Here is a 109186-nt window from a genome sequence, read left to right as displayed (position 1 = left end):
GGGCACTGTCCATTTCAAGAGGTTCGAACAACTGTTCCCGCACGGCATCCGAATATAATGTGCCCGCTCCATGGCCCAGTATCTCGCTGGCGGTGTCAAAGGCGATATTCTGATAGGTGTGGCAGGTTCCCGGCTCACATTGCAATGGCGCAGTACCCAGACTGGCGCGGAGCCGGCCTGGACTTTCTCCGTCCTCCAGTTTCCGGTCATAGGCGTTTTTCGTCAGGCCCGTCTGATGCGACAGCAACTGCCGCAAGGTGATCCGGTCGTTCGCTCCGCCCGGCAGTCGCAGCGATGTCCGCCATGTGCTGATCGGGCTGTCCAGATCAAGAGCTCCCTGGCCAGCCAGCTTTGCTGCCAGCGATCCGGCCACGCCTTTGGAAACCGAGGCCCAGCGAAACACCGTCTCGGGCTTGACCGGTTCCGCCGACCGCTTGTCGGCCACGCCATATGTGCCAATGAAGCGAAGATCACCCTCTTCGACAATCGCCACGGCAAGGCCTGCCATTTCCGGGCGTGCTGCAACTGCAGCGAAATCGCGATCCAGTCGCTGATAATCGATCTGCCCCTGCCAGTCCTCCGGCTCTGTCGGCAATGTGTTCTGGTTTTCCGGTTCCGCTGCCGCCGACAGGGGAAAGCCCGCCTGTCGCTCGACCAGCAACCGATGTCCATTGAAACCGACAAGCAAAAGCGCGGCGAGGCCAAAGCCAGCGACCAGAAATCCGCGCTTCGCCACGAGATCAGCCGGCTTCGTAAGCCGCAGTAGTTTTTGCGGCCACTTCTTCTGCGGTGACGCCGGGCGCCAGCTCGATCAGTCGGAACGCACTGTCATGATCGGGCCGATGAAACACGCACAGGTCGGTGATGATCATGTCGACAACATTGGTGCCGGTGAGCGGCAATGTGCATTCCGGAATGAATTTCGGACTTCCATCCTTCGCGCAATGGTCCATGACCACGATGATCTTCTTGACGCCCGCGACGAGATCCATGGCCCCGCCCATGCCCTTGATCATCTTGCCCGGAATCATCCAGTTCGCAATGTCGCCATTTTCCGCAACTTCCATCGCGCCCAGCACCGTCAGGTCAATATGCCCGCCGCGAATCATCGCAAAGCTGTCGGAGGAAGAGAAATAGCTGGATGAAGGCAGTTCGCTGATCGTCTGTTTCCCTGCATTGATCAGGTCGGGATCAATCTCGTCCTCATAGGGAAACGGGCCGATCCCCAGCATGCCATTTTCGGATTGCAGGGTGACTTCCACGCCATCGCGGATGTGGTTCGCAACCAAAGTCGGAATGCCAATGCCGAGATTGACATAATAACCGTCTTCCAGTTCTTTCGCCGCGCGGGCGGCCATCTGATTTCTGTCCCAGCCCATTCTATCCTTCTTTCTCTGCTTTCACGTTCTGGTCTTCGACTGTGTCAGGCTCAGGCGCCGCCACCAGAGGCGGCGGAGTCAGGAACCAGCCGGCTCCAAACATGTGTTCGAGGGTTATCGCCCCATCCGGGTTGCGCAAATAGTCGTAAAGTTCGTCGAAATCGGCGCGTTTGTCACCGGCTGCTGCAACGATGCAATAGGATCTTGCCGCATCCCAGCGACGGGCCTGCTTGCGATCGTCACCACCGCGATCCAGAAACAGGAAATCATCCGCGTCAGGCGCCGCCAGTCCGGCTTCCGAAAGAATGCTCACAATGCGGTCGGATGCCAGAGCGGGCTGATCGGACAGCCAGATCACACTGATCTTTGCTGCACGCATGGCGCTCAAGGCTTCCGGCAAACCGCGCTGCCAGTAGAGCGTATCGGCTTCAAGCCAGTCGGGTGCAGTTTTGTCATCCAGATCAATCATTACCGCCAGTGGTTTGCCGGCACAGGAGATCATTTCGGGCTTTTCCAGTGCAAATCGCGGCTGCAACACGGCCGATCTGGCGCCCGCACCGGCCTCGATTTTTTGCGCCTGCCCGATAGCAAAACTGGTAAAATCCAGATAAGGTGGCACGGCTTTGGTCCCCGCCGGTCGTTGAAAGCGCGACAGATATTGCTGCAACTGCAATGCGGCGCTGGAACCGGAACCCGTTTCGACAGCGCCGCCCTGACCAGAATATTCTGCAAGCACGCCGGATTCGGTCGCGGCCTGAGCGGCAGGAACATCCCGTGCTCCGGCGGCGACAATGTCTCGCCTTGCCTGCTCTCGATCGATCTCGCCTTTGCCGATCATCCCTGCGGCCGCGAGCGGCAGCACGGCTGCCACGCAGCCGGACAGGAGTGGTAGCAAGGCAAGGGGCAGAAAAAGGCGGTGCAAAACCGGTTTCATCAGAAGATCACGCCTCTTCCCGCTCGCGGGTCATGCGAAACTCGATTTTCTTGTCATAGGGCGCGCCGCAAATCAGCCGTTTGACATAGATGCTGGGCAGATGGATCGCATCAGGGTCAAGTTCTCCCACTTCGACGATTTCCTCGACCTCCGCCACGCAGATCTTCCCCGCGGTAGCCATCGGCGCATTGAAATTACGGGCGGTTTTGCGGAACATCAGGTTGCCGGCCTTGTCGGCTTTCCATCCCTTGATCAGGCACAGATCGGCATAAATTCCCCGCTCCAGAATATAGTCTTCGCCGTCGAAATTTTTCACTTCCTTGCCCTCGGCGACCTGGGTACCGACCCCGGTTTTCGTGTAGAAGCCTGGAATCCCGGCCCCGCCGGCCCGGCAGCGTTCGGCCAGCGTGCCCTGCGGACAGAACTCCACTTCGAGTTCCCCGGACAGGAACTGCCGTTCAAATTCCTTGTTCTCGCCAACATAGGAGGAAATCATCTTTTTAACCTGTTTCGAGCGCAACAGCTTGCCCAGGCCTTCATTGTCAATACCGGCGTTATTGGATGCAATCGTAAGATCTTTGACGCCACTGTCCCGCAACGCATCGATCAGCCGTTCGGGGATGCCGCACAATCCGAATCCGCCCACGCACAGGTGCATGCCGTCAAATAAAAGTCCGTCCAGAGCCGAACCTGCATCCGCATAGATTTTCTTCATATCACGCCCTTCTGCATCGGTCCGGCATCTCTAGCGCAAGCGGGAACAGAGCGTCCAGAATAGAATATATTTCCCTCCGCTTATCGGTTATGGCCCGGAAAGTGATCCGCATTCTGGCCTGCCTCTCCCTGATATTTTTCCTTGTCCCCGTGACCTATGTGCACGGCCCCCCGCCGCCGCCGAATGACAGCCAGATCATTAACCTCCAACCGGTCGAATTTGATGCCTCCAGTCCGGAACGCAACAGAACCGGGCGACTGGCCTTTCTCGGCGGCTGGAAACTGACCAGCGAAAATTCGGGATTCGGCGGGGTCTCCGCCATGCTTTTGCTGCCAGAGGACCGGTTTTTCATGCTGAGTGACGCCGGGGTGCTGATCGGATTCACGCTGAATGCCGAACTGAACCGGGCGGAGCGACCCTTCATAGCCCCTCTGCCCGACGGGCCACCGAAAGAAAATCCGCACGCCAGGCTGAACTGGGATGCCGAATCACTGCTATATGACCCGGAGACACAGCGTTTCTGGGTCGGGTTCGAACGCCAGCATGGTGTCTGGCGCTACAGCCGCGCCTTTGCCCGCAAGGAATCCATGTGGCGTGTGCCGGCGATGGCAAAATGGCCGATCAATGGAGGCGCCGAGGCCATGCTCAGGCTGCCTGACGGGAGATATCTGGTCTTCTCGGAAACTGCAGAATATGAAAAAGGCGGTTCACAGGCGCTGATTTTTGATGGCGATCCATCTGAACCTGGCACCGATTCAGAACTGTTCGGTTATCAGCCACCGAAAGGCTATCGCCTGACGGATGCCACTCTTTTGCCGGACGGTTCCGCCTTGCTGTTGCATCGGCGATTTACCCCTCTGCAGGGAGTCTCGGCCATCTTGTCCATAGGGGACCCCGGGGAAATAGCTGCGGGCGAAGTCTGGACGTCCCGGCGCATCGCGCTGCTCAAGCCGCCGATGAAAGTCGACAATATGGAAGCACTGGCGGTCAGCGAGGAAATGCATGAAGGCAAACCGGCAACAATCATCTGGATCGCGTCTGACGACAATTTCCAGGCGATTCAGGAAACCATCCTGCTAAAATTCCGTTTGCTCAAGGGCCGCAAGCGGCCGACGAAGAAAAGGGCGGCACCAAAAACCGAAAAAGCCGGGGAAGGCCCCGGCTCTTCGTTTCTGCAGTCTGAAAAAAGTGGCCAGCCAGAAGGCAAGCAATAATCGCTCAGGCAGCGGCCTGTTTCTTCGCGATTTCCTTTTTGATGCGGCGGACGCGCAGGCTGAGCTTGTCATCCGCGGTTTTCAGCAGCCAGTTGTCGAGACCACCCACATGTTCGACCGAACGCAGGCCGTGAGTCGAAACGCGCAGCTTGATGCCCTTGCCGAGCGTATCGGACAGCAGGGTCACATTCTGCAGATTGGGCAGAAAGGTCTTTTTCGTGCGGTTTTTGGCGTGCGACACATTATTGCCTACCAGCCGAGTTTTACCTGTCAGTTCGCAAATTCGCGACATCGCTTCAGTCCAATTTCTTGTTAGTGAGTGATTCCCACGCGGGAAAGACAGCGCACCTAACTGCAAAACGGCGGTTCGTCAAGCATGGCGGCGGGAATATTTGGCTTGCTTCTACCCACTGGTCAGGACCGCAACATCACGCTAGGCGCAGGATATGGCACGCGAAAGCTTCACTTCGTACATGGCAGACGCCCTCACTCTGGCGCGCGAAGCGGAGCAGGCCGGAGAAGTGCCGGTGGGCGCCGTTGTCGTCCGCAGGGGCGAAATCGTGGGCCGGGGCCATAATCTGACGCGTACCGGGCATGATCCCAGTGCCCATGCCGAAATCGTCGCGATTCGCGCCGCGGCTCGCACATTGGGTACCGACCGTCTTGAAGACTGCGATCTCTGGGTCACGCTCGAACCCTGTGGGATGTGTGCCGGCGCCATTGCCCACGCCCGCATCCGTCGCCTTTACTATGGGGCGAGCGATCCCAAGGGCGGAGCTGTGGAAAGCGGCGTCCGGTTTTTCAACGCAGACACATGTCACCATCGGCCGGAAATATACGGCGGGCTGGAAGAAAAGGCTTCCGCACTTCTGCTCACGGACTTCTTCGCCAGCCGCCGTGACTGATCACGCCATCAATGCACAAAACGTGCGACGACATCCCGGTAGCTGCGACTGACCTTGACCTGCGCCCCTGATCCCAGGATCAGGAAACATTCGCCATTGGTATGCGGCTTGACCTCGCGGACCTGGCTGAGGTTAACGATGGTCGAGCGGTGAACCCGCTGAAAATGTCGGGGGTCCAGGCGTTTCTCCAGATCCTTCATGGTTTCTCGGAGGATCAGGCTGTTGTCGGCGGTATAGATGCACATATAATCGCCAGCCGCGTCGATCCGTTCGATCGTGTCAACATCCACCCGGAAAATCTGCCCGCGATCCTTCACATTGATCAGCTTTTCATAGCGGCTGGACGCAGCAGGCTCTTCGGCATTTTCGATATCCGCCATCGCATTGGGCGCCACTTCACTGAGCACGGATTTCAGCTTTTCGATTTCTTCGGTGCCCCGCTTTTCGGTTAGCCGCTTGCGAACCCGGTCCATGGCATCGGCCAGCCGGTCCGGTTCCACCGGCTTGACCAGATAGTCAATCGCTTCAGCTTCAAAGGCCCGGACGGCATGGTCGGCATAGGCGGTGACGAAAATGAACAGCGGCGGCTCGATTTCCATGACACCCTGCACAACCGAAAACCCGTCAAATCCCGGCATCTGGATGTCGAGGAAAACCAGATCGGGTTTCAGCGTCTTGATCTTGCGAATCGCTTCCCGGCCATTGCTGCACGTGTCGATAATCTCGATATCCTCATATTTCTCGAGACGGATCTGAAGGCCCTGGATGGCCAGTTTTTCATCGTCGACTAATATTGCCTTGATGGTCATGAATTCACTTCCTTGTGCTGTACCGTCGCCAAAGCCGGTGATGCCACCGTCTCCCCTTCATGGTCGACCTGACTGGTATGCTCCCCAAAAATTGCTTCATTCCTGATTTGCGTATCCGAACTAGTTTCTTCTGCCGCCTCCCGCTCGATCTGTTCCCGTGTTTCAAAAGGAATCGCGATGATCACAGAAAACCCGGTGCCAGCCGAAGAGACAATGTCAAATTCATGGTCTTCTCCATAAGCCTGGTTTAATCGCTCCTGAATATTGCCCAATCCCACGCCGGTAGATTTGGTGGATTTATCAATCGGGCCGTTCATTCCGGGGCCGGTGTCCGAAACCTTTATCCGCACCCGTTTGCCTTCCAGACTGGCGATGACCGATATGTCGGCGCCGCTCTCCATGGGGGTTACGGCATATTTGATCGCATTTTCCACCAGTGGCTGGAGCAACAGCGATGGGAGCAGCGCATCCCGCACTGCCGGATCAATTTCAAAATGCGGACGCAGCCGGTCTTCAAACCGCATTTTCTCGATATCGAGATAGAGATGCAGCGTTTCCACTTCCTGCGCCAGCGTGACCCGGCTGTGGACTTCATTGACCAGCGTGTGCCGCAAAAAGGACGACAGGCGTGACAGCATCGCATTGGCCGGTTCGGTCTGGCGCAGGAGCACCAGCGTCGAAATGCTGTTCAGCGTGTTAAACAGGAAATGCGGATTGAGCTGATAGCGCAGCATGGCGAGCTGTGCCCGTGTCGCCTGGGTTTCCAGCCGCATCAACTGGTCATTCTGTTCCTCCACCCGGAGGAAGAAATTGATCGCGTAGTAGAGCGCCGACCAGGCCCCGAGCATAGTGAAATCCAGGAAGAAGGCACCAAGAAACAGGGTACCGAAGCCGCTTTCCGTTGCCGGATTCTGGATCAGGAAGACCCAGGCATCAATAAAGGCAAACAGCGCGGCAGCGGCAATCAGCACCGCGATCGTCGAGCCCCAGGTAACGATCGGTTTGCGGTGGATCAGGCTCTTGTAGATGACCGACAACAGCAATGTGATCGAATAGCCGGTGATCGTGGAGATGATGACCGGAACCAGAAAACTCAGCGGCTGGCCATTGGCAATGCCCGAAAGCCCGCGAAGGATCAGCGCACCGGCCCAGCCCGCAGATTGCAGATTCCAGAATGCACGGTTCTTGTTGCCAAAAAACGGTTGGGGACGAATTTCTATGACGGCCATTGCCTCTCCTATAGCGGCCCATTGCCGATTGGGAAAGAATCCCGTAAACTTGGGAAAAATCCGCAAATGCGTCCCGTCGGACGCGGGAATGTCAATTGCTTTGCATTCCAAAACCTGCGCATGTGCCATATGCATGCTGGAAAAGACATAAAGACAAGGAGAGCGACATGGGCGGCCCGAACGAAATGAAAGCCAAATTTCCGGCGATGGACAAAGGCACAAAGGAAGACTGGGAAATCATTTCCGGCCATTTCAAGCCTTTTGCGAGCAAAGTGGCGGACCGGGTTCTCGAACATCTGAAAATTCTTGATGGCGATTTTGGCGGATTTCCTGTCGATCGTCTGCAACATAGCCTGCAAACGGCGACACGCGCGCATCGTGACGGGCAACCGGATGACTATGTCGTGATGGCGTTGCTGCACGACATTGGCGATACTCTGGGAACGTACAACCATCCCGATATTGCCGCAGCGATCCTGAAGCCCTTTGTCAGCGAGAAACTGCACTGGATCACCGAAAAGCACGGCATTTTTCAGGGTTATTATTTCTTCCATCATCTTGGGCAGGACCGCGACATGCGCGAGGCGTTTCGCGGGCACGAACATTTTGAAGACTGTGCAGAATTTTGCGAAAAATATGACCAGACGGCATTTGACGCCAGTTATGAAAGCGCCCCGCTGGAGTTTTTCGAACCGATCGTCCGCAAAGTGTTCGAGCGGCCCATCAACAGCATTTACGCGTCAGTCGGCAGCGAATAGGTCGGGATTCAGGCGGCGGAAGGTTCGTTAATCTCTTTGAGATGACGGACATTGAGGTCCTGGCGGTCTTCGGAGTCGCCCGAGTCATGATCGCGCAGTTCGGTCTCGTCAATCCAGCACAGATCATCAAGGCCCAGCACCCGGTCGTCATGCGCGCGGATCGAAATGGCGGTAATCGGTTTGCGGTCACGCGCATCCGCCAGTACCGGGTTTGACGGCACGCCGGTTTCCCATTTCTCGCCCCACTGGCGAATGGACACAATGGTCGGCAGCAACTCGGCGCCCTTGTCGGTGAGCCGATACTCCACCTTGCGCTTGTCATGATCACAGGGCCGGCGTGACATGATACCGGCCTCGACCAGCCGGGTCAGCCGATTTGCCAGGATATTCCGCGCGATTCCGATTTCGCTGAGAAAATCCTCAAAATGTTTCACGCCATTGAACGACGCCCGCAAAATCATGAAGCACCAGCGCTCGCCGATCACTTCCAGAGAAATTGGCAGACTGCAGCCTGACCCGAGATCCGACAGATTTTCCGTTAATTTGTCCATATGCCTCACCTAGCCGAGTTTTCCTGAAACCCAAAAAAAAATATAAGTTTTTAGTTGCAACTTAAAACCTATTGAACTAGGTACTGATTCGCAACCTAAATTGCAAACGGTAATTTTCTCTCCCAGGCCACCAGCTACCGGCCACCAATGAATGATTGAAGAAAGGAAAAATCATGCTTCTCTCCCAAAGCCCTTCCCGTTCGCTCGTCACTCTTTTCGCTGCAGCGATCACGACCGGCCTCCTGTTCACCGCCAGCACCGCATCGGCGCGCTCCAACGCTATCGTTTATACAGCCGAACTCGCCGCTCCGGTCGAAGCCGCCAACCACATTATCCGCGGGACGGTCATCCGCTGTGCCGCAACCGAGTGCAAGGGAACGAAAAGCAGTTCATCCGCACGCAGTGTCTGTGCCAAGCTCGCTCGCAAGGTTGGGCCACTGGAATCGTTCAGCTACAAGGGCGAAGCGATGGACGCCGAAGCCCTCGCCAGGTGCAACAAATGAGTTTTCTCACCCCATACTGACCCGCCAGCCAATCCCGTAGTGATCCTCCCCTGAACTGGGCCAGGTTTCACGGCGGGTCAGAACTTCCCCGCAATCGGGGGCGCCGATACCACATGTTTGCCCGCTCCTTGGGAAACAGAACCGGTATCGGCGCTTTTTTTTGTTGCTCATCCGCCCAAAGAACAGCAACCTGAACCGGTGCTGAGACAATATGAACTGGTCGAGCGTGTGCGCTCCTATGATCCGGATGCAGATGAAGATCTGCTCAACCGGGCCTATGTCTTTTCGGTTCAGAAACACGGTTCGCAAAAGCGGGCCAGTGGCGACCCCTATTTCAGCCACCCGATCGAGGTGGCGGGACTGATGACAGATCTCAAGCTCGATCAGCAGACCATCGTGACCGCGCTGCTGCACGACACGGTGGAAGACACGCTGACGACGGTGGATGAGATCAGCAAGCTGTTTGGCGAAGATATTGCGCGGCTCGTCGACGGGGTCACCAAATTGTCGAAAATCGAGGCCCAGACCGATGACGAGCGGGCGGCCGAAAATCTGCGCAAATTTCTGCTCGCCATGTCAGATGATATCCGCGTGCTGCTGGTCAAGCTGGCCGACCGGTTGCACAATATGCGCACGCTGCATTTCATCAAAAGCGAAGCCAAGCGCAAACGGATCGCTCACGAAACGATGGATATCTATGCGCCGCTCGCCGAACGCATCGGCATGTATGAATATATGCGGGAGATGCAGCTGCTGGCGTTCCGGCACATGGAACCGGAAGCCTATGAAACAATCACCGGCCGGCTGAAAGCGATCAAGGAAGGGGATGAAGGCAAGGTCGAGAAAATCGCCGGTTCGATCCAGAAAGCCCTGTCCAGCGGCGGCCTGGCAGCGGAAGTCAGCGGTCGCGAAAAGCACCCCTATTCGATCTGGAAGAAAATGGCGGAACGCCATGTCAGCTTTGAGCAGCTGACCGACATCATGGCATTTCGGGTGATCACCGACAATAGCGCCGAATGCTACCGGGCACTCGGCATATTGCACGAAAAGTGGAAAATGGTGCCGGGCCGGTTCAAGGACTATATCTCCACGCCCAAGCGCAACGGCTATCGCTCGATCCACACGACGATCATGCACGGCGACAATATGCGGGTGGAAATCCAGATCCGGTCAGAACGGATGCACCGGGACAATGAATATGGTCTGGCGGCACACTGGGCCTACAAGCAGGGCGGCGGACCCGATGGCCAGGCGGGCTGGATCCGCGATCTGATCGAAATTCTCGACCATGCGGAAGATGCCGAGGAATTGCTCGAGAACACCAAACTGGCAATGTACCAGGATCGTATCTTTGCATTCACGCCAAAGGGCACCTTGCTGCAGATGCCGAAAGGATCGACCACCGTCGATTTCGCCTATGCGGTGCATACCGATCTCGGAAATCAGGCCGTCGGCGCGAAGGTGAACGGTCGCCATGTCCCGCTTCGGACCCAGCTGACCAACGGCGATGTTGTGGAAATTCTGAAATCCGGCGGGCAGGAACCCCAGCCCGGCTGGCTGTCCTTTGTCATCACCGGCAAGGCCCGGGCGGCTATCCGCCGATTTGTCCGGTACAAGGAGCGGGACGAACTGATCGAGATCGGCACCAAACTTTATGACGAGATTATCGAACGCCTTCCCGGAAAAGTCGGAAAAAAAGCCCTGAAAGCGGCACTCAAGCGGCTGAAACTGAAGGATGATGACGAACTGATGCTGGCGATCGGCACCCGCGACATTGGCGACCGGGAAGTCATGGAAGCGCTGATGCCCGGCAGCGCAAACGAAAATGACGATGACCGGGAATGGCCGGAGCAGGACCGGGCGATTTCGATCAAAGGGCTGACGCCTGGCGTGGCCTTCACCCTGGCGGAATGCTGCCATCCGGTGCCGGGGGACCGGATTGTCGGGCTGCGCCGAAGTGGCGAGAATGTCGAAGTGCATGCGATTGACTGCATGCAGCTGGCGGACGGGGTCGACGCCGACTGGGTGGATCTCAGCTGGGGTCAGGGTTCAGATGGAGCGGCGGCTCGTCTTGCGGTTGTTCTTCACGACAAGCCCGGAACGCTGGCCGAGATGGCCGGGATCTTCGGCTTCCACAACGCCAATATCCTGCGCCTGCGAATGACCAATCGCGACTCCCCGTTTCACACGTTTGAAGTGGATCTGGAGGTCCACAATGTGCATCACCTGATGCGCATCCTGTCCGCCCTGCGCGCATCCGATGCGGTCGCCCAGGCGGAGCGGCTCTAGGTCGGCAAATTACACGAACTATTGATGTCTAATGAAAACGACTGGAGCCTAGCAAGCTTGAGCTTCTGTTCGATTCAACCAGCGAACCGCGATTACCGACCCGGGGGCAGCGCGCCTTCGCGTTGCTGCATTTGCTGCTGGAGCATCTGCATTTGCTGCTGGGAGATGAAATCCACCAGGGTCACATCAAAAATCAGCAGGCTGTTCGCCGGAATTTCTGGACCCGGAGAAATTTCACCATAGCCGAGCTCGGCCGGGATCCAGATGCGATATTCGCCGCCCTTCTGCATTTTCTGCAGCGCCTCGGAGAAGCCCGGCACAACACCGCCGACCGGGAAAACCGCAGCATCTTCGGGTTGCCCTCGACCGATACTGGTGTCGAACTCCGTTCCGTCGCGCAATGTGCCGGTATATACGACGCGCGCGATGTCGGTGGCTACCGGATTGGGCCCTTCACCAGCTTTGATGGTCTGGATCTGCAGTCCGGACGTTGTGGTTTCCACGCCATCCTTGTCCGCATTCATCGCCAGAAACTGTTCGTCCGTTGCGCCGTTCTCGACGGCTTCACGCGTTCCGAACCAGGCGAGCGCCGCTCCGATGAGCACCACCAGCGCAATTCCGATCCACATTTTCGTCAGTGTGCCTTTTTCAATCGGGCGGATCGGAACGGTGGTTACGGACATATGGGTTTCCTGATGTCAGGGTATTTCCGGGAAATTCGTGCGCGAACTCAGATGGTTCCGTCACGCTCCATCCGCTTGCGCTCCATCTTGCGGGCGCGGCGTACGGCGGCCGCTTTTTCGCGGGCACGCTTTTCGGACGGCTTTTCATAGTGCCGACGCAATTTCATCTCACGATAAACGCCCTCGCGCTGCAGCTTCTTTTTGAGCGCCCGCAGGGCCTGATCAACATTATTATCGCGCACCATGATTTGCATAAGACTGAGTAACTCCGTTCAAAATATCGCGGCAAAACTGCTTGTGCAGCCGGAAAAACAACAACCGGCCGTAAAAGAGAATAGCCATTAAAAAGGGTTTGCAGAAGAATCGTTTCTCCACAATTGCAGGCCGCTTACCAATTTCCCCCGGACTTGGCAAGTTTTTCCGGGCAAGTATTCCCGGATTTCCAGCCAATTGCAAAAGCCTTTGCATTCGCAATTTTCCCCGCAATCTATATAGGTTTGTCAACGGACCAAAAATGACGAGTCGAGGAGAATGTTCATGGCAACGGCAATCAATGTGCAATCCAGCTGCAGCGAAGAAGAATGGCAAGCCCGCCAGCGGCTTGCCGCCTGCTACCGGATCTTTGCCTATCTCGGCTGGGACGAGATGATCTTCAACCACATCACGCTCAAGGTTCCCGGGGAAGACGAAGCCTTTCTGATCAATCCTTATGGGCTGCATTTCAGTGAAGTGACCGCGTCGACACTGGTCAAGATCGATATTGAAGGCAACACGCTCGACGGATCGACATTTCCGGTCAACAAGGCCGGCTTCACCCAGCACAGCCTGTTTCATCGCGAACTGCCGGAAGTGCATGCCATCATTCACACCCATACCACCGCCACCATGGCAGTCGGGTCTGTCGAAGGCGGTCTGCAGCCGGTCAATTTCTATGCTGCGGCCGTGGTCCCTCGCCTCGCCTATCACAAGTTCGAAGGTGTCACGGTCCATGCCGACGAAGGCCCGCGCTTCCTGGCCAGCCTGGGCAACAAGCGGATGATGATGCTGGAAAATCATGGCCCGGTGGTCATGGGCCGGACCCTGGAACAGGCATTTCTCGATCACTGGGTCTTGCAGCGGGCCTGCGAAATCCAGATGCAGACAATGGCCATGGGCAAGCCGATCATGATCGGCGAAGAGGTGATCCGCAAACATGTCGAGAGCCTGTCCGAAACCGCGATTGATCCCGCGATGATGGGTGTCCCGGAATTTGATGCCATGGTCCGGCTGGTCGATCAGCAGGACAAAAGCTGGCGGGAGTGAATATGTCGGTCACGGATGCCAAACTTGTGTCGATATCGGCAACCGGCTAGGATTCACCAAAGCATGATCTGAAACCGGCCAGAAATGCCGGACGGGAGCCCATGACCAGATTTACCGTCAATGACCGACCGGTCGAATATCGCATGGACGAAGACACGCCGCTTCTCTGGGCGCTGCGCGATGCGTCCAATCTCACCGGAACCAAATATGGCTGCGGGACCGGCGATTGCGGCGCCTGCATGGTCGAGATTGACGGCGAAGCCATTCGCAGCTGTCTGGTGACAATTGGCGAACTGGAGGGCCGATTCGTGACCACGATCGAAGCCCTGTCCCGTGACCGCAGCCATCCGGTTCAACAGGCCTGGGCGGCAGAAAATGTCCCGCAATGCGGCTTTTGCCAGTCCGGAATGATCATGGCCGCCGCCGTGCTGATCAAAAAAAATCCGGATCCGAGCAAGTCGGATATTGACGAGGCGATCAACAATGTCTGTCGCTGCGGAACCTATCCGCGCATCCGCGAGGCGATCCAGCGCGCCGCGCGGCTGGCCAGCGGCGATGATGTGCTGAGCGCTGCCCCGCCACCAGGCATAGATCCGGAAGATGCGGCGAAGGCCGTCCCGGCACTGACCCCCAAAGACTGAGGACAGAGCCATGAGCGGATGGGGGTATCTGGCCATCGCAATCGCCCTCGAGATTGTCGCCACCACATTGCTCAAACTGTCCGACGGATTTGCCAAATGGCACTGGGGTGTTCTGTCGATCGCCTGCTATTCCGCCTGCTTCTGGGTTCTGGCTCCGGCACTGAAGGTGCTGCCCGTTGGCGTCGTTTACGCGATCTGGTCGGGAATCGGGATCGTCGCCATTACCGTCATCGGCGTGTTTTTCTTCGACGAAAGGCTCGCCTTTCTGCAATTTCTGTTTATCGCGCTGATCCTGATCGGTGCCGTCGGATTGCAGCTCACGACCACCACCCACTGATCATGCCGGGCCCGCCGTCAGGGGGTCCAGGGAAGGGAGCGGTCGGCACCCGGTATGAAACAGAACGATCGTCTAGAAGCGCCCGCTGATCGTGAAGCGGGCATTGAGCGGCGCCCCGACACTCGCCTGATGTGTGCTGTGCGACGTCGGGAAGTAGAGCGTGTCGGTCACATTTTCGACATTGACCTGAAGTCGGAGATTTTCCGAAACATCATAATAGGCCGCGGCATCGATACGGGTATAGGAAGGAAGTATCGCGCGGGTTGTTACCGTGTCACCGTTAAGGCCTGTATAGGTCACATTGCCGTTGGTGATGAAGCTCTCGCTCTGATGTGTGAGGCCCACTCCGATACCGAAACGTTCGGTTACCTGAACCTGATTCCAGATCGAAAACATGTTTTCGGGCAGTTCCCGCGGACGCAAACCGTCATTGCCGAATGCATCGACCTGGACGCCGTCCAGGAAACTATATCCGGCGGAAATGAACCAGCCATCCATCACCTGGCCCTGCAATTGCAGCTCGAAGCCCTGAATATTGGAGTCGATGACATCCAGAGTCGCCGGATCATTGTCATTGGGCTGCGGTGAGCTTTGTTCAATATCAAAGACCGCAGCCGTCAGGCTGAGCCCCGGCTGAAAGTCCCATTTGATCCCGGCTTCCAGATTGGTGAAAGTATTGGGTGCCAGTGCATCATTGTTGCCATTGATGTTGGCGAATTGTTCTCCGGAGCGCGGCAGGAAGCTCTCGCTGTAGCTCGCATAGATGGAGATATTCTCCTCCGGCTTGATAATGATACCACCACGCGGACTGAATTCTTCGTCCTTGCGATTGCGAATCTCGCTTGCCACGACATTATTGACTTCAATATCGAAACTGTCGAACCGGCCGCCGACAACGATATTGAGCCAGTCGGTGAGCTTGATTTCGTCCTGGATGTAAAAGGACAGCACATCGATCGAGACGCGCGTATCATCATTGATATCTACAGTGAAATCGTTGGTGGTGGTCTGTCCGAGAGCGTTGACCCCCACTCCACCGCGAAAATTGAGCGGACGTGCGATCGAGAAAATCTCGTTGTCATCCTGTGTCTGGTCCCAGAATGCATTGAAGCGGTTCTGATCGGATGACGTGTTTATATATTCTCCACCGACGATCAATGTGTGATGAATATTGCCGGTATCAAACTCTCCGATCAGATTGCCCGAAAGGATCAGATTTTCGCGCTGGGTCGCATCGATATAACCGTCTGTGGTCACGTCATCCGGCGTGGCGAGCTGATTATAGGCCGAGGCATAGAAGTTGGAATAGACCTTGTCATAATCGCCGTAAAAAGCGCTGAAATTGCCTTTGACATTCTCGGAAAACTCGTGCTGCAGATTGGCGCGGACAAGATGGGCTTCCAGCGTCGTGAAGTTGAGCTCGGCATCGCCAAACACGATGTCTTCAAAAGCTTCAACCGGGCGGCCATCTATGCCGGTTGGGATGCCACGATCAACAAACCGCTCGTGATCGGCATATTCGTATGACAGATCGAACGTTGTCCTTTCGCCAAGCAGGAACCGCACTGTCGGATTGATACCAATGCGGTCGCCATCATAAAAATCCCGGTGATTGTTGAGGCTCTCATAAGCCGCATTGAGGCGGATGCCGACATTCTCGCCGGCCGCCAGATTCACGTCTGCCTGGATGTCAAACGCCCCGAAGGTATCCAGCGAAACCTGACCGCCACCAAAAGTCTCGCCAATGGTGCCTTTCTTGGTGACACGGTTCAGGATTCCCCCGGTGCCGCCACGTCCGAACAGCAAGGCATTGGGCCCGCGCAGGATTTCGACCTGCTCCAGATTGTAGAGACCACGGTAATATTGGACATCATCGCGCACGCCATCAATGTAGAAGTCTGCGGTAGAGCGTACACCGCGGAACACCACTGCATCGCGGTGCCCCTCTCCTTGCGAATTATTGACACCCGGCGTGTAGTCGACAATCTGGCCAACACTTGTGAAGCCACGCCGGGCTATCTGGTCGGCCGTTGTAATGGACAGGCTCTGCGGGACGTCAATGATCGGGGTCGGCGTCTTGAGTGAATTCACCTGATCTGAATACAGCACTTCGCCGACCACCAGGATATCGGATTTGCCCTGATCTGCAGCCGCATCGGAAGCATGAGCTGCCGCTGGCACCAGCATCGTTGTCGCCAGCATGAAAGACAGCATATTGATCTTGGACATATAGATATTCCCCACTTTGCAATTTATTTGCGATTCGTTCTCAACAAGACCGTCTCGTATTGATAATAATTCTCAAGAGCAATCAAAATCTGTCCTGCTCATGATTTTCCTTGAAGATCTGTGCACATGGTGTTTTTTGGCAACAGCCGAACCTCAGGGAGAACCCAATGAAAGCGACGATCTGGCACAATCCGAAATGCGGGACATCCCGCAAAACCCTTGCCATATTGGAGGAGACACCGGGCGTGGACCTGACCGTTGTCGAATATCTCAAGCAACCGCCGAGCCGTACCAAGCTGGAACAACTCTATCGCGATGCTGGTATCACCCCGCAGGAGGGCCTAAGGGTGCGCGGTTCGCCCGCCGAAGAGCTTGGGCTGACAGACGAGAATGCCACTGCCGACCAGATTCTGGAGGCGATGGCCCGGGAACCCATTCTGATCAACCGGCCGCTGGTTGAAACGGACAAAGGGGTCCGGTTGTGCCGGCCGCAGGATCTGGTCCACGATATTCTCTGACTGTCGGACCATTTTCGGCGAACCCGTTTGACACATAGTTTTCGAGTTTGCATCCATGGCCGTTATCGCAGTTTACAGCATGAAGGGTGGCGTCGGCAAAAGCTGCACCGCCGTCAATCTGGCCTGGAGCAGTGCCACACAGAGCGCGCGACGGACATTGCTCTGGGACCTCGATGCCCAGGGCGCAGCGTCTTTCATTCTCAAGGGCGACAAGGTCAAAAAGGATCGCGCACGAGCCATGATTGCGGGTGATGTCAAAGCCGGCAAGCTGATCAAGCCGACGGCCTATGACAATCTCGATCTGCTCGCCGCTGATGTGTCGTTGCGCGGGCTCGACCGGCTGTTTTTTGAAATCAACCGCAAAAAGCATATGGGGAAAATTCTGCGCGGACTCGCGAAAGACTATGACCGGATCATCCTCGACTGCCCGCCCGGTCTGACCGAAACCAGCGAACAGATCCTGCGCAATGCCGATTATGTGATTGTCCCGGTCATCCCCTCTCCGTTGTCAGAGCGCGCCCTGAAGGACGTTCAGCTGTTTCTCGACTCCACCGGCCGGAAACACGCGCCACTGCTGCCGGTCTACACCATGGTGGACCGACGCCGGACCATCCACAAGAACACGCTGGACAAACATCGCAAGTGGCCGGTCATTCCCATGTCGAGCGACATCGAACGGATGACCAAGCTCAAGCGGCCGGTAGGAGATTTTTCGCCCAATGGGCCAGCCGCGCAGGCCTTTGCCAAAATCTGGCGGGGTATTGAAAAACGAATCGCCAGGGGCTGACCAGGTTAGCTTCTGCAATCAGGCGGCACGGTCATCCTGAGACACGGCGTCCGGATCGAAATTGCGGAACAGGTCTAGCGCATCATGCGGCGCCATCGGCCGTCCGAAATAATAGCCCTGAATCTTCCGGCAACCGAGCTTCTGAATCATCTTGACCTCTTCTTCGGTCTCGGCGCCTTCCGCCGTCGTCGACATGCCGAGACTGTCGGCCATTGCCACAACGGCACGAATGATTGCGAGACTTTCCGGAACTTTCTTGGCCGCGCCCTGGACGAAGCTGCGGTCGACCTTGATCGTCGTGAACCGGGTTTTCCGCAGATAGCCGAGCGAAGAATAGCCGGTACCGAAATCATCCAGCGAGAGGTTGATGCCCAGCGCGATAATCTGGTCGAGAACTTCGGTTGCGCCGGTTCCCTCGCGCATGAAAATACTCTCTGTCACTTCAATCTCGAGACGTTGCGCGGGCAGCTGGCTGTCCTGCAGTGCCGACACGACCATGTCGAGGAAATTGGGATCACTCAGCTGGTCGGCCGACACGTTGACCGCGACCTTGACCGTCGAGGGCCAGTTCATCGCTTCCTTGCAGGCCGTGCGCATCACCCATTCGCCAATCGGGACGATCAGGCGCGCATCCTCGGCCAGCGGGATGAACTTGGCCGGCGAGACAACGCCAAATTCCGGATTGGTCCAGCGCAGCAGCGCCTCAAATCCCATGACTCCGCCAGTATCGGCGCTGACCACTGGCTGGTAGTTGAGTGAAAACTCTTCATTGTCGAGCGCCTTGCGCAGGGCAATTTCCATGACCCGGCGCTCTTCGGCATGGACGTGCAATTTGGGCTCATACTGATTGTGCGCGCCGCCGCCCTGGTCCTTCGACCGGTAGAGTGCAAGGTCGGCGCTGCGCATCAGCATTTCCACCGTCCGTCCATCGCGCGGGCCAATGGCTGTCCCGACACTGGCGCCAATATAGAGCGTGTGCTGATCCACTTCATATGGACGTGACAATGTCTCGATAATCTTCTTGCCGAGCATCTCGGTATATTGGGAGTCGCTGGCATCGCGGATCACGATGGCGAATTCGTCACCGCCAAGCCGGCCGCACAGTTCGTTGTCGGTCATGATCGAACGCAGACGGTCCGCGACGCGGGCCAGCAGACGGTCACCGACCGGATGGCCCAGCGTATCATTGACCGCCTTGAACCGGTCCAAATCGATCATCATGAAGCCGCAGCGGCCGTTCCACTTGTCGGAATTCTGCATGGCCTTGCCCAGCGTTTCGGTCAGCTGCAGACGGTTGGGCAGGCTGGTCAAAGTGTCAAATCGCGCCATGTGCGAGATCTTGTCGGCGGACTCGCGTTGCTCGGTCACGTCGGAGCCGACCCCTCGGAAACCGTGGAACACTCCGCTGTCGTCGAGCTTGGGTGAAGCAGACAATTCCCACCAGCGGGTCTCGCCGCGAATCTGTACCGGAACCATCATGTTGCTGAAACTGTCCCGCCGTTTCAGCTTTTCCGCCAGATCATGCAAAGCCGGCGGGAACTTCCCGGTGTCCCAGGATTGACCCGCAACCAGCTGCAAAAATGGTTTCCCGTCAATTTCTTCCGGCGTCATCCCCAGCGCATGCGCAAAGCGGGGAGACACATGGGCAATGCGCCGCGAGGTGTCGGTCTGCCACAGCCAGTCGGCCCCGGTATCCTCAAATTCCTTGAGCAGCAGGCTCACCACTTCGCTTTTCTCGTTGAGATGCGCTTCGGCGACCTTGCGGTAGATGAACGACCGGCCCGTCATCAGACAGGAGGACAGAAGCAACACCGTGATCGCCATGGACCCCAGCGTCATCTGGAAGCTGCCGACATGATACCAGCCAAAGATCATCGCGCCGCCGCTAATCCCGATATAGAGCAGACTGCTCAGGGGAATAGCGGAGAGCATCATCGCGGACCCGACCATCAGACAGATCATGATCGACCAGAGGTTCATCATGGCCGCCTGATCGCCAAACAACGCAAGCGTGACAAAACCGATACCCCAGATCCCCCCGGCTGCTGCAGAGAAGAGATGCGCGATCGTGGTGTCCCGCAAATCGATGCTCTTGCGCTGCCAGAGTGCCTGCTTCTTGAAGGTGAGGTGGCTGTAGAAATAGAGGCCACAAAGCGCGACAAACCACAGCCCGGCCGCCAGCCATCCGACGCTCGCCGCAGCGATCTGGACAGCCAGGGCACCGCACACTGTCGATCCGATGATTTTCACCATGTCATGCTGGCGAACACCCTCGAACTGCAGCGCACGGATACGGCCCCAGTCCACGCCTTCGGGATCGGCCAGGCCGATCAGCACACGCAGCGGGATATCCCGGGGCAATCCGGATTGAGACACTTTTTCTTCCACGGATTGTCCCTTACGCCGAAAACCTTATCGAAACGTAAGGATGACCCAGTTTTTCCGGCCCCAAATTGTTAACTTACCTTAACCTCTGCGTTAACCACCGTCAGGCTGCAATTGCATAGGGTTGGATATCGCCGGAAAGGTAAAGATTACGCGCCTTTGCGCGGCTCAACTTGCCGGAACTGGTGCGCGGCAGTGTCCGCGGCGGAACCAGCTCGATCACACAGTTCATGCCGGTAATCGACCGCACTTTTTCCCGGATCTCGTCGCGCAACCGTAAGCGCTCGATTTCATCCGACGTGCGGCACTGAACCAGCACGGCCGGCGTTTCTTCTCCGCCCGGGGTGGTGATTGCGAAGGCGGCGATGTCGCCAGCCTTGAAACCGGGCAATTGCTCGACCGCCCATTCAATATCCTGCGGCCAGTGATTCTTGCCGTTGATAATGATCATGTCCTTCGCCCGGCCGACAACATAGAGATAGCCGTCTGACAGATAGCCCATGTCTCCGGTGTCGAGCCACCCGTCGACCAGACAGGCCGCGGTTGCTTCGGGATCCCGGTAATAGCATTCCATGACCGAGGGACTTTGCATCCAGACCTTGCCGACCGTTTTCTCGGGCAGGACCGATCCATCTTCTTCACGGATTTCGAGCAGTGTGTCACGTACAGGCTTGCCGCAATTGACAATGGCACGATAGCGTTTCGGCCGATTGCCGCCCGCCGGTTCGTCGCCGGAAAGATCGGTCTCTTCAACCAGCTCGACTTCCATGCCTTCGCCCGGCGGCATCAGCGTCACCGCCAGCGTTGCTTCCGCAAGCCCATAGCTCGGCAGGAAAGCTTTCGCATCAAATCCTGCCGGTGCAAATGCATCGGTGAAGCGCTGCATGACATCGGGCCGGATCATGTCGGCCCCGTTGCCGGCCAGCCGCCAGCGGGAGAGATCAAACCGTTCCTTGACATTGGACTGGCTGCCAATCCGCCGCGCACATATTTCATAGCCGAAGGTCGGCGAGAAGCTGCAGGATGTTCCCTTGTTGCGGGAGATCAGGTCCAGCCAGGACAGCGGCCGCCGGGCAAAATCGGCGGTCTTGAGATAATCGGTGGACACCTGATTGGCGACCATCGACAGGAAACAGCCAACCAGTCCCATGTCATGATAGAAGGGCAGCCAGGAAACGCAGCGGTCATTACCGTCAATCAGCATGCCATGCGCATGGGAGCCCAGATTGTGGAGCAACGCGGTATGGGTCACCGCAACGCCGTGCGGGAAACGCGTCGAACCACTGGAATACTGGAGATAGGCAATGTCGCTGCCCTTCGCTTTTGGCAACTCCCCTTCCGGCGCATCGCGTTCGGCAAACTTGTCCCAGCCAAAAACCGGAATATCCCGCGATTCCCCGGCAGCGCTGGCCAGTTCGGTAATTTCGTCAGGAAACAGCAATATGCAGGGATCGCAGCTGTCGAGCTGGACGCCGATCTGGTCAACATAGCTCTCCTTGCCTCCGAACGAGGTCGGCAACGGAAGCGGGACCGGCAGGGCGCCGGCATAAATAGCTCCGAAAAACAGCGCGCAAAATTGCGGTTCGGTATCGGCAATCAAGGCCACCCGGTCGCCTGGGGTGACGCCGAAAGCGATCAGCCGATGCGCCGCGGCCAATGCATCTTCACGCAGCTCCGAAAAGGGATAAACCCTCACAAGGGTCGCCCGGGCGTCATGAAAATTGAAGCCCTTCTGCCCTCTGGCAGCATAGTCCAGCGCGTCGCCGAGCGTCTCGAAATCGGCAAAAATTCGGGGGTGGTTATCTGTTGTGGGGGTTGGCGTCAGATCGGTCATTCAAAATCCACTTTCCAGAAGGTCCAGCCTTCAAAAAATCCTCATTTATCCAGACATGCGCCCGTCCGGCCCTGCAGGAGCCAGATATGGCAATTATTCTCATGCTGGGCCCCTATTGATTGCAAGTGACGTTTAAATTTCGGCTCGACTGTGGCACAAAAAGGGCAATCACAGTTTTCGAGAGCCAAAGCGTTGAAAAACAGGGTCAAACCGTTGAACCAGACTGGGTTGCAAGACCTCGCTTTGCGCTATGTCAGCCGCTACGCCACCACGCGTCACAAACTGAAAGCCTATCTGCACCGCAAATTGCGGGAACGGGAATGGGACGGGGAGCAATCGGCGGACATTGACGGCCTGGTCGTAAAGTTCGCGGAGCTGGGATATATTGACGATGCCCTGTTCGCGAAAAACAAGGCCGCGGCGCTGAGTTCCCGGGGTTACGGCAAGCGGCGAATCTCACAGGCGCTGTATCAGGCGGGCATTGCCGAAGGAGATGATGCCGACGCCTTGGCCGTCGGAGAAGCCCGAAAATGGGAAGCTGCGCGGACCTTTGCCCGCAAGAAATCGATCGGGCCCTATGCCTCGGAAATCCGCGACCCTGACACCCGGCGCAAACAGTTGCAGGCCTTCCTCCGGGCGGGCCACGGATTTGATATCGCGGCGCGTTTTGTCAATGCAGCACCGGGAGAAGACATCGAGGATCAGGATTACACTGGGTAAATCACCCATGGAATCGCCATTTTGCAGAGAATATGTTATTGAATTTGCGGTGAAGGCTCTCCGAGTCTCTTCATCTTTAGTCGGTTATGGTTTTCGGAGGCGTTTGGTGACCAGCTTAGTTGCAGATCCCGCACATTCAGGTGACAGTGTCACGGACAGTCCTGTTGATGACAGCCGGGATCCCGGGTTGCAGACGATGGAAGCGACCGGGACCGTCAAATGGTTCGATTGCCATCGTGGATTCGGGTTCATCGTCCCGGAGGAATCACCGGCAGACGGCATGCTGGGCCAGGATATTCTCGTCCACTGGACCATATTGGAACCGCTCGGTCGGCGCGATCTGCCGGAAATGGCAACCGTCACCTGCGAATATGTCGAAGCACCGAAAGGCTTGCAGGCAACCCGTATTCTGGATGTCCAGATCCCGGAACATGCGGTCACCCAGGATCTTCAGGCACCGGAAACCAAACGCCGGGCCATCCATGTCGTGGACGACGACAGTACGCCATTCGTCCGCTCCGAGGTCAAATGGTTCAATCGCGCAAAGGGTTATGGATTCCTGATCGCAGAAAATCTTAATGGTGATGTCTTCCTTCATATGGAAACCCTGCGCGATGCGGGGCTAACCGAAGTATTTCCCGGCCAGGCCCTGATGGTGCGGACCAGTGATGGCGAACGCGGGCATATGGCCGTACAGGTCAGCCTTCCCCCTTCCGCTGGCGAGTGATAGCTCTCAACCCATGAAAGCTCCTGTCCGCTTGATTCGCCTGTCCGCCATGTGCGTGGCGCTAGGGTCCGTCACTGCCTGCAATGCCCAGAGCAGCGAGTCAGCTGCAGCGAGCCCGGCAGCTGAAGCCAGGCTGTCCGAGGCTGGTCTGGAACTCGCACCCTTGACCATCACGTCCGGTGACCAGACGCACCGGTTCACCGTGGAACTCGCGCAGAGCCCGGAACAGCAGGCTCGCGGCATGATGTTTCGCACCGAACTGGCGCCCGACAAGGGCATGCTCTTCCCATTCCCGACAGAGAAAATGGCGAGTTTCTGGATGAAAAACACGGTCATTCCGCTGGATATCATTTTCATCCGCAGCGACGGCACGATTGAATCGATCGCGGCACGGGCAACGCCCTATTCACTCGAACCCGTGCAGTCCGGTGAGCCGGTGGCGGCGGTGCTCGAACTTGCTGGCGGACGTGCGGCGGAACTGTCGCTGCAACCGGGTGACCGGGTCGACTGGCTGAAATAACCGATCGGAAGATCTCCAGCCTCGTTCCGCCGGAACGGGCGCATTTTTTAATTGCGGACACCCCCGCCCTGACGCTAAGCGACTTCGCATGGGACTCTTAGGCAAGATATTCACATGGTGGGATGGCGCAACCATCGGTACCTCGCTGTTCACGGCCCGCAAAGGCGAGCAGGTCGGCGAAGACATATTTGGCAATCGCTATTTTCAGGCCAAAAAGGCCGAAGGCAATTTTCAGCGGCGCTGGGTCATTTATGACGGCGCCAATGATGCCAGCCGGGTGCCACCGGAATGGCATGGCTGGCTGCACCACAGTTATGACGAGATTCCCGAAAGCCATTTGCCGCAGCCGCGGATCTGGGAAAAAGCGCCAACCGGCAACCTGACCGGAACTGCCGAGGCCTATCGACCCGCTGGCGCACTGGAATCCGGCGGACGGCGTGCTGCCGCGACCGGAGACTATGAACCATGGAATCCGGCCGAAGCGGAATGAAGCAATCCCGCATCCTGCTTTTTCTGCCGATCGCTCTGCTCGGCGGATGCGGCCTGTTCAGCAGTGATGATGTCGAAGAACGCGCCATAGGCCAGGCGGCGGAAAAAGCCGAAGTGGCGGCAACGGACGAAGAGCTGGTTCAGCCGGTCACCGAACAGATTGGCACACCGATGGCAGAGCGGGTCGCCACGCTCGGATTTCTCAACAAGCGCAATGGTCTGACACGCGATCTGGAATTGCGTCCTGGCCAGTCCGTGCGGATTGGGCGGGCCATTGTCCGCCTGCGCGCCTGCGAACGGACCGCACCGTGGGAGCTGACGCCCGAACAGGGCGCCTTTGTCCAGCTCCTGGTCAATGACCGCCCTTCGACGCGCGCGGGTGACGATGAGTGGAAGCAGGTGTTTTCCGGCTGGCTGTTCCGGGAATCCCCGTCACTCAATGTGGTGGAGCATCCGATCTATGACGTCTGGGTCAAAAGATGCGAAATGAGCTTCCCGGGTGAAGAAAATCCGCCGGAAGATTCTACCAATCCGACCGCGCCCCGATCTTCATCCTCCAATGCGGTCAACCTCTCATCCAGCGCAGAGAATGATGCGGCCGGGGATGGCGATACGGCTTCGAGCGTTTCCCCGTCGCCTGCCCAGCCACCGGTTGCCCCGGTGCTCGCACCGACACCGGCTGAAGAACCAGAAGACCTGATTGGCGATCTGATCGCCGAAAATACCGGTGACGAATGAACCTGTGCGGCCTTGAGCCGTTCCAGATATTCTTCCTGGCTGATCTCCACGGCACCCAGGGATGCCAGATGGTCAGTCATGAATTGACAGTCGAGCAGCCGAAACCCGCCAATCTTTAACCGCGCGACCAGCCATGCCAGGGCCACCTTGGAGGCATCGCGCGTGCGCGAGAACATGCTTTCCCCGCAAAATGCCCCGCCAAGTTCCAGTCCGTACAAACCACCCACCAGTTCCTCGTCACCCTCAGGACCGGCTTGCCAGCATTCGATACTGTGCGCCTGTCCGCGCGCGTGGAGGGCAAGAAAGGCTTCCTCGATCTGGCCGTTGATCCATGTCTCGCGGCGATCATCTGCGGTCTCGGCGCAGATCGCAATCACTTGCGCAAAAGCGGTATCTGCCGTCACCCGAAACCGGTCAGCCCGAATGACCTTGCGCAGGGACCGGGACATGTGAAATCCGTCCAGCGGCAGAACCGCACGGGTTTTCGGTTCAACCCAGAAAATTTCGGGATCATCCCGGGCATCGGCCATGGGAAAAATGCCCGAACCATAGGCCTTGATCAGCAGGTCAAGATCGATCGGCATGGCTGGCTTCGCTCAGCAAGACATTTGCTTCTTCGGCAATTTTCCGCGCGACCACCAGATATTCATCGGCAAAACCGGCACCGGTTCGCCACGCTGCGCCGATACTGCGTGTTGCTTTCCAGCCTTCCACCTCCAGCAGGGCCACATCTCCGCCGCGGGAAATTTCCGACCGGACATAGAGCGCCGGTAAAATCGCCAGCCCCAGTCCGGAGGCGACCATCTGCCGCACACTGTCGAGACTGGTCCCTTCATAATCCCGGGACAAGATCATGCCATTCTGCCGACATTGCTCTGCGACATCCCGGTGGAGATGGTGCCGGCGATCCAGACTCAGCACGGAAGTTTCTGCCAGATCGGCCTGCTTGATCGTCCCCTTGCCAGCGAGCGGATGGTCGGGCGGTGCAACCAGGATCAGCGGCTCCCGGAACAGCGGCTCGATGGTGAGATTTTCACCCTCGATCGGCAAGGGTCCGAGCAGCATGTCGATCGAACCCTTGACCAGCTCCATGGCCTGCAGGTCGGGAATACCTTCGCGCATGTAAAAGCGCAGGTCCGGTTGCGACCGGTGCAATCCGGCAATTACCGGCGGCATAAGATAGGGTCCGAGCGTGGGCGACACGCCGAAACGTAACGTTCCCGCCAGCCGGTCGCTCGCCCGCTCGGCGAGATCCCGGATATCCTTGACTTCGACAAGCACCTGTCTGGCGCGCTCGGCAATTTCGCGGCCGATGGGCGAGAGTTCCGCACCATGGGTCCGGCGTTCAACCAGCGTGACGCCCAGCCGTGCCTCCAGCGCGCGCAGCTGATGACTCAGGGTCGGCTGCGATGCGGCGGCAGCCTGTGCCGCCCGCCCGAAATGGCGGTTGTCCGCAACGGCAACAAGATATTCAAACTGACGCAATGTGGGCATGGCACGGGCCTCTCGTTATATAGACATTATCTATTGAATGATTTGATTTCATTCGATTGGAAATATCAACAGGTGCATGCAATATCAACCGTGCAATTGGCGAAAAGGGACGGAAAGGCATGGCAATGGACAATCATCTCAGCAGCCTCATCCGCAAGCATCAGAAACTTGATGACCAGATCGCCCGGATGCACGGCAATCTGGAACGCGTCGGGTCGCTCAAAAAACTTCGCGCGCAACTGAAAAACCGTATCCGGCATTTGCATCGAAATCGCGGCGCACCGTCCCGGCGGAGCGTCTGACATTACTTATCCTTCCTAACCCCACTCGGGGCGGCAGTCCTCCCTCAACTGGCTGCCGCCCTTTTTTTTGGGCGTGGTGAATCCCGGAACAGAGAATTCCATGCATGGTGCGGGTACAATTGTGCTAAGCGGCTGGCATGAAACGGCACCTTTATCTTGCCGCCGGTTTTACGGCGCTCGCGCTGGGCAGCATAGGCATTTTCCTGCCGCTCCTGCCGACCGTGCCCTTTGTGATCCTCGCCGCCTTTTGTTTCGCCCGCAGCAGCCCGCGTCTGGAGGCCTGGTTATTGGATCATGCCTATTTCGGGCCGCACATCCGCAACTGGCGAAACAACCGGTCGATAACCAAAAAGGGCAAACGCGCCGCGCTGCTGGCCTTTGCTGTCAGCATCGTGATTGCGCTTTTGTTCGTGGATCTGCCATGGAACCTGATTCCTGTGGCGGCGGCTTTGATTGGCGGCACCTGGATCTGGACTCGCAACGAGCCGGAACAGCTGCCTGCGACGACCATCGCGGCGACCGAGGAGCCTGCACCAAAAGAATAGTTTGCCGGTTTCCGGAATTTGCTATCCTGCAGGCAATTGCAGGAGAGAGTGATGTCGCGGGAAAAACTGATCGAGATGACCCGGTCGCTGGTGGCGCACGGCGAAGCGGATACGATGGAACTGGCAGATGAGGTGGTTGGCGTTCCAGCCTCGGATTACACCGACGAAGAGCGGTTCGAGCTGGAGAAGGAACGGATTTTCAAGCGCATGCCGCTGATGGTCGCCCCGTCTTGCGAACTGCCGGAACCCGGTTGCTACAAGGCGATGGAAATCGCCGGTATTCCGGTATTGGTGACGCGGCAGAAGGATGGTACGGCGCAGGCTTTTCTCAACAGCTGCACCCATCGCGGCAATCCGGTCGCCGAAGGCAGTGGCAAGGCAACCCGCTTCACCTGCGGCTATCATGGCTGGACATTCAAGAATGACGGCGATCTGCTCGCCGTGGCTTCGCCGAAAGATTTCGGCACGGTCGACAAGGCGCAATTCTGTCTCACCAAATTTCCGACTCTGGAACGCGCGGGCCTGATCTGGGCGACACTCGACCCCAGGAGCACACTCGATATTGCCACCTATCTGTGCGGCTATGACGAGATGCTGGAACATTTTGGCTTCAAGTCCTGGCATCTTTTCGAGCAGCGCACATTGCCGGGGCCGAACTGGAAGACGGCCTATGACGGATATCTAGATTTCTATCATCTCCCGGTTTTGCACAAGGACACGTTTGGGGCGGACTTTTTCAACCGCGCCAATTATTTCGCCTGGGGCCCGCACCAGCGGCTCGCCTCGCCTTCCACATCTGCCCAGAAAACCGGAAGTGACGAAATTGTTGATCTGACCAAGATCGCCGAAGAGGACTGGCCGATCGATGCGCTGACCCAGGGTGTCTGGACGATTTTCCCGCATATCTCGATCGCCAGCTTTTATGGTGGCGGCGGACGCGGTGCGATGATTTCACAACTGTTCCCCGGCAAGACGGTGGGCGAAAGCTTCACCACCCAGTTCTATGTCATGGAAAATGAGCCCGAGGACGAAGCGGTCCGGCAAGGCGCGCATGATCAGTTTGCCTTCCTCGAAACCGTGGTCGCCGACGAGGACTACACCACCGGCAAGCGGCAGCATGAAGCCTTGCAGGCCGGCATGATGGACAAGGTCTGGTTCGGGCGCAATGAAGGCGGCGGACAGGTTTTCCACCAGTGGGTAGACCGGTTGATCAAGGCTGACGATGCAGAGCTGGACGCCATCTTCGCACCGCAGCTCGAGGCTGCCGAATAAGCACGATAGTCAGGCGTTCCGGAAATCCCGACTGGGCGGCAGCGCCTCTTTCCATTTGGGCCGTTCGCTGCGCAGCCTGTCGAGCATTTTTTCCCAATAAGCTTCGGTCTTGCCCTTGAACTGAATGTTGAAATCTTCCTCGGTGCGGAACTCCAGCAGCTCCACGCCTTTGTCACCGATGGTGTAGGTATAGGGGGTTTCGGCAGGCAGGAAGAAGCCGTCGCCGGGCCCCATTTCCTCCGTGCCCATGCGAATGTCACCGGCCACGATGTAGTAGAGGCAATCACTGTCATGGCTGTGCAGCGGCAGCGGATAGCCGGGCCGGAACCAGAATTGATGGAGGGAAAACCCGAATCCGCTGAACAGGCATTTGCCCGAATAGCCTTCGGCGACGCCCGCAGCGCCCATTTTCTCGAGCCCGTTGAGGATGACCGGATCATCATCGACATAGGACATGTGGCCCGCCTCGCCAAAGTCCTGCGCATCCCGGGATCTAAAGATGCGCAGGACCTTGAGCGGTTCCGGTTTGCTGTCTGGTGACTTGGTCATCGGCTTCTCCCTGTGGGCGGGCGAAGCATAGCAGTGTCACCAGACAGAACCAAACCGGATTTTGGCCGACCTTTGGCCGGTTTAGTCTATGTCATCCTCCAGTTCGGGGACCGGATAATGGGTGACATAGCGATCCAGGACCGCCGGATTGAGCATATTCTCAAAGGCGCAACCCAGGCCTTCATTATTATGATGCACAACCGATGCTTCCAGCGCTCCCAGACCTGGAAGGGTCAACCAGCACCTGGTGCCGGAATGTATCTGCAGCAAGGCGTCGCACGCGAAGCCGGCCAGCGAGATATTGACCACGTTGACCGAAAAACTGTTCGATCCGGTAAACCGCATGCGAGACGGGATAAGCACGTCATGCCGCGGGGCGCAGCGGTCCTCTTCGGCCGCATAGATATAGGGGATCTGCGTGGGAGGTATCAGCCCCTTTCGTACAAGCAAGTTTGTCATATTCGTTCTCCGTAATGATAGGACCCGGTACCGGTACACGGAGCATCAGGGGGAAAAATGGCTAGGAGACCTGTGATTCCAAAGTCCCCGAAGCTTTAGCGCCGGTGGAAAACTTTTGCATCTCAGCGAGTAAACCCCCCGTTCCTTCGGGAGGTAAACAGCAATTTGCCGAATTTTAACCATCATTGCGGAAATCGGGTGTAATCCCCATATAAGCAGGGATAACGGACGAAGAACGCAGAATGCGGCTTGCCCTGAACGTATCTTGCCGCTAATGCGCGGCTTGGTCGGGGCCGTTACGAACTGTCCAGACCGTGCAGGAGTTTAGCTCAGTTGGTAGAGCATCGGTCTCCAAAACCGAGGGTCGTGGGTTCGAGTCCCTCAACTCCTGCCATTTTTTCCCGATACTTTTTGGTGTGTGTGTACTTTGGGAGCCTTTTTGGCGGCTCAATCAAATGGCGTGGCCCCGAATTGGGCAATCGCTGCAAGTTTGAACGTTGCAGAATCGACAAATGCGGTGCTTTCCCATTTCGGTTTCTGGTAAATTTGTCAGAACCTTCGCAATCAAATCAGCAAGAACCCCCCGTTCATTGGTCGTGATCCCCTCAAGTGCAGCTTCCAGCATATCAAGGCGGCGCATCATAAGCTTCTTACGCATGATGGTTCCTTTTCGCGTGAGATGCAGTGCAACGGTTCGACCATCTAAGCCACTGCGTCTTTCGACAAGACCATCCTCTTCCAACCGATCAGCCACACGCACGGTACCTGGGTGTGACAAATCAAGAACCTGACGAAGAATCTGAACGGATATTCCGGGAACATATCCGATAACAATAACTGCTGCCGCGGTCTCGCCGGAGCGATCAAAAATGTCTTTCAGCTCAGCGCCCATTTTGTCGGTAAGCGCCAAAGCAAGAGCGCCAAGTAGGTTTGTGGTTCGATCCATGTCAGCAATGTATGCGCTGAGCATAGAAAAGGCAATTATCGGATTGACGTATATGTATGCGTTATGCATATAATATTTTGGCTATCGAAACTGCAACTCTTGCAAGAGGAATTGTCATGACCCACGAATGGAATCGTACCTTCCTGATAACTGCCATTATTGGCTTGGGCGCGATAAGTGCAGTATCGGCTCACGCGAAAGATAAGACACCGGATTATCGAGCGACAGCAATGGAACCAATCAGTGATACCATAATTGCGAGGGAAACTGTCTGGCGTTGCACCAATGGTGAATGCCTTGCAAAAAAATCTCACAGTTCCGCTCGTCATGTTTGCGTGCGATTGGTTCGTGAAGTCGGTAAACTCGAAAAGTTTAGCTTTCGCGATGCTTCATTCGATGCTGACAAACTCGCAAAATGCAACGACAAGGCCCGGTGAGCCGTTCTTAAACCAACCTTGCCAATGCTGGCGCTAAGCGCATCAGCCTCGCAACTTCTTGCTACACCTGCGTGATCACAACAATGCATGACGCCGCGCAGGAAATACAATATAGGGGCGCATTCGTACTTATTGACCAGACAACTGCTGTAGACTTTAATATCATTCTTGAGGATTGATGGTCTTGGAAACAGTGCAGTTTACTCTTTTCCCGACGGCGGTCGGCGACTGCGGCATCGCATGGCGTGGCGATACGGTCGTTGCCACCGTTTTGCCGGAGAAGACGCCCGTTGCGACAGAAGCGCGCCTATTTGAGCGAACAGGAGCGAAAAAGGGCCAGCCGATAGCCGCTATAGAGCTCGCCATTCAAGCAATGTCTGCGCTGCTCGAAGGTGAAAAAGCAGACTTATCATTTATCACCTGCGACTTTCATGGAATCGATCCATTCTCAATGGAGGTCTACTCCGTCACTCGGACAGTTCCGGTTGGCGAGACGCTTACTTACGGCGATGTTGCCTTGCAGCTTGGCGACAAACTATACGCACAAAGGGTTGGTCAGGCCCTGGGACGTAACCCATTCCCAATTATCATTCCTTGCCACCGCGTAGTTGGCGCAAACGGCAAACTTATAGGTTTTTCAGCACCCGGCGGAATTGAAACCAAACTCAAGATGCTCTCAATTGAAGGGGCGCAAATTGCCGATCCGCCATCTTTGTTTGATGATCTTCCACTCGCGACTAAGCCGCAGGATTGATTTTCAAATGCTGTTGATCATGTGATGGTTTTTACCACCACCCATTTATGCTTTCCAATCTGCCGTGATCTTTCGAAACCTTGTCGCTCAAACATATGCAAAGCACCATTAAAGAGAAAGGCTGACGATGCCTTCCTACCCTCAATATCCTCCGGATAAGCCTCGATAATTCCACCGCCAAGCTTTCGAATTTCTTCGATTGCACCTTCCAGCGCTACCGAAGCAACGCCGTTTCCGCGATGTCCCTTACCAGAGAAAAAACAGGTGATCCGCCAGTCGGGTAATACCGGATCGGTCTTTTGATAGGCACGCTGGTTGTGGATTCGCGGGAGCTCATTTGGCGATCCAAATTGACACCACCCCACGCAATCCCCGCTTTCATATACAAGCGCGGCATGCGCTCGGCCTTGGCGAACAAGACATTCCTTCGCCTTGCGCTTTTCAGCTGCATCGTCTGCACTTGCACCCTTTCCGTGATACCACATACACCAGCACCCACCCCAGACGCCGTTGTTCGCTTCGACAAGTCGCGCGAAATCCAGCCAAGTGGTTTCGTTGAGCGGTTTGGTGTTAAAGTCGGTCACGAGATGGTGTCAATCGGTTGATAGTCACTGCTCAATACCGCCTCGCCCCTCGGGTGTGAGCACTGCTGAATCGAAAATCACATGCTCTTCTATCGCCATTCCATCTTTAAGGCGGAAACGATCTACGCCCCGATAGGTACGTCGCTCCCCATGGATCATGGCTGACGTTTCCCAAGCAATGTATAACATCTCTCCATTCCCGGCGCAGTCGAGCGGAGTCACCGTCATGTCCTCCATCGTGGCCAATGTCTCGGTCATCCATTCTGCATAGGTGGTACCGGACATTATTCCTGCGCCAGTGAAATGAATTTTCGCGTCAGGCGCAATCACTTCGGGCACTCGGGCGCCAGAAGGTTTGGTCCAGAACGATTTGAAACGCTCATAGAAATCTTGCTGTTCAGGGGTGAGGTTTGTGTCGGTCATATTGCTCTCCGTGGCAGTCGTTGAGTACTGCAACAACTTATATGCGCGACGCATATATAGCAATCCAAAAATGTGCGTGGCGCATATATCTTGCATTGATGATGATCTTACTATCGATCTGTTAAGTGTTGCTGGAGGTACTTTTGCTGACCGCTCAGAATCCCCCCGGCGTAAAGTTAGCAGATGAGTATAGTGAGTTAGACGAGATGAGGACAGGATAGCACAAATCCCTGATGTCTGCTTTCGGGATGCAACCAACCTCCTACCCCCTCACCGCAAATCCAGCGCTCCGGCGATCAGCCCCCAGATCTGATGCGTCAGTACCTTGGCAGATGGCCGCGGTTCCATTTTCATGGCATGCATCAGGCTTTGACGCATCGCGCCGACAATCGCGGCGCCGGCGATTTGCGGGTCGATATGGGCACCGATATGCTGTCGCCGGATGCCCGATTTGATGTTGCGGATGGCCATTTCGATCATTTCTTCCTGGCGCGCGGCCTCTATCGCAGCGACCTGGTTTGAGCCAGCCATCCGGCCAAGAATGATCGGGGCCATCGGGTCGTTGTAGAGAAAGTTGACCGCCGCGTGCAGCCGTTGCTTCTCGCGGACCGCCCACTGGATATCGGGATCCAGATACTGGTTCACCACATGGTTGTAGCGATCGTAAAAGGCATCGATGATCGCACCCAGCATGCCCGACTTGGATCCAAAATAATGATAGGCCAGCCCGACAGAAACGCCGGCCTTTTCGGCCACCTGCCCCATTTCCAGTTCGCCCTTGCCTGTAATCAATATCCGTTCGGCCGCGGCAATGATCCTGGCGGCGCGAATAACCTTTTTGTCCGAACGCCCCGGCTTGCCCTGAGGGTTCCGCGTCCTCTCACTCACTTTCCGTCCTCCAGAAATCAGTATTTCAGCCTGTTTCAGCTTCTATCCATTTTTTGAATTGAATTCAATTCAATTTGCAGATAAAAATTCTGCCAAGAACCGAATCACGGAGAGAAACCAATGAATGTCGCGAGCACGATTGAACCGACCAATGTCGATCTGACGCCCTGGCTTGGCGGGCGCAGCTTTGAGGACTGCTGGACCCAGTTCCAGGAAGAGGGGTATGTAATATTCGAGAATGTGCTCACGCCAGAGGAATTGGAGGCCCAGCGCGCGGCGCTCAGGCCGTGGATTGACGCCGACATTCGCGGGCGCAACAATTTCGAAGGGTCGAATTCCAACCGCATCTACGCGATGCTCGACAAGGATCCGGTCTTCGCGGACCTGATTGCCCATCCGCTGCAACTGGCTTTTGCCGAACGCGAACTGGGAACCAGCGTGCTTCTCTATGCCAGTCTCGCGATTAACCTGCATCCCGGCGAGACGGCGCAGCCCTGGCATTTTGATGACAGCCATTGCGGCCTGGCGCGCCCGCGCGAACCGCTGAGCATGTCGACATTCTGGTCGATCACCGACACGACCGAGGACAATGGCGCGACAGAGATCATCCCGGGAAGTCATAAATGGGGTGACGAACAGCCCGACGGTGCCAACAGCGCCGATGATTTTGTCACCGGACGCATCGACGGTAATGGCGAAAGCCGCGGCGATCACCGGCAGGCGATCAAGGCGACCATGCCGGCTGGTTCGCTGATGATCGCCAAGGGCACATTATGGCATCGCGGCGGCGGCAATGACTCCGATGCGCCGCGGCTGATCGTCACACCCCAGTTCTGCAAGGGCTGGTGCCGCCCGCTCGAACAGCAATTGCTGGCCGTACCTCCCGGGAAAGTGGCCAAATTTCCAAAGCGTGTGCAGGAGCTGCTGGGTTACAATATCCACCTGCCCTTCATGGGATATGTCGATGGCATGCATCCGTCGAAGGTGCTAAACCCATGAGCCATGTCGCTCGTGCCGCCATTCCCGATTGACCGTCGGAATTTTATTTCCGGTGCGGCCGTCACCGGCCTCGCCGGCGGATGGGCCCATTCCGGGCTCCTTGCCAGCCCCGCCGCAACCAAACTGGCAGCCTTTGTCGTTGGCGTGGACAAATATCAGCACATCCGTCCGCTGGAACGCGCCGTCGCCGATGCCCGGTCGATAGCCGCGAAGGTCGAATCCTTCGGCTATCAGGTGCAGCTGGCGGAAAATGTCGATGCCGACGGATTGTTCCGCAGTTTCGACACATTCTATTCAAACCTGGAACCGAATAGCGCTGTCTTCATCTATATGGCAGCCCATGGCATCCAGTCAGCTGGAACCAACTTCATCCTGCCTGCCGATGTCGCGAAAGACGGTGATGCCCTGTTGGAGTCGTCCGTACAGACCGGCTATCTGCTGGATCAGATCGCCAGCACCAGACCGCGACAGGCGATTGTCATCCTCGATGCCTGCCGTGACGAGCCGCTGGAGATCCAGCTCAATGGTCGCGCCAACGGATTCGCATCCACCAACGCACCGGGCGGCTTCTATGTCACCTACTCCGCCGGTGCCGGGCAATATGCCATTGATCATCTCGGTGATGAGGACAAGCATCCCAATGGATTGTTCGTCCGGCACCTGATCGACCAGATGGCGCCAGATGTGCTGATTGACGATGTCATCAAATCCACCCGCGAAGCGGTGCTCGCCGACGCGCAATCCATTGGCCGCAATCAATGCCCGGCCATCTATGATCAGGCGGGGCGCGACGTCCGGCTGGATGCCAAAAAGGCACCGGCCCGTCGCAAGAGGCAAAACCGGAAAGCGGGGCTGGCGGATACCGGTGTTCTGGTTGTCGGGATCGAGAAATATGACGAGTTTTCCAGCCTTGTGAGTCTGGCGACGCCGCATTCCGATGCCCAAAGGCTGACGGCCGACTTTGAGGAACTGGGGGCGAATGTCACCACCCTGCTCGATCCGTCGCGCGGGGAGTTGCTGGCTTCCTGCAAGGAAATGGCCAGCCGTGGCCATGAGCGCAATTTTGTCTATCTCGCCGGAATGGGCGGACTGATTGATCGCGGAGCATGGCTGTTTCTGCAAGGCAGTTCGGCCGCGGCCAGCCAGAAAAAAGGGGAAGCCGGCACGCGCGGGCTGGCGATCAATCTCAAGCAGAGCAAAAGAAATGATGATCTCACCATGGTAGCGATGGGCGAAATTCTCGATGCTTTTGACATGAAGAATGTGCACCTGCTTTGCGACTTTTGCCTCGAAGATGCCCAGCTCCAGTCCGGATGGCAGACCCGCTTCGGATTGTCACCGGATGTCCTGAGCAACAGGATCACGGGCGTACTCGATAACATACGGGCCTTGGGGCAAGGCGAAGGTCCCGGCAACTATCCGCAATGTTCGGTCCTGTTTGCCGCGAGCTATTATCAATTTGCCATGGATGCCGCACCCGGTCAGCAACGCAGCCCCTTTGCCATCGCCCTCACCAACGCGCTCGGCCAGCCCGGACTGACAGTGGAGCAGTTTGCCAATTATATTCGCAGAGAAGTGGAAGATCTGACCGATCGCTATCAAAGCCCGATGCTGTTCTGCGAAAAGCCGACACAGGATGTCGTGCTGATTGATACAGTCTAGCCCGATTGTTCGCCTTCCCGCCCTTTTCGCAAAGATGAAAAAAGATGAAAGAAGTCTCATGCCGACAGACCAGCAACAGATTCAGAATCTCTACGCCGAATATTGCTTTGCGGTAGATCGCGGGACGGCCGAAGATATCGCGGCCTTTTTCTGGGAGGATTGTTATCTGAACTTTGGTGGCAATATCCATGAAGGCGTGGAGGAAGCGCGGGTCGGTTTCGCCAAATGGATCGCCAAGATGCGTGATCCGGTCCAGGGGCTCCGGCATTGTCTCTATACGCCAGCCATTACTGTGGATGGTGATCAGGCCCATGCCGAAGCCTATTATGACGCAGACGGACATGCGGGGCGGAAGGGCAAACCGATCCAGCTGCGCGGGCTCTATCGCAGCACATTGGAAAGGCGAGAGGGCGAGTGGCGATTTGTGAAGCATGAAGTGCAAATCTGGAACAGCATCCGGGAGGCGCTCGAAAAAGCGGAGAACAACACGGCTTCCTGATCCTTTTTCGTGGTGCAAAAATCCCGATCCCCCCTTGCCTATCCGGGAATCACGGCGTAAAGGGCTGGTTCTTTCCAGAATCATGCATATATCCGATCACAGTCCAGCGACTGATACCCGGAGTTTATGCCGGACAGACGGAAAAACGAATTTTTGGAAACACAGCATGGCAAAAGTCAATCCAGGAGAATTTGTGCGGCAGGTCCGCACCGAGAGCAGCAAGGTTGTCTGGCCGACATGGCCCGACACCGTCCGCACCGCGATCATGGTGCTGATCATGACCACCATCCTGGGTCTGTTTTTCCTGGGCATCGATTCGGTGTTCAACGGAATTGTCGGCTGGCTTCTGTCCCTGGCCTGAGCCACGGAACAGACAGATATTGGAAGAACGGGTTTAACGCATGGCACGCTGGTACATCATTCACGCTTATTCGGGCTTTGAGCACAAGGTCAAGGAAGCCATTGAGGCGGATGCCAAGCGCCTGGGTCTCGAGCAGCTGGTCGAGGAAATCGAGGTGCCGACGGAAACCGTGACCGAGGTGCGGCGCGGCAAGAAGGTGCAGTCGGAACGCAAGTTCTTCCCTGGCTATGTGCTCGCGAAACTGCAGATGACCGATGATGTCTATCACCTGGTGAAAGACCAGCCCAAGGTCACCGGCTTTCTGGGTACGTCCAAGCCACAGGCGATCAGCGAAGCCGAAGCGGCGCGGATCCTCAACACCAAGGAAGAAGCCGCCAACGCACCGAAGCAGCGGATCACCGTCAATTACGAAATTGGCGACCAGATCAAGGTGCTCGACGGCCCGTTCGCCAGCTTCAATGGCATTGTCGAGGAGCTCGACTTTGACAAGAACAAGGTCAAGGTTTCGGTTTCGATCTTTGGCCGCGCGACCCCGGTCGAACTGGACTTCGAACAGGTCGAGGTCGCGAAATAAGAGATTTGGTGGCCGCAAGGCTGCCGGATAAGCCCCGGAGGCTTTCAGCCACCGGACAACCCATGCGGGAGGCAGGTTTTCGAACTTGCTGTCTGACCGCTTAATTTGATCCGCCGGAGCCTGGTGCAAGGGTGGAGACAGAATGAAAGGACTGCCAAATGGCAAAGAAAATTGATGGCTATATCAATTTGCAAGTACCTGCCGGTATTGCAAACCCATCCCCGCCCATCGGCCCGGCACTGGGTCAGCGCGGTGTCAACATCATGGAATTCTGCAAAGCGTTCAACGCGGCGACAGACAAGATGGAAAAAGGCGCACCGATCCCGACCAAGATCACGGTCTATGCCGATCGCAGCTTCACCTTCGAAACCAAGAGCCCGCCCGCCAGCTTCTTCATCAAGAAGCTGACCAAGCTGAAAAAAGGCTCGCAGGAGCCGGGCAAGGAAGTCGCCGGTACGATCAAGACGTCGCAGCTGAAGGAAATCGCCGAAGCCAAGATGGAAGATCTCAACGCCAATGACATTGATCAGGCGATCAAGATCATCGCCGGCAGCGCCCGTTCGATGGGCATCGAAGTGGTGGAGGGATAAGATGGCTACACTGACAAAACGCGCCAAGGCCGCGAACGAAGTCGTGGACCGCGAAAAGCTCTACGGCATCGACGAAGCGATCAAGATCATCAAGGATCTCGCCTCGAAATCCAAATTTGACGAAACTGTCGATATCGCCATCAATCTGGGTGTTGATCCGCGTCACGCCGACCAGATGGTCCGCGGCGTGATCAGCCTGCCTGCCGGAACCGGCAAGGACAGCCGGGTCGCCGTCTTTGCCAAGGACGCGAAAGCGGACGAGGCGAAGGAAGCCGGAGCCGATGTTGTCGGCGCCGAAGACCTGATGGAAACCATGCAGGGTGGCGATCTCAACTTTGACCGCGTCATTGCGACACCGGACATGATGGGTGTTGTCGGCCGTCTCGGCAAGGTGCTGGGCCCCAAGGGCCTGATGCCGAACCCGAAGCTCGGTACGGTAACCCCGAATGTGGCCCAGGCCGTCAAGGACGCCAAGGGCGGACAGATTGAATATCGTGTCGAAAAGGCCGGTATCATTCATAACGGCATCGGCAAGGCCAGCTTCAAGGAAGCTGATCTGCGCCAGAATTTCGACGCGCTGATGTCTGCAGTGGTCAAGGCCAAGCCCACCGGCGCCAAGGGCAAATATGTCAAGAAAGTCGGACTTTCGAGCACCATGGGCCCGGGCCTCAAAATCGATCTCAGCGAGATCGAAGGCGCCTGATCTGGCCAAGACACATATCCAGAGATAAAAGAGGGCCGGAAGCAATTCCGGCCCTCTTTTTGTTTTGGAACACCGATATGCAGGTCATCAACCAGATTGAACCGTCGCCCAAGCGGGCACAGGAATTTTTCGGAGCCGCGGAAGATGGTCCGTTCATCATGGTCAATCTGCTCAAATTCAAAGACAAGGCCGAATATGATGATGGGTCAGACAACGGGCTTTCCGGACGTGACGCCTATTTGCGCTATGGCATGGCCGTCGCAGCCTGCCTGCAGGCGGTCGGCGCGAAACCCCTGACGTCCGGCATGGTGACCGGCCTTATGCTGGGAGAAGTCGAGGAATTGTGGGACATGGTTGCCCTTGTCCAGTATCCGTCACTCTCCGCATTTCGAAACATGGTGGAATCGCCGGAATATCAGGCGATCCAGCATCACCGCCAGGCTGGTCTGGAAGGGCAGCTCAATATCAAGATCAAGAGCCTGGCCGGCTAGCATGACCAAAAATTCCCACAAAGCCTCCTGCCTGTGCGGCGCTGTCAGGATCACTGTCGCGGGCGATCTGCCCGAGGGAGATGCGTGTCACTGTACCCAGTGCCGCAAGCAATCCGGTCATGTCTGGGCTTCCGTGGACGTGCCCATGGACCGCGTCGCGATAGACGGCGCGGACAATGTGCGCTGGTATCAGTCATCGGAGAAGGTGCGTCGCGGCTTTTGCGCAACCTGCGGGTCCTTTCTGTTCTGGGATGCGAGTACACGGGACGATATTGCCATCGCCCTGGGCGCTTTTGACAATCCGACCGGCACCCGGCTGTGGAGTCATATCCATGTGGCCGACAAGGGGGACTATTACGAGCTCGGCGACGGGATCCTGCAAAAGGACTGAATTTGGCGCGCGCGGCGTCTAGCGTTGCTTCACCCGGATTTCACAGACCTGTTGCTGTTTTTCCCGGATCTTGCCTCCCACCTTGAACTGTAGCGTCATGGCGCCGCATTCGGCTCCGGAGGACAAGGTTTTCGAGCGGGCGATCTCGCGCTCTTCGGCCCGGTCGACACAGGATATGCCGCATCCTTCATCGGCAAGATTTGCACCTGCGAGCAGCAGCACCACCGTCATTCCGGTCATCATGTCATTCCCTCCCTGCGGCCAAAGCTTATTAGAATAACGGTCGTGACCGCCAGAAATTTAGCTGTGAATGGCACGGGCAACTCCTCATGTTTCCACCGAATTTCACCTTTCGGTTCCCCAATCAGAGCAATTCGCGTGCCAGACTGGTCGCCTGCTTCCTAAAATCCCGCCTGATTTTGCCGTTTCTGGAACAGGAGCGGGAATTGCAAGGGACTGGCACGGTTCCTGCAGCTCTCCACTTTGCCGCCCAAGGGTCGATCGAAGCGGCAATGCAAAAGGAAACCGGATCAAGGTGAAAATGGCGGGATTGCTGACATATTGCCGAATTGGCTTGCTTTTGTTGCTGCCCTGGCACGCACTGCCGGCGGCAGCCCAGTCGGTGCACACCTATAGCTCGTTGGCGAGCTGGAACAGCGCCCTGCCCTCCACGGATGTCGTCTCCCGGGTCGAGACTTTTTCATCCGTGAACACCAATTATTCCATGTCGCAAGGCACCGGGGACAGCTGGAACGGATTCACGGTGGTCGCCTCAGGTTCCGGATCCTTCGGCATTGCGGGCTATTGCCCGCGGCTCAGTGATCCCCAGGCATCCTCTCCGACCACCTGCACCGGCTATAACGCCAATGCGCCATCGGTCCCCGGAATTGTCGGCGCGTTCGCGGTGCCGGGCTCCGGCGGTGGTACCGTCACCTTCACACCTACCGGGAGAGCCGTGGCCTTTGCGTTCAATCATGTCGACTGGAACGACAGCAATATCGGTCTCGAACGATCCGCGATCCGGGTGTTTCTCAGCGATGGCAGCTTCACGGATATTTCCGGGCCAACGCCCTCTGCAGCCGCCCCTGTCGGATTTCTCGGCGTGATTGTGGACAGCGACCTGATTGATGCCGGCGTTCAGATTACCAGCATTCTCTGGTATGGTCTCGAAGACGAGCTGGTCGGCATCTACAACGTCCGCACCACCGACCGGGTCGGCACCGCACGGCTGGCCGTCACCAAGAATTCCGATCTCTGGGACCCCGCAAACGAAGGCAGGTTTTCGATTCCGGGAAACGAGATGTTTTACCGTATCGAAGTGCGCAATACCGGAGACGGGGCGGTCGACTCCGGCTCGCTGTTCATACTCGACAGCCTGCCCGATGATGTCGAATTCTGGAACGGGGATATCGACTCGGGCGGTCCGGAGACCTTTGCCGACATCGCCCCGGTTGGTTTCGAACAGGTCACCGGCTCCGGCGTTCTGTTTGATCCTGTTGCCGACCTCAGATACAGCACTGCCGTTACGCCGCCCGCCAGTTTCGACGACTGTGTTTCCATTGCCATGGATGGCAGTTTCCGTTCCGACATCCGCTATATCTGTATCCGGCCGCAAGGCGTGCTGGGACATGGCGGATCGACACCGCGGATCGACTTCGCGTTCCGGGTCCGGATAAAGTAGCTTCCGGGCCGCCTTTCCAGACGTCTTCTGCACCAGTTTTTCTTGACTTCCCGGCTGTTGCCGCTAAACGCGCTCCTCGAACGGCAGTTTCGGCTGCCGGTCACCGTCCGAGACAGCCGGTGAGAGGAATTTGCCTCTCTTAATTTCCAGCCTAGACGGGGATCAGTTTTTTCGCAGGCATGCCTGCGGGTCATCTGCCAGCCTTTCGTGCGGCCCGTGACAAAACCCCCCTTCGGATACAAACAGGACTGGTTTCGACCAATCCTTTCGCTTGTCATTCCCGTGGAAACGGGGTGACAAATTTGGAAACAGGATGCCTGTCTCGACGGGTATCCGCATGAAGGAGCAAAATATGGATCGTGGTCAAAAGGCCGATGCTGTTGCTGCTCTGAACGCAACCTTCAAAGAGGCCGGCGTTGTCGTGGTGACACGCAATCTGGGTCTCACCGTCGCTCAGTCAACCGAGCTGCGGACGAAGATGCGGGCAGAAGGTGCCAGCTTCAAGGTCTCGAAAAACCGCCTCGCCAAACGCGCTCTGGAAGGTACCGACTATGCCCCGATCAGCGACTTGCTGTCGGGCCCGGTCGCGCTCGCCACATCGGATGATCCGGTGGCTGCTGCCAAAATTGCAGTGGAATTTGCCAAAGGCAACGACAAGCTTGAAATCGTTGGCGGCGCAATGGGCGATACCCTTCTGGACGAAGCCGGCGTGAAATCTCTGGCATCCATGCCGTCCCTCGACGAACTGCGCGGAACGATTGTTGGCCTGCTTACAGCGCCGCAAACGAAAATCGCACGGGTGGTCAAGGAACCGGCCGGAGCCCTTGCACGCGTAGTCGGCGCTTATGCCGCTTCGGGTGAGTAATTTTACTGAAATATTTTGAATTTTGAAATTGGAGTGATTGAAAATGGCTGATGTAGCTAAACTTGTAGAAGAACTTTCGAAACTGACCGTGATGGAAGCGGCTGAACTGTCCAAGGCTCTGGAAGAAGAGTGGGGCGTATCTGCTGCCGCTGCTGTTGCCGTAGCTGGCCCTGCCGGCGCTGGTGGTGGTGAAGCTGCTGCGGAAGAGAAAGACGAATTCGACGTCATCCTGACCGGCGACGGTGGCAAGAAGATCCAGGTGATCAAGGAAGTCCGTGCGATTACCGCTCTGGGTCTGACCGATGCCAAGGCTCTCGTCGAAGGTGCACCGAAACCGATCAAGGAAGGTGTTGCCAAGGCCGAAGCCGAAGAGATCAAGTCGAAGATCGAAGCAGCCGGCGGTACCGTCGAACTCAAGTAAGCCTGACGGTTCGATCAGAATTACAAACAAAAAGGGGGCGGTCTCCGTTATGGAGGCCGCCCCAATTGCTGCCCGATCCCCGTCAAAAGATCAGGGCAGTTTAACCACCAGCCGCAGCCCGACATTGTCGAGGCCCGGATTTTGTCCGTTATTGAATAACCCGGCATGGCTGACATGCACCCAGCTTGCTTCCAGGTCGACACGTTCCGAAATCTGCACTCCGATGGACAGTTCCGGTTCAAACAGCACCCGCGATCCCAGCTGGGTCTGCCATCCGTCATCGGCAATGCGCAGGGACGGTCCGTCGTGGATGGCAAGTCCGATGCCGGGACGAATGTAGATCTTGTCCCCGAATTTCCAGCTGATCCCGGCTGCCAGCATATTGGTGTCACCGTCGCTGTTGATTGAGGCGAAGACATAGGGAGATGGTGAACCGATAAAGGACAGCGCCTCTATCTCGTCCCCGCGATAGCCGATCTGAAAATCGGTGCCCCCCTCTCCGGTTTCCATCGAAAAGGGCGAGTCAATCGCATGCACGGCAACGCCGACATAAATCTCGTCAGCCAGCGCCGGCTGGGCGGCGATGAACGACATGAGAAAGGCGACAATATAGGTAACGGGATTTTGCATTTTGACGGTACTCCTGTGACACGTGATTGATGCCCGTGTCTTTGGTTGTGCCCCGATTATATGACCCTCAATCCCGCGCAGAAAGCGGCGTACAGCCCCAGTCTCTATTTGGGTCACGGCAATTGACAAGTCTTAACGGCTCCGCAATCAGAGTGCGGCACGATGCAGGAGTGACGGGTTGAGCGAAATCGAGAGAATTGCGGTTATCACAGGGGTTAACGCCGAAGCGGATGCGCTGCTTCCGGACGCTGCTGCGACCCTTCGCGAAAGCCCGCTTGGCACCCTCCGAAATATTGAGCATTGTGGTAAACAAATCAGTATTTTGTGCCCCGGGATCGGCAAAGTGCACGCAGCTGGCGCGGCCATATTCATGCATCAGCTGATTCGCCCCGACCTTTTTCTCGTCATCGGCACCGCTGGCCAGGTCAGTCCGCTCGCCGGCAATTGCTTCTATCTCCACGAATCACTGCAGGCGGACTATGGAGCGCTGGACGATTCGCGCGGCAATGACGGTTTTGTCCATTATAATGCCGGTGCCTGGCCAATGGGTCCGGCGGACTGGCGACCCTTTCGGGCCCTGCCCATGCCGCCCGCGCTGAACCTGCCCGCCGCCCGGATCGCGACAGCCGACATGTTCGTGAAATGCCCCGAACGTTCCAGCTATTTGCGGGACATATTGCAAGCCGATCTGGTGGATATGGAAACCGCGGCTGTTGCCCAGATCGCCCAACTCCTCGGCACGCCCTGGGCCGGCATCAAGGCGACGACCGACACGGCGGACGGAAAAAGCAGCGGGGACTTCCAAGAAAACTTGATACTAGCGGCCAACCGCGCCGCAGCGGCTACGACGGATTTGATCAGGAATCTCTAGCCGAACGCGGGAAAACAGGGATTCACGCGCTGCAGAACCCTGTCAGGGCATAAACCATTTAACAATCCGCCATTTCTACCGTTCTACTTACTCGAAGTTCGTACAACGGGAAGAAACAGTATGGGCAATCCGGTTACGCTGCAGCGATTGCTGGCCATGCAGAAGAAAATCTGGCGGTTTCGTCTTGATACAGATGCGGAAACCGCAGAAACCGTGGCGCGCGAACAACTCAAGTCGATCAGCCAGATTTCCCGCATCGGTTCGCTGATTTCCATTCCCGGCACCAGCTATATTTTGATCAAGATCTGCATGCATGCGAATATCGCCTTTGCAGCCTTCACGATTTTCTGTGTCGCAGTGATGGCTTTTGCCAGTATCCGCAATTACCGGCGGCAAGCCCGGGTGGACCATGATCGCATCGACTATGAGAAGTCGGCCCGAATGATTGTGGCCGAGGCCAAGCTCAATGCAGCTTTTGCCAGCGCTCTGGTGGCTGTCCCGCTCGCCTTTGGGCAAATCCCGATGGGGCTGGATGTTGCCATCCTCGGCATCGGCACGGTTATCATTGGCGGGTTTATTTTTGGCAGCATCCCTCGCGCCCAGAGCTGGTATATGGGCATTGCTTCCTTGTCATTTACCGGAGGTTTTCTGGCGGCGGAAGGGACTGCCGCGCTGGGCGGTGTCGCCCTGTTCCTGTTTGTCACGCTTTGTGCCGATTATATCTACCGCATGTTCTTCTTCAACTTCGTGCAACGCCACATCCATGCCGCGCGGGAGAAGAAAGCCGCCGACACGGTCAGGTTATTGCTCCACGACTATGCCGAACAAAGTTCGGACTGGTTGTGGGAAATTGACGAAGATTTCCGCATCATCAATCCGTCCGCCCGTTTTGCTTCTGCTGCTGCCCGGGAAATCCGGGAATTGCGCGGACGTCCTCTGACGGACCTGTTCGAAGACAGTACGGAACGCAACTTCCTGATCCAGTCACTGGATTCGGGCGAAGCCTTTCGCGATCTGGCGGTTCCCATCAATATCCATGGCAAGCTGTTTTGGTGGAAACTCTCGGGTCGCCCGACCCCAGGGACGAATGGCAGTCGTCTCCATATCCGCGGCGTTGCAGCGGATATCACCCGGGCGAAGCTGGCAGAAGAGCGGGTCGCCCATCTGGCGCATTTCGACAGTCTGACCGATTTACCCAACCGCGCCCTGTTCAACCAGTCGCTGCAACGATCCATTGCCCGGCTGAAACCCGGGCAAAAGCTCGCCATCCTTTATCTCGATCTCGACTATTTCAAGAGCATTAACGATACGCTGGGCCACGGCGCCGGAGATCTGGTACTGAAAGCGGTCGCCAGTCGACTGGAGAAAGCCATCGGGGTGGAAGATGTTGTCGCCCGTTTGGGTGGCGACGAATTTGCCATTTCCTTGCGCCACATATCATCTGATGCCCAGGCCAAAAGACAGGCCGCGTCCGTCATCCGCAAACTGTCAGAACCGATCATGATCGAAGGACAGCCCGTGGTATCGGGCGCCAGCATCGGCATTGCCATTTGCAATGCGCCGGGACTGGGGGCCGACGAACTGCTGAAATCCGCCGACATCGCCCTTTATCATGCCAAAAATAACGGGCGCAGCTGTGTTTCCGTATTCGAAGAATCCATGGGCACAGCGTTCCAGGATCGGCGGAATATCGAGCTTGACCTGCGTTCGGCCCTGCAACGGAACGAGCTCGAGCTGCGCTATCAGCCGCTGGTCAATATCGAGAGCGGGGACACCATCGGCTATGAGGCGCTGCTCCGCTGGCACCACCCGGAGCGGGGCCTGATCATGCCCAATGCCTTCATTCCGGTGGCCGAGGAAACCGGGCTGATTGTGCAGCTGGGTGAATGGGTCCTGCGATCCGCCCTGCAGGAGCTGTGCAACTGGCCGGATCATCTCAGTGTGGCGGTCAATCTGTCGCCGTCGCAAATGCGCAGTCCCAATCTGATCCCGACGATTGTAAGCGCTCTGGCGGCAACCGGTGTCGATCCTTCGCGCCTGGAACTGGAAATCACCGAGTCGGTGTTGATGAGCGACAGCCAGAACAATGTCGAGTTGCTCCACAAGATCCGCTCGCTTGGCGTGCGGATCGCGCTCGACGATTTCGGCACCGGCTACAGTTCCCTCAACTATCTGCGCAGCTTCCCGTTTGACAAGATCAAGATCGACCGCTGTTTTGTCGAGGATGTCGACAGCCGGGAGGATTGCCGTGCCATCATCCGGGCCGTGACAGGTCTCGCCTCCAGCCTCGGGATGGTCACCACAGCAGAGGGTGTCGAGCGCGATGGCCAGCTGGATCAGCTCAAAGAGGATGGCTGTGTCCAGGTGCAGGGCTATCTGTTCAGCAAGGCCCTGCCGGCCACCGAAGTCCAGGGACGCGTCCCGCCTGACGTCGAAACCGGAAATCCCGCCGAAAATATCCATGGCGACCGGGACCTGGAAAATTCGTGGGCCAGGCCAGAGCACAAGCCGGGTACGGATGCGTCAAGAAAGACCGGATAGAGACTTACTGACAAGAATGTAGATTGTTTGATATTTTCGGACCTGTCGGCTAGCATGCCCGCGTTTCGGAGAGGGTTCATGCAATTTGTCCTGAAAAACATCCTGCATTTCATGCCGTTGATTTTCGGACTGGGTTTTTTGGGCCCGCTCATTTCTCAAATCCTGGCCATGGCGGGTCATGGTGAAGTCGCGGGATTACCTGCGCTCGCCATTGGTCTGACTATTGGTGGGCTGTGGGGAATGATCGCCCAGTGGCGCGGGCGGTGGCTATGACGATCTCCACCTCACCCAATGCCCTGCGTCGCCAGGAACAGCAAATCGCCCGCAAATATGCTGGCCGCCTGCCCTGGGAGGCGGTGATCTGGGGCCTGGGAAACCTGGCAGTCTGGCTGGCTCTCTGGCCGCTGGTATTTTTCGATGTCATGCCGCTCTGGCTCGCTTTCCCGATTGCGACGCTCAACGTCATGCTTTGCTATCTGCCTTCGCACGAGGCTCAACATGATATAATCGGGCGCAAGGGCACGAAATGGCGCTGGCTCAACGAGCTGGTCGGGCATCTGTCTACCATTCCGCTGGTTCTGCCCTATCGCGTCGCCAAGGTGACCCATATCCAGCATCACCTCCATGCCAATGATCCTGACCGGGATCCCGATTACAGCAGCATGGCACCGGGACCCTGGCAAGCGATCTGGAAATCGATTCAGAACCGGCAACCCGGAGCAAAGGGTGGCTTCAACAAATATGGCGATATTCTGAGAGATATCGGACGGGAGGATCTGCTGCTCGACGGCGCGCTGTTCCAGATTGTCCATTTCGCTATCCTGATTGGCCTGGCGCTGTCCGGTCATGCGATCGAGGCCGCGTTGCTGTGGTGGCTGCCGCGGCAGATCGGTCTGACCTATATCCAGTTTTTCCTCAGCTGGGCCCCGCATCATCCCGCGGACGGCACGGGCCGCTATCGCGACACCCGGGCCTTCCGCAGCAGCTGGGGCAATATCGGCTCAATGGGCATGCAATATCATATTGTCCATCATCTCCATCCCTATATCCCGCTGACCGACACACCGGCCGCCTATCGCGACATGCGGCATATTCTGGAACAGCGGGGGTGCCGGCTGGAGAATATCTGACAGGTCGGGATCAGGCCTGTCCGGTCGGCCGGATCATCAGCTCGCCGACACAGACTGACGGCGGCTGGTTCAGCACATAAGCGACACTGTCTGCGAGATTTTCGGGTTCGAGAAATTCGAAATTGAACACCCCGCCCATCATTTCGAGCACGGACTGGTCCTTGATGCTGCTGCCCAGTTCGGTTTTCACACCGCCCGGGAATATCGTGGTGACCCGGACACCATGCGCGGTCATTTCCTTGCGCAGCGTATCGCTCATCGAGCGTACCCCGGCCTTGGTCGCCGAGTAAACGGCACTGGACGGAAAATTCTCGAGTGCGGCGATCGACGAGATGATGATCACATGGCCATCCTTTCGCGCGACCATCCGGGGAAGTACCGCGTTGATCCCGTAGAGCACCCCGCGCAGGTTGACGTCGATCATGCGGTCCCAGTCCTCGACATCGCCTTTTTCGATCAGCGAAACCGGCATGATGCCGGCATTGCAGACCAGGGCATCGACCTGACCAAATCTTTCCGTTGTCGCCGCAGCCAGCGCCTCCTGGTCCGCACGACTGCTGACATCGGTCACATGAAAGGCGGCATGTTCTCCCAGTTCTTCTGTGAGAGATTCCAGCCGGTCAGCCCGGCGGGCGGCCAGCATGACATTATACCCATCGGCAATCAGCTTGCGCGCCGTAGCCTCCCCGATGCCGCTCGAAGCGCCGGTCACAATTGCTGTTCTCATGTCTGTCTCCTGCTGGCTCCAAACCGGGTTTTTCGGCGAAGAACAGCCCGGCGGCAAGCCGCAGTTTTGCTAGCGGGAAAGCAGGCCGGTCCCGAGAATGTGGTCAATATGCATTGCCGCATCCCAAATATCGAACAGGCAGGACAGGGGGTCGGCTAGCTCGCCACCCAATTGCCGTGGAATCCCGGCGGGATCCGGTGGGGCACATGGATCACCGCCTGCGGCTCGCCGAGAAAATCGTCGGCCTTCAATATCGTCAGCTCGCTGGTCTCGTTCCCGGCATCGATGACCAGTCCGATCAGCCAGCCTTCATCTTCACCGGCGCCTTCATGGCGGGGGACAAAAACGAATTCGCCCGGATGTCGGCCTGCGCCAAAATCGCGGGTCAAGGTCTCGCCTGTTTCCAGATCATGTTTGAACAGCTCATTGCCCGCGACATCAAAATCGCCATTCTCGCCGCCCAGGGAAACCGCATAGGCATAGCGATAGGGCTGGCTGGTCAGCCGTTCGTCATAGCGCGGAAATTCCTGGGGACGGTCATGGAGGATTTTGCGATCCACCTTTCTGGTCGCCGGGTCGATGGTCCAGCGCTCGAACCGCGACCAGTTTCCGCCGGGACCGAACGTCGTGCTGGCATAGGTGCTTTCATGCACCACCACGTCGACAACCGTTTTTCCGTCACCGGTCTCGAACGCATTGGCCGGATGATAGACGTAGCAAGGCTCGTCCAGCTCGCACCAGATAATGTCGTCATTGCTGCCGCTTTTCGGAAGCAGGCCAATCCGTGCGCCATGGTCCGGGTTCCAGTCATAGGGGAAAGCATAGCCGGCCAGCATCCGCTTCATCGAAAATGTCGCGGGCAGGTCGAAGACCAGCACATTATTCTCGGTAATCTGGCAGTCATGGATGGACGGGCCGTCCTTCACCGCAATCGGCTCCTCGCGGGTGACCTTGCCATCCGGACTGACAACCACATGCCAGACTGTATCGGCCACCGGCGCGTCATAGCAGATGGCATGCATCTCACCGGTTTTCGGATCGACATGGGGATGCGCGGAAAAGGCGTTGGTCAGCGTGCCATCAAAGGGATTGTGCTTCACGGTGTCGAGTTCGTCCGTCAGTTCGACCGGAAATCCTCCGGCCTCGACAATGGCAAAAGTCTTGCCGCCGATTTCGACAATATTGGTATTGGCCGTGTCACTGCCCGGCTTGCGGGTACCCGGCTTGCGCGGTTCTTTCAGCGCGTCGCTGACCGCATTGGACCGGATCCAGCGATTGCGATACCAGACAGCTTCCCCGTTCTGGATGCGGATCCCGTGCGCCATGCCATCGCCAACAAACCAGTGATAGCTCGCCTCTTGTGGCGGGGTCACGGGATTGGGACCAATCCGCATGTAGCGGCCGTCCAGACCGGAAGGGATCGTACCGGTCACCTGCATCGCCGAAATGGTTTCCTCGCTCTGCATGGGTTTGTGTACACCGGTCAGATAGGGATGGCCCTCCTCCGGTTCGGGCAATCTCTTGCGATTGAAATTGGCGACCCCGGTCATCACCGGGGTGACGGCGGCACGGATGGTTTTTTCGATTACGGAAGCCATGGGAATTCCCTTCAGTTGAAATATATGTCGGCCAATGCGGCGGTGGCCATTGCCAGAAGTATCAGCCCGCCGGGGTGCGGCCGGCGCAGTGCCGCGAGATTGCCGATGCCGGAAATTGCGAAGACCAATGCTGCGGTGAGCGGCAGCAGGTCCCCGCCGTCCTGGATTCGATTGACCAGCACCGCAATGCCAAGCGCAGACCAGGCAATGGACGGGATATGAAAGACAGCGCGGAAAATATCTCGGGATGACCGGTTGGCCAGTACGCCGGTTGAGACTTCCCGGTAAAGCGGGCCGAGCAGCACGCGTTCGCCGAGCACGCTGTGCGCGATGCCGACGATCACCCCAAGCACGGCGGCAAGAGATGCATAAATGAGCATGCCTGTTTTCCTTCCCGGTTGCGCCGCGCCCGAACTGTCTTGCAAAGCGAGTCGCAATGTTTATGCTGTTAACATGGAGCAAAATGCTAACAGTGTCAACATTGGCCTGCTGATCACCGGAACAGGCGTCCAGTGAGTCCAGCAAAACCGGCCTATCATCACGGGGATCTGCGATCTGCTGCTCTGGAACTGGGAATGGAACGGCTGACCGATCAGGAGCATCCCGATCTCGGCCTGCGCGCCCTCGCCCGCGATCTGGGAGTCTCGGCCACCGCGCTCTATCGCCATTTCCCGAACAAGGACGCCCTGCTCGACGCACTGGCGCTGGAAGGTCTGGATCAACTGGGCGCGCACCAGGCGGAGGCGGCCCGGTCGGTTGGCGGCGGGGTCGAGGGGTTTGGGGAAATGGGCGTGACCTACGTCCGCTGGGCGGTCGAACATCCGGCCTTGCTTCGGCTGATCTACGACCGGGTGGGAAAAGTCGATCTGGAAGCCGGCAACCCGACACGCATGGGGGAAGCCTTTTACCAGCTGCGCGCCGGCATCACCGCGATGATGCCCGGCGACATGCCTGCCGAAGAACGCGCCGCCGCCGCCCTGCACGCCTGGTCGCTGGTCCACGGCCTCGCCATGCTGATCCTCGATGGCCAGATTGCCTATGACCCGGACATGGTGCGAAAGGTCGTGCTGATGACCCGCTTTACCGACTGCTGAGTCCGGGGATCAGTCTGCCTCCCCGTCCTCATAGGACAGGAGGTCGCCTGGCTGACATTGCAGTTCCCGGCAGATTGCCTCCAGGGTCGAGAATCGCATCGCCTTGGCCTTGCCGGTTTTCAGGATCGACAGGTTTGCCAGGGTGATCCCGACCCGCTCCGACAGTTCGGACAGGGTCATCCGGTTGTCATGGAGCAGGTCGTCGAGCTTTACCGTAATCGCCATCAGACGGTGCCCTGCAGTTCGTCCTGCATCTCGGCGCCGCGGTCAAAGACCCGGGCGAGAATGATCAGCAGCAGGACCAGCAAGATGCCGGAGATGGACAGGCCACCCTCGATATGCATGCTGAACTCCTCGCCCGGCTGGACCTCGCCAAGGATGGAGACCATTGCGCTGGCCAGCAGACTGCCGACAAAGGTCACAATCTGGATGGCGAAAGCGGCAACGCCCATGCCGCGCAGCCGGGTGCCGTTGATCCGGGTGAAAGGATTGCCCTCGCCAACCGAGTCGACAATCCGGCGCAACCGGTTGAGACCGAAAAGGGTCAGCAGCATCATGACAATGCCCAGCAGCATCAGGCCGACGATCATCCAGACGACCTCGGTGCCTGGCGGCGTCACGAATGTATCCGCCATTTCGGCCGCCACCTCGCTTGAGAAAAACAGCAGTACCGGGATCGCAAAGGTCAGCACAGTGACGCCAAGCAGCATCAGCCATTTGGTCACAATCAGCAATCCGCGCGTGGATTTCAGTACAATGTCATTGGTTTCGGGGGATTTTGTGGTCTGGTTCATTTCCTGTTCCGTTTCTGATTCGTCGTGATTTATTGTTTATCAATATACGAATATCGATAAACGTCAATAGTTTTATTGTTTTTCAATAAATGTAGGAAATGATGGGACAAGCCAGACAAGCGTCCAGTTTGTCCAGTACAATTCCCCGACGCCGTTATGGCTCCACCCCTTGACCGCAATCCAACATCTGCCTATATCGCTGGCTCACCACAGGTTTCGAGACAGGGTGCGCAGTTGCGCAGCGCGCCGCAGGAAATGAAATCTGACCGGTTTTCAGGACGCTAGAAGCTGCAATTTCCTTTCCGGGATTCCCGGCATGGAGATATGCGGCTTTTTGCAGTTCTGGAGCGCCTCACAAATTGGAATTTCCACCGGCAAACCCTTGGGAAAGGCCGGTGATGGCGAGAAGGCACCTTATATATGGCGACGAAAGCAGCATCGGTAAAAACGACGGCTCCCACCCCCACCCGCAAGAAACGCATCCGCAAGATCTTCGGTGATATTCACGAAGTGATCGACATGCCGAACCTGATCGAGGTTCAGCGCGAATCCTATGAACAGTTTCTGCGTTCCAACAAGGAAACCGGCTATGTGTCCGGTCTCGAAAAGACGCTGCGCAGCGTTTTCCCGATCCGCGATTTTGCCGGCACCGCCGAAATGGATTTCGTCAATTACGAACTGGAAGACCCCAAATATAATGTCGAGGAATGTCGGCAGCGGGGCATTACCTATGCCGCACCGATGAAAGTGACACTGCGTCTGATCGTTTTTGAAGTCGATCCCGAAACCGAAGCGCGTTCGGTTCTAGATATCAAGGAACAGGACGTTTACATGGGCGACATGCCGCTGATGACCAAGAACGGCACGTTCGTCATCAATGGCACCGAGCGTGTGATTGTCAGCCAGATGCACCGTTCGCCCGGTGTGCTGTTTGACCATGACCGCGGCAAGACCCACAGCAGCGGCAAGTTCCTCTTCGCCGCCCGCGTCATTCCTTACCGCGGTAGCTGGCTGGACTTTGAATTTGACGCCAAGGACATCGTCAATGTCCGCATCGACCGCAAGCGCAAGCTGCCGGTCACCGCCCTGCTGCGTTCGCTGGGTGATGCGACAATCGAAGTCAAGGAGAAGAAGCCGGACTTCAAGGTTGGTGAAATGGTCCGCGTTTCGGGCATGAAACAGCCTGCCGAAATCCTCGAGATTGACGGCAACCGGATCACGATCAAGGAGCCGATGGGCGCGATCGAAATCCAGGGCAAGATCGAAGACGAAGGCCGCACCAAGAGTGCCGAGATCACCGGCATCCTGAAGCAGGGCTATTCGGAAGAAGATATTCTGAACCTGTTCTACAACCGGATCGTCTACAAGCGCGCCAAGGATGGCTGGACCATTCCGTTCGTCACCGAACAGTGGCGTGGCCAGAAGCCTGCGTTTGACATTGTCGACGCCGACAGCGGCGAAGTTGTGTTTGCCGCGGGCAGCAAGATCACGCCGCGCAGCGCCAACAAGGCGGAAAAGGATGGCATGAAAAATGTCGTCATTCCGACTGAAGAGATTTTTGGCCGCTACAGCGCCTTTGACCTGATCAACGAGAAAACCGGCGAAATCTACATCGAAGCCGGTGACGAAGTGACCGCGGAAAATCTCGAGAAACTCGACAAGGCTGGCATTGACCAGCTGGAGCTGCTCGACATTGACCATGTCACAACCGGCCCGTGGATCCGCAACACGCTGAAGGTCGACAAGGCCGACACGCGTGACGATGCACTGTCCGATATCTATCGCGTCATGCGCCCCGGCGAGCCGCCGACCCGTGAAACCGCAGAAGCGCTGTTCGAAGGCCTGTTCTTCGATCCCGAGCGTTATGACCTCAGCGCCGTCGGCCGGGTCAAGCTCAACATGCGCCTCGATCTGGATGCGCCGGACGATTACACGGTCCTGCGCAAGGAAGACATTCTCGCCGTGGTCAAGACCCTGGTCGATCTCAAGGACGGCAAGGGCGAGATTGACGATATCGACAATCTCGGCAATCGCCGCGTCCGTTCGGTGGGCGAGCTGCTGGAAAACCAGTATCGCGTCGGCCTGCTGCGCATGGAGCGCGCGGTCAAGGAGCGGATGAGCTCGGTCGATGTCTCGACCGTGATGCCGAACGATCTGATCAACGCCAAGCCAGCCGTTGCCACGGTTCGCGAATTTTTCGGCTCATCCCAGCTGTCCCAGTTCATGGACCAGACCAACCCGCTGTCGGAAGTCACCCACAAACGCCGCGTATCGGCGCTTGGGCCCGGTGGTCTGACCCGCGAACGTGCCGGCTTTGAAGTCCGCGACGTTCACCCGACCCATTATGGCCGGATCTGCCCGATTGAAACGCCGGAAGGCCCGAATATCGGCCTGATCAACTCGCTGGCCTCGTTCAGCCGCGTGAACAAATATGGCTTTATCGAAACCCCTTATCGCGAGATCAAGGACGGCAAGGTCACCAATGACGTGGTCTATCTCTCCGCCATGGAAGAGCAGAAGCACACCGTTGCCCAGGCCAATGCCGAACTCAGCAAGGATGGCAGCTTCGTCGAGGAATTTGTTTCGGCACGTGAAGCCGGCGAATTCCTGATCGCGCACCGCGACCAGATCACGCTGATGGACGTTTCGCCCAAGCAGCTCGTGTCTGTGGCGGCCTCGCTGATCCCGTTCCTGGAAAATGATGACGCCAACCGCGCACTCATGGGATCGAACATGCAACGCCAGGCCGTTCCGCTCGTGAAGGCGGAAGCCCCGTTTGTCGGTACCGGCATGGAAGAAACCGTGGCCCGCGATTCCGGCGCGGCGATTGCCGCCAAACGGGCCGGCATTGTCGACCAGGTCGACGCGACACGTATCGTGATCCGCGCTTCGGGTGCGGTGGAAGCCGGCAAGTCGGGCGTGGACATCTACACGCTGCAGAAGTTCCAGCGCTCCAACCAGAATACCTGCATCAACCAGCGTCCGCTGGTGAAGGTGGGCGATATTGTTCAGGAAGGCGATACGCTGGCTGACGGTCCATCAACCGATATGGGTGAACTGGCGCTGGGCAAGAACAGCCTCGTCGCCTTCATGCCCTGGAACGGCTATAACTATGAGGACTCCATCCTCATCTCCGAGCGGATCGTGAAAGACGACGTCTTCACCTCGATTCATATCGAAGAGTTTGAAGTGATGGCCCGCGATACCAAGCTTGGCCCGGAAGACATTACCCGCGACATCCCGAATGTCGGCGAGGAAGCGCTGCGCAACCTCGATGAGGCAGGCATTGTCTACATCGGTGCGGAAATCGAGCCGGGCGATATCCTCGTCGGCAAGATTACGCCGAAGGGCGAATCGCCGATGACGCCGGAAGAGAAACTCCTCCGCGCCATCTTTGGCGAGAAGGCTTCGGACGTTCGTGACACCTCGCTGCGTCTGCCGCCGGGTGTTGCCGGTACCGTCGTCGAAGTCCGTGTCTTCAATCGCCACGGCATCGACAAGGACGAGCGTGCGCTGGCCATCGAGCGCGAGGAAATCTCCCGCTTCACCAAGGACCGGGACGACGAACGTGCGATTCTGAACCGCGCAACCTTCAACACGCTGAAGGACATGCTGATCGGCCAGACCGCCACCTCGGCACCGAAGCCAATGAAGAAGGGCGCGAAAATCACCGAGGAAGGGCTGACCGAACTGGATCAGGCCGACTGGTGGAAGATTGCAGTCAAGGACGACAAGGTCCAGGCCGATTTCGAAGCCACGCGTCAGCAATATGACGAAGCGATCAAGCTGATCAACGAGCGGTTCGAAGACCGTCGCGAGAAGCTGGAACGCGGCGACGAGCTGGCTCCGGGCGTACTGAAGATGGTCAAGGTCTTTGTCGCGGTGAAGCGCAAGCTGCAACCGGGCGACAAAATGGCCGGCCGCCACGGGAACAAGGGGGTTATCTCCCGCATCCTTCCGCAGGAAGACATGCCGTTCCTCGAAGATGGCACCCCGGTCGACATCGTGCTCAATCCGCTCGGCGTGCCATCCCGCATGAACGTCGGACAGATTTTTGAAACCCATCTCGGCTGGGCGGCACGTGGCCTTGGCCAACAGGTGACACAGGCACTCGAGGAATGGAAACTGGCCAATCCCGATCCACAGGCGGCCGCGCCGCCCGATGCGGTCAAGGACCGGCTCAAGACCATTTACGGCGAGCAATATCATGAGGATATCGACGCCCGTGAAACCGGTGAGATTGTCGAGCTGGCCGGAAATCTGGTCAACGGCGTGCCAATGGGCACACCGGTGTTTGACGGCGCCCATGAAAGCGACGTGTCGGACATGCTCGAACTGGCAGGACTGGACCGCAGCGGACAGGTTGATCTTTACGATGGCCGGACCGGTGACAAGTTCGACCGCAAGGTGACCGTGGGCTATATCTACATGCTCAAGCTGCACCATCTGGTCGACGACAAGATCCACGCCCGTTCGATCGGACCTTATTCCCTGGTCACGCAGCAGCCTCTGGGCGGCAAGGCCCAGTTCGGCGGACAGCGTTTCGGGGAAATGGAAGTCTGGGCCCTGCAGGCCTATGGCGCTGCCTACACCCTGCAGGAAATGCTGACGGTCAAGTCGGACGACGTGATCGGCAGGACCAAGGTTTACGAAGCAATCGTCAAGGGCGACGATACGTTCGAAGCCGGCGTTCCGGAAAGCTTCAACGTTCTGGTCAAGGAAATGCGTTCGCTGGGTCTCAATGTCGAACTTTCCAGCTTCGGTGACGAAGATGAGGAAGACGGCGATGATGATGACGGCATTGCGATAGCGGCGGAGTAGCGAAACCCGATACTCCACCCAGCATTTGAAATTTGGGGCGCAAGCCCAAGAGGAAACAAGACATGAACCAAGTAACAAATTTTGCAAATCCGATCGCAAAGCCGGAAACATTTGACCAGATCCAGATTGGCCTCGCATCTCCCGAGCGGATCCGCAGCTGGTCTTTCGGTGAAATCAAGAAGCCGGAAACGATCAACTACCGGACGTTCAAGCCCGAGCGCGACGGCCTGTTCTGTGCGCGGATCTTTGGTCCGGTAAAGGACTACGAATGCCTGTGCGGCAAGTACAAGCGCATGAAGTACAAGGGCATTGTCTGCGAGAAATGCGGTGTCGAAGTCACGGTGACCAAGGTGCGCCGCGAGCGCATGGGTCATATCGACCTCGCCGCGCCTGTCGCACATATCTGGTTCCTGAAATCGCTGCCCAGCCGCATCGGGCTTCTGCTCGACATGCAGCTCAAGCAGCTCGAGCGGGTACTCTATTTCGAAAGCTATGTGGTTATCGAACCCGGCCTCACCGCACTGGAAAAATTCCAGCTGCTGACCGAAGACGAGATGCTCGAAGCTCAGGATGAATATGGCGAAGACGCCTTCTCCGCCGGTATCGGCGCAGAAGCCGTCAAGATCATGCTGCAGGAACTCGACCTCGAGCGCGAGAAGGAAGATCTGCTGGAAGAGCTGGCGACGACCAAGTCGACGCTGAAGCCGAAGAAGATCATCAAGCGCCTCAAAGTCGTCGAAAGCTTCATCGAATCCGGTAACAAGCCGGAATGGATGATCCTCGAGATCATTCCGGTCATTCCGCCTGAATTGCGCCCGCTGGTGCCGCTCGACGGTGGCCGTTTTGCGACCTCCGATCTCAACGATCTGTACCGCCGCGTGATCAACCGGAACAACCGTCTGAAGCGGCTGATGGAACTGCGCGCGCCGGACATCATCGTCCGCAACGAGAAGCGCATGCTGCAGGAATCGGTGGATGCGCTTTTCGACAATGGCCGCCGCGGACGGACGATCACCGGTGCCAACAAGCGTCCGCTGAAATCGCTGTCCGACATGCTGAAAGGCAAACAGGGCCGCTTCCGTCAGAACCTGCTCGGCAAGCGCGTCGACTATTCGGGCCGTTCCGTGATCGTGACCGGTCCGGAGCTGAAACTGCATCAGTGCGGTCTGCCGAAGAAAATGGCGCTCGAGCTGTTCAAGCCGTTCATTTACGCGCGTCTCGATGCCAAGGGCCTCTCGATGACGCTGAAACAGGCGAAGAAATGGGTCGAGAAGGAACGCAAGGAAGTCTGGGATATCCTCGAGGAAGTGATCCGCGAGCATCCCGTGATGCTGAACCGCGCACCAACGCTTCACCGCTTGGGCATCCAGGCGTTCGAACCGGTCCTGATCGAAGGGAAGGCCATTCAGCTGCACCCGCTGGTCTGTTCCGCCTTCAACGCCGACTTTGACGGTGACCAGATGGCTGTCCACGTGCCGCTGAGCCTCGAGGCCCAGCTGGAAGCGCGTGTGCTGATGATGTCGACCAATAACATCCTCTCGCCAGCCAACGGCAAGCCGATCATTGTGCCTTCACAGGACATGGTGCTGGGGATCTATTACCTCACCATGGACCGCAAGGGCGAGCCTGGCGAAGGCATGATCCTCGCCGACATGGCCGAAGTCCACCAGGCGCTGGAAATCGGTGCGGTAACCCTGCACTCGAAGATCGTCACCCGCGTGCCGCAGACCGACACCGACGGCAACACCGTAATGAAACGATTTGAAACCACGCCGGGCCGTCTGCTGATCGCCGAATGTCTGCCGAAATCGCACAAGGTGCCGTTTGACATCGTCAACCGCCTGCTGACCAAGAAAGAGGTTGGCGACGTGATTGACCAGGTTTACCGGCACACCGGCCAGAAGGACACGGTCCTGTTCGCCGATGCGATCATGGGTCTCGGTTTCCGTCACGCCTGCAAGGCCGGCATTTCCTTCGGCAAGGATGACATGATCATTCCGGACTCCAAGGACGCCACGGTGGAAGAAACCCGGACGCTGGTTGCCGACTATGAGCAGCAGTATCAGGATGGTCTCATCACCCAGCAGGAAAAATACAACAAGGTGATCGATGCCTGGTCCCGCTGTGGTGACACAGTTGCCAATGCCATGATGGAAGAACTGGCGGCGACGCCGGAGGACGAGCATGGCCGCGAGCGCGAGATCAACGCGATCTACATGATGAGCCACTCCGGTGCCCGTGGCAGCCCAGCCCAGATGAAGCAGCTGGGCGGCATGCGCGGCCTGATGGCCAAGCCTTCCGGCGAGATCATCGAAACGCCGATCATCTCGAACTTCAAGGAAGGCCTGACGGTTCTGGAATATTTCAACTCGACCCACGGTGCCCGCAAGGGTCTCGCGGATACGGCGCTGAAAACCGCCAACTCGGGTTATCTGACTCGCCGTCTGGTTGACGTGTCGCAGGACTGCACCATTGTCGAAGAAGATTGCGGCACCGAAAATGCGCTGGAGATGAAAGCCATCGTCCAGGGCGGCTCGGTCATCGCATCACTCGGCGAACGTATCCTTGGCCGGACCATGGCGGAGGACATTGTCGACAGCAAGGATGACAGCGTTGTGATCAAGGCTGGTACGCTGCTTGACGAGTCTGCCATCAAGGTGATCGAGGAGCTCGGCATTCAGTCGGCACGCATTCGCTCTCCACTGGTTTGCGAATCCAAAATGGGTGTCTGCGGCACCTGTTACGGACGTGACCTCGCTCGCGGTACGCCGGTGAATATTGGTGAAGCCGTCGGCGTGATCGCAGCCCAGTCGATCGGTGAGCCGGGCACGCAGCTGACAATGCGGACCTTCCATATCGGTGGCGCGGCACAGCTTAACGAGCAGTCCAACCTGGAAGCCGTAGCCGAAGGTACGGTCGAATATCGCGACATGCCGGTGATCGAGGACAAGAACGGACGGTTCCTGTCCCTCGCGCGCTCCGGCGAAATTGCGGTGATCGACAGCGATGGCCGGGAACGCTCTGCCGACAAGCTCCCCTATGGTACCAGCCTGCTGGTCAAGGACGGTGCGAAGGTGAAGATCGGCGATCGTCTGGCAGAATGGGATCCGTTCACCATGCCAGTGATCACCGAGAAGCCGGGTACGATCAAGTATCAGGACATCATCGAAGGCAAGACCATGGCCGAACAGACCGATGAAGCGACCGGTATCGCACAACGTGTGATTACCGAATATCGCGCCACCGGTCGGGGTGCGAATAAGGAAGATCTGCGTCCGCGGATGACCTTGCTCGACAAGGACAGTGGTGAAGCCGGACGCTACATGCTGGCCAATGGCGCCACGCTTTCCGTGACCGACGGTCAGGAAGTGGTCGCCGGTGACGTGATCGCCCGTGTTTCTCGTGAAGCCGCAAAAACCCGTGACATTACGGGTGGTCTGCCTCGCGTGGCCGAACTGTTCGAAGCCCGCGTTCCGAAAGACAATTCGATCATCGCCAAGGTCTCCGGCCGCGTGGAATATCTGCGCGACTACAAGGCCAAGCGGAAGATCGCGATTGTTCCCGAGGAAGGGGATCCGGTCGAATATCTGGTACCGAAGACGAAAGTCATCGACGTCCAGGAAGGCGATTTCGTGAAGAAGGGTGACAACCTGGTGTCCGGTTCACCTGACCCGCATGACATTCTGGAAGTTCTCGGTATCGAGGCACTGGCAGAATATCTCGTCGCGGAAATTCAGGAAGTCTATCGTCTGCAGGGCGTGAAGATCAACGACAAGCATATCGAGACGATTGTGCGGCAAATGCTGCAGAAGGTCGAGATCACCGATGGCGGAGACACCGTGCTGCTGCCGGGCGAGCAGATTGATCTGGAAGAAATGAACGAGATCAACGCCAAGCTGGCGAAGAAGCAGAAGCCTGCCGAAGGCAAACCGGTGCTTCTGGGCATTACCAAGGCCAGCCTGCAGACGCGTTCGTTCATCTCTGCGGCGTCCTTCCAGGAAACCACCCGGGTGCTGACCCAGGCGGCCGTGGAAGGCAAGAAGGACTCGCTGATCGGTCTGAAGGAAAATGTCATCGTCGGACGTCTGATCCCGGCCGGTACGGGTGCGGGCATGAACCGCGCACGGATCGCCGCGAGCAGCCGCGATGCCGCGCTCCGGGCCCAGCAGCAGAAAATGGTTGATGCCATGAATGCTGCCGAGGAACTGAAAGCGGAAGAAGCCGCCGAGGTTGCACCTCCGGAAGAAGCGGCGCCTGCAGAGGCTGTCGTGGAAGAGGCTCCGGCCGAGGCGCCGGCCGAAGAGGCTGCGGCTCCTGAAGAGGATCAGTCCTGACACGACCCGTCGGCTGAACCGTAAAAGAGAACCCCGCAGGAGACGATCCGGCGGGGTTTTTCTTTGACCTGCTGTCCAAAATCGACTGTCCCAAATCGGGACAGCAGGTCCGACCATGGTTAACCCATTGTTCACAGGTGGCAATTCTGCTACTGGGTCAGGAGAGATTCATTGAGGCATGTAACGAATCTCGCAAAAACCTGGTTTTACGGTAGGGTCGTCGAACTGAGGGAAACAATTCTATGAAAAAATATCTGTTAGCCGCTGCATCTGCCGCTGCGTTTCTTGCGCCGGCCGCGAATGCTGCAATCATTACCACGGATGCACAAAATGTGCCGGGCGTAAGTCTGACACCACCTGGTGGTGCCCTGGTGCAGGCGGTCGGAGATGCGACCATCTCTACCGGCATTGATTTTACCTTTGGCAATGCCGAAGGCATTTTCAGTGATCCACCCGAAGCCTTTTGCGGCATCAATGCATCAGGAAATTGTGACCTGGTCACTGCGGTTGATGGTCGCATTGTCCAGCTGGGATCGCTGGTTCAGGGATTGACCAGCTACTTTTTCGCTGAAGCCGGAAATGCGGCAAATGGTTCGCTCACACTCAGTGTGTTTGACATCAACAACAACCTTCTGGAAACGGCTTTGAATGGCCCGCCCTTGGGACCGAATGGCCGCACCACGTTTGAAATCACGCGTGCCGCTGCGGATATCGCCTTTTTCAGCATCGGTGGTAATGACAGTTTCGGTGTCAACGAGATCCGGATCGAGACACCCCTTGGAGGTGTCGGCGCGGTTCCGGAACCCGCTACCTGGGCATTCATGATCCTGGGCTTTGGTGCGATTGGCGGAGCGATGCGCCGTCAGCGCAAGACCAATGTGAAAGTCAGCTACGCCTGAGGCGATCTGACAATCCGAACATGAAAAGCCCCGCCGGAGACGATCCGGCGGGGCTTTTCATTTGCCCTGTTCAGGCGATCAGCTTCGCCGCCGTCCGGGCGACCCTGGCACCGAGATAGCGCGCGCCGTCGAGATCGATCTCATGTGGTGTCCGGCTGCCGTCTCCGCCGGCTATTGTCGAGGCACCATAGGGGGAACCGCCAATCACCGCCTCAGCCTCCATCTGCCCGGCAAAGCCGTAATCCAGCCCGACAATCGTCATGCCATGATGCAGCAGGTTGCTCAGGATCGAAAACTGGGTGGTCTCCTGACCGCCATGCTGGGATCCGGTCGACGTGAACGACGCCCCAACCTTGCCGACCAGGGCCCCTTTCATCCACAGGCCGCCAGTGCGCTCCCAAAAGGATGCCATCTGGCTCGACAGCCGTCCGAAACGTGTCGGAGAGCCAACAATGATGCCATCATAGTCCGCCAGTGTCTCCGGATCGATCACCGGATGATTTTCATTGGCGCGAAATCCGGATGCTTCGGCAACTTCCGCAGGCACGGTTTCCGGCACGCGGCCAATCGTGACTTCGCCACCTTCCTGCCGGACGCCTTCGGCTATCGCTTCGGCAAGGCTGTCCACATGTCCGTAGGATGAGTAATAAACTACCAGTATCTTCGCCATTTTCATTCTCCTTTGTTGTTGGTTGAAGGGGCGCCGCGATCGGGGGAGAGGAACGGCGCCCCTCCTTGCGGGTGTCAGTGCATTCCGGACTGCGTTTCGACGAACACAAACTCGCTTTCGTCATCCAGCCCGGTGATGGTCAGTGTCTCGACATCACGGATCGCCAGGGAATCGCGCGCCGCAATTTCCTCGCCATTGACCAGCACCCGGCCGGCAGAACCGACCAGATAGAGATGATCGCCCGGCGCAACGTCGTGATGAACCGTCTGCCCTTTTTGCAGCGTCGCACCGTAAAGCCGGGCATCGGCCCGGATCATCAGCGCTCCGGCTTCCACATCCTTGTCAAAACCGCTGGCCAGAATTTCCAGTTTCCCGGAACGGCTGCCCCGGGGGAAAGCCTTTGCATCCCAGCGTGGCGATCCACCGGCAGCGCGCGGCTCGATCCAGATCTGGAACAGACGGGTTTCGTCATGTTCCAGATTATATTCGCTGTGCATCACGCCGCTGCCGGCACTCATGACCTGAACATCTCCGGCCTCGGTCCGGCCCTCATTGCCCATATTGTCACGATGGGTAATCGCCCCTTTGCGGACATAGGTAATGATTTCCATATTCTGGTGGGGGTGCATCGGAAATCCCGTTTGCGGTGCAATCTCGTCATCATTCCACACCCGGATCGGTCCAAAACCCATCCGGTCGGGATCCCAGTATTTTCCAAAGGAAAAATGGTGACGGGCCTGAAGCCAGTCATGATTGACATGAGCCAGATCGGCAAATTCGCGTTTCTCCATCATGGTCTTTCTCCTGTTGAGGACAAGCATCTGTTGTCCGGTGATGAGAAAGAGATAGGCACAGATTTTTGTTTCTTAAATAGACAGAATTGCAATTGATTGTTTCTGATTATTACATAATAAGGACCTGTGTCCTTACCCGATTTCGAAGCCTGGGCGATATTTGCCGCTGTAGCCCGATTGGGCAGTTTCACTGCGGCTGCGGGGGAACTGAACCTGTCCAAGCCAACGGTGTCCAAGGCCATCACGCGGCTGGAAAAACGGCTCGATACGGTGCTGTTCCACCGGACATCCCGCAAAATCTCCCTGTCGAGCGCCGGGCATGCCCTGCTGCCGCATGCCCGGCAGATTGCTCTGGACGGCGAAGCGGCGATGGATGCCGCCCGCGATACAACCCATCTCCTGCGAGGCCAGGTGCGGATGGCCGCACCGCTGAGCTATGGCCTCTCCCACCTCGCACCGGTCATTGCGGATTTCATGAGCAAATATCCGGAAATTGCCATTGACGTGCAACTGAGCGATGCCCGGGTCGATCTGGTCGAAGAGGGATTTGATCTCGCGGTCCGCATCGGCGCCCTCCCGGACAGCAGTTTGCGGGCTATCGCGCTTCGTCCGATCCATCGTCATTTTGTTGCTTCGCCAGCTTATCTGGACAGAAAAGGCACACCCCGGCATCCGTCCGAGCTCAGTGAACATGACTGCTTCATCTATTCCAATCTGCCCACACCCGAAACATGGCATCTGACGGGCCCGGATGGCGAGAAAGTCAGCGTCCAGCCGCATTGCCGTATGCGATCCAACAACGGTTCACTGGAGCTGGCAGCCCTGGTTGCAGGTCATGGCATCAGCAATTTGCCGGATTTTCTGGTCGACGAGCAACTCCGGTCGGGTGAGCTGGTCAGCATATTGAAAGACTGGGACTTTGAACCCATCAATCTCAATATCGTTATGCCTCCGTCACCATTGCGCCCGGCGCGGGTCAACGCACTGATCGATCATCTGAAAGAGCAATTGCGCTGAAGCCCGGGTGGCCACGGGGATTTCAGGTGCCAAGCGCTGCCTGCAGCGCCTCGAGGCCCTGTTTCTCTTCCGCGGTCAGTTCTTGCGGCGCACAACGCGGATCCGTCTTCTGCAAACCCCGGATCATCACATCGTTGATGGGAATAGGATCGCAGCCATGGTCGGTTTTGCAGACCAGATCAAATTGCGGCTGCGCCTTTTCATGGCATTCCAGACAACTGTTTCCGAAACGATTGACCACTTCGTCCGCTCCGCGAGTCAGGATTTTGGTGCCATCAGCCGTCACCTCGAGATCAAAAAACTCCCAGTCCCTTGTTTTCGCGCTGAATCCCGGCGCGCGTTTGACCATCACCTCAGTGGGAACAAGCTGCACTACCGATCCGGGGGGATAGACCCCGCCTTCTTCAGCCTGCGCCACGGCAATGGTTGCCTCGATGTCGCCGTTGAGATTGCCGACGAAGAACCGGTCGACAGCTGTCAGTTCACTGATACAGCCGAAGCTGGCTTCGGTGATGTTTTCCGACGGCAATGCAGTGGCTGAGGACTCCGCCGAGGATCCCGTTTCATTAGCGACTTCGTTCTGTCCACACCCCGTCAGAAGCAGCGTCAGCGCCATGCCAGACGACAGAATCCGTGTTCGCATGTTCCGCATCATTTCCTCCCTCTCGCCCGAAAAGGGTGTGGCACGGGGTCCGAAGCCTGTCAAATCGCCGTTCCCTTAACTGAACCGGTCATATTTCCTCTGTCCAGCTCATCGAAAACGCTTTAGGTTTCGCGATATTTGCAATCAAACGGGGTGCAGGCTTTTGGCAGAATTTTTCCGTTTCTGTCTTCCGATGGCGCCAATTCCATCATGCCTTTAGAAACCATCCTGCTGTTCCTGGTCGCCGATCTGATGTTCTGCTTCACACCGGGTCCGGCAACCATGGTCACGGTCAGTCATGCTCTGCCTGCCGGGCGAGCGGGTGGCATGCGCGGCGCGCTTGGGCCGATCGTCGGTGTCAATATCGGCAACTTCATCTGGTATGCGCTGACAGCTTTTGGTCTGATCGCCCTGATTCAGGCTGTCCCAACCGCCTATGCCGCATTGCGCTGGATAGGTGTCGCCTATCTGGCATGGATGGGATTGCAGATGCTGCGCGGTGGTAGCAGCCGTCTCGCCAGTCAGGCTGCCCGGGCAGCGAGTTTCCAGAAGGGATTTCTGAACGGGTTGGCCGTACATATGTCCAACCCCAAGGCATTGCTGTTCTATACCGCATTCATTCCGCCGTTCATCGACCCGAGTGGCAATCTCTTTTTGCAGTTCGCGATACTGGCCGGGCTGACGGTCTTCACGGAAACCGCCGGACTGACTTTCTATGCGGCGCTGGCTTCGAAAGCCCGCAATCTGGGAGAAGCCGATCAGGCCCAGCCTGTTTTCCAGAAAATTGCGGCGGTTGTCCTGATCGGAGCCGCCCTCATCCTGGTCTGGTGGAATCTGACGGACTCCGGCTTGCAAAGCGCATTCAACTTGCCGAAAGAGATGGTGAGTTAAATGTCGGGAATGATCCGCCTTTTCTTTGCCTTTCTGCTGTTGTGGACCACTCCCCTGCACGCGCAGGATGAGGTGCCAGCCGCTCTGGACTCACCGCAAGTGGAGGCTTTGCGAGCCCTGCAATCGCTCGATCAGCGTCTGCACCAGATCGGCTACCGGCTGATTACGGCCAACGAGCCCTTTTGCCGAAGCAGCGGGCCGAAAACCGGAATCTTGCTGCATGACATCCGGCAATATGGGAACCCGGAAGCGGCCCGTGCGGTGTTTGGATTCTCCCGGGAATTGACAATCCATGCGGTCGTTTCAGGAAGCCCGGCGGATCAGGCCGGGTTGCAGGCCGGCGACGGACTGATCGCGATCAATGGGTTTTCTCTGGAAGATTACGCAGCCGACCCGCCGGCAGAAATTCCGAAAAATGACAGCCTGCACCGGCTGAACCGGTTCAAGTTTCTGCTAGAACAGAATGTTATCAACATCGCCGTGTTGCGCGACGGACAAAGGATAGAAACCAGCCTCACCCCCGTACCAGCCTGTCGCAGCCGGTTTGAAATCAAGCCGGACCGGAAAAGGAAGGCCTCTGCCGACGGCCGGATTGTCAGCATCACATCGACCCTCGCTGAATATTTCGAGAGCGATGACGAATTTGCCGCGGTTGCGGCGCACGAACTGGCCCATAATCTGCTCCGCCATCGGGACCGGCTCAATGCGCAGAAGGTCAATCGCGGGTTTTTCGGTCAGTTCGGCAAAAGTGCGAAGCGCATCCGGACCGCGGAGATAGAAGCAGATCGCCTGTCGGTCTGGCTGATGGCCAATGCCGGATATGACCCCCGGGCGGCGATCCGGTTCTGGACCCGCTATGGCAAGGAGCATGGCAAAGGCATATTCTCCGCATCCACCCACTATCGCTGGAAAAAGCGGGTCGGGCTGTTCGAGGAAGAACTGGAGAAAATGGCAGACATCGAAGCGGGGGAAAGCGGGCGCCACCCGCCTTTGCTTAAACTGCCCTGATCAATCCGGATATTGCTGCTTGCAGGCCTTGCGTTCCTGCTTGTCTTCCGCCGCGTCCAGACAGTCTTCGCGTGCCTGCTTGCGCTCGGCCAGAACCCGACGCCCTTCGTCCTCTTCCTTTTCCGACTGAGTCTGCGTCGAGGCATCGACCGCGGTTTCGACAACCGTCCCGGCCGCACGCACCGGCGCAGTGATAATCTTGCCGGCCACACAGCCGCTGAGCAGAAATGGGACCAGCATGATGCCAGTCAGGGAAGTCTTTCGCATGATCATCTCCTTGGTCCGCTCCTGCGCGCTATGTGATGAAGAGGCGCTGAATGACCGGATGATCAGAGCCCGGGCCGGGATATCAGGACCCCGCGAGCAGATCCCCGGCAATCTTGCGGATATCTTCGCCAATTTCCGGATGCGCGAGCGCCAGCGCCAGATTGGCTTCGACATAGCCCTGCTTTGACCCGCAGTCATAGCGCTTGCCGTCGAAAGTCATGCCGTGAAAGGGTTGCTGCCCGATCATTTGCGCCATGGCATCGGTGAGCTGGATCTCGCCCCCCGCACCGGCTTCCTGCGTTTCCAGAATACGCATAACTTCCGGTTGCAATATATAACGACCCGGCAGGATCAGATTGGACGGCGCCGTGCCCGCCGCCGGTTTCTCGACCAGCCCCTTCACTTCGGTGATCGGGCCTTCCTGCTTGCCAGGGTCAATCACGCCATAGGACGACGTGTCTTCCATCGGGATCTCCAGCGCACAAACAACATTGCCGCCAAGCGATTCATAGGCATCCACCATCTGCTTCATGCAGCCCGGTTCACCGACCATGAATTCGTCGGGCAGGAAAATGGCAAAGGGTTCATCCCCAATAATGTCCCGCGCGCACCAGATGGCATGGCCCAGTCCCAGCGGTTCCTGCTGTCGGACAAAGACCGCATTGCCCGGTTTCAGGCGCGTGCCGTCGAGGATCGACTGATCCTTGCCGCGGTCGCCCATGTTGCGCTGCAATTCGAACGCCATGTCGAAATGATCCTCGATCATGCCCTTGCCGCGGCCATTGACGAAAATCATCTGTTCGATCCCGGCTTCAAGCGCTTCATCGACCGCATATTGCAGCAAGGGCCGGTCGACGACCGGGAACAGTTCCTTCGGCATCACCTTGGTCGCGGGCAGGAACCGCGTTCCCATACCGGCAACAGGGAACACGGCTTTTTTGATCGGTTTCATGGAAATGGGTCTAGTCCTTCAGTTTGTCAGCGAAGCTTGTCCGCAGCTTTTGCAGCTTCGGAGGAATTGTCGCAACACAATAAGGGTTTCCGCGCCCTTCGTCAGCCCAATATTGCTGATGATAGTCTTCGGCAACATACCAGGGCGCCGGCCCCTCTATCGTTGTCACCACAGGCTCTGACCGGTCCGCCGCAGCCCGCGCAATACCGGCCTCGGCTTCGGTGCGCTGGGCATCATCCAGCGGAAATATCGCGGAACGATACTGGGTCCCGATATCATTGCCCTGCCGGTTCAGCTGGGTGGGATCGTGGGTAGCAAAGAATATGTCCAGCAGATCGGCATAGCTGACCACCGAGTCATCAAATCCGATCTTGATCGCTTCGGCATGCCCGGTGCTGCCCGAACAGACTTCGCGATAGGTCGGGTTGGGCTTTTCGCCGCCAATATAACCGCTTTCGACCGCAGTTACGCCGGCAATGTCATTGAAAACCGCTTCCGTGCACCAGAAACATCCGCCGGCAAATATGGCTTCCTGCATCGTCATCTCATTCTCCTGTCATGCGGTGACGGGTTCCGGAGGATCTTCGCCTTCGCCGCCATTTTGCTCCTTCGCCAGCCGCTGCGCCTCATCGCGCCGCGCAACCAGCAAATACATAGCTGGGGTGACAACGCGAGAAAGCAAGGTGGAACTGATCAGGCCGCCGATAATAATGATCGCCACGGGGGCATAAAGCGAGCCACCCAGCAGCGCGAGCGGCAACAGGCCCCCAATAGCGGTAATCGATGTCAGCAACACCGGCAGGAACCGGACTTCGCCAGCCTCCTCGATCGCTGGCCGCAATGCCATGCCGCGTTCCCGCAGCTGGGTCGTGAAGTCGACGAGAAGAATGGAGTTTTTGATCTCGATCCCGACCAGGGCAATAAACCCGATAATCGCCATGAAGCTGAGCGAATTGCCGGTGATATAGAGCGCGATGAGGCCACCAAAAGTGCCCAGCGGAACGACACCGGCGACCACAATGGTTTCCCGGAAACGGCCGAACTCGGCCACGAGTATGCCGAAGATCAGCAACAGCGCCGTGGCAATGATCGGGCCGAAATCGCCAAATGTCTCGCCGATGGCTTCGGTTTCCCCGCCGACAGCAAATTCATAGCCCTCCGGAAATTCGATCTGTCTGATCTTCTGCAAGGCCGTATTGTTGACGGTTGCCGGGACGCGGTCATATTCCACCTGCGCGGTAACCGACACCACCCGTTCGAGCTGATTACGGGAAATCTCGGGCACGACATTGGTGAGAACCGGGTTCGACACCTGCGACAGGGGCACCGGGTCTCCGCCGCGCGTGGCGAGGTAGATATCGTCCAGTGCCGAAACCGGCTGGCTGTTGTCGAGCGGCAGCCGCACCGTCACCGGGTAATTGTCGCCCTCTTCGTCGCGATAGAAAGCCGCGCGTTCGCCGCTCAGCGCCAGCCTTATGGCCCGGCGCGGCTCGCCTGGCGGGATATCCAGCAACGCCGCCTTGTTCTGGTCCAGCCCGATATCCAGATCGATCTTGTCGGTTGCAAGCGGATTGACAATGTCCCGTGCTCCAGGGGTGTCGCGCAAGATATCGGCGACTTGCTGCGACAGGTCTTTCAGCACATCCAGTTGCGGTCCACTGATCCGGAACACAATCGGCGCCTCGACCGGCGGGCCGTTGTTGAACAGCTCCACCTTGATCCGGGCGCCGGGGATCTTGTCCAGTTCTTCGCGCAATCGCCGCACCATTTCCGGGCTTTCACTGTTATCCCATTCATCCATCACGGCAAGAATCTCGCCATAATTGGTGCGTTCGGCTCGCGGCCCGACATTGTAGAAAACCTGGGGATTGCCATTGCCTATATTCTCAGCCCGGACCTTGATCGTGGGCTCTCTGGCGAGGATCTCTGACACTTCGGTGACGACAGATTCGGTCCGGTCGAGACTGCTGCCCTGTTCGGTTTCCACCGACACCCGAAAATAGGGCGCGTCTGCAAACGGGAAGAGCGAAAAGCCCATGCGCGGCACCAGGGCGAAGGCCGAGAGGCACAGCACCAGCGCAATGATCACCGTTTTCCAGGGTGCCCCCAGCGCCACATGCAGAAACGGCCGGTAGAACTTGTGGATCTTGCCGTTCACCCATTGCAGCGCGACATTGCCTTCCGGATCCTCGTCGCGGCGCAGCATCCGGCTCGCCAGGAACGGGATCAGCGACAGGGAAATCACCAGTGAGGCCAGCACCGTCGCCATGATCGAGATGAAGAAGGAGCGGGTATAGGATCCGGCGCCACCGGGCAGGTACAGCAGCGGTGCAAAAGCGAACACCAGCACAAAGGTCGATCCGATCACCGCTGCCCGAATCTCCAGGCTGGCATCGATTGCAGCCTGCTTCCGGGATTTCCCCATGCGCAGATGACGGGCGATATTTTCCGTGACCACGATGCTGTCATCCACCAGCAATCCCAGCGACACGATGAAGCCTGCGATGGAGAGCTGGCTGAGATTATAGCCCATCGCATATAGCACGAGCAGTCCCGATGCGAGCGACAGCGGGATCGAGATCATGACAATCCCCGACGCTCTGAGCCCAAGCGGCAGCAAGGTGAAAATCACGAGCCCGATGGCAATCATGAAATCGCGGGCCAGTTCGCTCAGCCGCCGCTCGACATCCTTGCTCTGGTCGAACTGCATTTCCAGTCGAATGTCCGGGGGCAGCAAGGCTCTGGCCTGGTCGAGCTCGACATCCAGCTGCTCCTTCAGCCGGGTCACGTCGATCCCGTCTTTCTGGGTCGCAGTGATGAATACCGCCCGTTTGCCCTGATGCCTGGTCCGATAAATCTGCTCGTCCGCACCCCATTCGACGTCGGCGACATCTTCGACTTTCAGTACCGTTCCGTCCGAGGCGCGCAACGGCAGCGACCGGATCGAGTCGAGATCCCGATAGGCACCGCCAGCCTCGACATTCAACCGGCGTCCGCCGCTCTGTACCGCACCACCCGGCATTTCCATGCCGCCCTGGCGCAGTGCATCGGCGACGGCACTGGGCGGAACTCTCAGTTCCGACAGTCGCCGGGAATCGATGATCACGCTGACTTCCGGGTCCGGCAAACCAAAGATCCGCGCTTCCCGCACACCGTCATAGCGACTCAGATTGTCGACCAGATCGTCAGCATATTTTTCCATCCGGCGCCAGGAGGCCGTGTCGCTGACCATCGCCAGCTGGATAACCGCGGCTTCGGTGGTCCGGAATTTGCGGTATTCCAGCCGCGCCAGATTGTCCGGCAACTGGTCCCGGATCGCCGACACTTCCCGGACCACATCATCAAAATAGCCGTCGACATCGCCGGACCATTCACTGAACTCCACGCGCACGATGGTCCCGCCATCGGTACTGGTCGATTCTATTTCGACAACATCATCCAGCCCTTGCACGACGTCCTCGATCGGCTTCGCCACTGTTTCTTCCATGTCCTGTGCATCCGCACCGGGGAGAATGGCGATCACCGTCACCGACGGAATCGGGAAATGCGGATCGACCGCCCTGGTAATGTTGTTGAGCGCGAAGACGCCGAGGACCGACATCAGCAGGAACATGACGAAGGTCAGTTGCCAGCGTTCTATGACAAACCGGGCGAGCATCTCAGTCCTCCAGAGACCCGGTCAGGAATATGGCGCTCACTGGGCCGCTCGTATCGGCTTGATCAGATCTCCATCGCGCAGATCCTCGACTCCCCGGGTGACGATCAGGTCGCCTTCCTTGAGCCCCGAAGCAATCTCGATACGGTCATCATGCAGCGACCCGATGACCACCGCGCGCTGTTTGACGCGATTTTCCTTGTCGACCGCAAAAACCAGTCCCTCGCCGGACCGGATACCGAATATGGCGGTCGAGGGAATGGATATGGCACTATTGGCCCCGCGCGCGACCTGGATATCCACCGAGCCAAGTTGCCCGGACCGCAAGCGGTCACTGGCCGGCAGCAGGAACCCGACATCAAAGGTACCGGTCCGCGGATCCGCCCGCCCGTCCTTTTCGGCGACGACCGCATCGATCGGACTTTCCTGAACCGCGGGGATGGTCACCTGGGCCGGCATGCCCACGCGCACCCGCGCGGCCACATCGTCAGTCATCGGAACACGCAGCAAAAAACCCTTGCCGGTTTCACCAAATATCATGACCGTCTGGCCGGCAGCGACAATCTGGCCGGCATCAATATTGCGTGTCAGCAGAATACCGTTGCCGGGAGCGATGATCCGCGAGGTGTTGCTGGCAAAGCGGCTGGCCTGGACACTGGCACGGGAGGCGCGCATCGCGGCTTCGGACTGTTCCAGCTGGGCCCGGGTCACCCAGCCGTCGGCAAAGAGTGATGTCATGCGCTCATGCTGCGCTTCTGCCCGGTCCTGTTCGGCTCTGGCAGCCTCCAGATCGGCGGATACAGTGCTGGTATCGAGCGCGGCCAGCACCGCGCCCTTGCGGACCCGGTCGCCTTCGTCATAGCGAACACTCGCGACCTGTCCGGCTGTCGTAAAGCCCAGTTCGGTTTCCCGGCGCAGCCGGACGGTTCCGGCGGAGGTAATGATTTCGGTTTCGGCAGCCGGGCTGGCGGCGGAGACGGCAGCCGGTATCGGATCGGTCTGTTTGACTTCTTCCTCTTTCTGAGCCGCACAGGCCATCAGAAGGAGGGCGCCAAATAACGCCAGATATTCTCGCCGGAAACCCACCATCTCGAGCAAACAACACCCCTTTGGTGCACCTTTATTGCCCAACCCGCGCTCGTGGTCCAATAAAAATTGCATTATGCAACTCAAAACAGGGCGGAAGGAAGGCCGTTCAGGACTTCCTTCCCGTCATCCGTTTTCTGTTATTCCTCGGTACCGGTCACATCCTGTCCGCTGCCACCCACGATTTTGTAGGCAAAGCCGGCAAGGATGGCGCCAATGATCGGAGCCACCCAGAATATCCAGAGTTGCGACAGGGCGATCCCGCCTTCGATCAGTGCGGGCCCGGTGCTCCGCGCCGGATTGACCGACGTGTTTGTGACCGGGATGCTGATCAGGTGGATGAGTGTCAGGCCAAGACCGATCGCCAGCGGGGCGAAACCGGCTGGGGCTCGTCCGTCCGTGGCGCCGAGGATGATCATCAGGAAAAAGAAGGTCAGCAAGACTTCAATCGCGAACCCGGCGCCCATCGCATAGCCGCCCGGGGACTTCTCCCCGACGCCATTGGCTGCAAGGCCATTGGTCGCAAGATCATAATCGGCATTGCCGGTAGCAATGAGATACAGCGCCGCGGCGGCGGCGACGGCCCCCACGACCTGCGCGATGATATAGACCGGAATCTCGTTGGCCGGGAAGCGGCCACCGGCCCAGAGACCCAGCGTTACCGCCGGATTGAGATGGCATCCGCTGATATGACCAATGGCATAGGCCATGGTGACGACTGTCAGGCCAAAAGCCAGGGATACGCCCAGCAATCCGATCCCGACTTCGGGAAAAGCGGCGGCGATAACGGCACTCCCGCACCCACCGAATACCAGCCAGAATGTTCCCAGAAATTCCGCAAGCGATTTTTGAACTGCAGTCATGATGCGCATCCCCTCAAATTTGCCTTCATTTTGAACGTCATATCTTGCGATGACGGCGCGATAGTACAGCATTTGGGTGGCAGGCTCAAACCGGGGCCTGTAAACAGGTGTATCCTGGCGTTTACGACCGGAACGCCGCTCGTGCCAGCCGGTCGGCAATCGCTAGGCCCGCGCCGTGCACAGGGACGGGAGCAACCGCGATGGCCGGTCTGTCACTGGCATCCGCCTGATGGAGCAGGGCATAGAGCCGGCTGGCCGCTTCGGCGAGATCGCCCGCAGCAGACAGGTTCGCATCGCCAGGCACGTCTCCGAACCCGATATGGAATTCCTCCGGACTGGCGTCCAGTGCGTCCAGTCGCAGCGGTTTCGATGGCGCATAGTGACTGGCAAGTTGCCCCGGCGACTGGATCCCCTTGTTCTTAGGGGCAACAGCTTTTCGTCCAGCAACTTTCTCGAGATCTTCAGGGCTGACCGGGCCAGGGCGCAATATTGTATAATCCTCGCCCATTGTCGTGATAATCGTGGATTCCAGCCCGCTGGAGCAGGCCCCCGCATCCAGAATAGCGGGTGCGGCGGGCCCCAGACTGGTTCGCACATGATCGGCCGTGGTCGGACTGATGCCACCGCTGCGGTTGGCCGATGGCGCGGCCAGAAACAGTCCGGAATCCCGTAACAGTTCCTGCATGACCGGATGCGCAGGGCATCGCAAAGCGATGGTATCGAGACCAGCGGTCACCGCCGGGGAAATGCCCGCATCGGGCCGGAGCGTTACGACCAGAGTGAGAGGTCCGGGCCAGAACTTGTCGGCCAGCTGACGGGCGAGAGGATGGAATTCGCCAATCCGCAATGCCGCATCGAGGTCTGGAACATGTACGATCAGCGGATTGAAGTCCGGCCGGCCCTTGGTTCGATAGATTCCGGCCACCGCCTCCGGGTTCGTCGAATCTGCCGCCAGCCCATAAACCGTTTCAGTCGGAACCGCGACCAGCTTTCCTGCCTGCAGGAGCCGCGCGGCTTCCGCTATCGCAAGCTTGCCGTAGCGTCTCGCATTTTCCGCAATATGATCATTTGAGCCAGACATGATTGGGCGCTATAGCGCAGCAGGATTTCAAGCAATAGCGGAATAGAATTTCATGGATTTCAGAGCACCCAGCCGGGAACAGATTTTCGTTCTCAAGCATATCGCGAAAATCGGCGAACTGGCCGAGCATGAGCGATTTGCAAATGCCAGCGAAGACATGGTCGAGGCGATTGTCGAAGGCATAGGCCAGTTCGCGATGGGAGAGTTCGCCCCGCTGAACCGGACGGGTGATACGGTCGGCGCGCAGTGGAAAGACGGCGCAGTCACCATGCCCGATGGCTTTCGGAAGGCCTATGACGAATTTGTCGCCGGTGGCTGGGCCTCGATTGACGGACCCGAAGAATTTGACGGACAGGGCCTGCCCTATTCGCTGTCGGCGCTGATCCTGGAAACTTGCGGTGCGGCGAATTTCGCATTCACCCTGTGCCCGATGCTCAGCTTTGGCGCAGTGGAGGCGATTCACGCCCATGGCAGCGATGAGCAAAAGGCCCGCTATCTCCCCAACCTGATATCGGGGGCATGGACCGGCACGATGAACCTGACCGAACCGCAGGCCGGATCGGATGTCGGCGCGCTCCGCGCCACCGCCGAACCGGTGACTGACGGCCCGCATGCTGGCAAATACCGGATCAAGGGCCAGAAAATCTACATCACCTTCGGCGAACATGACCTGACCGAAAATATCATCCATCTGGTCCTCGCCCGGACCCCCGGGGCGCCGGAAGGTACCCGCGGTATTTCGCTGTTCATCGTGCCGAAAAATCATCTTGATGCCGATGGTAACGTGGCTGAACCCAATGATGTGACCTGCGTATCGATCGAGCACAAGCTGGGTATCCACGCCTCGCCGACATGCGTGATGGCCTATGGCGAAAAGGATGAATGCTATGGTGAAATGATCGGCGGCGAATTTGGCGGGATGAAGGCGATGTTCACGATGATGAACAATGCCCGAATCAATGTCGGTTCGCAGGGCGTCCAGATTTCCGAACGGGCCACACAACAGGCGATTGGCTATGCAACCGAACGCGTTCAGTCAGCGCGTGCCGGCAGCGGTAGCAAGGATCCGGTGGCAATTATCGAACATCCCGATGTTCGCCGCATGTTGCTGCGGTCCCGGTCGCTGACCCAGGCTACAAGGGCTCTGCTCTACTATGCCACCTCGCATGTCGATCGCGCGACGCTGGGTCTCGAAGGAGCCAAAGCGCGCGCCGAAATCCTGACCCCGCTGATCAAGGGATATGGCACGGATGTCGGTAATGAAGTGGCGTCGATTGGCGTGCAGGTCCATGGCGGCATGGGTTTTGTCGAGGAAACCGGCGCGGCACAGCATTTCCGGGATGCCCGGATTGCGCCGATCTATGAGGGCACAAATGGCATTCAGGCTGCTGATCTTGTCGGCCGGAAGCTGGGTCTGGATGGCGGCGAAGCGATGAACAGCCTGCTTGCCGAGATCAAATTGTCCGCCGGAGACGAACCCGCCCTGTCGGCTCTCGCGCAGGCCGTGGAAGATGTCGCCATATGGATGAGCGGCGGTGAGGCCTCCATCGATGACCGGCTGGCCGGCAGCTATCCGTTCATGACCATGCTGGCGACTGCAACATGCGGCATGTTGATGAAACAGCAGCATGAAATTGCCCGGTCCGAACCCGGCGATGGTTCCGATCCGTTCCTGCAGGCCAAACTGGTGACCACACGCTATTATCTCGATCATCTTGTCCCCGAAGCCATGGGCCTCAAGCCGGCTGCAATGAGCGGCGCAGATATTCTCTACGCGCTCGACAGCGACGCACTGTCCGCCTGACATGGCGGACGGGGATATCCGGGACGTTCTGGAGCGCATTGCGAATGCGCTCGACCGGCTGTCTCCTCCCGCTCAAGCTCCCGCCGATCCTGGCGACGGGAATGCCTGGTACTGGGATGGCCAGGCTATGCGGCCGGTTGCGGAATTCGCGCCGCTGGATCTCGATCTTCTGACCGGTATCGACGAACAGAAATCCCGCTTGCTCGAAAACAGCCAGCGCTTTGCCGAGGGATTCGCTGCCCATGATGTCCTGTTATGGGGCTCCCGGGGCATGGGGAAGTCGGCACTGGTCAAATCTGTTGCAGGTGCCCTGCAAGGCGACGGGGCAGACCTGGCGCTGGTTGAAGCCTCGGCCGACCGGCTGGACAGCCTGCCCGATCTCTTCCGCCAGCTGTCGGGCATCGACAGGGCTTTCCTGCTGTTTATCGATGATATGGGATTTGATGGCGACGAAAGCGCAGCACGATTGCTGCGATCCCTGCTCGAAGGCGGTGCATCGGAGCGGCCGGACAATGTCCGGCTCTATGTCACGGCCAACCGGCGGCATATCGTCCCGCGCCACATGTCCGAACAGGATGATCCCGTCCACCCCCGCGATATACTGGACGACAAGCTGGCGCTATCCGACCGGTTCGGCATCCGCCTCGGCTTTCATGCGGCATCACCGGACGACTATCTCGCGATGGTCACCCGCTATGCCGAAGTCCATGAACTGGAATTTGACCCGGCCGACGCGCTGCAATGGGCGCGGCAGAGAGGGAACCAGTCCGGGCGTGTCGCCTGGCAATATATTGTTGAACTGGCCGGGAGGGCCGGAAAGACCCTGGACTGACGCCTATTGCGCTTCGCTTTCCGCTGCCGGACCGGATGCAGTATCCGCCCCCTCCCGGGACACTCGCCAGATGACTCCGCCGACATCATCGGACACCAGCAAGGCACCCGTCTGATCAAATTCGACCATCGTCGGCCGCCCCTGGGCCTTGTCGTCTTCATCGACAAAGCCCTCGAGCAAAATGGTCGGTTTGCCCACCGGTTCGCCCTTTTCGTTGAAATCCACGAATATCACGTCATAGCCCGCCAGCGGCTTGCGGTTCCATGACCCGTGACGCGCCACCACGGCACCGTTCACAAACGGTTCGCCCAGGTCCTGCCCGTTCGCAAATGCCAGACCCAGCGGCGCAACATGCGCGCCCAGTCCATAGTCGGGGCGACGTTCATACTGGCGATGATCGAGATTTTTGGGCTCGACACGGGGATCGATATGTCCGCCCCAGAAATGCCAGGGCCAGCCATAATGCGCAGCAAACCGCACTTCGGTGAGATAGTCCGGCACCATGTCACTGCCCAGCATGTCGCGCTCATTGACCACCGTGAACAGCTTTGCGGTTCGCGGTTCATAGGCCATGCCCACGGGATTGCGCAGGCCATCGGCATAGACAATTTTCTCATTGGTCGCGAGTTCGACGCGCAGGATCGCCGCGCGTTCTGTTTCGGTCTCCATCCCGTTTTCACCGATATTGCTGTTCGAGCCGACGGACACAAAGAGATACTGGCCGTCCGGGCTGGCGATCAACCCCCGTGTCCAGTGATTATTGGGGGCCACGGCATTGAGGTTCGCGACCTTGCGTCCCTCTGCCGTGATCCGCGTTTCACCTTCAACATAAGGAAAGGCAAGAACTTCATTGGTGTTCGCCACATATAGCGTCTCACCGACCAGAGCCATGCCAAACGGGGAATTGAGATTTTCCAGATAGGCAAAACGGTCTTCCGCAGTGCCGTCGCCATCGCTGTCGCGGAGCAAGGTAATCCGGTTGGCAGATTCCGTACCCGCCCCGGCCTTGCTCATCAGGTTGCGCATGACCCAGCCTTCAATCCCGCCCATTGTCCGTGGCGGGCTGTTGGTTTCGGCCACCAGGATGTCGCCATTGGGCAGCCGCAACATCGTCCGGGGATGATCCAGACCGTCAGCAAACCGCGCCACGGTCAGCCCGTCAGCCGCGACCGGCGCTTCGCCCTCCTGCCACGGATCAGCTTCGGCGACATTGATGGTCGGAAAATTCTCGACCCGGACATTGGTAATCTCAGGGACCACACCGGTTGTCGCCTCAAGCGGGAGACGGGCGGTGTCCCCTTGCGAGAGATAATAAAAGGCTCCCGCGCCCAAAATAACGAACAGGATGATCAGGTTTCTCAGATGTTTCAGCATAACCCGACAATAGGAAGCCCGCACCGTCCTGACAAGCACCCGGTGAAGGGTTTAAACGTACGAAATTGCGTTCGCTTACCGGTTCCGGTCACGAAGCCACATCGCCAGTGCGACGAGACCGCCCAGTCCCAGACCGGCAAGAAAACCGATTGACGGCTGGCCCAGAAAACTCCCGACAATGACACCGCCAATACATCCGGCCGCCAGGAAAAAGCCGCCGGCATTGGGTGATGGTGAACCGCCGGCTTCTGTCACATCGGGATTGTCATCGGATTGCATGCCCGGCCCATGCCATGCCGATCGCCAATTGACCAGTGCTCATGAATATCGCGGACGCAAGAATTTGTTCACCAATGTGTTTGACATAATCTCCATCCCTCGCCGCTAGACCATGTGTTCAACACGGCGAACCTGTGGGAGCGCCGCCAAACAGGAGCGCATTCTTGCAACTTCCGGTATTTATCGACTCCACGAATTTCTCCGATGCACAGCAGCTGATCAGCAATTTTGGCGATGAAGCCGGGCTGGAAGCTGCGAATCGCGCAGACAAAAGCCGCGCATTGGGAAATCACCTGCATTATTGCAAATGGCGTCAGGTCGAACGGCTGTGCGTGCTGCTGTCGATTGATCAGACGCTCGGCACTGTCCACTGACAATCAGCTGAACTGCGCCGGAAGGGCGGGCGCGGTCTAGTGTTTGGGATTGCAGACAATCTGTGCGGCGCCATCGGTCCGCACGGTGCAATTGGGACGGCCATCAATCTGGATCTGACCCGTTCCGCTATTGCTGATATCCGCCTGCCGTTCGACGGTCAGATGGCTGCTCGCCGGCCCCCGATGACGCAGGACCAGGTTTTCGGCGGTCAATCCAGAGGCACGCAAAATGCTGGAACCCAGCATTTCTACGCGGGCGTTGCCGGTTTCCCCCGATATCGTCAGATCTCCACCGCCATTCATCGCGATATTGACCGTATCACTTTCCAGCTCATCCACGGTTACGGACCCGAAGCCGCCGACCCGGAGGCTTGGATTGCGGCTGTCGATCCGGTCAATCCGCACCAGCCCCGACCCAAGATGCGTCACCGATTTCAGGCGGTAGGTACTGAGATAAAGGGTCACCGGCTGATCGACCGTAAAATTGTTGGAATCTCCCGGCAGCGGTTTAACAGAAACGGTCAGCTGATCTCCCGCCTTGCGCAAGGATACCCGGTCCAGGATTTCGCGATTCTGGCCATCCGCCCGGGCCGCCGGACCTTCGCCGGTCGTGATCACCACGTTCACGCCATTGTTGATCCGGATCTTGTCGAAGCCGAATATGGAATATTTGCGCTCTGCGGCAGATGCCGGGGCAGCGATCAGTGCGAGAGAGAGGGTCGAAGCAATAATCGCCGATCGGATCATAATGGTCGCGCCTCTCCAAATTCCATCCAGCCCAGCCAGCGCGGCGTTTTTGGCGCATAATGGCCATCATTGTCGCTCAGCGCGAAGCCATTGGCTTCAAACAGTTTCGAAACGGGGCGGTGCAAGTGACACCCGCCGGCAATATGCTTCCAGACTGGCTCGATCCGTTTCTGCCACTTTTCCGGCCCCTTGTCGGGTGCCCGGCCATGTTCCAGGAACAAAATCTTGCCACCGGGTTTCAATACCCGCCGCATTTCGCTGAGAACCTGCTTACCGTCCTGTACTGAACAAAGCGTAAAGGTCGTCAGAACCGTGTCAAAACTGTCGTCTGCAAACGGCATGGCTTCGCCAATCCCGTCCAGAATATCCATGTCAATCTGGCGTTCGCGGGCTTCCTGTTTCGTATAGTCCAGCAATTCGGCAGAGGGGTCGAGTCCGGTCAGCTTGCTGACCCGCTGGTGATCATAAAATTGCAAGTTGATTCCACCACCGCAGCCCAGCTCAAGGACCTCACCGGTTGCTTTTGGAACGATTTCACTGCGGTCCTTCATCACCGCCGGCTGCGCGCAGGCAAAGCGAATGATCCGCGGAACTGCATATTTTTCCCATAGGTTCGGCATGGGTTTTAACGTGCCACAAGCCCGCGCGCCAACCAAGCCATTTTATTCAGCAACAAATATTGGCGGTCAGCCGCAGGTTACGTCACCCGAACCCATGGTTTTCGACTTGCATGTTGCTTCGCCATGGATCCGGATATCGCCCGATCCCATGATTTTGGCGTCGACGGTTCCATCGGAGGACAGGCTGGCATCACCGCTTCCCATGATCTTGATGCTGGCACTGTCGGCTTTAAGATCCTTCGCGCGCACATCCCCGGAACCGGCGATGGACACGCTGGCACTGTCTGCCGAACCGGCAACAACCATGTCACCCGACCCGGCCAGCTTGGCCTTGAGCGAAGCAGTTTTGACATTTGCAACGTCGATATTGCCGGACCCGGCTAGACTGAGGCTCGCGCTCTCATCTGACATTTCGTCGACTTTCAGGTCACCAGATCCTGCGAGCTTCGCGTTTTTCAGGGATGGAGCGCTGACATAAACGACCGCAGATCCGCTGTTCGAAGACCAGCCAATGCCGTCTGATTCGCGGCCAATTTTCAGCTGACCATCCTTGATCTTGTAGCGCAGCTCCTCGATCGCATCGGGATCCCCTTCTGCGCGGATGGAGAAATCGGATCCGGTTGTGAACACAACATTGTCGGGACCGGCAAGCGTTACTCCAGAAAAATCACCGGGATTGCTGTCCGAAGTGGTGATGGCGATGCCATCGGGGAAGCTGCTTTTTGCGCCATCGGCCACTGCACTCGCGATTGACCCTTCACAGGCCGCGAGTGCGAGAATAGGAACAACCATAAGCAATTTTTTCATCAGGGATCTCCTCACTGTATTGCCTACATAATACGGCAGCACTCCCCTGATGACAAGTACAGTTTTTCAAGGCACCCGGAAATTTCACAATCCGGCAGAATTCAGGGAACAGCCCCATGACAGATTCCAAAATCTACATCTCGGCCAATGACCTGTTATCTGATTCCTTCCGCCTTGGCATGCAAGTGGCAAACAGTGATTTCACCCCGACTCATATCGTCGGCATCTGGCGCGGAGGCGCACCGGTCGGGATCGCAGTACAGGAAATTCTGGAATTTCACGGACAGGATACGGATCATATCGCGATCCGCACTTCGTCCTATTCCGGAATCGACAAGCAGAGCCGCAAAGTCCGGGTCTATGCACTGGGTTATCTGATCGATACGCTCAACCCGGATGACAATCTGCTGATTGTTGATGACGTGTTTGACAGCGGGCGCAGTATCGAGGCTTTTCTGTCCGAACTGGGCACGCGCTGCCGTCACAACATGCCGCAAAATGTCCGGATCGCGACGGTCTATTACAAACCCTCTCGAAACAAGACTGCGCTGCGTCCCGATTATTATGTCCACGAAACGGAAGAATGGCTGATCTTCCCGCATGAACTGGACGGACTCACGAAGGACGAAATTCTTGCCAACAAGCCGGATGCAGATATCATCTTCAGCGAAGACACCTCCACTCATAAAGGATGACCATGCTGCCTGCTTTTCAATCACCCGCCCAGCGCGAGGACTTTGTTGCTGGTTTGCCAAAAGCGGAATTGCATTTGCATATTGAAGGCTCGCTCGAGCCGGAACTGATGTTTGCACTGGCCCAGCGAAACGCCATTGATATTCCCTTTGCCTCGGTCGAGGAAGTCCGCGCGGCCTATGCTTTTTCCAATCTCCAGGATTTTCTGGATATCTATTATCAGGGTATGAGCGTGCTGCGCACCGAGCAGGATTTCCATGATCTGACCATGGCCTATTTCCAGCGCGTTCACCGGGATCAGGTCCGCCACGCGGAGATATTTTTTGATCCGCAGGGGCATACCGAACGGGGCGTGTCATTCGATACTGCGATTTCCGGCACCCTCCGTGCGATGGACGATGCAAAAAGCGATCTGGGGATCAGCTCGCACCTGATCATGTGTTTCCTGCGCCATCTCAGCGAGGAAGATGCTTTTGCAACGCTGGAACAAGCGGAACCGTGGCTGGATCGCATTCTGGGCGTCGGACTTGATTCCTCCGAACTTGGCCATCCGCCATCCAAATTTGTGAACGTGTTCGCCAGGGCAAGGGACAAAGGGCTAAAATGCGTGGCCCATGCCGGGGAGGAAGGGCCGCCAGCCTATGTCCGGGAAGCCCTGGACTCATTGAAAATCGATCGCCTCGACCACGGCAACCGGTCGCTGGAAGATGGTGAACTGGTCAAACGCCTGGCGGAGGAAGGAATGACACTGACGGTCTGTCCGCTGTCCAATCTGGCACTGTGTGTGGTCGATGACCTTCGGCAGCACCCCTTGAAAAAGATGCTCGATGCGGGACTCAGAGCGACCATCAATTCGGACGACCCCTCCTATTTTGGCGGCTATATGAATGACAATTTTCTGCGGACTGCCGAGGCGCTGGACCTGACAGCTGATGAAATTGTGACACTTGCCAAAAATGGTTTCTCCGGATCCTTTGAGGATGCCGAATTTCAAACCCGCGCGCTTGGCGCCATCGACCAGTATGCCGCGGAATTCTTCAAGGTCTGATCCCAAGAAGAAGGCCGCCCCGTTTCCGGTGCGGCCTTTTCAAGCGCTACAGAAAGAGCTTAGTCTTCCTTGGTTTCGTAATATTGCGGTGCTGCGATATTCAGGATTTCCAGAATTTTCGCCAGCGCTGTCGGCTCGTCGGTTTCTTCCATGGCCGCCAGTTCGCGGGCCAGCCGGCTCGAGGCCGCTTCGAAAATCTGCCGCTCGGAATAGCTCTGCTCCGGCTGATCATCGGCGCGGAACAGGTCGCGGGTCACTTCGGCGATGGAAACCAGATCACCGGAATTGATTTTTGCTTCATATTCCTGCGCCCGGCGCGACCACATGGAACGCTTGACCTTGGGCTTGTCTTTCAGCGTTTCGAGCGCTTCCTTGAGCGTCTTGTCGGAGGACAGCTTGCGCATCCCCACACCTTCAGCCTTGTTCATCGGTACGCGGAGCGTCATCCGCTCTTTTTCAAACCGGAGAACATAAAGCTCCAGTTGCATGCCCGCAATTTCTTCATTTTGAAGTTCAACAACCCGGCCCACACCATGTTTCGGGTATACTACATAATCGCCCACATCAAAGGACAGCGTATTGGCAGCCATTAATCAGCCTTTCTCACTTTTGGGAAAGAAGGATAGATTCGTTCAAATTTTTGCAAAACCCCGACGAAAAACCCTTCCGTACATATACTTAACGACCGAACATCTTCCCCCTCAGTCAGGTGTCCAGCCGCTTACCAACACGGATGTTAACAGATTCGTCACCAAAATGCAATTTTGGTTGCAATGCACAACTTTTGCTTATCCCTGGGGAGGCGAAGACGAGCGATCCCAACATCCGTTCGTGGCGAGCCTGTCGAACCATGATATGGGTGACCCGTCATCCTTCGGCAAGCTCAGGATGGGCGGATGTTTGGAATAGCGGAGAGGTTTTGAGTCTTTATTTGACCTCAAGCGCCGGGCGCGGGCATCCGCCCGCTTGGCTTTCCTCGCATAAGCTCGGTCGCGCAGTCGCGCTTGCCTCGCTGCGCTCGGTATGGTGAACTGTCGAAAGGCCGCTTTTCCGAGCGCAGCGAGGCAAGGCCGACCGGCCGCCGCGCCTTATGGCGCGTAGCCAAGGCGACGGATGTCGCCGCCCGGCGCTTGAGGTTTAAATAAAAAACTCCCGACTCCTACCGCCGGAAACTCCCTTAATCCCCTTCGCCGGGATTTTCGGAGAAATGGGCTTCGAACTTGCCCTCGACGCCCTTGAAATCGTCGGCATCGGCCGGCGGTTCGCGGCTTACCGTAATATTGGGCCAGCTTTCGGAATATTTGGTATTCACTTCCAGCCATTTTTCAAGACCGTCTTCAGTATCAGGCAAAATCGCTTCTGCCGGACATTCGGGCTCGCAAACGCCGCAGTCGATGCACTCGCTGGGATTGATCACCAGCATGTTTTCGCCTTCATAGAAACAGTCGACCGGACAGACCTCTACGCAATCCATATATTTGCACTTGATACATGCGTCGGTCACAACATAGGTCATCGGGTCGTCCACTCCATCTACAAAGTCCACCGCTTTACGGCAGTAGTGTCTTGCTATTGCCCAAAATCTTTTTGGTCAACAGTTGGTTTGCCGCCTATTTCTTTGATCAGTTTAATCGACCCGGCTCCAGCCGTTCGAAGCAGGAATTCGCGGCAGCAGGCGGGCCACGCCGATCAGGCAATTTCGAAATCCGGACAACATGAACCTCGCGTCCTTGCGGAATAGTCAGGATATCTCCGGCGCGGACGCTGGTATGGGCCCGTTCCACACGCCGGCCGTTCAATCTTACATGTCCCTTGACCGACAGCCGCTTTGCCATCGTGCGATTGCGGACAAATCGCAAAAACCAGAGCAGCTTGTCTATCCGGATCACTTCGGAACCCGGCTCGGGTGTTTTTGCTGCTCTGCTCGCTGTTTTTGCTTTCAATGCCGCATCCTATTTTTTCATCGCGTCTTTCAGGGCTTCCAGCTCTGCAAATGCGCCACCTGCCTTTGCCAGAACCGGTTCGGCCTTGCGGGGAGTATTTTTCTGCCGCTTTGGCGGTTTTCCGGATTTTCGGGAGCCGCGTCCATCCGGCTTTCGCTGCGGTTTGCGACCCATGCCTTGCCAGCGCCACCAAACGGGAGGAGCCTGATCTGTTTCTTTGGTATCGTCCGCCGCTGGTGCCGCGGCTTCTTCGGTCACCGGCGCTTCCGCCGCTGGTTCCGGATCGGTGGCTGGTTTTGCCGGCGCCGGATCGCTTGCTACTTCTTCAGGTTTTTCGGTGGGTGGTGCGGGGGGTTCGTCGGACTTCACAAATCCCGCCAGTTCCAGCAGAGCGGCATGGACTTCCGGTGACAGCCCCAGCGAGGTGGCCAGGGCCGGGTCTACGGCAAAAACCGGTCCCGCCTGCCGCGCTTCATGCGCCTGCTTGATCAGCCGTTCCGCCATGTCGACACGGACATGCTCCCGTCCGACTGGCCTGAAGCCTGACCGGCTGGCATGTTCGGCATCTGCGAATTTCCATTCCTTGAGGTGGACTGCGTTGTCGTCCGGCAAATTTGCCATCGGTTCTTCGCGCAAGGCCGCGAACAGGGCCGAGCGCCAGAGAACCGCGCCGGGCTTCATCAGCGCATGGTGGAAAATATCCAGCGCGCCAAACACCAGTCCGGCCCGCCGCGCCACACCGCGCATGTCATTGTCGAGCGCCCGGACCGCCTGATCGACCTGCCGCCGGGGAATAATCCCTCCTGCTTCAACAATCTGTGTGAACAGGGCTCGAACCGAGGGGGGTGTGGATTCATCTCCGGCCAGCGCCTGAATCCGGATCAGCCCCTCCAGATGCCGGGACATCATGGACTCCAGCCAGGCCTGGACCCGGGTCTCGACCTTTTTGGCGTTTTCCGGAGACAATTCCTTGACCGCCGGATCATATTTCACTTCTGGCGTCAGCAGGCTCTTGCCTTTGGCCAGAACGGCGAGCCGGTCATCCACCCACATGATCGCCGGTTGCCCGGAAGCATCCGCAACCAGCGACAATACGCTGTCCGGTGCCTTCGCAAGTGCATCTGCCTTTTCGGTCATAATTCGTCCCAGATATTTCTCTGCCGCCGCGAGCATCATCTTGCGGTCTTCTCTCCGGCTATCTGATGGGACGACAAATTGAAAGCCCCTCAGCGTGCCAATCTCCAGTCCTTCGACCATGATTGCGCCGTCCGGTTCGATGGCTACGTCCTGTTCATAGGCCGTCTTGCCCAGTCCCCGCATCAAGACCCGCGTGCGCTTGTCTACAAATCGCTGGGTCAGCTGACTGTGCATGGCGTCGCTGAGTTTGCGCTCCAGATCACGGGTGCGTTCGACCATCACGGACGGCTGTTCGACCCAGCGGGACTTCTGGGCGATATAGCTCCATGTGCGCGCGGCAGCGATCCGGGCGGCGAGCGTCGCGATATCGCCCTGGACATTTTCCAGCCGGGAAATTTCCTGGGCCATCCGGGCATGGGGTATGCGACCCGACCCTTGTGCCAGCCAGGGCCAGAGCGAAGCAACAAAGCGGGACTGATGATCGGCGCCAATCTTGCGAAAATCGGGAATGGAGGACGCTTCCCACAGGAGCCGCACCTGTTCGCGACCATGAGCCAGATCCCGAACTTCTGGATCGACAGCCAGTCGTTTGAGAATGGCCAGATCAATCGCCTCCGGCGACGGTTGCAGAAGCCGTTCGGATGGCCGGGTTTCGAGAGATGCCACCAGAGAGTCGATACTGGTGCAATCCGGATCAGCCTCTCTCCAGTATAACCAGTCCAGAATGGGGAAATCATGTTCCTCCAGCCGCGCAATTTCCTCCGGCTCCAGTTCGCCGGATGACATGGCTCCGGTCAGTAACCCAAAGCTTCCATCCTTCTGATGCCGTCCGGCGCGCCCCGCGATCTGGCCGATCTCGGACAGGGTCAGTCGCCGCCGGCGCCGCCCGTCAAATTTGGTCAGCGATGCAAAGGCGACATGGCTGACATCGAGATTCAGGCCCATGCCGATGGCATCCGTCGCCACCAGATAGTCCACCTCGCCTTCCTGGTACATTTTCACCTGGGCGTTGCGGGTCTGTGGTGACAACGATCCCATCACAATGGCCGCTCCGCCATGTTGCCGGCGCAGCATTTCCGCGATCGAATAGACATCTTCAACCGAAAAGGCGACAATGGCCGAGCGGCGCGGCAGACGGGACAGTTTTCGCGGACCGGCATAGCTGAGCGTGGAGAAACGCGGCCGGGTAATGATCTCGGCATCCGGCAGCAGCGCCCGGATCAGCGGACGCAGGCTTTCCGATCCGAGGATCATGGTTTCGTCCCGGCCCCGCGCATGCAGGATCCGGTCGGTGAACACATGCCCGCGCTCGGGATTGATCCCCAGCTGGGCCTCGTCAATCGCGACGAAACCGAATTCGCGATCGACCGGCATCGCTTCGGCAGTACACAGGAACCATCGGGCATCGCGCGGAATGATTTTTTCCTCGCCGGTGACCAGCGCAACCCGGCCCTCGCCTTTCATCGCCACGACCCGGTCATAGACTTCCCGCGCCAGCAGACGCAGCGGAAAACCGATCATTCCGGACGAGTGGGCACACATGCGCTCCACTGCGAGATGCGTTTTGCCGGTATTGGTGGGACCCAGAACAGCGGTAACAGACGAACGGGATTGCAGGGACATCGGACGCAGATGATCGCAACATGGCATGTCAGGCAAGAGAATTTTTGCGGAATCTCCAGATTTCCCGCCGATTCGGACCGGATATCGGTGATTTTACACGTTTCACCGCGCGGAACACAAATGGCCCCACATCTTAATTTGACATTAACTCTATTCCTACACAGAGGTTGGAACAGAAATGGGCCGGTTTCCCGAACGTTTGAGGGACCACCGATCCGGTTTAGGGGTGCGCTTGTTCAAGAGTAACGACATGTTTGCCAACCAGGGAAATGGCGCTGCCACTGCAGGCCTGCAGTCGGCGTCCGTTGTCGTGGAAAACCCCCTTGGCGAAAAATTTCCTTTTGGCGAGAAATTCGGCGAATGGTTCGACCACTGGCGTGACGAACTGGCCGATGTCGAATGGGTGCCTGATCTCGGCCGGGACATTGGCAGCATGGTCTGGTTCCGCGGACTCGGCACGCTGGTTCTGTTGTGCAGTGTCGCCATTTCCTGCCTCCCCGACTTCGGGCCGATCGCAGGACATCAGAACGCACCATTGATCGGATCGCAGGCTGACCAGGCGCGGTCCCAGATGATCGCGCCCCTCGCCTATGGTTCGGATACCGGGATCAGCATGGCAGCAACAGATGCTGTCCGGCCGCTGGCCGAAAGTCCGGAACGTCCTTCGATCGAATTGGTCGCCACACTCGGCCGCGGTGACAGTTTGCGGCGCGTCCTGCAACGCGCGGGGGTTGCCGGAAATGAAGCCGGCGAAGTCACCGATCTGATCGCAGAAGCCGTTTCTGTCAGAGACATCAAGCCCGGCACCAAAATTGACGTAACACTCGGTCGGCGGCAGGATCGCAATCAGCCGCGCCCGCTCGACCAGCTGGCATTCCGGGCCCGCTTTGATCTCAATCTGGAGGTCCTGCGCCAGGACGGAAAACTGAAACTGCAACGCAAGCCGATCCTTGTCGATGATACGCCGCTGCGTATTCGCGGCGTTGTCGGATCGAGCCTTTATCGCTCCGCGCGGGCCGCCGGTGCACCTGCCGGTGCGGTCCAGAAATATCTGCAGGTGATCGGCAAGAAACTGTCGGTCTCCCGGGATATTCGCGCGACAGACGAATTTGACATCATCCTCTCCTATCGCCGGGCTGAAACCGGTGAGGTCGAAGTGGGCGATCTGGTTTATGCCGGGCTCGAACGGGACAGCAAGCCCAAGGCCCAGATGATGAAATGGAACAGCGGCGGCCGCAACAACTGGTTCGAGGCTTCCGGTGTTGGCCAGTCCAGCGGACAGCTGGTCCGCCCCACCAATGGTCGCCGGACATCCGGATATGGCATGCGCCGGCATCCGATCCTGCGCTACAAGCGCATGCACAGCGGCATCGATTTTGGCGGCGGCTATGGTGCTCCCATCTATGCCGTGACGGACGGGACCGTGACATTTGCGGGTCGCAAGGGTGGCTTTGGCAAGTTCGTCAAGATCAAGCATAGCGGCGGACTTGCATCAGGCTATGCACATATGAGCCGCATTGCCGTGAGCAATGGCCGCCGGGTTCGTCAGGGCCAGATTATCGGCTATATCGGTTCGACCGGCCTGTCGACCGGACCGCATCTGCATTACGAGCTGTACCGCAACGGGCGGACGATCAATCCCAACTCGGTCAAATTTGTCCAGCGTGCGAAACTGGGCGGACGCGAGCTGCGCCGCTTCAAGGGTGAACTTGAGCGCCTGAAGAATGTCGAGCCCGGCGCCGCCCTTGGTGCGCTGAAAAGCGCTTCGCGGCGCCCCGCCGAAAACCGCGAAATCAGCCGCCTGAACAAGCCGCTGAACAGCTAGGGCTGGCCGTCCTGTCTGGACCGGGCCACGCAAATCTGCAGCGCGTCCATCATCTTCTTTTCTGGTGGTTGCGCCAGTTCCTGCATATCCGTGAGCCGGGCCAGCACCTCGCCCGAGGAACATTCACAAACCGGACGGACCACCTCCTCCGGGGCACCTGAATTTCCAGCTTCCTTCACACAATTGCTGACGAAGCTTTGTGTCCAGCCGGTCCTGAATCCCTGATCCAGACTGCGGCTGAATTCTGATGGCTCGACCGATTCCACTGGACGAGCAACATTGGGCCCGGTGTCGGTGGCATTTTCTTCCGCTAAAACGTCCGCGTCGCTTTCTGCGGAGCTCTCCTTGGCCGCGTCGCTGCATGCAGACAACAGGCAAATCGAAGCCATGGTGGCTACCAGTATCTTTTTCATTTTTGCAAATTCTCCGTTGGCGACCACGGATTGCGTCCGATCATAACATCATTACCGGCAAAATGGCTAACAGTTATTGAGAAGATTCAGGAGGTTCGCTAAGGCATGTCGATGACTTCCGGCACTCCTGCATATCCAAGAACCCGACTGCGCCGTTCCCGGACGACGGCGTGGAGCCGTGCCATGGTACGGGAAAACCGGCTCGCAGCATCGGATCTGATCTGGCCGCTGTTCATCACCGAAGGCAATAGTCATTCCGAGCCGATCGACTCGCTGCCGGGTGTCAGTCGCTGGTCCGTTGATCTGATCGTGGAGCGGGCACGAGAAGCGGTGGATCTCGGAATCCCCTGCCTTGCCCTCTTTCCCAATACCCAGGCTTACCGGCGCAGCGCTGATGCGGCCGAGGCCCTCAATCCCGACAATCTGATGTGTCGCGCGATCCGGGTCGTCAAGGATGCGCTGGGAGACAAGATCGGAATTCTGACCGACGTAGCACTGGACCCCTATACCAGCCATGGTCAGGACGGTCTGATTGATGACCACGGTTATGTCGAAAATGACCGCACGCTCGACATGCTCACAAAGCAGGCACTGAACCAGGCCAATGCGGGCGCCGACATCATCGCACCGTCCGACATGATGGATGGCCGGGTGGCCGCGATCCGCGACACACTGGAGCTGGCCAGCCACCACAATGTCCAGATCATGGCCTATTCCGCCAAATATGCCAGTGCCTTTTACGGACCGTTTCGGGACGCAGTGGGCTCCAGTGGTGCGCTCAAGGGCGACAAGAAAACCTATCAGATGGACCCCGCCAATGGCGACGAAGCCATGCGCGAAATAGCCATGGATATTGCCGAAGGGGCAGACAGCGTGATGGTCAAGCCCGGCCTCGCCTATCTGGACATCATCTTCCGGGCGAAACAGCGCTTTGACGTGCCCGTTTACGCCTATCAGGTGTCTGGAGAATATGCGCTGGTCAAGACCGGAGCCGCCGCAGGGGTGGGTGATCATGACGCCCTGATGATGGAGAAACTGGTCGCGTTCAAACGGGCTGGCTGTTCGGGCATACTCACCTATTTTGCCGCCGACGCCGCAAAGCTGCTGCAGCAATAATGGTCTCCCGGCTGGAAACCGACCGGCTGGTCCTGCGCGAGTGGCGCGACGAAGATCGCCCGGCTTTTGCGGCGATGAACACTGATCCGGAAGTCATGCGCTATTTTCCAGCGCTGCTGACAGAAGAACAAAGTAACGCACTTGTGGATCGCATCACCGGGCATTTTCTGGAACACGGGTTCGGCCTTTGGGCACTCGAAGAAAAGGAGAGCGGTGAATTTTTCGGTTTTACCGGATTTCAGACATGCCCGCCCCATTATCCGCTTACCGGGGAGCTGGAGATTGGCTGGCGACTGGCGCGCACCCATTGGCGGCGCGGCCTGGCTTTTGAAGCTGCGTCGGCCTGCCTTGACTGGATCTGGGCCAACTCCGAATGGCCGCGTATTGTTTCCTTCACGGCCGAGATCAACGAACCCAGCTGGCGCCTTATGGCAAAACTTGGGTTGGAGATTCGCCCGGAACTTGCTTTCGATCACCCGGCGCTTAAAGAAAACAGTCCGCTTCGCCGCCATGTCGTATACGCAAAGGACCGCCCGCAATGAAAGATGTGACCATCCTGCCGTTCAACGGCAAAACACCGAAAATTCACAACAGCGCCTTTATCGCCCCCGGGTGCAAGATTATCGGTGATGTGGAAATCGGACCCGAATCCAGCGTCTGGTATAATTGCGTGATCCGCGCCGACGTGAATTTCATCCGGATTGGGGCGCGCAGCAACATTCAGGACGGCACGACCATTCATTGCGACAGTGCGTCGCCTGCAACACCAAATGGCCACCCGACAATCATTGGCGACGATGTCCTGGTCGGGCACATGGTCATGCTGCACGGTGCCAAACTGGAAGACCGGGCCTTTGTCGGTCTGTCCACCACGGTCATGGACGGTTGCGTGATCGAGGGTGATGCGATGCTGGCGGCCGGCGCAACACTGACGCCGAACAAGCGGATCCCGAGCGGGCAACTTTGGGCCGGCTCGCCCGCCAAATATATGCGGGATCTGCCAGAGCCCGCGATTGCGGGCATGCGCATGGGAGTGGCGCATTATGTCGAGAATGCGAAGGCGCACAAGGCGGCAATCGAAGCTGCAGACAGCTGACAGCTGATCAGCGAAGCACCGCTTTCAGCTCGTCAATTTTCCGCTGCTGCATCTCAACCTGCTCCGCAACCTGTTTGCGGGACCGGTCAATCAGTGCCGCACCCCCCGGCGGATTATCCGAAAACTCGCTTTCCAGCCGCCGGAAATACAGGGCGTCAAGATCCGCCAGCGCCGAGACCGAAGGGCTGCGCCGGGTTTCGAGTGCCGAGAGCTGCATCTGGGCCACAACCCATGATTCGCTCGACGGTTCTGCATTACGACCCGCGGAAACAGAGCTCTCCACCGTTGAAAGATCAGCCAGAAAATTCCGGTGAGCGGCATCGCTTTGGCCAACTGCCGCATCGACCTCCCGCTGCAATTCGACCGGAAGCGAAGCCACGGCATCAATGTCGGGCGCTATTTGGGGGCCTTCGGCCGGAATGTCCTCAATCGCTCTTTTGGCAAGCGAAGGAAAACTGTCCTGTTGCATGGCACAGCCTGCAAACAGCAGCGAAGCCAGCGGGAGCAAAAGAGCGGACCTGTTCATCCCGGTCTTCATAAGGTGCGACGCGAGTGCCCGCAACGGCCAATGACGACGGCCGGGCTTTTGGCCAGAACCGATGTGAAAAATCGGCGAAAAATCGAGCCGTGCAGGTTGACAGCGCGCCCACCATCGGTTAGCTGCGCACTCTTTCCAGCGTGAGCCGAGAGACTCGCGTTTCTGTGCTCGTGCGCTGGAACCACAAGATTGAAACGGAAACAATGCCATGTTCGCAATAGTGCGCACCGGCGGTAAGCAATATCGCGTTACTGCTGGAGATATAATCGCTGTCGAAAAACTTGCCGGTGAAGCGGGTGATTCGGTGACTCTGGATGATGTTCTGCTGGCCGGTGACGGTGGCGAAATGAAAGACGTCAAGGGCCTGAAAGTCGCGGCGGAAATCGTTGCGCAGGAAAAGGGCGAGAAGGTCATCGTCTTCAAGAAACGCCGCCGGCACAATTATCGCCGCAAAAACGGCCATCGCCAGCAGCACACCGTGCTGAAGATCAATGCGATTGGCGGCAAGGCGCCGGCGAAAAAGGCCGCTGCGAAGAAGGAAGCTGCACCTGCCGCTGACAAGCCGGCTGCAGAGAAAAAGGCTGCTCCTGCGAAGAAAGCAACCGAGAAGAAGGCTCCGGCCAAAAAAGCTCCGGCGAAAAAGGCACCTGCCAAGAAAGCCGCAGCGAAAACCGAAGCCAAACCAGCTGCAGCCAAAAAGGCTTCGGCGAAAAAGCCAGCGGCCAAGAAAACCGCTGCCAAGAAGGAAGACTAAACCATGGCACATAAGAAAGCAGGCGGTTCCTCCCGCAACGGCCGTGATTCAGAAGGCCGCCGTCTTGGCGTAAAGAAATATGGCAGCGAAGCTGTTGTGGCCGGCAATATTATCGTGCGCCAGCGCGGCACAAAGACCCATCCGGGTCGCAATGTGGGTATGGGCAAGGACCACACTCTTTTTGCGCTCGTCGATGGCAAGGTGTCCTTCCACAAGGGCAAGCTCGGCCGCAAATATGTGTCGGTCGATGCCATGGCGGAAGCCGCCGAATAACCGGACAATCGATAACGGGTTGTCCTTCGAGGGATGACCCGGATGTTCCAGAAGGAACACCAGATTTCAGGGAGAGGGTCACCCCTCTCCCTTTTTTTGTCTCTCCCTGCCGAAAAGGTCACCGATTTGTCATCCCGCCCGGTTAATGGCGGGTCATCGAACGGGGACGATTGACATGGAATTTGGAGAGTCCCGATGTTTGCCAGAACCGAAAGACTGTTATTGCGGCCCGGCTGGCCGGAAGATGCACCCGCGCTGTATGACGCGATCAATGACGAAGCGATTGTCCGCAATCTGGGCCGGGCCCCCTGGCCCTATGCGGCAAAGGATGCGCGGGAATTTCTGAACCGGCCCCGTCCCGCCCACATCCCCGACTTTCTGATCTTCCGGCGCACGGCCGGAGCACCGCAACTGGTCGGTTCGATCGGAGTCAGCCCCGATGATGACGGGTCCCCGGAATTCGGCTACTGGATCTCGCGGCAACACTGGGGGCTGGGCTATGCAACGGAAGCGGGGCGCGCCGCAATGGAGGCGGCCTCATCCGTCGGCCTGTGTTCGCTGAAGGCCGCGCACTATGTCGACAACCCGGCTTCGGGCAAAGTATTGAAAAAACTGGGCTTCCGTCCGACCGGAGAGATAACCCGCCGCTTTGCAAAGGGGCGCGGGTGCAAGGTCGACGCGATCGAATATGAGGTCCGCCTGTGCGCGGATGACGACCAGGACGGCATGCGACAACTCGCGGCCTGAGGTTCAGGCGACTTTGGGCAGCTTTCCGGCGCGCCTGGGTTCCGGCATGTCGGAGACCGTTTCTTCGCCGCCATGTTGATCCATGACGGCAGCCTCATATTCGCTTTCGGCCAGCTGGACGAGATCGCGATCATCGATATTCCAGGGATGGAAGCCGGGCAGGAAGAACTGGAACCAGGTACCGATGGTCCGCCGGAAAGGTCCGGGAGACAGAAGCGCATAGCGGGCCAGGCCTGCCATCGCACGGGGGCCTGAAATGCCGTCCTGCCGCAGCAGGTCGAGCATGCCCCTGGCCCGATTCTTGGCAAATCCGACGGAAATACGCGCCATGAACACCGACTTTACCGTCCAGCGCTTCCAGCGGCTCCAGTCCCGGGTTTCATGCAGCCAGGTGTCATAGGCAACGCCCTTGTGCTCGATTTCCTCGGACGCATGCCACAGCCACATGTTCCGCTGGTCTTCGTCGGCTTCGGCAAAATAGGACGGATTCTTGATGAATTCCGCGGCAAGAATGGCGGTCATATGCTCGAGGCACATCGTCGCCGCGAGGTGATAGATGGGCGGCATTTCCCGAATGCCGTCCAGCACGCCGGCGAGCGTGGCTTCCAGCCGCGATATGTCATAGCCTGCGGCTTCGACATGACGGTTGAAAAAGGCATGCTCGCGGCTGTGAACCGCTTCCTGGCGAATGAAGGCGCCGATTTCATGCGCCAGTTTTTCCGGTGCATCCTTGCGATATTGCTTGAGGACCTCAATGAAGAAGGTTTCCCCTTTGGGAAATGTCACCGACAGCGCGTTGAAAAAGGCCGTCCCGTAGGGATCACCACCAGCCCAGTAGCGATTCTCCATCGGCGCACTGGCAAAATGCCGGTTACGCGACTGGATATTGAGGTCGTCCGGAGTCGCACTTCCTGCGACCGAGGCAGCCGGAACGGCGGAATCAGGGAGAGATGGAGCCTTGTCCATTAGTGTTGCGGTCCTCCAAAAGCGTTTAAACGCAAGAGATTACTGGTTAATCGATGTCTACAGGAGGAGAGTTAACAAAAAGCTGATGGCCAGCTGGAAAAGGGCAGAAAACCCGACCATTTTGGGTTTATCGGCGATTGATGCTGTCTGCCGGTACCCGGTTGTTGCTGTTTCGGCTCCTACCGGCGCCGATAGCGAAAATACCAGACTTCGTGCCCTTTTTGGCGGGCCTTTGCTTCATAGCGGGTTTCCGGCCAGCCGCCGGGCCGGATCATCCAGTCTTTGGGACTGGAGCAAAGCCAGTCAAATTCGCGGCGCCGGCTCATGATCATCATCGCCCATTCCAGATAGACCGGATGATCGGTCCCGAACCGAAATTCGCCACCTGGTTTCAGCTTGGCCGCAATCAGGTCAACCGGACCGTCATTCATGAATCGCCGTTTCGCATGCCGCGCCTTGGGCCATGGATCCGGATGGAGCAGATAAACGAAGCTCAGGCTGCCATCAGGGATACGTTCCAGCACATCGAGCGCATTGCCCATGTGCAGCCGGATATTGGGCAGCACGCCGTCGCGGATATGCTGCAAGGCTCCAACCATGCCATTGAGATAGGGTTCGCAACCGATAAAGCCATGATCGGGCAGCATGTCCGCACGCATTGCCATATGCTCTCCGGCGCCGAATCCGATTTCGAAATGCAGCGGCCGGTCGTCACCGAAAAGCGAGGCAGAAGTCACCGAACCTTCTTCCGGTACGCTGATCTGGGGCAGCAGCTTTTCGACCAGCTCGATCTGCGCGCCGCGCAAGGCATGCCCCTGGCGGCGGCCATAAAGGCGCCGAATCTGTGTCGGATCTGATCGCTTTTTACCGGTCATTGCGCGGCCCTAACACCGCTCGCTGAGCTTAGAAAGCCGCTTTCAGCTGGTCCACCAGATCGGTTTTTTCCCAGGTAAACAGATCACCCTCGGCAGTCCGGCCAAAATGCCCGTAAGCCGCAGTCGGACCATAGATCGGCTTGTTGAGGCCCAGATGGGTCCGGATACCCTTTGGCGTCAGGCGTACCAGTTTGGGCAGGACCTCTTCCAGTTTGGCTTCATCGACCGTACCGGTGCCATGCAGGTCGACATTGATCGACAGCGGCTCGGCTACGCCGATGGCATAGGAGAGCTGGATTGCGCAGCGTTTGGCGAGGCCGGCCGCGACGACATTCTTCGCCAGATACCGGGTGATATAGGCAGCCGACCGATCCACCTTGGTCGGATCCTTGCCCGAAAATGCGCCGCCGCCATGCGGGCTCGCGCCGCCATAGGTGTCGACAATGATCTTGCGTCCGGTCAGGCCGGCATCGCCGTCCGGACCGCCAATTTCGAAACGTCCGGTCGGGTTGACATGAATCACGGTGTTCTCCGTAATGAACCCTTCGGGCAGAACCGAGTGAAACACGCCCATCACATAGTCCCGCAATTCTTCGTAAAGTGCCGGATTGTCGCTGTCCTTGTAATATCCGGGGGCATGCTGGGTGGAGACAACCAGCGCCGTGGCTTCGACCGGCACTTCATTGACATAGCGCAGAGTCACCTGACTTTTGCTGTCCGGCTCCAGGAACGGCGCTTTTCCGCTATGCCTGTCTTCAGCCATCTGGCGCAGGATCTGGTGCGAATATTGTAACGTCGCCGGCATCAGATCCGGTGTCTCGTCACTGGCATAGCCGAACATGATGCCCTGATCACCGGCGCCTTCATCCTTGTTCCCGCTTTCGTCCACGCCCTGCGCGATATGGGCCGACTGGGGATGGAGATGATTTTCGAAGGTCAGCGTCTCCCAGTGGAAACCGTCCTGCTCATAGCCGATTTTGCGCACCGTATCACGCGCAGCCTTTTCGATTTCCTCCAGCGCACCTTCGGCCCAGTTGCCTTCGGTATCAATCATGCCCTGGCCCCGCACTTCGCCGGCGAGTACCACCCGGTCCGTCGTTGTCAGCGTCTCACATGCGACCCGCGCCTCCGGATCCTTTGACAGAAACAGATCAACAATCGCGTCGGAAATCTGGTCAGAAACCTTGTCCGGATGACCTTCGGAAACAGATTCGGACGTGAAGATAAATTCAGAGCGCATGGGGAAGATCCTGTGATTTTGCTGATGAGATATTCAGCGTTCAAGACATAAAGAAAGGTTTATATGCCCTTTAACGTCCTGCCCTGCGGATGGCAATGGCACAAATCAGCAAGAACAGAGCCAGTCCCAAAGCGAGAATATTGCCATGACGGGAAAACAGCGTTGGCCTGGCAGAGGATGGCAGAGGAGCATCGATTTTGCCGGCTACACCCATCGCCACCTGATGCTCAACAATACCATTGGCATTAATCACCGCGGAAATTCCGGTGGGTGTCGACCGGATCACTGGCAGACCTTCCTCAATCGCGCGCAACCGCGCTTGCGCGAGATGCTGCGGCGGGCCCCAGTCTCCAAACCAGGCATCATTGGAGGGATTGAAAATGAAATCCGGACGGCTGGACTGATCGACAACCCGGCCAGAGAAAATAATCTCGTAGCAGATCTGCAATCCCGCCTTGCCAAACTCCCCCAGATCCAGTGTCTGTGGCCCGGGACCCGGCCAAAAATCGAAATCGCCGGGAACCAGTCGGGACAACCCGATGGCGGTCAGCACCGGACGCATCGGCAGATATTCCCCGTAAGGTACAAGATGATTCTTGTCATAACGTCCGGTGAGTTCACCCGTCGCATCCATTGCAAATACGCTGTTGCGGGCGCCTATGGCCCGCTCACCGGCTTCGTCAAATTCCAGTTTCAGTCCACCCAGCAACAGCATGTCACCTGGTTTCATCAGACTGGCCAGTTGTTGCCGGACAAATTCGGGACGATGGCGATAATAGCGCCGGGGGTAGCCATCTTCGAGATAGTCGGGGATCGCCGCCTCCGGCCAGAACAGGAGCCGTGGACGATCATCTTCCCGGACGGTTAGCGACGCCAGCTTGCGCAGGTTTTCTGCTTCATATCCCGCCTGCCACTTGTCCTGCTGGCCAATATTCGGTTGCACGACAATGATGTCAGGCCGGTCAGCGGGCGGTCCTGGTGTATAGAACACACTGTCCTTTGTAATCACCGAAGGCACGGCAAGCACCAGTGCCGTCGGCAAGGCCAGTTTCCACTGGCTGCGGAAGGCGAGCAGGAGGGCAGCCGCTGCAATCACTGCGATGGCCGACAGACCGTAGCTGCCCACATATTTTGTCAGGAATGGCAACTGGCCCAGCGGCAGCAGGACACTGCCCAGCGGATTCCAGATAAACCCGCTGAACACCCAGCTGCGCAGCCATTCGGTGAAAATCCAGAATCCGGCAAATGCCAGCATCAGGGCCACCGGATGCTTTTTGCCCAGCCACCAGGCGCCCAGCGCTGTCAGCGCCGGATAGACCGCGAGGTAGAGGGACAGGGCAACCACCGCAAAATAGCCGAGCCACTCGGGCATCGCCGATTGATAGGTGAACGCCCGCGCAATCCAGTTGAGGCCGACCACAAAATGACCAACACCAAATAACCAGCCGGACAAGGCAGCGGTTCGTCGCGAATCCGCCTGAAGAACGACCGCCATCCAGAGGGCAAGGCACAGCAAGGTGACCGGCCACAGGTCAAGCGGGGCGAATCCTGTCGCGGACAGGCCGCCGGCCAACAGGGACAGCCAATAGGGTCGGCGTTGCAAAAGGGCACGAACGGAGGACACCGGCAGCTTGTGCCGCGTTCGCCCATCAGGTTCAAATGTTAAATGCACGCTGAGACAAAACTCGGAGATTGCGGACAGGATTTGATCATTGCCGCATTGGGGAATTTCCCGGTATAAGCACCCCATGTCTGTATTCTCCCTGATCGCGCTGGCGCTCGCGCAGCCGGCTGCTGCGAGCCCGGAAACACCCGCTGTGCCGGCTCCCCTGTCAGCGGAACAACGGCGGGACCTTTCCTGTGTGGCCATTTTGGCAATTGTCGCATCGGAACAGGAAACCGGCATCTCAACCGACCTGGATTATCCGCTGCTTGCGGACCGGGGCGCCGAATATGCCGGACTGACCGGAGTCCGGATCATGGCAGAGACCGGCAAAACCCAGGAACAGGTCCGCGAAGACATTCTGGCCGCGGTGGCCGCGCATCAGGCACGGGTCAAAGATACCGGAGCGCCCGCGGAACTTGTCCGGGATCAGATGGCCATTTGCCTGCCCCTGCTCGATGCCGTGGTTCCGCCGCGACCCAAACCCACACTGAACCAGTGCGCGGCAATGCTGCAGCTGGCCTATGAACAGGTCTATGCACGAGAGAAATTGTCCAGGACGGCGCAGGATCTCAAGACCCTCGCCTTTGTCCTCGACAGCCGGGCGCGGGAAAAACTCAAGGCCCAGGGATATAGCGGCAATGAAAGCGATATCATCCTGACCCGGGCCCGGGAAGAAATGCGCGCGCGCGACGAAAGCCGCAAGGGCCTGCGGGCAGCACCGGATCTCGACTATGACCATTGTTTCGCGCTTGCCGCGCCAGACCCGAAGGACAAGAAATATGAACACTGAATTGCGCCCCTTCCACCTCGCCTTTCCGGTTAACGATCTGGACGCGGCCCGCGCCTTTTACGGGGATCTGATGGGTTGCGCCGAAGGCCGGAGCAGTGACAGCTGGATCGATTTCGATCTGTTCGGACATCAGATCGTCACCCACCTGAATCCCGAAGGTCCTTCCGGAAGAATGACCAATCCCGTGGACGGAGAGAATGTGCCGGTGCCGCATTTTGGCGTCGTTCTGACCAGGACGGACTGGCAAAAGCTGGCCGACCGGCTGGCCGAGCAAAATGTGGATTTTGTCATTCCGCCAACCGTGCGTTTCAAAGGTGAAACAGGGGAGCAGGCCACGATGTTTTTTCAGGATCCAAGTGGCAATGCCCTCGAATTCAAGGCCTTTGCCGACGATAGCCAGCTTTTTGCGGTCTAGTTTGCGGGCGGTCTAGTTCGCCGTCTGACACTCCGCATCGGGATGGTCTTTCCGCCAGCGTTCGAGGGCTGCTTCCAGCTGTTGCTCTGCAATATCCCGGGCGGCATCCCGCTTGAGGCCCAGCGAACCGGACAACCGTTCTCCGATCAGCGCATCACCCAGAGCCATGAGGACCAGAGAAAGCGTATCTTCGTGCATTTCGCGATCTTCATGCCCGCCCTCGGCAATATCATCGACCAGTTCGTGAATCGCATCGACAATCGGATCCAGCGCATCTTCGTTGCCGGTCAACAGCATCCACGATGACAATGCACCCGCGCCTTGCTTGTCGAACGCATCAAAGGTCAGATCAACAATATCCCGTACCGATCCTTCTCCGGTTCGGGACTTGAGAACCGCCTGTGCAATCGATCCACAGACCTGGTCGGTCAGATATTGCGCCAGTGATTTCTGCAAGCCTGATGCGGATCCGAAATGATGCAGCAGATTCGCATGCGTCCGCCCGATACGCGAAGCGACAGCCTTGAGCGTTACCGCCTGCGGTCCGGCTTCAATCAGAAGGTCGCGCGCAGCGGCGAGTGCCATGCTGCGGCTTTCTTCGGGGGACAGACGTCTCTTCGCTATTGACATTTATGTAAGTAACCTTATTGTCATTGATGTAAATATGGATGCCTGTTGATCAGAATGGATAAGCCCGATCATGAATATGCATAGCAAAGTAAAAGCTCAACCGGAAACGATTGTCACACCAACACCCAAAGATCACAAGATCACACCGCGGGATCGCCGGTTTGGGCGGGAAGCCGGTCATCAGCCGGGCCGCTGGTGGCTGGGCGATGATCCCGTTGCAACATCATTCTACAACGCCCTGTCCCTGACATTTCCGCGCGGTGAGGCATTTTTTGTCGAGAGCGTCAAAGCCTTTCGCGACATGACACCCGAAAAGCTGCAGCAGGAAATCCGGGCCTTCGTCCAGCAGGAAGTCATTCACAGCCGTGAACATGTGGCGCTGAACCGACGGGTAGAACAAAGCGGATATGACACCAGCCGGATCGAACAGCGGATTACCGAGTCGCTGGAAATGACCAGGGGCCGTCCGCAAATCGCCAATCTCGCCGCAACCATGATACTGGAACATTTTACCGCGATCATGGCCCAGCAATTCATCGCCAATCCGCAGCATTTCGACAATGCCGACCCCGAAACCGCTGAATTGTGGCGCTGGCACGCGCTCGAGGAGATCGAGCACAAAGGTGTTGCCTATGATACCTGGCTCTATGCCACACGCGGCTGGAGCCGCTGGCAGCGCTGGAAAGTGAAATCATTGATGATGCTGATCATCACCCGCAATTTCTGGACGAATCGCTATCGGGATACGCTTGATCTTCTCGCACAGGATGGCTTTTCAGGCCCGAAAGTGAAGCTGAAACTGCTCTCGTTCCTGCTGTTCAGGCCGGGCGTGGCGCGCAAGATCATCGTTCCATGGATCAGGTTCTTCCTGCCGGGATTTCACCCGTGGAACGAAGATGACCGGCATCTGATTGATCTGGCGGAGAGCGCCTATGCGGCGGCAATCCGCGACCCGGCTCCGGCGGAAAACCGATAGCGCTGAATTTTCACGCTGTTTTTTCGATGCTCAGTGCGCAGCCTTGCTGCTGTCCACCTTTTCCACCCATTCCGGGAAAAAGCTCGGCTCACGGGTTGACCAGCCGGGCGCAGTCGCGGCGGCTTCGCTGATCGACTGCAACAGCCCCTTGCGGGTCTTCGGATGCAGGTGCGGCAGCGAGGCAGCGGCACAAAACGCGCCAGGCAGCCAGGGCCGGACTTCCGGCCCGAGCAGGCGCTCATAGAGAAAGCGGAAAGCGGGAAAACTGTTGATGCGGCCCTGCCCCAGGTCATAGGCAGCAAGCGAGATCAGCGCCGGCATGAACGCCTCGATCGTATCGATTGCGCAATCCTGTGGTACCGCCTTGCGAATATCTGCGATCCGCCGGTACAGTTTCATCTGGACCTTGATCCCGGCTTCTTCGACAGCATCACGAGACCAGGTTTCCACGGCATCTGCCCGGTCAAGACCAACGTCCAGCGACCGGCGAATATAGCGCTGGGTAGCGGAGCCAAAGCTCGCAAATTCTTTCATTTCGGCCAGTGTCATCGCACCGGGTATGGGTTTGGTCTCTTTGGTCATCGTCGGGACTCCCTGTCTGTTCCCACCGACTTCACTTGACCAAAACATGGTTATTATATCGTTAAGCATGGCGGGGAAAACGTGGGCAACTCCTCCCCAGCCCCGGCAGCACGGTGAAAATATCGCGCTGGCATTCGATTGTTTCGACCAACGGCAAGCATGTTTCGACCGGGTGCGATTCAGATAGAGACAATTGATACCATCTTATCCTAAGCTGAACCGGATATCTGATACTGGGCAACTCATGAAAAAATTCGACATCGGAAAACACAAGCCCTCGGTGGGCCAGCAGGTTGCGATCCTGTCGATACTCGGATTCTGGCTGTTTTACGTCATTGTCCTGACCATCCGCGCGACCATGGGCGACTGGCCCGCGCAGGGAGAAATGGCAATACGCCGCATGGTCGTGACCATTTTGGGAATCGGCCTGACCTATATTCTCTATCTGCTTCTCCGACTGTTCGAAGACCGGCCGCTTTCGACCCGCATCATCACAGCTTTTGCCGGTGCGATCCCCTGTTCGGTTGCGATCGCCGCGATCAATCATGTCGTGTTCAATGTCTATGATCCCGAAAGTCTCTTCGATGAAAAGAATATCGAGGAAATGCGCAAATATATGGAGCAGGAGAATTTCGCGCTCAAAAGCATTGCGGCCGATGCCATTTCCCGGTTTTTCTTCATTGTCAGCTGGGCTTCGCTCTATCTGACCCTGAGCTATGCTTCGGAAGTGCGGACGGTTGAACGCAAGGCGGCACGCTTTGCCCAGGCGGCCCAGGATGCCGAGCTGCGGTCGCTGCGCTACCAGGTCAATCCGCACTTTCTGTTCAATACCCTGAACAGCCTGAGCACGCTGGTCATGCGCAGCCAGCCAGCGGAAGCCGAGAAGATGATCCTGAACCTTTCACGTTTCTATCGAACCAGCCTGTCCGGTGACCCGCTGGAAGACGTTCCCCTGTCGGATGAGGTCCATCTGCAAAATCTCTATCTCGACATCGAGGCGGTGCGTTTTCCGAAACGGCTGAACACCAAAACCGACATTCCGGACGATCTGAAAGACGTTCTGGTTCCAGGTCTGATTCTTCAGCCGCTGGTCGAGAATGCCATCAAGCACGGGGTGGCACATTCCAAGCACCCGGTGACCATCACGATCAGTGCGCGCAGCGAAGGCGACTATCTCAAACTGACCGTGGCTGATGACGGGGATGCCAATCTGGCGGCACGGAAAACCCATGAAACCAGCGGCATTGGACTCGCCAATGTGCGCGATCGTCTGGACACGCGATTTGGTTCCGATGCTGCGCTGGTGATCACTCGTCCCGAATCCGGTGGTTTTGTTGCCGAACTGACCATGCCGCTGCTATTGGATATTTCGTCATGACAGAAGACGCTCCGAAACCGCTGGACACGCTGATCGTTGATGACGAGCCGCTCGCCATCGAACGGTTGCAGCTGCTGTGCGCCCGCCTGCCCGACATCAATCTTGTCGGGACGGCGAGCGACGGTGAAGCAGCGATCAGACTGGCCGAACAGTTGAAACCGGACCTGTTGCTGCTCGACATTGCCATGCCCGGCATGGACGGGCTGGAAGTCGCCAAAAGCCTGTCGGAAACCGGTCAGTCGCCGGCGATCATCTTTGTTACGGCCTTCGACAAATTTGCCGTCGAGGCATTTGGCGTGGCCGCCATCGACTATGTCCTGAAGCCGGTTGAGTCCGACCGCCTGTCACTCGCCGTTTCACGTGTGCGCGAACGCAAGGCCGTGACATCCGGTACCGCGGAAGAAGAGTCACCCTGGGCAGAAGAATTCTGGGTCCCGTACAAATCGGAATTGCGCCGCATCGCGGCCTCCGAAATCGATCGGGTGGAAGCGGAACGGGACTATATGCGGCTCCATGTCGGCAGTGCCAGCTACCTTCTGCACCAGACGATTTCCGGTCTCGAAGAACGATTGAACCCGGATGAATTCGTCCGGCTTCACCGGTCGCATCTGGTCCGCAAGGACTGGATCAGCGGCCTGCGCCATGATGGCGGCGGCATCTGGATGGCCTGCCTCAAATGCGGAACCGAGATCCGGATTGGACGCACCCATCTGGCGGAAGCGAAAAAGCTGGCTGGCCGCTAAACACGTAACCTTCCGGAGTCACGAACGGGCCAAAAAGGTTTGGGGCTCGACCCCTGTATTGTTTCTCCGATCGCAGACAAATAAAAACCCCGGTGTAAGGGCACCGGGGTTCTAGTTGGTTTGGCCAAATAAGGCCGCTTATTGGGGATCACGGCTCTTGATTTCGATCAGTTCAGCGGCTGATCACCATCGCTGTTTCCACGGGCTCGCCACTGGCTGCAGCGGCCATAATGGTGACCTTCGCACGCGTGGCCGAGGCCTTGGCTTCTGCCATGCAATTCTGGTGGTCCAGTATCTCTGCGAGCTGGCCGCGCTGGTAACTTCCGCACACTTTCCTCACGGCACCTTTCAGGCGTCCTTCCAAAGTCTGCTGCCCGGCTGCGCTTGCCAGGTCGAGATCATCATAATGGACAATCGCGGTGCGCACGATCTTTTCCTGGGCATTGGCCGTGGCGGACAGTCCGGTGGCGGTCACGGCAACGGCGGCTGCGGCTACAAGACCCTTGGTAAATACGGCTTTCAACATTTCTCACTCCTCTAAAACTCTGCGGGAAGGCGAGGCACCGGGGGCACCACACTTTCCCGCCTGGGGGAAACCCCCTGAAAGGGGGTGAGAACGGGAGCAGGTTGCTTGGCAAGCCAGGGGAATGGCTGATAAGTCTATTCTGTTGCTCCCGTCTCGTATTCTTGGATAGGGGAAGCCAGCAGGGCGATCATTCCAACTTCGATAAACAGCCGTTTCATTCGGCAAACCGCACAAAGCTTCGACCAACGACAATTTGGCGTCGATCAAAATGATACAATGTAACTTTTGTTACTATTCAGATAGTTACAGATGGTACGTTTTTATGGGGTGGATGATTCTCTTTTTTAGACCCTCAAGCGCCGGGTGCGGGCATCCGCCCGCTTGGCTTTCCTCGCAGTAGCTCGGGCGCGCAGTCGCGCTTGCCGACGCTACGCGTCGGATTGGCACCCTATCGAAAGATCACCGAACCGAGCGCAGCGAGGCAAGGCCGACCGGCCGCCGCGCCTTATGGCGCGTAGCCAAGGCGACGGATGTCGCCGCCCGGCGCTTGAGGTCAAACAAAGACTCAAACCTCACCATTATCCCAAGCCCCCGCTCATCATGAGCGATTTGTGGCTATAGGGACCCCTGCGCCCTCGCCCCATCAAATCAATCCGGACAGCGGACTGGACGGATCAGCATACATCCTCCGTCCCATGCGGCCGGACAGATAGGCCTCTCGTCCGGCTTCGACCGCAAGCTTCATCGCGCGAGCCATGCGGATGGGCTCCTTGGCCTCCGCAATCGCCGTATTCATCAGCACACCATCACAACCCAGCTCCATTGCCACGGCCGCATCGCTGGCCGTACCGACGCCCGCATCGACCAGCACCGGCACACCGGCGCCTTCGACGATCAACCGGATCGTCACAGAATTCTGGATGCCCAGGCCCGAACCGATCGGTGCACCTAGCGGCATGATTGCCACCGCACCCGCATCTTCGAGCTGACGAGCCGCAATCGGATCATCGACGCAATAGACCATTGGCTTGAACCCGTCCTTCGCCAGCACCTCGGTCGCTTCCAGTGTTTCCTTCATATTGGGATACAGGGTTTTGGCTTCACCGAGGACTTCCAGCTTCACCAGATCCCAGCCACCGGCTTCGCGCGCCAGCCGCAACGTCCGGATCGCATCATCTGCATTGAAGCAGCCCGCCGTATTGGGGAGATAGGTGATCTTTTTGGGATCAATATAGTCCATCAGCACCGGCTGGTTGCGATCGGTCACATTGACCCGGCGAATGGCGACGGTGACAATTTCCGCTCCCGATGCCTCAACAGCGGCCGCATTTTCTTCGAAATCCTTGTACTTGCCGGTTCCGACAATCAGGCGGGACTGGAATGTCCTTCCGGCGACGGTCCAGCTATCGCTGCTGGCTCCTTCATGGTCGCCACCACCGACAAAATGCACGATCTCCAGCTCATCGCCTTCATTTAGGGCGACATCGGCCAGCGTCGAGCGGGGCACAATTTCCCGGTTGCACTCGACGGCGACCTTTTCCGGATCCAGGTCCAGCGAGCGCACCAGATCGGCAATCGTCATCCCCTGCGCGGCGCGGCGGGCGTCGCCATTCAACTTTATGCTAATTTCGGTCATCAGGGTCGTTTCCATCTGATTTGATCTCGCTTTTACAAGTGCAGCCATATAAAGAGCTACCGGAAGCCGCAACCGAAAGCGCCGTTTGGGGGGACATTATCTTGGCGAGCAAACCTGTCATCTTCGTGCTGAACGGTCCGAACCTGAATCTGCTGGGCATGAGAGAACCGGAAATTTACGGCAGCGCCACGCTCGACGACATCGCCGGGCAACTCGAAGACCAGGCTGCGACACTCAATGTCGAACTTGAAATCCGGCAGAGCAATCACGAGGGACATCTGGTCGACTGGCTGCAGGAAGCCGCAGCGGATGCGGCGCAGGCCGTCATCCTCAATGCCGGTGCCCTGACGCATACATCCATTGCTCTCCATGATGCCGTCAAGGCGATCGAAACCCCGGTTCTGGAAGTGCACCTGTCCAATCCGGCAGCCCGCGAAGAGTTTCGCCACAAGAGCCTCATCTCTCCGGTTGCAAAAGGAACTATTTGCGGCTTTGGCGCTTTGGGCTATCAACTGGCCCTCAACGCTGCGTCGCAACTCTAATATCAGCAGAAGGAAAACCAATGCCCGCTAAAAAAGATACCGGTGAAGGCATGAATGTGGATATCAAGCTTGTTCGGGACCTTGCAGGCATACTCGACAAGGCCGGGCTGAGCGAAATCGAAGTCGAGGACGGCGATCGCAAGATCAAGGTGTCACGCGGTGGCGGCGCGATGATGACCGCACCAGTTGCCCCGGTTGCTGCACCGGCAGCGGCCCCAGCTCCCGCACCAGCGTCTGCACCTGCTGCAGCAGCAGAAGCACCGGCGGCCGAAGATCATGCTGGCGCGCAGAAATCACCGATGGTCGGGACGGCCTATCTGGCGCCTGAACCGGGAGCTGCAGATTTTGTCAGTGTCGGCGACAAGGTGGCCGTCGGAGATACGCTGCTGATTGTGGAGGCGATGAAGGTGATGAACCCGATTGCCGCCGAATCCGCCGGAACGGTCAAATCCATCCTGGTGGAAAACGGTCAGCCGGTGGAATTTGACCAGCCGCTCGTCGTGATAGCCTAGAAGAGGCCGGCGGATGACCATCAACAAGATCCTGATTGCCAATCGCGGAGAGATCGCGCTGCGCATTTTGCGCGCCGCCCGTGAGCTGGGCATCGAAACCGTGGCCGTGCACAGCACTGCGGATGAGGACGCGATGCATGTGCGCCTCGCACATGAAGCCATTTGTATCGGACCGCCGCCAGCGACGGACAGTTACTTGAGTATACCCGCGATC

The 109186-nt window shown here is 57.8% G+C and carries 119 protein-coding genes, 1 tRNA gene and 1 pseudogene (2 of these 121 cut by a window edge); 64 read left to right on the top strand and 57 right to left on the bottom strand.

Features of this window, described 5'->3' with window-relative positions; translation table 11 throughout:
- The 4 genes in view from BUQ90_RS05420 to BUQ90_RS05405 are tightly spaced (at most 7 nt apart) and all read right to left on the bottom strand, a layout consistent with a single transcriptional unit that may run on beyond the window.
- Nucleotides 1–736: the 5' portion of a serine hydrolase domain-containing protein gene (locus BUQ90_RS05420; protein ID WP_143182728.1), read on the bottom strand. 572 nt of this gene lie to the left of the window's left edge; 736 of the gene's 1308 nt are visible here — the first part of the coding sequence; its start codon is at nt 734–736; its stop codon lies off the left edge, out of view.
- A gap of 4 nt (nt 737–740) precedes the next feature.
- Entirely contained in the window at nt 741–1379 is a 639-nt protein-coding gene (locus tag BUQ90_RS05415; RefSeq protein ID WP_074204052.1) for a 3-oxoacid CoA-transferase subunit B, read from the bottom strand.
- Nucleotide 1380: 1 nt separating this feature from the next.
- Complete coding sequence (locus BUQ90_RS05410) at nt 1381–2313, bottom strand: HAD family hydrolase (RefSeq protein ID WP_074204051.1); 933 nt, start codon at nt 2311–2313, stop codon at nt 1381–1383.
- A 7-nt stretch (nt 2314–2320) separates the two neighbouring features.
- Complete coding sequence (locus tag BUQ90_RS05405; protein ID WP_074204050.1) at nt 2321–3028, bottom strand: CoA transferase subunit A; 708 nt, start codon at nt 3026–3028, stop codon at nt 2321–2323.
- Between the two features lie 101 nt (nt 3029–3129).
- Here BUQ90_RS05405 and BUQ90_RS05400 point away from each other — a divergent pair, with 101 nt between their 5' ends.
- Nucleotides 3130–4242 carry an esterase-like activity of phytase family protein gene (locus tag BUQ90_RS05400; protein ID WP_159437031.1) on the top strand — a complete coding sequence of 371 codons (1113 nt, stop codon included), beginning with the start codon at nt 3130–3132 and terminating at the stop codon, nt 4240–4242.
- A 4-nt stretch (nt 4243–4246) separates the two neighbouring features.
- On the opposite strand, the gene rpmB is transcribed toward BUQ90_RS05400, so the two are convergent.
- Nucleotides 4247–4534: a 50S ribosomal protein L28 gene (rpmB, locus tag BUQ90_RS05395; protein WP_074204048.1), complete on the bottom strand. Its 288-nt coding sequence runs from the start codon at nt 4532–4534 to the stop codon at nt 4247–4249.
- A gap of 154 nt (nt 4535–4688) precedes the next feature.
- On the opposite strand from rpmB, the gene BUQ90_RS05390 reads away from it, so the two are divergent.
- Entirely contained in the window at nt 4689–5147 is a 459-nt protein-coding gene (locus BUQ90_RS05390; protein ID WP_074204047.1) for a nucleoside deaminase, read from the top strand.
- 8 nt (nt 5148–5155) lie between these two features.
- Here the strand turns inward: BUQ90_RS05390 and BUQ90_RS05385 are convergent, their stop codons facing one another.
- Together BUQ90_RS05385 and BUQ90_RS05380 are read right to left on the bottom strand one after the other, a co-directional pair.
- Nucleotides 5156–5956, bottom strand: a complete 801-nt coding sequence (locus BUQ90_RS05385) for a LytR/AlgR family response regulator transcription factor (protein ID WP_074204046.1) — start codon at nt 5954–5956, stop codon at nt 5156–5158.
- Nucleotides 5953–7185: a sensor histidine kinase gene (locus tag BUQ90_RS05380; protein WP_084192632.1), complete on the bottom strand. Its 1233-nt coding sequence runs from the start codon at nt 7183–7185 to the stop codon at nt 5953–5955. The genes BUQ90_RS05385 and BUQ90_RS05380 overlap by 4 nt, the downstream gene beginning before the upstream one ends.
- 167 nt (nt 7186–7352) lie before the next feature.
- Here BUQ90_RS05380 and BUQ90_RS05375 point away from each other — a divergent pair, with 167 nt between their 5' ends.
- On the top strand, nt 7353–7943 hold the full coding sequence (locus BUQ90_RS05375; protein ID WP_204244738.1) for an HD domain-containing protein: 591 nt from the start codon (nt 7353–7355) through the stop codon (nt 7941–7943).
- An 8-nt stretch (nt 7944–7951) separates the two neighbouring features.
- Here the strand turns inward: BUQ90_RS05375 and BUQ90_RS05370 are convergent, their stop codons facing one another.
- A complete protein-coding gene (locus BUQ90_RS05370; RefSeq protein ID WP_074204045.1) occupies nt 7952–8494 on the bottom strand; it encodes a winged helix-turn-helix transcriptional regulator in 543 nt (180 codons plus the stop codon).
- 173 nt (nt 8495–8667) lie between these two features.
- Here BUQ90_RS05370 and BUQ90_RS05365 point away from each other — a divergent pair, with 173 nt between their 5' ends.
- Nucleotides 8668–8997, top strand: coding sequence for a CC_3452 family protein (locus BUQ90_RS05365; RefSeq protein WP_074204044.1), 330 nt, complete (start codon nt 8668–8670; stop codon nt 8995–8997).
- A gap of 198 nt (nt 8998–9195) precedes the next feature.
- Nucleotides 9196–11286, top strand: a complete 2091-nt coding sequence (locus tag BUQ90_RS05360) for a RelA/SpoT family protein (protein WP_074204905.1) — start codon at nt 9196–9198, stop codon at nt 11284–11286.
- 92 nt (nt 11287–11378) lie between these two features.
- Here BUQ90_RS05360 and BUQ90_RS05355 read toward each other — a convergent pair whose 3' ends face one another.
- Entirely contained in the window at nt 11379–11969 is a 591-nt protein-coding gene (locus BUQ90_RS05355; protein ID WP_074204043.1) for an FKBP-type peptidyl-prolyl cis-trans isomerase, read from the bottom strand.
- A 47-nt stretch (nt 11970–12016) separates the two neighbouring features.
- Entirely contained in the window at nt 12017–12223 is a 207-nt protein-coding gene (gene rpsU, locus BUQ90_RS05350) for a 30S ribosomal protein S21 (protein ID WP_074204042.1), read from the bottom strand.
- 283 nt (nt 12224–12506) lie between these two features.
- On the opposite strand from rpsU, the gene BUQ90_RS05345 reads away from it, so the two are divergent.
- From BUQ90_RS05345 to BUQ90_RS05335, 3 genes are all read left to right on the top strand, one after another.
- The gene (locus tag BUQ90_RS05345; protein WP_074204041.1) at nt 12507–13271 is read left to right on the top strand and encodes a class II aldolase/adducin family protein; all 765 of its coding nucleotides are present in this window, start codon (nt 12507–12509) and stop codon (nt 13269–13271) included.
- A 101-nt stretch (nt 13272–13372) separates the two neighbouring features.
- On the top strand, nt 13373–13912 hold the full coding sequence (locus BUQ90_RS05340; protein WP_074204040.1) for a (2Fe-2S)-binding protein: 540 nt from the start codon (nt 13373–13375) through the stop codon (nt 13910–13912).
- A 10-nt stretch (nt 13913–13922) separates the two neighbouring features.
- The gene (locus BUQ90_RS05335; RefSeq protein WP_074204039.1) at nt 13923–14249 is read left to right on the top strand and encodes a DMT family transporter; all 327 of its coding nucleotides are present in this window, start codon (nt 13923–13925) and stop codon (nt 14247–14249) included.
- Nucleotides 14250–14321: 72 nt separating this feature from the next.
- On the opposite strand, the gene BUQ90_RS05330 is transcribed toward BUQ90_RS05335, so the two are convergent.
- Complete coding sequence (locus BUQ90_RS05330; RefSeq protein WP_204244737.1) at nt 14322–16478, bottom strand: TonB-dependent receptor; 2157 nt, start codon at nt 16476–16478, stop codon at nt 14322–14324.
- Between the two features lie 167 nt (nt 16479–16645).
- Here BUQ90_RS05330 and arsC point away from each other — a divergent pair, with 167 nt between their 5' ends.
- Both arsC and BUQ90_RS05320 read left to right on the top strand, forming a co-directional pair.
- Nucleotides 16646–16996 (top strand): arsenate reductase (glutaredoxin), encoded by a 351-nt coding sequence (gene arsC / locus BUQ90_RS05325; RefSeq protein ID WP_074204038.1) that lies wholly within the window; start codon nt 16646–16648, stop codon nt 16994–16996.
- A 55-nt stretch (nt 16997–17051) separates the two neighbouring features.
- On the top strand, nt 17052–17783 hold the full coding sequence (locus tag BUQ90_RS05320; RefSeq protein WP_074204037.1) for a ParA family protein: 732 nt from the start codon (nt 17052–17054) through the stop codon (nt 17781–17783).
- Between the two features lie 18 nt (nt 17784–17801).
- On the opposite strand, the gene BUQ90_RS05315 is transcribed toward BUQ90_RS05320, so the two are convergent.
- Together BUQ90_RS05315 and BUQ90_RS05310 are read right to left on the bottom strand one after the other, a co-directional pair.
- Complete coding sequence (locus tag BUQ90_RS05315; protein WP_239447355.1) at nt 17802–20171, bottom strand: putative bifunctional diguanylate cyclase/phosphodiesterase; 2370 nt, start codon at nt 20169–20171, stop codon at nt 17802–17804.
- 100 nt (nt 20172–20271) lie between these two features.
- A complete protein-coding gene (locus BUQ90_RS05310; RefSeq protein ID WP_074204036.1) occupies nt 20272–22002 on the bottom strand; it encodes a fatty acyl-AMP ligase in 1731 nt (576 codons plus the stop codon).
- Between the two features lie 213 nt (nt 22003–22215).
- On the opposite strand from BUQ90_RS05310, the gene BUQ90_RS05305 reads away from it, so the two are divergent.
- From BUQ90_RS05305 to BUQ90_RS17945, 5 genes and pseudogenes are all read left to right on the top strand, one after another.
- A complete protein-coding gene (locus tag BUQ90_RS05305) occupies nt 22216–22722 on the top strand; it encodes a regulatory protein RecX (RefSeq protein WP_239447354.1) in 507 nt (168 codons plus the stop codon).
- A 106-nt stretch (nt 22723–22828) separates the two neighbouring features.
- Nucleotides 22829–23449, top strand: coding sequence for a cold-shock protein (locus BUQ90_RS05300; protein ID WP_074204034.1), 621 nt, complete (start codon nt 22829–22831; stop codon nt 23447–23449).
- 13 nt (nt 23450–23462) lie between these two features.
- Nucleotides 23463–23969, top strand: coding sequence for a DUF192 domain-containing protein (locus BUQ90_RS05295; RefSeq protein WP_074204033.1), 507 nt, complete (start codon nt 23463–23465; stop codon nt 23967–23969).
- 88 nt (nt 23970–24057) lie between these two features.
- Complete coding sequence (locus BUQ90_RS05290) at nt 24058–24459, top strand: NADH:ubiquinone oxidoreductase subunit NDUFA12 (protein ID WP_074204032.1); 402 nt, start codon at nt 24058–24060, stop codon at nt 24457–24459.
- A pseudogene (locus tag BUQ90_RS17945) lies at nt 24435–24881 on the top strand (DUF2155 domain-containing protein); the annotation flags it as partial. The gene BUQ90_RS05290 and the pseudogene BUQ90_RS17945, both read left to right, overlap by 25 nt.
- A gap of 35 nt (nt 24882–24916) precedes the next feature.
- On the opposite strand, the gene aat reads toward BUQ90_RS17945, so the two are convergent.
- Nucleotides 24917–25780: a leucyl/phenylalanyl-tRNA--protein transferase gene (aat, locus tag BUQ90_RS05280; RefSeq protein ID WP_074204030.1), complete on the bottom strand. Its 864-nt coding sequence runs from the start codon at nt 25778–25780 to the stop codon at nt 24917–24919.
- A complete protein-coding gene (locus BUQ90_RS05275) occupies nt 25764–26690 on the bottom strand; it encodes a hydrogen peroxide-inducible genes activator (protein ID WP_074204029.1) in 927 nt (308 codons plus the stop codon). Before BUQ90_RS05275 ends, aat begins: the two co-directional genes overlap by 17 nt.
- A 125-nt stretch (nt 26691–26815) precedes the next feature.
- On the opposite strand from BUQ90_RS05275, the gene BUQ90_RS17535 reads away from it, so the two are divergent.
- From BUQ90_RS17535 to BUQ90_RS05260, 3 genes are all read left to right on the top strand, one after another.
- Nucleotides 26816–26992 carry an HP1242/YdcH family protein gene (locus BUQ90_RS17535; protein ID WP_204244736.1) on the top strand — a complete coding sequence of 59 codons (177 nt, stop codon included), beginning with the start codon at nt 26816–26818 and terminating at the stop codon, nt 26990–26992.
- A gap of 137 nt (nt 26993–27129) precedes the next feature.
- Nucleotides 27130–27537, top strand: coding sequence for a YbaN family protein (locus BUQ90_RS05265; RefSeq protein WP_074204027.1), 408 nt, complete (start codon nt 27130–27132; stop codon nt 27535–27537).
- Nucleotides 27538–27588: 51 nt separating this feature from the next.
- Entirely contained in the window at nt 27589–28809 is a 1221-nt protein-coding gene (locus BUQ90_RS05260; protein WP_074204026.1) for an aromatic ring-hydroxylating oxygenase subunit alpha, read from the top strand.
- A gap of 9 nt (nt 28810–28818) precedes the next feature.
- Here BUQ90_RS05260 and BUQ90_RS05255 read toward each other — a convergent pair whose 3' ends face one another.
- Both BUQ90_RS05255 and BUQ90_RS05250 read right to left on the bottom strand, forming a co-directional pair.
- A complete protein-coding gene (locus BUQ90_RS05255; protein ID WP_074204025.1) occupies nt 28819–29358 on the bottom strand; it encodes a cupin domain-containing protein in 540 nt (179 codons plus the stop codon).
- 81 nt (nt 29359–29439) lie between these two features.
- Complete coding sequence (locus tag BUQ90_RS05250) at nt 29440–29817, bottom strand: PilZ domain-containing protein (protein WP_074204024.1); 378 nt, start codon at nt 29815–29817, stop codon at nt 29440–29442.
- A 318-nt stretch (nt 29818–30135) separates the two neighbouring features.
- Between BUQ90_RS05250 and BUQ90_RS05245 the strand changes: the two genes are divergently transcribed.
- A tRNA-Trp gene (locus BUQ90_RS05245) sits at nt 30136–30211 on the top strand.
- A gap of 57 nt (nt 30212–30268) precedes the next feature.
- Here BUQ90_RS05245 and BUQ90_RS05240 read toward each other — a convergent pair.
- On the bottom strand, nt 30269–30763 hold the full coding sequence (locus BUQ90_RS05240) for a MarR family winged helix-turn-helix transcriptional regulator (protein WP_074204902.1): 495 nt from the start codon (nt 30761–30763) through the stop codon (nt 30269–30271).
- Between the two features lie 56 nt (nt 30764–30819).
- Here BUQ90_RS05240 and BUQ90_RS17530 point away from each other — a divergent pair, with 56 nt between their 5' ends.
- Entirely contained in the window at nt 30820–31200 is a 381-nt protein-coding gene (locus tag BUQ90_RS17530; RefSeq protein WP_143182725.1) for a CC_3452 family protein, read from the top strand.
- Nucleotides 31201–31393: 193 nt separating this feature from the next.
- Nucleotides 31394–31954: a methylated-DNA--[protein]-cysteine S-methyltransferase gene (locus tag BUQ90_RS05235; RefSeq protein ID WP_084192628.1), complete on the top strand. Its 561-nt coding sequence runs from the start codon at nt 31394–31396 to the stop codon at nt 31952–31954.
- 17 nt (nt 31955–31971) lie between these two features.
- Here the strand turns inward: BUQ90_RS05235 and BUQ90_RS05230 are convergent, their stop codons facing one another.
- From BUQ90_RS05230 to BUQ90_RS05220, 3 genes are all read right to left on the bottom strand, one after another.
- Nucleotides 31972–32538 (bottom strand): GNAT family N-acetyltransferase, encoded by a 567-nt coding sequence (locus BUQ90_RS05230; RefSeq protein WP_074204022.1) that lies wholly within the window; start codon nt 32536–32538, stop codon nt 31972–31974.
- A gap of 24 nt (nt 32539–32562) precedes the next feature.
- Entirely contained in the window at nt 32563–32961 is a 399-nt protein-coding gene (locus tag BUQ90_RS05225; protein WP_159437030.1) for a nuclear transport factor 2 family protein, read from the bottom strand.
- A 270-nt stretch (nt 32962–33231) separates the two neighbouring features.
- Nucleotides 33232–33849: a TetR/AcrR family transcriptional regulator gene (locus tag BUQ90_RS05220; protein ID WP_074204020.1), complete on the bottom strand. Its 618-nt coding sequence runs from the start codon at nt 33847–33849 to the stop codon at nt 33232–33234.
- Between the two features lie 120 nt (nt 33850–33969).
- On the opposite strand from BUQ90_RS05220, the gene BUQ90_RS05215 reads away from it, so the two are divergent.
- The 9 genes from BUQ90_RS05215 to BUQ90_RS05175 all read left to right on the top strand — a co-directional run bounded on the left by BUQ90_RS05215 (nt 33970) and on the right by BUQ90_RS05175 (nt 40119).
- A complete protein-coding gene (locus BUQ90_RS05215) occupies nt 33970–34848 on the top strand; it encodes a phytanoyl-CoA dioxygenase family protein (RefSeq protein ID WP_074204019.1) in 879 nt (292 codons plus the stop codon).
- A 3-nt stretch (nt 34849–34851) separates the two neighbouring features.
- The gene (locus BUQ90_RS05210; protein WP_074204018.1) at nt 34852–36510 is read left to right on the top strand and encodes a caspase family protein; all 1659 of its coding nucleotides are present in this window, start codon (nt 34852–34854) and stop codon (nt 36508–36510) included.
- Between the two features lie 58 nt (nt 36511–36568).
- The gene (locus tag BUQ90_RS05205; RefSeq protein ID WP_074204017.1) at nt 36569–37009 is read left to right on the top strand and encodes a nuclear transport factor 2 family protein; all 441 of its coding nucleotides are present in this window, start codon (nt 36569–36571) and stop codon (nt 37007–37009) included.
- 166 nt (nt 37010–37175) lie between these two features.
- On the top strand, nt 37176–37370 hold the full coding sequence (gene secE, locus BUQ90_RS05200) for a preprotein translocase subunit SecE (protein ID WP_074204016.1): 195 nt from the start codon (nt 37176–37178) through the stop codon (nt 37368–37370).
- 40 nt (nt 37371–37410) lie between these two features.
- Nucleotides 37411–37944: a transcription termination/antitermination protein NusG gene (gene nusG, locus BUQ90_RS05195; RefSeq protein ID WP_074204015.1), complete on the top strand. Its 534-nt coding sequence runs from the start codon at nt 37411–37413 to the stop codon at nt 37942–37944.
- A 158-nt stretch (nt 37945–38102) separates the two neighbouring features.
- Complete coding sequence (gene rplK / locus BUQ90_RS05190; protein ID WP_074204014.1) at nt 38103–38534, top strand: 50S ribosomal protein L11; 432 nt, start codon at nt 38103–38105, stop codon at nt 38532–38534.
- 1 nt (nt 38535) lies between these two features.
- Nucleotides 38536–39237, top strand: coding sequence for a 50S ribosomal protein L1 (rplA, locus tag BUQ90_RS05185; protein ID WP_074204013.1), 702 nt, complete (start codon nt 38536–38538; stop codon nt 39235–39237).
- A gap of 77 nt (nt 39238–39314) precedes the next feature.
- Nucleotides 39315–39728: a DUF1330 domain-containing protein gene (locus BUQ90_RS05180; RefSeq protein WP_074204012.1), complete on the top strand. Its 414-nt coding sequence runs from the start codon at nt 39315–39317 to the stop codon at nt 39726–39728.
- A gap of 1 nt (nt 39729) precedes the next feature.
- Nucleotides 39730–40119 (top strand): GFA family protein, encoded by a 390-nt coding sequence (locus BUQ90_RS05175; protein WP_074204011.1) that lies wholly within the window; start codon nt 39730–39732, stop codon nt 40117–40119.
- 18 nt (nt 40120–40137) lie between these two features.
- On the opposite strand, the gene BUQ90_RS05170 is transcribed toward BUQ90_RS05175, so the two are convergent.
- Nucleotides 40138–40362 (bottom strand): hypothetical protein, encoded by a 225-nt coding sequence (locus BUQ90_RS05170; protein WP_074204010.1) that lies wholly within the window; start codon nt 40360–40362, stop codon nt 40138–40140.
- Between the two features lie 298 nt (nt 40363–40660).
- Here BUQ90_RS05170 and BUQ90_RS05160 point away from each other — a divergent pair, with 298 nt between their 5' ends.
- The 3 genes from BUQ90_RS05160 (at nt 40661) to rplL (ending at nt 43086) form a co-directional block, all read left to right on the top strand.
- Nucleotides 40661–41800: a hypothetical protein gene (locus tag BUQ90_RS05160; protein ID WP_074204008.1), complete on the top strand. Its 1140-nt coding sequence runs from the start codon at nt 40661–40663 to the stop codon at nt 41798–41800.
- A 352-nt stretch (nt 41801–42152) separates the two neighbouring features.
- Nucleotides 42153–42665 (top strand): 50S ribosomal protein L10, encoded by a 513-nt coding sequence (gene rplJ, locus BUQ90_RS05155; protein WP_074204901.1) that lies wholly within the window; start codon nt 42153–42155, stop codon nt 42663–42665.
- 43 nt (nt 42666–42708) lie between these two features.
- Nucleotides 42709–43086: a 50S ribosomal protein L7/L12 gene (gene rplL, locus BUQ90_RS05150; RefSeq protein ID WP_074204007.1), complete on the top strand. Its 378-nt coding sequence runs from the start codon at nt 42709–42711 to the stop codon at nt 43084–43086.
- Between the two features lie 90 nt (nt 43087–43176).
- On the opposite strand, the gene BUQ90_RS05145 is transcribed toward rplL, so the two are convergent.
- On the bottom strand, nt 43177–43716 hold the full coding sequence (locus BUQ90_RS05145) for an acyloxyacyl hydrolase (RefSeq protein ID WP_084192496.1): 540 nt from the start codon (nt 43714–43716) through the stop codon (nt 43177–43179).
- Nucleotides 43717–43894: 178 nt separating this feature from the next.
- On the opposite strand from BUQ90_RS05145, the gene BUQ90_RS05140 reads away from it, so the two are divergent.
- From BUQ90_RS05140 to BUQ90_RS05125, 4 genes are all read left to right on the top strand, one after another.
- Nucleotides 43895–44587, top strand: coding sequence for a 5'-methylthioadenosine/S-adenosylhomocysteine nucleosidase family protein (locus tag BUQ90_RS05140; RefSeq protein ID WP_084192495.1), 693 nt, complete (start codon nt 43895–43897; stop codon nt 44585–44587).
- A gap of 120 nt (nt 44588–44707) precedes the next feature.
- Nucleotides 44708–47128 carry a putative bifunctional diguanylate cyclase/phosphodiesterase gene (locus tag BUQ90_RS05135; RefSeq protein ID WP_074204006.1) on the top strand — a complete coding sequence of 807 codons (2421 nt, stop codon included), beginning with the start codon at nt 44708–44710 and terminating at the stop codon, nt 47126–47128.
- A 78-nt stretch (nt 47129–47206) separates the two neighbouring features.
- Complete coding sequence (locus tag BUQ90_RS05130) at nt 47207–47401, top strand: hypothetical protein (protein ID WP_074204005.1); 195 nt, start codon at nt 47207–47209, stop codon at nt 47399–47401.
- Nucleotides 47398–48258: a fatty acid desaturase gene (locus BUQ90_RS05125; RefSeq protein ID WP_074204004.1), complete on the top strand. Its 861-nt coding sequence runs from the start codon at nt 47398–47400 to the stop codon at nt 48256–48258. The genes BUQ90_RS05130 and BUQ90_RS05125 overlap by 4 nt, the downstream gene beginning before the upstream one ends.
- Before the next feature lie 10 nt (nt 48259–48268).
- On the opposite strand, the gene BUQ90_RS05120 is transcribed toward BUQ90_RS05125, so the two are convergent.
- From BUQ90_RS05120 to BUQ90_RS05110, 3 genes are all read right to left on the bottom strand, one after another.
- Nucleotides 48269–48985 carry an SDR family oxidoreductase gene (locus BUQ90_RS05120; RefSeq protein WP_074204003.1) on the bottom strand — a complete coding sequence of 239 codons (717 nt, stop codon included), beginning with the start codon at nt 48983–48985 and terminating at the stop codon, nt 48269–48271.
- Nucleotides 48986–49140: 155 nt separating this feature from the next.
- On the bottom strand, nt 49141–50583 hold the full coding sequence (locus BUQ90_RS05115) for an 8'-apo-carotenoid 13,14-cleaving dioxygenase (protein WP_074204002.1): 1443 nt from the start codon (nt 50581–50583) through the stop codon (nt 49141–49143).
- 11 nt (nt 50584–50594) lie between these two features.
- Nucleotides 50595–50963 carry a hypothetical protein gene (locus BUQ90_RS05110; RefSeq protein WP_074204001.1) on the bottom strand — a complete coding sequence of 123 codons (369 nt, stop codon included), beginning with the start codon at nt 50961–50963 and terminating at the stop codon, nt 50595–50597.
- A 132-nt stretch (nt 50964–51095) separates the two neighbouring features.
- On the opposite strand from BUQ90_RS05110, the gene BUQ90_RS17910 reads away from it, so the two are divergent.
- A complete protein-coding gene (locus tag BUQ90_RS17910) occupies nt 51096–51677 on the top strand; it encodes a TetR/AcrR family transcriptional regulator (protein WP_275425807.1) in 582 nt (193 codons plus the stop codon).
- A gap of 9 nt (nt 51678–51686) precedes the next feature.
- On the opposite strand, the gene BUQ90_RS05100 is transcribed toward BUQ90_RS17910, so the two are convergent.
- Both BUQ90_RS05100 and BUQ90_RS05095 read right to left on the bottom strand, forming a co-directional pair.
- Nucleotides 51687–51902 (bottom strand): helix-turn-helix domain-containing protein, encoded by a 216-nt coding sequence (locus BUQ90_RS05100; protein WP_074204000.1) that lies wholly within the window; start codon nt 51900–51902, stop codon nt 51687–51689.
- Complete coding sequence (locus tag BUQ90_RS05095; RefSeq protein ID WP_074203999.1) at nt 51902–52471, bottom strand: DUF2975 domain-containing protein; 570 nt, start codon at nt 52469–52471, stop codon at nt 51902–51904. The genes BUQ90_RS05100 and BUQ90_RS05095 overlap by 1 nt, the downstream gene beginning before the upstream one ends.
- A 420-nt stretch (nt 52472–52891) precedes the next feature.
- Here BUQ90_RS05095 and rpoB point away from each other — a divergent pair, with 420 nt between their 5' ends.
- The 3 genes from rpoB to BUQ90_RS17385 all read left to right on the top strand — a co-directional run bounded on the left by rpoB (nt 52892) and on the right by BUQ90_RS17385 (nt 62525).
- Nucleotides 52892–57292 (top strand): DNA-directed RNA polymerase subunit beta, encoded by a 4401-nt coding sequence (rpoB, locus tag BUQ90_RS05090; protein WP_074203998.1) that lies wholly within the window; start codon nt 52892–52894, stop codon nt 57290–57292.
- 62 nt (nt 57293–57354) lie between these two features.
- Nucleotides 57355–61626 carry a DNA-directed RNA polymerase subunit beta' gene (gene rpoC / locus BUQ90_RS05085; protein ID WP_074203997.1) on the top strand — a complete coding sequence of 1424 codons (4272 nt, stop codon included), beginning with the start codon at nt 57355–57357 and terminating at the stop codon, nt 61624–61626.
- 242 nt (nt 61627–61868) lie between these two features.
- Entirely contained in the window at nt 61869–62525 is a 657-nt protein-coding gene (locus tag BUQ90_RS17385; RefSeq protein ID WP_084192494.1) for a PEPxxWA-CTERM sorting domain-containing protein, read from the top strand.
- Nucleotides 62526–62595: 70 nt separating this feature from the next.
- On the opposite strand, the gene wrbA is transcribed toward BUQ90_RS17385, so the two are convergent.
- Together wrbA and BUQ90_RS05070 are read right to left on the bottom strand one after the other, a co-directional pair.
- Entirely contained in the window at nt 62596–63195 is a 600-nt protein-coding gene (gene wrbA / locus BUQ90_RS05075; RefSeq protein WP_074203996.1) for an NAD(P)H:quinone oxidoreductase, read from the bottom strand.
- Between the two features lie 74 nt (nt 63196–63269).
- Complete coding sequence (locus tag BUQ90_RS05070) at nt 63270–63989, bottom strand: pirin family protein (protein WP_074203995.1); 720 nt, start codon at nt 63987–63989, stop codon at nt 63270–63272.
- 126 nt (nt 63990–64115) lie between these two features.
- Between BUQ90_RS05070 and BUQ90_RS05065 the strand changes: the two genes are divergently transcribed.
- On the top strand, nt 64116–65006 hold the full coding sequence (locus BUQ90_RS05065) for a LysR family transcriptional regulator (RefSeq protein ID WP_074203994.1): 891 nt from the start codon (nt 64116–64118) through the stop codon (nt 65004–65006).
- Nucleotides 65007–65028: 22 nt separating this feature from the next.
- Here BUQ90_RS05065 and BUQ90_RS05060 read toward each other — a convergent pair whose 3' ends face one another.
- Nucleotides 65029–65649 carry a hypothetical protein gene (locus tag BUQ90_RS05060; RefSeq protein ID WP_074204897.1) on the bottom strand — a complete coding sequence of 207 codons (621 nt, stop codon included), beginning with the start codon at nt 65647–65649 and terminating at the stop codon, nt 65029–65031.
- Between the two features lie 210 nt (nt 65650–65859).
- Here BUQ90_RS05060 and BUQ90_RS05055 point away from each other — a divergent pair, with 210 nt between their 5' ends.
- Together BUQ90_RS05055 and BUQ90_RS05050 are read left to right on the top strand one after the other, a co-directional pair.
- Nucleotides 65860–66540, top strand: coding sequence for a LysE family translocator (locus tag BUQ90_RS05055; protein WP_143182723.1), 681 nt, complete (start codon nt 65860–65862; stop codon nt 66538–66540).
- Nucleotides 66541–67548 (top strand): M48 family metallopeptidase, encoded by a 1008-nt coding sequence (locus BUQ90_RS05050; RefSeq protein WP_074203992.1) that lies wholly within the window; start codon nt 66541–66543, stop codon nt 67546–67548.
- Here BUQ90_RS05050 and BUQ90_RS05045 read toward each other — a convergent pair whose 3' ends face one another.
- The 7 genes from BUQ90_RS05045 to BUQ90_RS05015 form a co-directional block, all read right to left on the bottom strand.
- Nucleotides 67549–67815 carry a DUF6726 family protein gene (locus BUQ90_RS05045; protein ID WP_143182722.1) on the bottom strand — a complete coding sequence of 89 codons (267 nt, stop codon included), beginning with the start codon at nt 67813–67815 and terminating at the stop codon, nt 67549–67551. It lies immediately after the preceding gene.
- 82 nt (nt 67816–67897) lie between these two features.
- Nucleotides 67898–68773, bottom strand: coding sequence for a UTP--glucose-1-phosphate uridylyltransferase (locus BUQ90_RS05040; RefSeq protein ID WP_204244773.1), 876 nt, complete (start codon nt 68771–68773; stop codon nt 67898–67900).
- Nucleotides 68774–68777: 4 nt separating this feature from the next.
- Entirely contained in the window at nt 68778–69305 is a 528-nt protein-coding gene (msrA, locus tag BUQ90_RS05035) for a peptide-methionine (S)-S-oxide reductase MsrA (protein ID WP_074204896.1), read from the bottom strand.
- A gap of 18 nt (nt 69306–69323) precedes the next feature.
- A complete protein-coding gene (locus tag BUQ90_RS05030; protein ID WP_074203989.1) occupies nt 69324–72425 on the bottom strand; it encodes an efflux RND transporter permease subunit in 3102 nt (1033 codons plus the stop codon).
- 36 nt (nt 72426–72461) lie between these two features.
- A complete protein-coding gene (locus tag BUQ90_RS05025; protein WP_074203988.1) occupies nt 72462–73511 on the bottom strand; it encodes an efflux RND transporter periplasmic adaptor subunit in 1050 nt (349 codons plus the stop codon).
- Nucleotides 73512–73648: 137 nt separating this feature from the next.
- On the bottom strand, nt 73649–74371 hold the full coding sequence (gene aqpZ / locus BUQ90_RS05020; protein WP_074204895.1) for an aquaporin Z: 723 nt from the start codon (nt 74369–74371) through the stop codon (nt 73649–73651).
- 121 nt (nt 74372–74492) lie between these two features.
- Nucleotides 74493–75452 (bottom strand): L-threonylcarbamoyladenylate synthase, encoded by a 960-nt coding sequence (locus tag BUQ90_RS05015; protein ID WP_074203987.1) that lies wholly within the window; start codon nt 75450–75452, stop codon nt 74493–74495.
- A 52-nt stretch (nt 75453–75504) separates the two neighbouring features.
- Between BUQ90_RS05015 and BUQ90_RS05010 the strand changes: the two genes are divergently transcribed.
- Both BUQ90_RS05010 and BUQ90_RS05005 read left to right on the top strand, forming a co-directional pair.
- Nucleotides 75505–77256: an acyl-CoA dehydrogenase family protein gene (locus BUQ90_RS05010; RefSeq protein WP_074203986.1), complete on the top strand. Its 1752-nt coding sequence runs from the start codon at nt 75505–75507 to the stop codon at nt 77254–77256.
- A gap of 1 nt (nt 77257) precedes the next feature.
- Nucleotides 77258–78088, top strand: a complete 831-nt coding sequence (locus BUQ90_RS05005; protein ID WP_204244734.1) for an ATP-binding protein — start codon at nt 77258–77260, stop codon at nt 78086–78088.
- A 3-nt stretch (nt 78089–78091) separates the two neighbouring features.
- On the opposite strand, the gene BUQ90_RS05000 is transcribed toward BUQ90_RS05005, so the two are convergent.
- Both BUQ90_RS05000 and BUQ90_RS04995 read right to left on the bottom strand, forming a co-directional pair.
- A complete protein-coding gene (locus BUQ90_RS05000) occupies nt 78092–79462 on the bottom strand; it encodes a PQQ-dependent sugar dehydrogenase (protein WP_074203985.1) in 1371 nt (456 codons plus the stop codon).
- A 75-nt stretch (nt 79463–79537) separates the two neighbouring features.
- Nucleotides 79538–79741 carry a hypothetical protein gene (locus tag BUQ90_RS04995; RefSeq protein WP_084192492.1) on the bottom strand — a complete coding sequence of 68 codons (204 nt, stop codon included), beginning with the start codon at nt 79739–79741 and terminating at the stop codon, nt 79538–79540.
- A gap of 164 nt (nt 79742–79905) precedes the next feature.
- On the opposite strand from BUQ90_RS04995, the gene BUQ90_RS04990 reads away from it, so the two are divergent.
- Nucleotides 79906–80115 (top strand): hypothetical protein, encoded by a 210-nt coding sequence (locus BUQ90_RS04990; RefSeq protein ID WP_074203984.1) that lies wholly within the window; start codon nt 79906–79908, stop codon nt 80113–80115.
- A 36-nt stretch (nt 80116–80151) separates the two neighbouring features.
- Here the strand turns inward: BUQ90_RS04990 and BUQ90_RS04985 are convergent, their stop codons facing one another.
- From BUQ90_RS04985 to BUQ90_RS04975, 3 genes are all read right to left on the bottom strand, one after another.
- A complete protein-coding gene (locus BUQ90_RS04985) occupies nt 80152–80862 on the bottom strand; it encodes a GIN domain-containing protein (protein WP_074203983.1) in 711 nt (236 codons plus the stop codon).
- Nucleotides 80859–81482: a class I SAM-dependent methyltransferase gene (locus tag BUQ90_RS04980; RefSeq protein ID WP_074203982.1), complete on the bottom strand. Its 624-nt coding sequence runs from the start codon at nt 81480–81482 to the stop codon at nt 80859–80861. The genes BUQ90_RS04985 and BUQ90_RS04980 overlap by 4 nt, the downstream gene beginning before the upstream one ends.
- A gap of 66 nt (nt 81483–81548) precedes the next feature.
- Nucleotides 81549–82289 (bottom strand): head GIN domain-containing protein, encoded by a 741-nt coding sequence (locus BUQ90_RS04975; RefSeq protein ID WP_074203981.1) that lies wholly within the window; start codon nt 82287–82289, stop codon nt 81549–81551.
- Nucleotides 82290–82405: 116 nt separating this feature from the next.
- Here BUQ90_RS04975 and BUQ90_RS04970 point away from each other — a divergent pair, with 116 nt between their 5' ends.
- Both BUQ90_RS04970 and BUQ90_RS04965 read left to right on the top strand, forming a co-directional pair.
- Complete coding sequence (locus tag BUQ90_RS04970) at nt 82406–82984, top strand: phosphoribosyltransferase (protein ID WP_074203980.1); 579 nt, start codon at nt 82406–82408, stop codon at nt 82982–82984.
- Between the two features lie 2 nt (nt 82985–82986).
- On the top strand, nt 82987–84030 hold the full coding sequence (locus BUQ90_RS04965) for an adenosine deaminase (protein WP_074204892.1): 1044 nt from the start codon (nt 82987–82989) through the stop codon (nt 84028–84030).
- A gap of 59 nt (nt 84031–84089) precedes the next feature.
- Here BUQ90_RS04965 and BUQ90_RS04960 read toward each other — a convergent pair whose 3' ends face one another.
- The 4 genes from BUQ90_RS04960 to BUQ90_RS04945 all read right to left on the bottom strand — a co-directional run bounded on the left by BUQ90_RS04960 (nt 84090) and on the right by BUQ90_RS04945 (nt 88760).
- Entirely contained in the window at nt 84090–84620 is a 531-nt protein-coding gene (locus BUQ90_RS04960) for a CarD family transcriptional regulator (RefSeq protein WP_074203979.1), read from the bottom strand.
- 587 nt (nt 84621–85207) lie between these two features.
- On the bottom strand, nt 85208–85546 hold the full coding sequence (gene fdxA, locus BUQ90_RS04955; RefSeq protein WP_074203978.1) for a ferredoxin FdxA: 339 nt from the start codon (nt 85544–85546) through the stop codon (nt 85208–85210).
- Between the two features lie 106 nt (nt 85547–85652).
- On the bottom strand, nt 85653–85973 hold the full coding sequence (locus BUQ90_RS04950) for an RNA-binding S4 domain-containing protein (protein WP_074203977.1): 321 nt from the start codon (nt 85971–85973) through the stop codon (nt 85653–85655).
- 9 nt (nt 85974–85982) lie between these two features.
- Nucleotides 85983–88760 (bottom strand): helicase-related protein, encoded by a 2778-nt coding sequence (locus BUQ90_RS04945; RefSeq protein WP_239447389.1) that lies wholly within the window; start codon nt 88758–88760, stop codon nt 85983–85985.
- A gap of 223 nt (nt 88761–88983) precedes the next feature.
- On the opposite strand from BUQ90_RS04945, the gene BUQ90_RS04935 reads away from it, so the two are divergent.
- Nucleotides 88984–90558: a M23 family metallopeptidase gene (locus tag BUQ90_RS04935; RefSeq protein ID WP_074203975.1), complete on the top strand. Its 1575-nt coding sequence runs from the start codon at nt 88984–88986 to the stop codon at nt 90556–90558.
- Here the strand turns inward: BUQ90_RS04935 and BUQ90_RS04930 are convergent.
- Nucleotides 90555–90971 carry a hypothetical protein gene (locus tag BUQ90_RS04930; protein WP_074203974.1) on the bottom strand — a complete coding sequence of 139 codons (417 nt, stop codon included), beginning with the start codon at nt 90969–90971 and terminating at the stop codon, nt 90555–90557. The two genes, BUQ90_RS04935 and BUQ90_RS04930, sit on opposite strands and share 4 nt — an antisense overlap.
- Before the next feature lie 111 nt (nt 90972–91082).
- Here BUQ90_RS04930 and hemB point away from each other — a divergent pair, with 111 nt between their 5' ends.
- Genes hemB through BUQ90_RS04915 form a run of 3 tightly spaced genes read left to right on the top strand, consistent with a single transcriptional unit; the run spans nt 91083 to nt 93183 of the window.
- Nucleotides 91083–92087 (top strand): porphobilinogen synthase, encoded by a 1005-nt coding sequence (gene hemB, locus BUQ90_RS04925; RefSeq protein ID WP_074204890.1) that lies wholly within the window; start codon nt 91083–91085, stop codon nt 92085–92087.
- Nucleotides 92087–92629: a GNAT family N-acetyltransferase gene (locus tag BUQ90_RS04920; RefSeq protein ID WP_074203973.1), complete on the top strand. Its 543-nt coding sequence runs from the start codon at nt 92087–92089 to the stop codon at nt 92627–92629. The genes hemB and BUQ90_RS04920 overlap by 1 nt, the downstream gene beginning before the upstream one ends.
- Nucleotides 92626–93183 carry a gamma carbonic anhydrase family protein gene (locus BUQ90_RS04915; protein WP_074203972.1) on the top strand — a complete coding sequence of 186 codons (558 nt, stop codon included), beginning with the start codon at nt 92626–92628 and terminating at the stop codon, nt 93181–93183. The genes BUQ90_RS04920 and BUQ90_RS04915 overlap by 4 nt, the downstream gene beginning before the upstream one ends.
- A gap of 7 nt (nt 93184–93190) precedes the next feature.
- On the opposite strand, the gene BUQ90_RS04910 is transcribed toward BUQ90_RS04915, so the two are convergent.
- Nucleotides 93191–93709: a hypothetical protein gene (locus BUQ90_RS04910; protein WP_074203971.1), complete on the bottom strand. Its 519-nt coding sequence runs from the start codon at nt 93707–93709 to the stop codon at nt 93191–93193.
- 220 nt (nt 93710–93929) lie between these two features.
- On the opposite strand from BUQ90_RS04910, the gene rplU reads away from it, so the two are divergent.
- The 3 genes from rplU (at nt 93930) to BUQ90_RS04895 (ending at nt 95495) form a co-directional block, all read left to right on the top strand.
- A complete protein-coding gene (gene rplU, locus BUQ90_RS04905; RefSeq protein WP_074203970.1) occupies nt 93930–94475 on the top strand; it encodes a 50S ribosomal protein L21 in 546 nt (181 codons plus the stop codon).
- Between the two features lie 3 nt (nt 94476–94478).
- A complete protein-coding gene (gene rpmA, locus BUQ90_RS04900; protein WP_074203969.1) occupies nt 94479–94748 on the top strand; it encodes a 50S ribosomal protein L27 in 270 nt (89 codons plus the stop codon).
- A 195-nt stretch (nt 94749–94943) separates the two neighbouring features.
- On the top strand, nt 94944–95495 hold the full coding sequence (locus BUQ90_RS04895) for a GNAT family N-acetyltransferase (protein WP_074203968.1): 552 nt from the start codon (nt 94944–94946) through the stop codon (nt 95493–95495).
- Between the two features lie 3 nt (nt 95496–95498).
- Here the strand turns inward: BUQ90_RS04895 and BUQ90_RS04890 are convergent, their stop codons facing one another.
- The 4 genes from BUQ90_RS04890 to lnt form a co-directional block, all read right to left on the bottom strand.
- On the bottom strand, nt 95499–96461 hold the full coding sequence (locus BUQ90_RS04890) for a metal-dependent hydrolase (RefSeq protein WP_074203967.1): 963 nt from the start codon (nt 96459–96461) through the stop codon (nt 95499–95501).
- A gap of 179 nt (nt 96462–96640) precedes the next feature.
- Nucleotides 96641–97336 (bottom strand): tRNA (guanine(46)-N(7))-methyltransferase TrmB, encoded by a 696-nt coding sequence (gene trmB, locus BUQ90_RS04885; RefSeq protein WP_074203966.1) that lies wholly within the window; start codon nt 97334–97336, stop codon nt 96641–96643.
- Between the two features lie 28 nt (nt 97337–97364).
- Complete coding sequence (gene metK / locus BUQ90_RS04880; protein WP_074203965.1) at nt 97365–98576, bottom strand: methionine adenosyltransferase; 1212 nt, start codon at nt 98574–98576, stop codon at nt 97365–97367.
- Between the two features lie 70 nt (nt 98577–98646).
- A complete protein-coding gene (lnt, locus tag BUQ90_RS04875; protein WP_074204889.1) occupies nt 98647–100200 on the bottom strand; it encodes an apolipoprotein N-acyltransferase in 1554 nt (517 codons plus the stop codon).
- A gap of 124 nt (nt 100201–100324) precedes the next feature.
- Here lnt and BUQ90_RS04870 point away from each other — a divergent pair, with 124 nt between their 5' ends.
- Together BUQ90_RS04870 and BUQ90_RS04865 are read left to right on the top strand one after the other, a co-directional pair.
- Nucleotides 100325–101032: a hypothetical protein gene (locus BUQ90_RS04870; protein ID WP_074203964.1), complete on the top strand. Its 708-nt coding sequence runs from the start codon at nt 100325–100327 to the stop codon at nt 101030–101032.
- Complete coding sequence (locus tag BUQ90_RS04865) at nt 101022–101447, top strand: VOC family protein (protein ID WP_074203963.1); 426 nt, start codon at nt 101022–101024, stop codon at nt 101445–101447. The genes BUQ90_RS04870 and BUQ90_RS04865 overlap by 11 nt, the downstream gene beginning before the upstream one ends.
- 12 nt (nt 101448–101459) lie before the next feature.
- On the opposite strand, the gene BUQ90_RS04860 is transcribed toward BUQ90_RS04865, so the two are convergent.
- A complete protein-coding gene (locus BUQ90_RS04860) occupies nt 101460–102077 on the bottom strand; it encodes a TetR/AcrR family transcriptional regulator (RefSeq protein ID WP_074203962.1) in 618 nt (205 codons plus the stop codon).
- A 70-nt stretch (nt 102078–102147) separates the two neighbouring features.
- On the opposite strand from BUQ90_RS04860, the gene BUQ90_RS04855 reads away from it, so the two are divergent.
- A complete protein-coding gene (locus BUQ90_RS04855) occupies nt 102148–103053 on the top strand; it encodes a metal-dependent hydrolase (protein ID WP_084192490.1) in 906 nt (301 codons plus the stop codon).
- Between the two features lie 30 nt (nt 103054–103083).
- On the opposite strand, the gene BUQ90_RS04850 is transcribed toward BUQ90_RS04855, so the two are convergent.
- Nucleotides 103084–103635, bottom strand: coding sequence for a hypothetical protein (locus BUQ90_RS04850; protein ID WP_074203961.1), 552 nt, complete (start codon nt 103633–103635; stop codon nt 103084–103086).
- Nucleotides 103636–103879: 244 nt separating this feature from the next.
- On the opposite strand from BUQ90_RS04850, the gene BUQ90_RS04845 reads away from it, so the two are divergent.
- Together BUQ90_RS04845 and BUQ90_RS04840 are read left to right on the top strand one after the other, a co-directional pair.
- On the top strand, nt 103880–105013 hold the full coding sequence (locus BUQ90_RS04845) for a sensor histidine kinase (protein WP_074203960.1): 1134 nt from the start codon (nt 103880–103882) through the stop codon (nt 105011–105013).
- A complete protein-coding gene (locus BUQ90_RS04840; protein WP_074203959.1) occupies nt 105010–105756 on the top strand; it encodes a LytR/AlgR family response regulator transcription factor in 747 nt (248 codons plus the stop codon). Before BUQ90_RS04845 ends, BUQ90_RS04840 begins: the two co-directional genes overlap by 4 nt.
- A gap of 172 nt (nt 105757–105928) precedes the next feature.
- On the opposite strand, the gene BUQ90_RS04835 is transcribed toward BUQ90_RS04840, so the two are convergent.
- Nucleotides 105929–106282 (bottom strand): UrcA family protein, encoded by a 354-nt coding sequence (locus BUQ90_RS04835; RefSeq protein WP_074203958.1) that lies wholly within the window; start codon nt 106280–106282, stop codon nt 105929–105931.
- Between the two features lie 643 nt (nt 106283–106925).
- Nucleotides 106926–107918 (bottom strand): sulfur carrier protein ThiS, encoded by a 993-nt coding sequence (thiS, locus tag BUQ90_RS04830; protein ID WP_084192624.1) that lies wholly within the window; start codon nt 107916–107918, stop codon nt 106926–106928.
- 101 nt (nt 107919–108019) lie between these two features.
- Here thiS and aroQ point away from each other — a divergent pair, with 101 nt between their 5' ends.
- The 3 genes in view from aroQ to accC are tightly spaced (at most 50 nt apart) and all read left to right on the top strand, a layout consistent with a single transcriptional unit that may run on beyond the window.
- Nucleotides 108020–108460 carry a type II 3-dehydroquinate dehydratase gene (gene aroQ, locus BUQ90_RS04825; protein ID WP_074203956.1) on the top strand — a complete coding sequence of 147 codons (441 nt, stop codon included), beginning with the start codon at nt 108020–108022 and terminating at the stop codon, nt 108458–108460.
- Between the two features lie 50 nt (nt 108461–108510).
- A complete protein-coding gene (accB, locus tag BUQ90_RS04820) occupies nt 108511–108972 on the top strand; it encodes an acetyl-CoA carboxylase biotin carboxyl carrier protein (protein WP_074204887.1) in 462 nt (153 codons plus the stop codon).
- 13 nt (nt 108973–108985) lie between these two features.
- Nucleotides 108986–109186, top strand: the start of a protein-coding gene (gene accC / locus BUQ90_RS04815; protein WP_074203955.1) for an acetyl-CoA carboxylase biotin carboxylase subunit. The gene runs 1149 nt beyond the window's last position; only the first 201 of its 1350 coding nucleotides appear in the window; it begins with the start codon at nt 108986–108988; its stop codon lies off the right edge, out of view.

Source organism: Parasphingorhabdus marina DSM 22363, from assembly GCF_900128895.1.
Lineage (GTDB): Bacteria > Pseudomonadota > Alphaproteobacteria > Sphingomonadales > Sphingomonadaceae > Parasphingorhabdus > Parasphingorhabdus marina.
Note: the sequence above shows the minus strand (reverse complement) of the source record. Positions and strands in the feature narration are given on the sequence as shown.

Excerpts from the sequence above, each read along its gene's own strand:
- BUQ90_RS05415 (WP_074204052.1), bottom strand. The coding sequence starts at position 1,379 with ATGGGCTGGGACAGAAATCAGATGGCCGCCCGCGCGGCGAAAGAACTG.
- BUQ90_RS05410 (WP_074204051.1), bottom strand. The coding sequence starts at position 2,313 with ATGAAACCGGTTTTGCACCGCCTTTTTCTGCCCCTTGCCTTGCTACCA.
- BUQ90_RS05405 (WP_074204050.1), bottom strand. The coding sequence starts at position 3,028 with ATGAAGAAAATCTATGCGGATGCAGGTTCGGCTCTGGACGGACTTTTA.
- rpmB (WP_074204048.1), bottom strand. The coding sequence starts at position 4,534 with ATGTCGCGAATTTGCGAACTGACAGGTAAAACTCGGCTGGTAGGCAAT.
- BUQ90_RS05390 (WP_074204047.1), top strand. The coding sequence starts at position 4,689 with ATGGCACGCGAAAGCTTCACTTCGTACATGGCAGACGCCCTCACTCTG.
- BUQ90_RS05385 (WP_074204046.1), bottom strand. The coding sequence starts at position 5,956 with ATGACCATCAAGGCAATATTAGTCGACGATGAAAAACTGGCCATCCAG.
- BUQ90_RS05380 (WP_084192632.1), bottom strand. The coding sequence starts at position 7,185 with ATGGCCGTCATAGAAATTCGTCCCCAACCGTTTTTTGGCAACAAGAAC.
- BUQ90_RS05375 (WP_204244738.1), top strand. The coding sequence starts at position 7,353 with ATGGGCGGCCCGAACGAAATGAAAGCCAAATTTCCGGCGATGGACAAA.
- BUQ90_RS05370 (WP_074204045.1), bottom strand. The coding sequence starts at position 8,494 with ATGGACAAATTAACGGAAAATCTGTCGGATCTCGGGTCAGGCTGCAGT.
- BUQ90_RS05365 (WP_074204044.1), top strand. The coding sequence starts at position 8,668 with ATGCTTCTCTCCCAAAGCCCTTCCCGTTCGCTCGTCACTCTTTTCGCT.
- BUQ90_RS05355 (WP_074204043.1), bottom strand. The coding sequence starts at position 11,969 with ATGTCCGTAACCACCGTTCCGATCCGCCCGATTGAAAAAGGCACACTG.
- rpsU (WP_074204042.1), bottom strand. The coding sequence starts at position 12,223 with ATGCAAATCATGGTGCGCGATAATAATGTTGATCAGGCCCTGCGGGCG.
- BUQ90_RS05345 (WP_074204041.1), top strand. The coding sequence starts at position 12,507 with ATGGCAACGGCAATCAATGTGCAATCCAGCTGCAGCGAAGAAGAATGG.
- BUQ90_RS05340 (WP_074204040.1), top strand. The coding sequence starts at position 13,373 with ATGACCAGATTTACCGTCAATGACCGACCGGTCGAATATCGCATGGAC.
- BUQ90_RS05335 (WP_074204039.1), top strand. The coding sequence starts at position 13,923 with ATGAGCGGATGGGGGTATCTGGCCATCGCAATCGCCCTCGAGATTGTC.
- BUQ90_RS05330 (WP_204244737.1), bottom strand. The coding sequence starts at position 16,478 with ATGTCCAAGATCAATATGCTGTCTTTCATGCTGGCGACAACGATGCTG.
- arsC (WP_074204038.1), top strand. The coding sequence starts at position 16,646 with ATGAAAGCGACGATCTGGCACAATCCGAAATGCGGGACATCCCGCAAA.
- BUQ90_RS05320 (WP_074204037.1), top strand. The coding sequence starts at position 17,052 with ATGGCCGTTATCGCAGTTTACAGCATGAAGGGTGGCGTCGGCAAAAGC.
- BUQ90_RS05310 (WP_074204036.1), bottom strand. The coding sequence starts at position 22,002 with ATGACCGATCTGACGCCAACCCCCACAACAGATAACCACCCCCGAATT.
- BUQ90_RS05295 (WP_074204033.1), top strand. The coding sequence starts at position 23,463 with ATGAAAGCTCCTGTCCGCTTGATTCGCCTGTCCGCCATGTGCGTGGCG.
- BUQ90_RS05290 (WP_074204032.1), top strand. The coding sequence starts at position 24,058 with ATGGGACTCTTAGGCAAGATATTCACATGGTGGGATGGCGCAACCATC.
- aat (WP_074204030.1), bottom strand. The coding sequence starts at position 25,780 with ATGCCGATCGATCTTGACCTGCTGATCAAGGCCTATGGTTCGGGCATT.
- BUQ90_RS05275 (WP_074204029.1), bottom strand. The coding sequence starts at position 26,690 with ATGCCCACATTGCGTCAGTTTGAATATCTTGTTGCCGTTGCGGACAAC.
- BUQ90_RS17535 (WP_204244736.1), top strand. The coding sequence starts at position 26,816 with ATGGACAATCATCTCAGCAGCCTCATCCGCAAGCATCAGAAACTTGAT.
- BUQ90_RS05265 (WP_074204027.1), top strand. The coding sequence starts at position 27,130 with ATGAAACGGCACCTTTATCTTGCCGCCGGTTTTACGGCGCTCGCGCTG.
- BUQ90_RS05260 (WP_074204026.1), top strand. The coding sequence starts at position 27,589 with ATGTCGCGGGAAAAACTGATCGAGATGACCCGGTCGCTGGTGGCGCAC.
- BUQ90_RS05255 (WP_074204025.1), bottom strand. The coding sequence starts at position 29,358 with ATGACCAAGTCACCAGACAGCAAACCGGAACCGCTCAAGGTCCTGCGC.
- BUQ90_RS05250 (WP_074204024.1), bottom strand. The coding sequence starts at position 29,817 with ATGACAAACTTGCTTGTACGAAAGGGGCTGATACCTCCCACGCAGATC.
- BUQ90_RS05240 (WP_074204902.1), bottom strand. The coding sequence starts at position 30,763 with ATGGATCGAACCACAAACCTACTTGGCGCTCTTGCTTTGGCGCTTACC.
- BUQ90_RS17530 (WP_143182725.1), top strand. The coding sequence starts at position 30,820 with ATGCGTTATGCATATAATATTTTGGCTATCGAAACTGCAACTCTTGCA.
- BUQ90_RS05225 (WP_159437030.1), bottom strand. The coding sequence starts at position 32,961 with ATGACCGACACAAACCTCACCCCTGAACAGCAAGATTTCTATGAGCGT.
- BUQ90_RS05215 (WP_074204019.1), top strand. The coding sequence starts at position 33,970 with ATGAATGTCGCGAGCACGATTGAACCGACCAATGTCGATCTGACGCCC.
- BUQ90_RS05210 (WP_074204018.1), top strand. The coding sequence starts at position 34,852 with ATGTCGCTCGTGCCGCCATTCCCGATTGACCGTCGGAATTTTATTTCC.
- BUQ90_RS05205 (WP_074204017.1), top strand. The coding sequence starts at position 36,569 with ATGCCGACAGACCAGCAACAGATTCAGAATCTCTACGCCGAATATTGC.
- secE (WP_074204016.1), top strand. The coding sequence starts at position 37,176 with ATGGCAAAAGTCAATCCAGGAGAATTTGTGCGGCAGGTCCGCACCGAG.
- nusG (WP_074204015.1), top strand. The coding sequence starts at position 37,411 with ATGGCACGCTGGTACATCATTCACGCTTATTCGGGCTTTGAGCACAAG.
- rplK (WP_074204014.1), top strand. The coding sequence starts at position 38,103 with ATGGCAAAGAAAATTGATGGCTATATCAATTTGCAAGTACCTGCCGGT.
- rplA (WP_074204013.1), top strand. The coding sequence starts at position 38,536 with ATGGCTACACTGACAAAACGCGCCAAGGCCGCGAACGAAGTCGTGGAC.
- BUQ90_RS05180 (WP_074204012.1), top strand. The coding sequence starts at position 39,315 with ATGCAGGTCATCAACCAGATTGAACCGTCGCCCAAGCGGGCACAGGAA.
- BUQ90_RS05175 (WP_074204011.1), top strand. The coding sequence starts at position 39,730 with ATGACCAAAAATTCCCACAAAGCCTCCTGCCTGTGCGGCGCTGTCAGG.
- BUQ90_RS05170 (WP_074204010.1), bottom strand. The coding sequence starts at position 40,362 with ATGATGACCGGAATGACGGTGGTGCTGCTGCTCGCAGGTGCAAATCTT.
- BUQ90_RS05160 (WP_074204008.1), top strand. The coding sequence starts at position 40,661 with ATGGCGGGATTGCTGACATATTGCCGAATTGGCTTGCTTTTGTTGCTG.
- rplJ (WP_074204901.1), top strand. The coding sequence starts at position 42,153 with ATGGATCGTGGTCAAAAGGCCGATGCTGTTGCTGCTCTGAACGCAACC.
- rplL (WP_074204007.1), top strand. The coding sequence starts at position 42,709 with ATGGCTGATGTAGCTAAACTTGTAGAAGAACTTTCGAAACTGACCGTG.
- BUQ90_RS05145 (WP_084192496.1), bottom strand. The coding sequence starts at position 43,716 with ATGCAAAATCCCGTTACCTATATTGTCGCCTTTCTCATGTCGTTCATC.
- BUQ90_RS05135 (WP_074204006.1), top strand. The coding sequence starts at position 44,708 with ATGGGCAATCCGGTTACGCTGCAGCGATTGCTGGCCATGCAGAAGAAA.
- BUQ90_RS05130 (WP_074204005.1), top strand. The coding sequence starts at position 47,207 with ATGCAATTTGTCCTGAAAAACATCCTGCATTTCATGCCGTTGATTTTC.
- BUQ90_RS05125 (WP_074204004.1), top strand. The coding sequence starts at position 47,398 with ATGACGATCTCCACCTCACCCAATGCCCTGCGTCGCCAGGAACAGCAA.
- BUQ90_RS05120 (WP_074204003.1), bottom strand. The coding sequence starts at position 48,985 with ATGAGAACAGCAATTGTGACCGGCGCTTCGAGCGGCATCGGGGAGGCT.
- BUQ90_RS05115 (WP_074204002.1), bottom strand. The coding sequence starts at position 50,583 with ATGGCTTCCGTAATCGAAAAAACCATCCGTGCCGCCGTCACCCCGGTG.
- BUQ90_RS05110 (WP_074204001.1), bottom strand. The coding sequence starts at position 50,963 with ATGCTCATTTATGCATCTCTTGCCGCCGTGCTTGGGGTGATCGTCGGC.
- BUQ90_RS05100 (WP_074204000.1), bottom strand. The coding sequence starts at position 51,902 with ATGGCGATTACGGTAAAGCTCGACGACCTGCTCCATGACAACCGGATG.
- BUQ90_RS05095 (WP_074203999.1), bottom strand. The coding sequence starts at position 52,471 with ATGAACCAGACCACAAAATCCCCCGAAACCAATGACATTGTACTGAAA.
- rpoB (WP_074203998.1), top strand. The coding sequence starts at position 52,892 with ATGGCGACGAAAGCAGCATCGGTAAAAACGACGGCTCCCACCCCCACC.
- rpoC (WP_074203997.1), top strand. The coding sequence starts at position 57,355 with ATGAACCAAGTAACAAATTTTGCAAATCCGATCGCAAAGCCGGAAACA.
- BUQ90_RS17385 (WP_084192494.1), top strand. The coding sequence starts at position 61,869 with ATGAAAAAATATCTGTTAGCCGCTGCATCTGCCGCTGCGTTTCTTGCG.
- wrbA (WP_074203996.1), bottom strand. The coding sequence starts at position 63,195 with ATGGCGAAGATACTGGTAGTTTATTACTCATCCTACGGACATGTGGAC.
- BUQ90_RS05070 (WP_074203995.1), bottom strand. The coding sequence starts at position 63,989 with ATGATGGAGAAACGCGAATTTGCCGATCTGGCTCATGTCAATCATGAC.
- BUQ90_RS05060 (WP_074204897.1), bottom strand. The coding sequence starts at position 65,649 with ATGCGAACACGGATTCTGTCGTCTGGCATGGCGCTGACGCTGCTTCTG.
- BUQ90_RS05055 (WP_143182723.1), top strand. The coding sequence starts at position 65,860 with ATGCCTTTAGAAACCATCCTGCTGTTCCTGGTCGCCGATCTGATGTTC.
- BUQ90_RS05050 (WP_074203992.1), top strand. The coding sequence starts at position 66,541 with ATGTCGGGAATGATCCGCCTTTTCTTTGCCTTTCTGCTGTTGTGGACC.
- BUQ90_RS05045 (WP_143182722.1), bottom strand. The coding sequence starts at position 67,815 with ATGCGAAAGACTTCCCTGACTGGCATCATGCTGGTCCCATTTCTGCTC.
- msrA (WP_074204896.1), bottom strand. The coding sequence starts at position 69,305 with ATGCAGGAAGCCATATTTGCCGGCGGATGTTTCTGGTGCACGGAAGCG.
- BUQ90_RS05030 (WP_074203989.1), bottom strand. The coding sequence starts at position 72,425 with ATGCTCGCCCGGTTTGTCATAGAACGCTGGCAACTGACCTTCGTCATG.
- BUQ90_RS05025 (WP_074203988.1), bottom strand. The coding sequence starts at position 73,511 with ATGGTGGGTTTCCGGCGAGAATATCTGGCGTTATTTGGCGCCCTCCTT.
- aqpZ (WP_074204895.1), bottom strand. The coding sequence starts at position 74,371 with ATGACTGCAGTTCAAAAATCGCTTGCGGAATTTCTGGGAACATTCTGG.
- BUQ90_RS05015 (WP_074203987.1), bottom strand. The coding sequence starts at position 75,452 with ATGTCTGGCTCAAATGATCATATTGCGGAAAATGCGAGACGCTACGGC.
- BUQ90_RS05010 (WP_074203986.1), top strand. The coding sequence starts at position 75,505 with ATGGATTTCAGAGCACCCAGCCGGGAACAGATTTTCGTTCTCAAGCAT.
- BUQ90_RS05005 (WP_204244734.1), top strand. The coding sequence starts at position 77,258 with ATGGCGGACGGGGATATCCGGGACGTTCTGGAGCGCATTGCGAATGCG.
- BUQ90_RS05000 (WP_074203985.1), bottom strand. The coding sequence starts at position 79,462 with ATGCTGAAACATCTGAGAAACCTGATCATCCTGTTCGTTATTTTGGGC.
- BUQ90_RS04995 (WP_084192492.1), bottom strand. The coding sequence starts at position 79,741 with ATGCAATCCGATGACAATCCCGATGTGACAGAAGCCGGCGGTTCACCA.
- BUQ90_RS04985 (WP_074203983.1), bottom strand. The coding sequence starts at position 80,862 with ATGATCCGATCGGCGATTATTGCTTCGACCCTCTCTCTCGCACTGATC.
- BUQ90_RS04980 (WP_074203982.1), bottom strand. The coding sequence starts at position 81,482 with ATGCCGAACCTATGGGAAAAATATGCAGTTCCGCGGATCATTCGCTTT.
- BUQ90_RS04975 (WP_074203981.1), bottom strand. The coding sequence starts at position 82,289 with ATGAAAAAATTGCTTATGGTTGTTCCTATTCTCGCACTCGCGGCCTGT.
- BUQ90_RS04970 (WP_074203980.1), top strand. The coding sequence starts at position 82,406 with ATGACAGATTCCAAAATCTACATCTCGGCCAATGACCTGTTATCTGAT.
- BUQ90_RS04965 (WP_074204892.1), top strand. The coding sequence starts at position 82,987 with ATGCTGCCTGCTTTTCAATCACCCGCCCAGCGCGAGGACTTTGTTGCT.
- BUQ90_RS04960 (WP_074203979.1), bottom strand. The coding sequence starts at position 84,620 with ATGGCTGCCAATACGCTGTCCTTTGATGTGGGCGATTATGTAGTATAC.
- fdxA (WP_074203978.1), bottom strand. The coding sequence starts at position 85,546 with ATGACCTATGTTGTGACCGACGCATGTATCAAGTGCAAATATATGGAT.
- BUQ90_RS04945 (WP_239447389.1), bottom strand. The coding sequence starts at position 88,760 with ATGCCATGTTGCGATCATCTGCGTCCGATGTCCCTGCAATCCCGTTCG.
- BUQ90_RS04935 (WP_074203975.1), top strand. The coding sequence starts at position 88,984 with ATGTTTGCCAACCAGGGAAATGGCGCTGCCACTGCAGGCCTGCAGTCG.
- BUQ90_RS04930 (WP_074203974.1), bottom strand. The coding sequence starts at position 90,971 with ATGAAAAAGATACTGGTAGCCACCATGGCTTCGATTTGCCTGTTGTCT.
- hemB (WP_074204890.1), top strand. The coding sequence starts at position 91,083 with ATGACTTCCGGCACTCCTGCATATCCAAGAACCCGACTGCGCCGTTCC.
- BUQ90_RS04920 (WP_074203973.1), top strand. The coding sequence starts at position 92,087 with ATGGTCTCCCGGCTGGAAACCGACCGGCTGGTCCTGCGCGAGTGGCGC.
- BUQ90_RS04915 (WP_074203972.1), top strand. The coding sequence starts at position 92,626 with ATGAAAGATGTGACCATCCTGCCGTTCAACGGCAAAACACCGAAAATT.
- BUQ90_RS04910 (WP_074203971.1), bottom strand. The coding sequence starts at position 93,709 with ATGAACAGGTCCGCTCTTTTGCTCCCGCTGGCTTCGCTGCTGTTTGCA.
- rplU (WP_074203970.1), top strand. The coding sequence starts at position 93,930 with ATGTTCGCAATAGTGCGCACCGGCGGTAAGCAATATCGCGTTACTGCT.
- rpmA (WP_074203969.1), top strand. The coding sequence starts at position 94,479 with ATGGCACATAAGAAAGCAGGCGGTTCCTCCCGCAACGGCCGTGATTCA.
- BUQ90_RS04895 (WP_074203968.1), top strand. The coding sequence starts at position 94,944 with ATGTTTGCCAGAACCGAAAGACTGTTATTGCGGCCCGGCTGGCCGGAA.
- BUQ90_RS04890 (WP_074203967.1), bottom strand. The coding sequence starts at position 96,461 with ATGGACAAGGCTCCATCTCTCCCTGATTCCGCCGTTCCGGCTGCCTCG.
- trmB (WP_074203966.1), bottom strand. The coding sequence starts at position 97,336 with ATGACCGGTAAAAAGCGATCAGATCCGACACAGATTCGGCGCCTTTAT.
- metK (WP_074203965.1), bottom strand. The coding sequence starts at position 98,576 with ATGCGCTCTGAATTTATCTTCACGTCCGAATCTGTTTCCGAAGGTCAT.
- BUQ90_RS04870 (WP_074203964.1), top strand. The coding sequence starts at position 100,325 with ATGTCTGTATTCTCCCTGATCGCGCTGGCGCTCGCGCAGCCGGCTGCT.
- BUQ90_RS04865 (WP_074203963.1), top strand. The coding sequence starts at position 101,022 with ATGAACACTGAATTGCGCCCCTTCCACCTCGCCTTTCCGGTTAACGAT.
- BUQ90_RS04860 (WP_074203962.1), bottom strand. The coding sequence starts at position 102,077 with ATGTCAATAGCGAAGAGACGTCTGTCCCCCGAAGAAAGCCGCAGCATG.
- BUQ90_RS04855 (WP_084192490.1), top strand. The coding sequence starts at position 102,148 with ATGAATATGCATAGCAAAGTAAAAGCTCAACCGGAAACGATTGTCACA.
- BUQ90_RS04850 (WP_074203961.1), bottom strand. The coding sequence starts at position 103,635 with ATGACCAAAGAGACCAAACCCATACCCGGTGCGATGACACTGGCCGAA.
- BUQ90_RS04845 (WP_074203960.1), top strand. The coding sequence starts at position 103,880 with ATGAAAAAATTCGACATCGGAAAACACAAGCCCTCGGTGGGCCAGCAG.
- BUQ90_RS04840 (WP_074203959.1), top strand. The coding sequence starts at position 105,010 with ATGACAGAAGACGCTCCGAAACCGCTGGACACGCTGATCGTTGATGAC.
- BUQ90_RS04835 (WP_074203958.1), bottom strand. The coding sequence starts at position 106,282 with ATGTTGAAAGCCGTATTTACCAAGGGTCTTGTAGCCGCAGCCGCCGTT.
- thiS (WP_084192624.1), bottom strand. The coding sequence starts at position 107,918 with ATGACCGAAATTAGCATAAAGTTGAATGGCGACGCCCGCCGCGCCGCG.
- accB (WP_074204887.1), top strand. The coding sequence starts at position 108,511 with ATGAATGTGGATATCAAGCTTGTTCGGGACCTTGCAGGCATACTCGAC.